Origin of the sequence: Streptomyces sp. HSG2 (assembly GCF_016598575.1) — a bacterium.
Classification (GTDB): Bacteria; Actinomycetota; Actinomycetes; order Streptomycetales; family Streptomycetaceae; genus Streptomyces.
In genome coordinates, this window is sequence record NZ_CP066801.1 from 3,291,393 (window position 1) to 3,403,937 (window position 112,545).

102 protein-coding genes and 4 pseudogenes (2 of these 106 running past the window's edge) are annotated in these 112,545 nt (G+C 72.6%); 60 read left to right on the forward strand and 46 right to left on the reverse strand.

Annotated features, from left to right (window positions below):
• From JEK78_RS14165 to JEK78_RS14205, 9 genes are all read left to right on the forward strand, one after another.
• Positions 1-165 carry the end of a bifunctional methylenetetrahydrofolate dehydrogenase/methenyltetrahydrofolate cyclohydrolase gene (locus JEK78_RS14165; RefSeq protein WP_200259040.1) on the forward strand. It extends 690 nt beyond the left edge of the window, so the window shows 165 of its 855 coding nt (coding positions 691-855); the start codon falls outside the window, past its left edge; the stop codon is at positions 163-165.
• Positions 155-670, forward strand: coding sequence for a DUF3017 domain-containing protein (locus tag JEK78_RS14170; RefSeq protein WP_242483072.1), 516 nt, complete (start codon positions 155-157; stop codon positions 668-670). The genes JEK78_RS14165 and JEK78_RS14170 overlap by 11 nt, the downstream gene beginning before the upstream one ends.
• A 388-nt stretch (positions 671-1,058) precedes the next feature.
• Entirely contained in the window at positions 1,059-2,234 is a 1,176-nt protein-coding gene (locus JEK78_RS14175; RefSeq protein ID WP_200259043.1) for an XRE family transcriptional regulator, read from the forward strand.
• Between the two features lie 503 nt (positions 2,235-2,737).
• The gene (locus JEK78_RS14180) at positions 2,738-3,727 is read left to right on the forward strand and encodes a malate dehydrogenase (RefSeq protein ID WP_200259045.1); all 990 of its coding nucleotides are present in this window, start codon (positions 2,738-2,740) and stop codon (positions 3,725-3,727) included.
• 361 nt (positions 3,728-4,088) lie between these two features.
• Entirely contained in the window at positions 4,089-5,615 is a 1,527-nt protein-coding gene (locus JEK78_RS14185) for an aldehyde dehydrogenase family protein (RefSeq protein WP_200259047.1), read from the forward strand.
• Positions 5,616-5,709: 94 nt separating this feature from the next.
• Positions 5,710-7,242, forward strand: a complete 1,533-nt coding sequence (locus tag JEK78_RS14190) for a GMC oxidoreductase (RefSeq protein WP_200259049.1) — start codon at positions 5,710-5,712, stop codon at positions 7,240-7,242.
• Positions 7,239-8,324, forward strand: coding sequence for a glycine betaine/L-proline ABC transporter ATP-binding protein (locus tag JEK78_RS14195; protein WP_200259051.1), 1,086 nt, complete (start codon positions 7,239-7,241; stop codon positions 8,322-8,324). Before JEK78_RS14190 ends, JEK78_RS14195 begins: the two co-directional genes overlap by 4 nt.
• Positions 8,325-8,382: 58 nt before the next feature.
• Entirely contained in the window at positions 8,383-10,401 is a 2,019-nt protein-coding gene (locus tag JEK78_RS14200; protein ID WP_200259053.1) for an ABC transporter permease subunit, read from the forward strand.
• A 68-nt stretch (positions 10,402-10,469) separates the two neighbouring features.
• Entirely contained in the window at positions 10,470-11,456 is a 987-nt protein-coding gene (locus tag JEK78_RS14205; RefSeq protein WP_200259055.1) for an ABC transporter substrate-binding protein, read from the forward strand.
• A 163-nt stretch (positions 11,457-11,619) separates the two neighbouring features.
• On the opposite strand, the gene JEK78_RS14210 is transcribed toward JEK78_RS14205, so the two are convergent.
• Positions 11,620-12,123, reverse strand: coding sequence for a carboxymuconolactone decarboxylase family protein (locus JEK78_RS14210; RefSeq protein ID WP_242483073.1), 504 nt, complete (start codon positions 12,121-12,123; stop codon positions 11,620-11,622).
• 89 nt (positions 12,124-12,212) lie between these two features.
• On the opposite strand from JEK78_RS14210, the gene JEK78_RS14215 reads away from it, so the two are divergent.
• The 5 genes from JEK78_RS14215 (at position 12,213) to JEK78_RS14235 (ending at position 17,444) form a co-directional block, all read left to right on the forward strand.
• A complete protein-coding gene (locus tag JEK78_RS14215; protein ID WP_200259058.1) occupies positions 12,213-13,598 on the forward strand; it encodes a PLP-dependent aminotransferase family protein in 1,386 nt (461 codons plus the stop codon).
• A gap of 297 nt (positions 13,599-13,895) precedes the next feature.
• Complete coding sequence (locus JEK78_RS14220; protein WP_200259060.1) at positions 13,896-15,350, forward strand: glycine hydroxymethyltransferase; 1,455 nt, start codon at positions 13,896-13,898, stop codon at positions 15,348-15,350.
• Between the two features lie 55 nt (positions 15,351-15,405).
• A complete protein-coding gene (trpS, locus tag JEK78_RS14225; RefSeq protein ID WP_200259062.1) occupies positions 15,406-16,419 on the forward strand; it encodes a tryptophan--tRNA ligase in 1,014 nt (337 codons plus the stop codon).
• Between the two features lie 141 nt (positions 16,420-16,560).
• Positions 16,561-17,139, forward strand: coding sequence for a 2'-5' RNA ligase family protein (locus JEK78_RS14230; RefSeq protein WP_200259064.1), 579 nt, complete (start codon positions 16,561-16,563; stop codon positions 17,137-17,139).
• A gap of 116 nt (positions 17,140-17,255) precedes the next feature.
• Positions 17,256-17,444, forward strand: coding sequence for a hypothetical protein (locus JEK78_RS14235; protein ID WP_200259066.1), 189 nt, complete (start codon positions 17,256-17,258; stop codon positions 17,442-17,444).
• A gap of 110 nt (positions 17,445-17,554) precedes the next feature.
• On the opposite strand, the gene JEK78_RS14240 is transcribed toward JEK78_RS14235, so the two are convergent.
• Positions 17,555-18,310: a decaprenylphospho-beta-D-erythro-pentofuranosid-2-ulose 2-reductase gene (locus JEK78_RS14240; RefSeq protein ID WP_200259068.1), complete on the reverse strand. Its 756-nt coding sequence runs from the start codon at positions 18,308-18,310 to the stop codon at positions 17,555-17,557.
• Between the two features lie 8 nt (positions 18,311-18,318).
• Entirely contained in the window at positions 18,319-19,671 is a 1,353-nt protein-coding gene (locus JEK78_RS14245) for an FAD-binding oxidoreductase (RefSeq protein ID WP_200259071.1), read from the reverse strand.
• 285 nt (positions 19,672-19,956) lie between these two features.
• On the opposite strand from JEK78_RS14245, the gene JEK78_RS14250 reads away from it, so the two are divergent.
• Positions 19,957-20,862 carry a YihY/virulence factor BrkB family protein gene (locus JEK78_RS14250; RefSeq protein WP_200259073.1) on the forward strand — a complete coding sequence of 302 codons (906 nt, stop codon included), beginning with the start codon at positions 19,957-19,959 and terminating at the stop codon, positions 20,860-20,862.
• On the opposite strand, the gene JEK78_RS14255 is transcribed toward JEK78_RS14250, so the two are convergent.
• Positions 20,810-22,111, reverse strand: a complete 1,302-nt coding sequence (locus tag JEK78_RS14255; RefSeq protein ID WP_347341187.1) for a D-alanyl-D-alanine carboxypeptidase — start codon at positions 22,109-22,111, stop codon at positions 20,810-20,812. The two genes, JEK78_RS14250 and JEK78_RS14255, sit on opposite strands and share 53 nt — an antisense overlap.
• 172 nt (positions 22,112-22,283) lie before the next feature.
• Here JEK78_RS14255 and JEK78_RS23395 point away from each other — a divergent pair, with 172 nt between their 5' ends.
• Both JEK78_RS23395 and JEK78_RS14260 read left to right on the forward strand, forming a co-directional pair.
• Entirely contained in the window at positions 22,284-22,523 is a 240-nt protein-coding gene (locus JEK78_RS23395; protein ID WP_242483405.1) for a hypothetical protein, read from the forward strand.
• Between the two features lie 45 nt (positions 22,524-22,568).
• Positions 22,569-24,008, forward strand: a complete 1,440-nt coding sequence (locus JEK78_RS14260; protein WP_200259077.1) for a metallophosphoesterase — start codon at positions 22,569-22,571, stop codon at positions 24,006-24,008.
• An 81-nt stretch (positions 24,009-24,089) separates the two neighbouring features.
• On the opposite strand, the gene JEK78_RS14265 is transcribed toward JEK78_RS14260, so the two are convergent.
• The 5 genes from JEK78_RS14265 to JEK78_RS14285 form a co-directional block, all read right to left on the reverse strand.
• Entirely contained in the window at positions 24,090-24,857 is a 768-nt protein-coding gene (locus tag JEK78_RS14265) for a succinate dehydrogenase iron-sulfur subunit (RefSeq protein ID WP_200259079.1), read from the reverse strand.
• Complete coding sequence (gene sdhA / locus JEK78_RS14270; RefSeq protein ID WP_200259081.1) at positions 24,857-26,611, reverse strand: succinate dehydrogenase flavoprotein subunit; 1,755 nt, start codon at positions 26,609-26,611, stop codon at positions 24,857-24,859. Before sdhA ends, JEK78_RS14265 begins: the two co-directional genes overlap by 1 nt.
• A gap of 19 nt (positions 26,612-26,630) precedes the next feature.
• A complete protein-coding gene (locus JEK78_RS14275; RefSeq protein ID WP_200259083.1) occupies positions 26,631-27,119 on the reverse strand; it encodes a succinate dehydrogenase hydrophobic membrane anchor subunit in 489 nt (162 codons plus the stop codon).
• Positions 27,120-27,124: 5 nt separating this feature from the next.
• Positions 27,125-27,469 (reverse strand): succinate dehydrogenase, cytochrome b556 subunit, encoded by a 345-nt coding sequence (gene sdhC / locus JEK78_RS14280; protein WP_242483406.1) that lies wholly within the window; start codon positions 27,467-27,469, stop codon positions 27,125-27,127.
• A 300-nt stretch (positions 27,470-27,769) separates the two neighbouring features.
• Positions 27,770-28,228, reverse strand: coding sequence for a 2-oxo-4-hydroxy-4-carboxy-5-ureidoimidazoline decarboxylase (locus JEK78_RS14285; protein ID WP_242483407.1), 459 nt, complete (start codon positions 28,226-28,228; stop codon positions 27,770-27,772).
• Between the two features lie 316 nt (positions 28,229-28,544).
• Here JEK78_RS14285 and JEK78_RS14290 point away from each other — a divergent pair, with 316 nt between their 5' ends.
• The 3 genes from JEK78_RS14290 to JEK78_RS14300 all read left to right on the forward strand — a co-directional run bounded on the left by JEK78_RS14290 (position 28,545) and on the right by JEK78_RS14300 (position 31,393).
• Positions 28,545-30,107: a glycoside hydrolase family 20 protein gene (locus JEK78_RS14290; protein ID WP_200264166.1), complete on the forward strand. Its 1,563-nt coding sequence runs from the start codon at positions 28,545-28,547 to the stop codon at positions 30,105-30,107.
• Between the two features lie 99 nt (positions 30,108-30,206).
• Complete coding sequence (locus JEK78_RS14295; RefSeq protein WP_200259087.1) at positions 30,207-30,734, forward strand: hypothetical protein; 528 nt, start codon at positions 30,207-30,209, stop codon at positions 30,732-30,734.
• 104 nt (positions 30,735-30,838) lie between these two features.
• Positions 30,839-31,393: a hypothetical protein gene (locus JEK78_RS14300; protein WP_200259089.1), complete on the forward strand. Its 555-nt coding sequence runs from the start codon at positions 30,839-30,841 to the stop codon at positions 31,391-31,393.
• Positions 31,394-31,640: 247 nt separating this feature from the next.
• Here JEK78_RS14300 and JEK78_RS14305 read toward each other — a convergent pair whose 3' ends face one another.
• On the reverse strand, positions 31,641-32,330 hold the full coding sequence (locus JEK78_RS14305; protein ID WP_200259091.1) for a type 1 glutamine amidotransferase domain-containing protein: 690 nt from the start codon (positions 32,328-32,330) through the stop codon (positions 31,641-31,643).
• An 88-nt stretch (positions 32,331-32,418) separates the two neighbouring features.
• A complete protein-coding gene (locus JEK78_RS14310) occupies positions 32,419-33,012 on the reverse strand; it encodes a TetR/AcrR family transcriptional regulator (protein WP_200259094.1) in 594 nt (197 codons plus the stop codon).
• Positions 33,013-33,366: 354 nt separating this feature from the next.
• On the opposite strand from JEK78_RS14310, the gene JEK78_RS14315 reads away from it, so the two are divergent.
• From JEK78_RS14315 to JEK78_RS14375, 13 genes are all read left to right on the forward strand, one after another.
• Positions 33,367-34,029, forward strand: coding sequence for an RNA polymerase sigma factor (locus tag JEK78_RS14315; RefSeq protein WP_200264167.1), 663 nt, complete (start codon positions 33,367-33,369; stop codon positions 34,027-34,029).
• The gene (locus JEK78_RS14320) at positions 34,029-35,045 is read left to right on the forward strand and encodes a hypothetical protein (RefSeq protein ID WP_200259097.1); all 1,017 of its coding nucleotides are present in this window, start codon (positions 34,029-34,031) and stop codon (positions 35,043-35,045) included. The genes JEK78_RS14315 and JEK78_RS14320 overlap by 1 nt, the downstream gene beginning before the upstream one ends.
• 407 nt (positions 35,046-35,452) lie before the next feature.
• Positions 35,453-36,832, forward strand: a complete 1,380-nt coding sequence (locus JEK78_RS14325) for a DUF6716 putative glycosyltransferase (protein ID WP_200259101.1) — start codon at positions 35,453-35,455, stop codon at positions 36,830-36,832.
• A gap of 32 nt (positions 36,833-36,864) precedes the next feature.
• Entirely contained in the window at positions 36,865-38,157 is a 1,293-nt protein-coding gene (locus JEK78_RS14330; RefSeq protein WP_200259104.1) for an acylneuraminate cytidylyltransferase, read from the forward strand.
• 9 nt (positions 38,158-38,166) lie between these two features.
• The gene (locus tag JEK78_RS14335) at positions 38,167-39,105 is read left to right on the forward strand and encodes an N-acetylneuraminate synthase family protein (protein WP_200259107.1); all 939 of its coding nucleotides are present in this window, start codon (positions 38,167-38,169) and stop codon (positions 39,103-39,105) included.
• Between the two features lie 51 nt (positions 39,106-39,156).
• Positions 39,157-40,227 carry a hypothetical protein gene (locus tag JEK78_RS14340; protein WP_200259110.1) on the forward strand — a complete coding sequence of 357 codons (1,071 nt, stop codon included), beginning with the start codon at positions 39,157-39,159 and terminating at the stop codon, positions 40,225-40,227.
• 286 nt (positions 40,228-40,513) lie between these two features.
• On the forward strand, positions 40,514-41,755 hold the full coding sequence (locus JEK78_RS14345; RefSeq protein WP_200259113.1) for a M20 family metallopeptidase: 1,242 nt from the start codon (positions 40,514-40,516) through the stop codon (positions 41,753-41,755).
• Between the two features lie 344 nt (positions 41,756-42,099).
• On the forward strand, positions 42,100-43,146 hold the full coding sequence (locus tag JEK78_RS14350) for a BMP family ABC transporter substrate-binding protein (protein WP_200259115.1): 1,047 nt from the start codon (positions 42,100-42,102) through the stop codon (positions 43,144-43,146).
• A 161-nt stretch (positions 43,147-43,307) separates the two neighbouring features.
• Complete coding sequence (locus JEK78_RS14355; RefSeq protein WP_200264168.1) at positions 43,308-44,912, forward strand: ABC transporter ATP-binding protein; 1,605 nt, start codon at positions 43,308-43,310, stop codon at positions 44,910-44,912.
• Positions 44,912-46,027: an ABC transporter permease gene (locus JEK78_RS14360; protein WP_200259117.1), complete on the forward strand. Its 1,116-nt coding sequence runs from the start codon at positions 44,912-44,914 to the stop codon at positions 46,025-46,027. The genes JEK78_RS14355 and JEK78_RS14360 overlap by 1 nt, the downstream gene beginning before the upstream one ends.
• On the forward strand, positions 46,027-47,292 hold the full coding sequence (locus JEK78_RS14365; protein ID WP_200259119.1) for an ABC transporter permease: 1,266 nt from the start codon (positions 46,027-46,029) through the stop codon (positions 47,290-47,292). The genes JEK78_RS14360 and JEK78_RS14365 overlap by 1 nt, the downstream gene beginning before the upstream one ends.
• Positions 47,289-47,681, forward strand: a complete 393-nt coding sequence (locus JEK78_RS14370) for a cytidine deaminase (protein ID WP_200259121.1) — start codon at positions 47,289-47,291, stop codon at positions 47,679-47,681. Before JEK78_RS14365 ends, JEK78_RS14370 begins: the two co-directional genes overlap by 4 nt.
• A 22-nt stretch (positions 47,682-47,703) precedes the next feature.
• Positions 47,704-48,987 (forward strand): thymidine phosphorylase, encoded by a 1,284-nt coding sequence (locus JEK78_RS14375; RefSeq protein WP_200259123.1) that lies wholly within the window; start codon positions 47,704-47,706, stop codon positions 48,985-48,987.
• A gap of 125 nt (positions 48,988-49,112) precedes the next feature.
• Here the strand turns inward: JEK78_RS14375 and JEK78_RS14380 are convergent, their stop codons facing one another.
• A complete protein-coding gene (locus tag JEK78_RS14380) occupies positions 49,113-49,739 on the reverse strand; it encodes a TetR/AcrR family transcriptional regulator (RefSeq protein ID WP_242483075.1) in 627 nt (208 codons plus the stop codon).
• Between the two features lie 61 nt (positions 49,740-49,800).
• On the opposite strand from JEK78_RS14380, the gene JEK78_RS14385 reads away from it, so the two are divergent.
• Complete coding sequence (locus tag JEK78_RS14385) at positions 49,801-50,859, forward strand: saccharopine dehydrogenase NADP-binding domain-containing protein (RefSeq protein ID WP_242483076.1); 1,059 nt, start codon at positions 49,801-49,803, stop codon at positions 50,857-50,859.
• Between the two features lie 51 nt (positions 50,860-50,910).
• On the opposite strand, the pseudogene JEK78_RS14390 reads toward JEK78_RS14385, so the two are convergent.
• The 3 genes and pseudogenes from JEK78_RS14390 to JEK78_RS14400 all read right to left on the reverse strand — a co-directional run.
• Positions 50,911-51,702 (reverse strand): annotated as a pseudogene (locus tag JEK78_RS14390) (RNA polymerase subunit sigma-70); the annotation flags it as partial.
• A gap of 359 nt (positions 51,703-52,061) precedes the next feature.
• Positions 52,062-53,609, reverse strand: coding sequence for a hypothetical protein (locus JEK78_RS14395; protein WP_200259127.1), 1,548 nt, complete (start codon positions 53,607-53,609; stop codon positions 52,062-52,064).
• Between the two features lie 449 nt (positions 53,610-54,058).
• Entirely contained in the window at positions 54,059-54,820 is a 762-nt protein-coding gene (locus JEK78_RS14400) for an alpha/beta fold hydrolase (protein WP_200259129.1), read from the reverse strand.
• Positions 54,821-55,426: 606 nt separating this feature from the next.
• Here JEK78_RS14400 and JEK78_RS14405 point away from each other — a divergent pair.
• The gene (locus tag JEK78_RS14405; protein WP_200259131.1) at positions 55,427-55,807 is read left to right on the forward strand and encodes an ATP-binding protein; all 381 of its coding nucleotides are present in this window, start codon (positions 55,427-55,429) and stop codon (positions 55,805-55,807) included.
• An 81-nt stretch (positions 55,808-55,888) separates the two neighbouring features.
• Here JEK78_RS14405 and JEK78_RS14410 read toward each other — a convergent pair whose 3' ends face one another.
• The 5 genes from JEK78_RS14410 to afsQ1 form a co-directional block, all read right to left on the reverse strand.
• Positions 55,889-56,098, reverse strand: a complete 210-nt coding sequence (locus JEK78_RS14410; RefSeq protein WP_200259134.1) for a PspC domain-containing protein — start codon at positions 56,096-56,098, stop codon at positions 55,889-55,891.
• Positions 56,099-56,215: 117 nt separating this feature from the next.
• Entirely contained in the window at positions 56,216-56,782 is a 567-nt protein-coding gene (locus JEK78_RS14415; RefSeq protein ID WP_200259138.1) for a VanZ family protein, read from the reverse strand.
• Positions 56,783-56,879: 97 nt separating this feature from the next.
• A complete protein-coding gene (locus tag JEK78_RS14420; protein ID WP_200259141.1) occupies positions 56,880-57,485 on the reverse strand; it encodes a hypothetical protein in 606 nt (201 codons plus the stop codon).
• Complete coding sequence (locus tag JEK78_RS14425) at positions 57,482-59,122, reverse strand: HAMP domain-containing sensor histidine kinase (protein WP_200259143.1); 1,641 nt, start codon at positions 59,120-59,122, stop codon at positions 57,482-57,484. The genes JEK78_RS14420 and JEK78_RS14425 overlap by 4 nt, the downstream gene beginning before the upstream one ends.
• Positions 59,119-59,796: a two-component system response regulator AfsQ1 gene (gene afsQ1 / locus JEK78_RS14430; RefSeq protein ID WP_200259145.1), complete on the reverse strand. Its 678-nt coding sequence runs from the start codon at positions 59,794-59,796 to the stop codon at positions 59,119-59,121. The genes JEK78_RS14425 and afsQ1 overlap by 4 nt, the downstream gene beginning before the upstream one ends.
• Before the next feature lie 211 nt (positions 59,797-60,007).
• On the opposite strand from afsQ1, the gene JEK78_RS14435 reads away from it, so the two are divergent.
• Complete coding sequence (locus JEK78_RS14435) at positions 60,008-60,793, forward strand: SigE family RNA polymerase sigma factor (RefSeq protein ID WP_200259147.1); 786 nt, start codon at positions 60,008-60,010, stop codon at positions 60,791-60,793.
• Positions 60,794-60,966: 173 nt separating this feature from the next.
• On the opposite strand, the gene JEK78_RS14440 is transcribed toward JEK78_RS14435, so the two are convergent.
• Positions 60,967-61,602, reverse strand: a complete 636-nt coding sequence (locus tag JEK78_RS14440; protein ID WP_200259150.1) for a uridine kinase — start codon at positions 61,600-61,602, stop codon at positions 60,967-60,969.
• A 171-nt stretch (positions 61,603-61,773) separates the two neighbouring features.
• On the opposite strand from JEK78_RS14440, the gene JEK78_RS14445 reads away from it, so the two are divergent.
• Entirely contained in the window at positions 61,774-62,181 is a 408-nt protein-coding gene (locus JEK78_RS14445; protein WP_200259152.1) for a hypothetical protein, read from the forward strand.
• Positions 62,182-62,303: 122 nt separating this feature from the next.
• Here the strand turns inward: JEK78_RS14445 and JEK78_RS14450 are convergent, their stop codons facing one another.
• Positions 62,304-62,504: a helix-turn-helix domain-containing protein gene (locus JEK78_RS14450; RefSeq protein WP_200259154.1), complete on the reverse strand. Its 201-nt coding sequence runs from the start codon at positions 62,502-62,504 to the stop codon at positions 62,304-62,306.
• A gap of 79 nt (positions 62,505-62,583) precedes the next feature.
• Between JEK78_RS14450 and JEK78_RS23795 the strand changes: the two genes are divergently transcribed.
• From JEK78_RS23795 to car(A), 3 genes are all read left to right on the forward strand, one after another.
• Positions 62,584-63,117 (forward strand): helix-turn-helix domain-containing protein, encoded by a 534-nt coding sequence (locus JEK78_RS23795; protein ID WP_200259157.1) that lies wholly within the window; start codon positions 62,584-62,586, stop codon positions 63,115-63,117.
• A 521-nt stretch (positions 63,118-63,638) separates the two neighbouring features.
• Positions 63,639-65,087 (forward strand): GTPase HflX, encoded by a 1,449-nt coding sequence (gene hflX / locus JEK78_RS14460; protein ID WP_200259159.1) that lies wholly within the window; start codon positions 63,639-63,641, stop codon positions 65,085-65,087.
• 308 nt (positions 65,088-65,395) lie between these two features.
• Positions 65,396-67,051 carry an ABC-F type ribosomal protection protein Car(A) gene (car(A), locus tag JEK78_RS14465; protein ID WP_200259161.1) on the forward strand — a complete coding sequence of 552 codons (1,656 nt, stop codon included), beginning with the start codon at positions 65,396-65,398 and terminating at the stop codon, positions 67,049-67,051.
• Positions 67,052-67,171: 120 nt separating this feature from the next.
• Here the strand turns inward: car(A) and JEK78_RS23405 are convergent, their stop codons facing one another.
• The 3 genes from JEK78_RS23405 to JEK78_RS14485 all read right to left on the reverse strand — a co-directional run bounded on the left by JEK78_RS23405 (position 67,172) and on the right by JEK78_RS14485 (position 70,669).
• A complete protein-coding gene (locus JEK78_RS23405; RefSeq protein WP_242483077.1) occupies positions 67,172-68,239 on the reverse strand; it encodes a site-specific integrase in 1,068 nt (355 codons plus the stop codon).
• A 120-nt stretch (positions 68,240-68,359) separates the two neighbouring features.
• Positions 68,360-69,334 carry a transcriptional regulator gene (locus JEK78_RS14480; protein ID WP_200259163.1) on the reverse strand — a complete coding sequence of 325 codons (975 nt, stop codon included), beginning with the start codon at positions 69,332-69,334 and terminating at the stop codon, positions 68,360-68,362.
• Positions 69,335-69,467: 133 nt separating this feature from the next.
• A protein-coding gene (locus JEK78_RS14485; RefSeq protein ID WP_200264172.1) for an IS3 family transposase occupies positions 69,468-70,669 on the reverse strand; the annotation gives its coding sequence in 2 pieces (ribosomal slippage) (positions 69,468-70,378 and positions 70,378-70,669; 1,203 coding nt in all).
• A gap of 116 nt (positions 70,670-70,785) precedes the next feature.
• Here JEK78_RS14485 and JEK78_RS14490 point away from each other — a divergent pair.
• Positions 70,786-71,451, forward strand: a complete 666-nt coding sequence (locus tag JEK78_RS14490) for an alpha/beta hydrolase (RefSeq protein WP_242483408.1) — start codon at positions 70,786-70,788, stop codon at positions 71,449-71,451.
• Between the two features lie 96 nt (positions 71,452-71,547).
• Here the strand turns inward: JEK78_RS14490 and JEK78_RS14495 are convergent.
• The 4 genes and pseudogenes from JEK78_RS14495 to deoC form a co-directional block, all read right to left on the reverse strand.
• Positions 71,548-72,787, reverse strand: a pseudogene (locus tag JEK78_RS14495) (IS3 family transposase).
• Positions 72,788-72,883: 96 nt separating this feature from the next.
• Complete coding sequence (locus JEK78_RS14500; RefSeq protein WP_200259165.1) at positions 72,884-73,774, reverse strand: aldehyde dehydrogenase family protein; 891 nt, start codon at positions 73,772-73,774, stop codon at positions 72,884-72,886.
• Complete coding sequence (locus JEK78_RS14505; RefSeq protein ID WP_200259167.1) at positions 73,767-75,218, reverse strand: aldehyde dehydrogenase family protein; 1,452 nt, start codon at positions 75,216-75,218, stop codon at positions 73,767-73,769. The genes JEK78_RS14500 and JEK78_RS14505 overlap by 8 nt, the downstream gene beginning before the upstream one ends.
• A gap of 6 nt (positions 75,219-75,224) precedes the next feature.
• The gene (gene deoC / locus JEK78_RS14510; RefSeq protein ID WP_200264174.1) at positions 75,225-76,208 is read right to left on the reverse strand and encodes a deoxyribose-phosphate aldolase; all 984 of its coding nucleotides are present in this window, start codon (positions 76,206-76,208) and stop codon (positions 75,225-75,227) included.
• Between the two features lie 110 nt (positions 76,209-76,318).
• Here deoC and JEK78_RS14515 point away from each other — a divergent pair, with 110 nt between their 5' ends.
• On the forward strand, positions 76,319-77,023 hold the full coding sequence (locus JEK78_RS14515) for a PH domain-containing protein (protein ID WP_200259169.1): 705 nt from the start codon (positions 76,319-76,321) through the stop codon (positions 77,021-77,023).
• Between the two features lie 151 nt (positions 77,024-77,174).
• Here the strand turns inward: JEK78_RS14515 and JEK78_RS14520 are convergent, their stop codons facing one another.
• From JEK78_RS14520 to JEK78_RS14530, 3 genes are all read right to left on the reverse strand, one after another.
• Positions 77,175-78,812, reverse strand: a complete 1,638-nt coding sequence (locus JEK78_RS14520; protein ID WP_200259171.1) for a phospho-sugar mutase — start codon at positions 78,810-78,812, stop codon at positions 77,175-77,177.
• Between the two features lie 93 nt (positions 78,813-78,905).
• A complete protein-coding gene (locus tag JEK78_RS14525) occupies positions 78,906-79,730 on the reverse strand; it encodes a purine-nucleoside phosphorylase (protein ID WP_200259173.1) in 825 nt (274 codons plus the stop codon).
• 92 nt (positions 79,731-79,822) lie between these two features.
• Positions 79,823-80,260 (reverse strand): gamma-glutamylcyclotransferase, encoded by a 438-nt coding sequence (locus JEK78_RS14530; RefSeq protein WP_200259175.1) that lies wholly within the window; start codon positions 80,258-80,260, stop codon positions 79,823-79,825.
• 98 nt (positions 80,261-80,358) lie between these two features.
• Between JEK78_RS14530 and JEK78_RS14535 the strand changes: the two genes are divergently transcribed.
• Together JEK78_RS14535 and JEK78_RS14540 are read left to right on the forward strand one after the other, a co-directional pair.
• Positions 80,359-81,807, forward strand: coding sequence for an NAD(P)H-quinone dehydrogenase (locus JEK78_RS14535; protein ID WP_200259177.1), 1,449 nt, complete (start codon positions 80,359-80,361; stop codon positions 81,805-81,807).
• A 209-nt stretch (positions 81,808-82,016) separates the two neighbouring features.
• Positions 82,017-82,943 carry a DeoR/GlpR family DNA-binding transcription regulator gene (locus JEK78_RS14540; protein WP_242483409.1) on the forward strand — a complete coding sequence of 309 codons (927 nt, stop codon included), beginning with the start codon at positions 82,017-82,019 and terminating at the stop codon, positions 82,941-82,943.
• Positions 82,944-83,138: 195 nt separating this feature from the next.
• Here the strand turns inward: JEK78_RS14540 and JEK78_RS14545 are convergent, their stop codons facing one another.
• From JEK78_RS14545 to JEK78_RS14560, 4 genes are all read right to left on the reverse strand, one after another.
• Positions 83,139-84,911 (reverse strand): biotin carboxylase N-terminal domain-containing protein, encoded by a 1,773-nt coding sequence (locus JEK78_RS14545; RefSeq protein WP_200259181.1) that lies wholly within the window; start codon positions 84,909-84,911, stop codon positions 83,139-83,141.
• Between the two features lie 403 nt (positions 84,912-85,314).
• Positions 85,315-85,935, reverse strand: a complete 621-nt coding sequence (locus JEK78_RS14550) for a nucleoside triphosphate pyrophosphatase (protein WP_200259184.1) — start codon at positions 85,933-85,935, stop codon at positions 85,315-85,317.
• A gap of 137 nt (positions 85,936-86,072) precedes the next feature.
• Positions 86,073-86,276: an acyl-CoA carboxylase epsilon subunit gene (locus JEK78_RS14555; protein ID WP_200259187.1), complete on the reverse strand. Its 204-nt coding sequence runs from the start codon at positions 86,274-86,276 to the stop codon at positions 86,073-86,075.
• 48 nt (positions 86,277-86,324) lie between these two features.
• Complete coding sequence (locus tag JEK78_RS14560; RefSeq protein WP_200259190.1) at positions 86,325-87,926, reverse strand: acyl-CoA carboxylase subunit beta; 1,602 nt, start codon at positions 87,924-87,926, stop codon at positions 86,325-86,327.
• A 219-nt stretch (positions 87,927-88,145) separates the two neighbouring features.
• Here JEK78_RS14560 and JEK78_RS14565 point away from each other — a divergent pair, with 219 nt between their 5' ends.
• The 5 genes from JEK78_RS14565 (at position 88,146) to hutH (ending at position 95,170) form a co-directional block, all read left to right on the forward strand.
• Positions 88,146-89,006: a biotin--[acetyl-CoA-carboxylase] ligase gene (locus JEK78_RS14565; RefSeq protein WP_200264175.1), complete on the forward strand. Its 861-nt coding sequence runs from the start codon at positions 88,146-88,148 to the stop codon at positions 89,004-89,006.
• Between the two features lie 122 nt (positions 89,007-89,128).
• A complete protein-coding gene (locus tag JEK78_RS14570; RefSeq protein WP_200259193.1) occupies positions 89,129-90,253 on the forward strand; it encodes an adenylate/guanylate cyclase domain-containing protein in 1,125 nt (374 codons plus the stop codon).
• Positions 90,254-91,508: 1,255 nt separating this feature from the next.
• The gene (locus tag JEK78_RS14575) at positions 91,509-92,309 is read left to right on the forward strand and encodes an enoyl-CoA hydratase-related protein (RefSeq protein ID WP_200259196.1); all 801 of its coding nucleotides are present in this window, start codon (positions 91,509-91,511) and stop codon (positions 92,307-92,309) included.
• A gap of 106 nt (positions 92,310-92,415) precedes the next feature.
• Entirely contained in the window at positions 92,416-93,567 is a 1,152-nt protein-coding gene (locus tag JEK78_RS14580) for a GGDEF domain-containing protein (protein WP_200259199.1), read from the forward strand.
• A 64-nt stretch (positions 93,568-93,631) separates the two neighbouring features.
• A complete protein-coding gene (gene hutH / locus JEK78_RS14585) occupies positions 93,632-95,170 on the forward strand; it encodes a histidine ammonia-lyase (RefSeq protein ID WP_200264176.1) in 1,539 nt (512 codons plus the stop codon).
• Between the two features lie 126 nt (positions 95,171-95,296).
• Here the strand turns inward: hutH and JEK78_RS14590 are convergent, their stop codons facing one another.
• Positions 95,297-95,611 carry a hypothetical protein gene (locus JEK78_RS14590; RefSeq protein WP_200259202.1) on the reverse strand — a complete coding sequence of 105 codons (315 nt, stop codon included), beginning with the start codon at positions 95,609-95,611 and terminating at the stop codon, positions 95,297-95,299.
• Positions 95,612-95,720: 109 nt separating this feature from the next.
• Between JEK78_RS14590 and JEK78_RS14595 the strand changes: the two genes are divergently transcribed.
• The 3 genes from JEK78_RS14595 to JEK78_RS14605 all read left to right on the forward strand — a co-directional run bounded on the left by JEK78_RS14595 (position 95,721) and on the right by JEK78_RS14605 (position 98,984).
• A complete protein-coding gene (locus JEK78_RS14595; RefSeq protein ID WP_200259203.1) occupies positions 95,721-96,131 on the forward strand; it encodes a hypothetical protein in 411 nt (136 codons plus the stop codon).
• A gap of 216 nt (positions 96,132-96,347) precedes the next feature.
• Positions 96,348-97,607, forward strand: coding sequence for an Ig-like domain-containing protein (locus tag JEK78_RS14600; RefSeq protein WP_242483078.1), 1,260 nt, complete (start codon positions 96,348-96,350; stop codon positions 97,605-97,607).
• A 336-nt stretch (positions 97,608-97,943) separates the two neighbouring features.
• On the forward strand, positions 97,944-98,984 hold the full coding sequence (locus tag JEK78_RS14605) for an NAD(P)-dependent alcohol dehydrogenase (protein ID WP_200259204.1): 1,041 nt from the start codon (positions 97,944-97,946) through the stop codon (positions 98,982-98,984).
• Between the two features lie 56 nt (positions 98,985-99,040).
• Here the strand turns inward: JEK78_RS14605 and JEK78_RS14610 are convergent, their stop codons facing one another.
• The 3 genes from JEK78_RS14610 to JEK78_RS14620 form a co-directional block, all read right to left on the reverse strand.
• The gene (locus JEK78_RS14610; RefSeq protein WP_200259205.1) at positions 99,041-99,610 is read right to left on the reverse strand and encodes a putative immunity protein; all 570 of its coding nucleotides are present in this window, start codon (positions 99,608-99,610) and stop codon (positions 99,041-99,043) included.
• Entirely contained in the window at positions 99,607-100,314 is a 708-nt protein-coding gene (gene msrA, locus JEK78_RS14615; RefSeq protein ID WP_200259206.1) for a peptide-methionine (S)-S-oxide reductase MsrA, read from the reverse strand. Before msrA ends, JEK78_RS14610 begins: the two co-directional genes overlap by 4 nt.
• A gap of 90 nt (positions 100,315-100,404) precedes the next feature.
• The gene (locus JEK78_RS14620) at positions 100,405-101,523 is read right to left on the reverse strand and encodes a hypothetical protein (protein WP_200259207.1); all 1,119 of its coding nucleotides are present in this window, start codon (positions 101,521-101,523) and stop codon (positions 100,405-100,407) included.
• 154 nt (positions 101,524-101,677) lie between these two features.
• Between JEK78_RS14620 and JEK78_RS14625 the strand changes: the two genes are divergently transcribed.
• Complete coding sequence (locus tag JEK78_RS14625) at positions 101,678-102,832, forward strand: cystathionine gamma-synthase (protein ID WP_200259209.1); 1,155 nt, start codon at positions 101,678-101,680, stop codon at positions 102,830-102,832.
• Positions 102,833-103,038: 206 nt separating this feature from the next.
• Here JEK78_RS14625 and JEK78_RS14630 read toward each other — a convergent pair whose 3' ends face one another.
• From JEK78_RS14630 to JEK78_RS14640, 3 genes and pseudogenes are all read right to left on the reverse strand, one after another.
• Positions 103,039-103,242 (reverse strand): hypothetical protein, encoded by a 204-nt coding sequence (locus tag JEK78_RS14630; protein ID WP_200259211.1) that lies wholly within the window; start codon positions 103,240-103,242, stop codon positions 103,039-103,041.
• Entirely contained in the window at positions 103,239-103,772 is a 534-nt protein-coding gene (locus JEK78_RS14635) for an RNA polymerase subunit sigma-70 (RefSeq protein WP_200259213.1), read from the reverse strand. Before JEK78_RS14635 ends, JEK78_RS14630 begins: the two co-directional genes overlap by 4 nt.
• Positions 103,773-104,012: 240 nt before the next feature.
• Positions 104,013-104,453, reverse strand: a pseudogene (locus JEK78_RS14640) (RNA-guided endonuclease TnpB family protein); the annotation flags it as partial.
• Positions 104,454-104,482: 29 nt separating this feature from the next.
• On the opposite strand from JEK78_RS14640, the gene tnpA reads away from it, so the two are divergent.
• Complete coding sequence (tnpA, locus tag JEK78_RS14645) at positions 104,483-104,899, forward strand: IS200/IS605 family transposase (protein WP_200259215.1); 417 nt, start codon at positions 104,483-104,485, stop codon at positions 104,897-104,899.
• Positions 104,900-104,966: 67 nt separating this feature from the next.
• On the opposite strand, the gene JEK78_RS14650 is transcribed toward tnpA, so the two are convergent.
• Entirely contained in the window at positions 104,967-105,473 is a 507-nt protein-coding gene (locus tag JEK78_RS14650) for a MarR family transcriptional regulator (RefSeq protein WP_242483079.1), read from the reverse strand.
• 556 nt (positions 105,474-106,029) lie between these two features.
• Between JEK78_RS14650 and ilvA the strand changes: the two genes are divergently transcribed.
• The 3 genes from ilvA (at position 106,030) to JEK78_RS14665 (ending at position 109,489) form a co-directional block, all read left to right on the forward strand.
• Positions 106,030-107,259, forward strand: coding sequence for a threonine ammonia-lyase (gene ilvA / locus JEK78_RS14655; RefSeq protein ID WP_200259219.1), 1,230 nt, complete (start codon positions 106,030-106,032; stop codon positions 107,257-107,259).
• Positions 107,260-107,466: 207 nt separating this feature from the next.
• On the forward strand, positions 107,467-108,528 hold the full coding sequence (locus JEK78_RS14660) for an ATP-binding cassette domain-containing protein (RefSeq protein WP_200259221.1): 1,062 nt from the start codon (positions 107,467-107,469) through the stop codon (positions 108,526-108,528).
• A gap of 205 nt (positions 108,529-108,733) precedes the next feature.
• On the forward strand, positions 108,734-109,489 hold the full coding sequence (locus JEK78_RS14665) for an ABC transporter permease (protein ID WP_242483410.1): 756 nt from the start codon (positions 108,734-108,736) through the stop codon (positions 109,487-109,489).
• Positions 109,490-109,601: 112 nt separating this feature from the next.
• Here JEK78_RS14665 and greA read toward each other — a convergent pair whose 3' ends face one another.
• Together greA and JEK78_RS14675 are read right to left on the reverse strand one after the other, a co-directional pair.
• Positions 109,602-110,099: a transcription elongation factor GreA gene (gene greA / locus JEK78_RS14670; RefSeq protein ID WP_200259226.1), complete on the reverse strand. Its 498-nt coding sequence runs from the start codon at positions 110,097-110,099 to the stop codon at positions 109,602-109,604.
• A 166-nt stretch (positions 110,100-110,265) separates the two neighbouring features.
• Positions 110,266-110,664 carry a DUF4307 domain-containing protein gene (locus JEK78_RS14675; RefSeq protein WP_200259229.1) on the reverse strand — a complete coding sequence of 133 codons (399 nt, stop codon included), beginning with the start codon at positions 110,662-110,664 and terminating at the stop codon, positions 110,266-110,268.
• A gap of 212 nt (positions 110,665-110,876) precedes the next feature.
• Between JEK78_RS14675 and mca the strand changes: the two genes are divergently transcribed.
• From mca to JEK78_RS14695, 3 genes and pseudogenes are all read left to right on the forward strand, one after another.
• Entirely contained in the window at positions 110,877-111,758 is an 882-nt protein-coding gene (gene mca / locus JEK78_RS14680; protein ID WP_200259232.1) for a mycothiol conjugate amidase Mca, read from the forward strand.
• Entirely contained in the window at positions 111,751-111,999 is a 249-nt protein-coding gene (locus tag JEK78_RS14685) for a hypothetical protein (protein WP_200259235.1), read from the forward strand. The genes mca and JEK78_RS14685 overlap by 8 nt, the downstream gene beginning before the upstream one ends.
• A 534-nt stretch (positions 112,000-112,533) precedes the next feature.
• Positions 112,534-112,545: pseudogene (locus JEK78_RS14695) on the forward strand (thioredoxin domain-containing protein); it runs 2,095 nt beyond the window's last position.

Consider the following 112,545-nt stretch of genomic DNA (forward strand, 5'->3'; position numbering starts at 1 on the left):
GTCGGGGTGTCCCGGGACGCCGGCGGGGCGATCGTCGGCGACGTGCACCCGGGAGTCGCCGAGGTGGCCGGGTGGATCTCTCCGAACCCCGGGGGGGTGGGGCCGATGACGCGGGCGCTGCTGCTGGTCAACGTGGTCGAGGCGGCGGAGCGCCGTGTCGCCTGAGACGGGTGAATCGGGCGGCCCCGGCGGCTCGTCGGACGCGCGGGACCTGACGCGGGAGGCGGTCCCGCCGGACGAGGCCCCCGGCACCGGGCCGGCACGGGCGCCCGCCCGCCGGCCGGGCACGCGTCGCTTCCCGCTCTTCACCCGTGACACGGCCCGTCCCGAGGGCGGCGGCCGTGCGGCGTCGGGAGACGCGCCGGCGCCCGTGCGCCAGTGGCCGATCCTCGGTGTTCTCGTACTGGTCGCTCTGGGACTGTCGCTGACCGCGCTCGACCACTTCCGGGTCGGGGCCCTCGCCGTCGGCGCCGCGCTGTCGGCGGGCGCGCTCCTGCGCGGGCTCCTGCCGGAGTCCGGCATGCTCGCGGTGCGTTCGCGGTTCACGGACGTCGTCACCTACGGCGTCCTGGGCCTGGTGATCGTCCTGCTGGCGCTGATGGCCCAACCCGACCCGCTGCTGCACGTCCCGTTCCTGAAGGACACCCTGCACTTCACCGTCGGCGGCTGACCCGGGGCACGTCACGCGCCCCTTGGCCCGTCCCCTCCCCCGTAGTCGGGGACGGGCCATCCGCGGACCACCCTGGCCCGATCGGGGCGACCCGCTCCACCCTTGTCGACCGGTTGTGGCACGGCTGTGACCGCCTTGTCGAGGAGTCCGCGGAACGTGACGGTCGGAGCAGACCGTGAACAGCGACCGCCCTGTGATGGGACACTGGAGCCCGACCCGCGCGCTTGCGACGCTCGCGGACCTCCGCGCTCCCGTGCGCCCCCGCTCCGGGAAGCGAGGTCCCGGCGGGCGCATCCGGGTGGGCGGCCAAGCACCCGGAGGGCGACTCGGCAGAGGGCACCGAAGCGGGTAGGAAGAGCACGTCACCCGGGGGAAGAGGGGGGTAGGAATGCCTCGTTGGAAGGCCCTGCCGGAGGAACTCGATCCGCAGATCAAGGAGTTCGCCGGCCAACTACGTCGTCTGGTGGACCGCAACGACCTCAGTATCGCCGCGCTCGCGGACGCGACCGGCTACAGCAGGACGTCCTGGGAGCGGTACCTCAACGGCCGACTCCTCGCGCCCAAGGGCGCCATCGTCGCCCTGGCCGAGGTGACCGGGACCAGCCCGATCCACCTCACCACGCTGTGGGAGCTGGCGGAGCGGGCCTGGAGTCGTTCCGAGATGCGGCACGACATGACCATGGAGGCCATCCGGATATCGCAGGCGCGAGCCGCGTTGGGCGAGACCGGCGGAACCCCGAAGGTCGTCCCGCCGGGGTCGGGGGGCGGGCGGCAGTCCGGATCGGCCGGGCGTGGCCGCCGGGGCGGTGGTACGGCGGTCTCCTCGGGTCGTGTGGGCGTTCCCGTGCAGCCGACCGCCGCGGATCGGGACATGCCGACGGTGACGGCGCCGTCCGTCTCGGCGCGGCCGGGCGCAGCGGGCAACTCGTGGGGGGTCCGGGCGCCGGCTCCCGCGCCCGGCCGGCCGGCGGAGGCGCCGGGGCAGGTCCCGCCTTCCGCCCCCGGGGGGGCCGCGGGGGACGGCTCCGGCCCGCCGCCGAGGGCCGGCGGCAGGGGGAGGGGCAAGCGGTCTGGCGGACGAGGACGGGTCGCCCTGGTCGCCGTGGTCGCCGGGGCGCTGGCCGTGGGGGCGGGTGTCTTCTTCTTCCTCGGCGGGTCGGACGACGAAGCGCCCGTCGAAGCGGCTCCGTCCGCCCGACCGAGTGCCGAGGTCACCCCCGAACTGCCCGCCGGGGTGCGGTGCAGCGGCGACGGGTGCACCGGTGAGGACGCCGAGGTGATGGGCTGCGGCGGCGACCGTGTCGTCACAGCCGAATCGGTCACCGTCGGCACGGCGGTCGTCGAGGTCCGCTACAGCGAGGTCTGCGGAGCGGCGTGGGCCCGGGTGTCGCAGGCCGGTCCGGGCGACGAGGTGCGGGTGGCGGCCGGCGGCAGCGAGCAGAGCGGTACGGTCCCGGCGGCGGGCGGCACCGTGGCCTACACCCCGATGGTGGCCGTCGACGGTGCCGAGGAGGCAACCGGTTGCGCCGTCCTCGCCGGGGGCACCGAGGGGTGCACGACGTGACTCCCCAGAGGCGACGGGCCGGTGCGCCCGGGCTGTCCGAGCGCGGGTTCGGCGACCTCTCGGGTGTGTGAAGCGGCCACCCGCGGTCCCCGTCCGGGCGGTCCTCGCAGCGGGGAGAGCGACGACGCCGGGGCCGCCCGACCGGGACGGTCGCGGCGTGGACCCCTCCCTCTCGCGGCCTTCGCCGGGGTGTCCGGGGGGACGCTTCGCGCCACGTGTGGCGAGGGAGGCATACCCGCCGGTCGGTCCGGGCACGTGAGGGGTACCCCCCCCACGGGATCCGGCGACGGCGTCCCGGAAGGCGGTCGCCCCGCCGTCGGCGCGGGCGACCGCCGGCCCCGACGCCCGGGGAGCGAGCGGGAATCGAGGCCCCGAGGCCCCGGGGACCTCGGGGGCGGCGGACGCGCGGTAGCCTGACGGCCGATCGGTCTCTTGACGCCGAGAGATCGATCGAACGTCGCGGGGCGGGGACGCCCCACCGCCAGCTGTCAACGGAGAACGCCATGACCCGCACTCCCGTGAACGTCACCGTCACCGGCGCGGCCGGCCAGATCGGCTACGCCCTGCTCTTCCGTATCGCCTCCGGGCAGCTGCTCGGCGCGGACGTGCCGGTCAGGCTCCGCCTGCTGGAGATCACCCCGGCGCTCAAGGCGGCGGAGGGCACGGCCATGGAGCTGGACGACTGTGCGTTCCCCCTCCTCCAGGGCATCGACATCACCGACGACCCGAACGTCGCCTTCGACGGCGCCAACGTCGGTCTGCTCGTCGGAGCCCGCCCCCGGACCAAGGGTATGGAGCGTGGAGACCTCCTGGAGGCCAACGGCGGCATCTTCAAGCCCCAGGGCAAGGCCATCAACGACCACGCCGCCGACGACGTCAAGGTCCTGGTCGTCGGCAACCCGGCGAACACCAACGCCCTGATCGCCCAGGCCGCCGCCCCCGACGTGCCGGCCGAGCGTTTCACCGCGATGACCCGCCTGGACCACAACCGCGCCCTGACGCAGCTGTCCAAGAAGACGGGAACCCCGGTCTCGGAGATCCGCAGGCTCACCATCTGGGGCAATCACTCGGCCACCCAGTACCCGGACATCTTCCACGCGACGGTGGCGGGCAAGAACGCCGCCGAGGTCGTCGCCGACGAGAAGTGGCTGGCTGAGGACTTCATCCCGACGGTCGCCAAGCGAGGCGCCGCCATCATCGAGGCACGCGGGGCCTCTTCGGCCGCCTCCGCGGCGAACGCCGCCGTCGACCACGTCCACACCTGGGTCAACGGCACCTCGGAGGGCGACTGGGCGTCCATGGGCATTCCGTCGGACGGTTCCTACGGCGTACCCGAGGGTCTGATCTCGTCCTTCCCGGTCACCGTCGAGGCGGGCGCCTACCGGATCGTCCAGGGTCTGGAGATCAACGAGTTCTCCCGCGCCCGCATCGACGCCTCGGTCAAGGAGTTGGAGGAGGAGCGCGAGGCGGTCCGCGCCCTCGGCCTGATCTGATCCCATCGCGTCGCACCGACCCCAGGACCCCGCTCCGGCACCTCGCCGGAGCGGGGTCTCTCGTCGTGCCCCGGTCTCCCTCGGCCTCGGCTCTCCCGCCCCCAGGCGCGTGGCCGGTCGGCCGCCTCCGTTCGGGTCACCGGTCCGATCGGAACACGTCACTCATGGTCGTGGGGTGCGGACAGGACGACCGCCTTTGGGTGGTATTTTCTCTCAATTGTCCTTAATGCTCGTGACGCGGCGCACTTTCGGCCAAGAATCTCGCATGCATTCGCGACCACGGGGCAGGGGCACACGGTCCCGAGAGTGGCACGCGAGTGACGCAGGGGCGCGAAACAGGAACGGAAGGCAAGACCGGATCATGGCGGACAACACGGAACCTCAGACGAGGACCCAGCGGACCATCCACGCGGGTGGCGAGTGGGCGCCGGCCTCTTCGGGCGCCACGCGCGAGATCGTCGACCCCGCGGACGGCCGGCCGTTCGCCGTGGTCGCCGAGGGCGACGAGCGGGACGCCGATCTGGCGGTGGCGGCGGCCCGGCGCGCCTTCGACCACGGACCGTGGCCTCGTACCCCGGTCGTCGAACGCGCCGCCCTGCTGCGCCGCGTCGCCGACCTGCTCACCCGGGACCGGGATCGGATCGGCCTGCTGGAAAGTCAGGACGCGGGCAAGACCGCGGAGGAGGGCCGGGTCGACGTCGACTGCGTCGCCGACGCCTTCCGCTACTTCGCCGACCTGGTGGCCGCCGAGGCGCCCGGCCGGGTCGTCGACGCCGGTTCGCCGGACATCCACAGCGTCGTCGTCCACGAGCCGGTCGGCGTCTGCGCGATGATCACCCCCTGGAACTACCCGCTGCTCCAGGCGAGCTGGAAGGTGGCACCGGCGCTGGCGGCGGGCAACACCTTCGTGATCAAGCCGAGCGAGATCACCCCGCTGACCACCGTCGCCCTGATCGACCTCCTGGTCGAGGCCGGGCTGCCCGCCGGTGTCGCCAACATCGTCACCGGCCCCGGTCACACCGTGGGGGCCCGGCTGGCCGACCACCCCGACGTGGACCTGGTCTCCTTCACCGGGGGGCTGGTGAGCGGCACCAAGGTGGCCCAGGCCGCGGCCCCGACCGTGAAGAAGGTCGCCCTCGAACTCGGGGGCAAGAACCCGAACGTCGTCTTCGCCGACGCCTGCGCCACCGACGAGGGCTTCGACACCGCCGTCGACCAGGCGCTCAACGCGGCCTTCATCCACAGCGGGCAGGTCTGCTCGGCGGGCGCCCGACTGATCGTGGAGGAGTCCCTCCGGGAGCGCTTCGTCGCCGAACTGGCCCGTCGCGCGGAGCGGATCCGGCTCGGTCGCGGCACCGCCGAAGGCGTCGAGTGCGGGCCGATGGTCTCCGAGCAGCAGCGCTCCAAGACCGAGGACTACGTGGCCTCCGCTCTCGCGGAAGGGGCTGTGCTGCGCTGCGGCGGCAAGCGCCCGGAGCCGTCGGAGGCGCGCCCCGAGAGCGGCTACTTCTACGAACCGACCGTCCTCGACCGGTGTCACCGCGGCATGCGGGTGGTGCGCGAGGAGGTGTTCGGGCCGGTCCTGACCGTCGAGACCTTCCGCACCGAGGACGAGGCGGTGGCCCTCGCCAACGACACCGAGTACGGGCTGGCGGGCGCCGTGTGGACCGCCGACGCGGGCCGGGCCCGCCGGGTCGCCGGACTGCTGCGCCACGGCACCGTCTGGATCAACGACTTCCACCCCTACCTGCCCCAGGCGGAGTGGGGGGGATTCGGCAAGAGCGGCACCGGGCGCGAACTCGGCCCGGCCGGACTCGCCGAGTACCGCGAGACGAAGCACGTCTACCAGAACCTGGCGCCGAAGCCGGTTCGTTGGTTCGCCGGCTGAGCGGGCCGGCCACCGCCGCGGGGCAGCCCGCCGCGGGCGGCCCCCGCACCCCCGACGCCCCCTCCCGCAGCACTTCACAGGAATGAGTACGACCATGTCCGAGACCATCCGCGAGTACGACTACGTCGTGGTCGGCGGCGGCACCGCAGGCTCCGTCATCGCCTCCCGGCTCACCGAGAACCCGGACGTCACCGTCGCCGTCATCGAGGGCGGCCCCAGTGACGTCGGCCGGGACGACGTGTTGACGCTGCGCCGTTGGATGGGTCTGCTCGGCGGCGACCTGGACTACGACTACCCCACCACCGAACAGCCCCGGGGCAACTCCCACATCCGGCACAGTCGCGCCCGCGTCCTCGGTGGCTGCTCCTCGCACAACACCCTCATCGCCTTCAAGCCGCTGCCGTCCGACTGGGACGAGTGGGAGGCCTCGGGCGCCACCGGCTGGGGCGCGGTGCAGATGGAGGCGTACTACGCCCGGCTGCTGAACAACATCGTGCCCGTCGACGAGAAGGACCGGAACGCCATCGCCCGGGACTTCGTGGAGTCGGCCGGGGCCGCGCTCGACGTGCCGCGCGTCGAGGGCTTCAACAAGCGCCCCTTCCACGAGGGCGTCGGCTTCTTCGACCTCGCCTACCACCCGGAGGACAACAAGCGGTCCTCGGCGTCCGTCGCCTACCTGCATCCCGTGATGGACGAGCGCCCCAACCTCACCATCATGCTGGAGACCTGGGCCTACAGGCTGGAGCTCGACGGCACCCGCGCCGAGGGCGTGCACGTGCGCGACAAGGACGGCGTCGAGTCCCTGGTCCGGGCCCGCCGGGAAGTGCTGCTGTGCGCGGGCGCCGTCGACACGCCGCGCCTGCTGATGCACTCCGGCATCGGCCCCCGCGCCGACCTGGAGGCGCTCGGCATCCCCGTCCTCCACGACCTGCCCGGCGTCGGCGAGAACCTGCTGGACCACCCGGAGTCGGTGATCGTCTGGGAGACCGACGGCCCGATCCCGGAGAACTCGGCCATGGACTCCGACGCCGGCCTGTTCGTCCGGCGCGACCCGAACCACGCCGGCCCCGACCTGATGTTCCACTTCTACCAGGTCCCGTTCACGGACAACCCGGAGCGGCTGGGCTACGAGAGGCCGGAGTTCGGCGTCTCCATGACCCCGAACATCCCCAAGCCGAAGAGCCGCGGCCGGCTCTACCTGACCAGCGCCGACCCCGAGGTCAAGCCCGCGCTGGACTTCCGCTACTTCACCGACGAGGACGACTACGACGCCCGGACCCTCGTGGACGGCATCAGGATCGCCCGCGAGATCGCCCGGACCGAGCCACTGGCCGGTTGGCTCAAGCGCGAGGTCTGCCCCGGCCCCGACATCACCGGTGACGAGGAACTGAGCGAGTACGCCCGCAAGGTGGCGCACACCGTCTACCACCCCGCCGGCACCTGCAAGATGGGCGCCGCCGACGACGACACCGCCGTCGTCGACCCCGAACTGCGCATCCGCGGCCTGGAGGGCGTCCGCGTCGCCGACGCCTCCGTCTTCCCGACCATGACCGCGGTCAACCCCATGGTCGGCGTGCTCATGGTCGGGGAGCGCGCCGTCGATCTGATCGGAGGTGACGGCCGATGAGCGCCGACACCGGCGGCGACGCCGCGATATCCGAGGGCACGCCCGTCTTCGCCGTCGAAGGCCTCTGGAAGGTCTTCGGCCCGAAGGCGGAGCGGGTGCCCGGCGACCCCGAGCTGGCCGCGCTGCCGGCCGGCGAACTGCGCTCCCGCACGGGGTGCACCGCCGCCGTCCGGGACGTCTCCTTCGACGTGCGCAAGGGCGAGGTCTTCGTCGTCATGGGCCTGTCCGGCTCGGGCAAGTCCACCCTGGTGCGCTGCCTGACCCGGCTGATCGAGCCGACCGCCGGCTCCCTGGCGATCGACGGCGAGGACGTCCGCGCCATGGACCGCAACCGGCTGCGCGAGCTGCGCCGCCACCGTGCCGCCATGGTCTTCCAACACTTCGGCCTGCTCCCGCACCGCACCGTCCTCGACAACGTGGCCTATGGCCTGGAGATCCAGGGCGTCGCCAAGGCCGAGCGCCGGGAACGGGCCGCCCGGGTCGTGGAGAAGGTCGGCCTCGCCGGCATGGAGGGCCGTCGCCCCTCCCAGCTGTCCGGCGGCCAGCAGCAGCGGGTCGGCCTGGCCCGCGCCCTCGCGGTCGATCCCGAGGTGCTCCTGTTCGACGAGCCGTTCAGCGCCCTCGACCCGCTCATCAGGCGGGACATGCAGGAGGAGGTCGTCCGCCTGCACCGGGAGGAGGGCCGCACGATGGTCTTCATCACCCACGACCTCAGCGAGGCGCTCAAGCTGGGCGACCGCATCGCCCTGATGCGCGACGGCGAGATAGTCCAACTCGGCACGCCCGAGCAGATCGTCGGCTCGCCGGCCGACGACTACGTCCGCGAGTTCGTCCGCGACGTGCCGCGCGAGCAGGTCATGACCGTCCGCACGGCGATGCGCGCGGGCGACTGCGGGGGGCCCGAGCACCCGGGTGCCGTCGGCCCCGGGACGCTCGTCTCCGACGCCATCGACCTCGTCGCCCGCTCCGGCCGGGCCGCCTGCGTCGTGGACGACGGCCGTTGCGTCGGCCGGGTCGACCAAGGAGACCTCCTCCGGGTGGTCGCCGGGATCGACGCCGGCGAGACCAGGGAGGCCGCCTGATGCGTGGTGCCGACACAACCCCGGGCCCGATAGCCGTCGTCCGCCGGCGGTGGAGCGTATGAGCGCCGTCGTCACCTCGGCACCGCCGCCGAAACCGGCCGAAAAGGACGAGACGTCGGCGCCCGCGCCGCACCGCTCGCGTCTGGCCCATCCGCTCGTCCGCCGCCTCCTGCCGCTGGTCCTGGTGGCCGCCGTCGCGGTGCCCGTCGCCGCGATGGTATGGGGCAGCGGGACCTGGCCGTCCGCGCTGACGGTCGATGTCAAGACACCGCTCGACGACGCCTACACCTGGGTCGTGCGGAACCGGGAGACCAACCCCGTCTTCCTCTACTTCCTGCTGCACCTGAGCAACTGGGCCGACGGGTCCGTCGGGTGGATGACGGACCTGCTGGTGAACCTGGGCTGGTTCCCGGTCGGCCTGGGCGCCGTCCTGATCTCCTGGCGCATCGGCGGTCTGCGCGACCGGCGCGGATACCGGCTCGCCGTCGTCACCCTGGGCGCCTTCGCCGTGTCGGGCGCGCTCGGCATGTGGGAAGCCACCATGGAGACCCTGGCCCTGATGGCCGTGGCCGTCGCGGTCTCGGCGGTCGTCGGTGGCCTGCTCGGTCTCGCGGCCGGTCTGTCCGAGCGCTTCGAGAAGATCCTGCGGCCGGTGCTGGACACCATGCAGATCATGCCGGCGTTCGCCTACCTGCTGCCGCTGGTGCTGCTCTTCGGCATCGGGGTGCCCTCCGCCCTGATCGCCACGATCATCTACGCGGCCCCGCCGATGGCCCGACTGACCGCGCTCGGACTGCGGGGCGCGGACCCCGGCGTGATGGAAGCCTCCCGGTCGCTGGGCGCGAGCCCCTGGCAGCGACTGCTCACGGCGCGGCTGCCCCTGGCCCGCAAGGAGGTCCTGCTGGGCCTCAATCAGACGATCATGATGGCGCTGTCGATGGTCACCATCGCCTCCGTCATCGGCGCGGGCGGCCTCGGCGAGGAGGTCTTCCAGGCACTGTCCACCGTCGACGTGGGCAAGGCCCTCGCGGCGGGCGTCCCGATCGTGCTCCTGGCGGTCTGGCTGGACCGCGTCACCGCCACCGCCGGCGACCGGCTCGGCGAGGGATCCGACCCGTCCGCGAGCCGTCTGCTGCGCGGCCCCCGGGGCTGGGCACTGACGGCCGTCGTCCTGGCCGTCACCGGCGCCGTGGGGTCGCGACTCCTCATCGAGGAGTGGCCCGAGCCGTGGACGGTGGACATCTCCCGCCCCGTCAACGAGGCCGTGGACTGGTTCACCGGCCACCTCGCCGAGGGCGTGCCGGTGCTCGGCGGCACCCGGGTGTGGGCCGACGGCTTCACCATGTGGGTGCTCGACCCCCTCCGCGACGGGCTGACCGGCACCCCCTGGTGGCTGCTGGTGCTGCTCGCGGCCTTCTTCGGGCTGCTAGCCGGCGGCTGGGGCGCGATGGCGACGGCGGCGACGGCCATGGCGGCGGTGGGCGTCATCGGCGTCTGGGACCGCTCCCTGGACACCCTGTCCCAGGCCGTCGCGGGTGTCGTCGTCACGCTCGCCCTCGGCTGCCTGATCGGCGTGGTCGCGGCCCGGGTGCCGCTGCTGGAACGCCTGTTGCGGCCCCTGCTGGACACCATGCAGACCCTGCCGCAGTTCATCTACCTCATCCCGGTGGTGGCCCTGTTCAACGTGGGCCGTTCCGCCGCCGTCGCCGCCGCCGTGCTCTACGCGCTGCCCGCCGTCGTCCGGATCACGGTGCAGGGCCTGCGGCAGGTCGATCCCGCCGTCCTGGAGGCCTCCAGGTCGTTGGGGGCCGGAACCTTCCAGCAGATCCGCCAGGTCCAGGTCCCGCTGGCCCGCCCGGCGCTGATGCTCGCCCTCAACCAAGGCGTCGTCCTGGTCCTGGCCATGGTCATCGTCGGCGGCTTCGTCGGCTCCGGCGCCCTCGGCTACGACGTCGTCAAGGGCCTCCAGAAGAGCGAGTTGGGCACCGGCCTGACCGCCGGCGTCGCGATCGTCCTGCTCGGCCTCGTCCTGGACCGCACCACCCAACGCCGTCGCGGGGAGACCGCGACCCACTGACCATCGGCGTCACCCGTCCCACCCGGCCCGGCCGGGAAACCCGCCCACACGAAACGAGAGACGCGCACATGAACCCCAAGAACCTCCGGACCTCCAGAGGCAGGAAGCACCTCGTCCGCGCCACGACCGCCGCCGCCGTCGTCCTCGGCGTCACCGGCCTCAGCGCCTGCGGCGCGGCCGACACCGGTTCCTCGTCGGCGAGTGACTCCTCCGACTCGGTCACCATCGTGGTGCCCTCCTGGGTGGGCGCGGAGGCCAACGCCGCCGTGGCGAAGTACATCCTGGAGAACGAGCTGGACACCGAGACCAAGCTCACCCAGCTCGACGAGTCGGTCGGCTTCGACGCGCTCAACAGCGGCAAGGCCGACGCCATCCTGGAGGACTGGGGCGGCGCGCCGAAGAAGGTCGAGCTGTACGTCGAGGACAAGAAGTCCGTCGTCGCCGGCGGCGACCTCGGAGTGGTCGGTCACATCGGCTGGTTCGTGCCGAAGTACCTCGCGGACGAGCACCCGGACATCACGGACTGGGAGAACCTCGACAAGTACAAGGACCTCTTCAAGACCGCCGAGAGCGGGGACAAGGGCCAGCTGCTGGAGGGCTCGCCGTCGTACACCACCAACGACGACGCGATCATCGAGAACCTGGGCCTGGACTTCAAGACGGTCTACGCCGGCTCCGAGGCGGCCCAGATCACCCAGATGAAGGAGGACTACAAGGCCGAGAAGCCCTTCATCACCTACTGGTGGACCCCGCAGTGGCTGAACGCCCAGATCGACCTGGTCGAGGTGAAGCTGCCCGAGTGGGAGGAGGGTTGTGACTCCGACCCGGACAAGGTGGACTGCGGCTACGCCCAGACCCCGCTGCAGAAGTACTTCAACGCCGACTTCGCCGAGAGCGACAGCGACGCGGCCACGTTCCTGAAGAACTTCTCCTGGACCGCCGACCAGCAGAACGAGGTCGCCGCGATGATCGCGGACGAGAAGATGAGCTCCGACGCCGCCGCCCAGAAGTGGGTCGAGGCCAACGAGGACGTCTGGAAGAAGTGGCTGCCCTGAGCACCCGCCCAAGGCCCTGACACCGCCCGGTGACGGTTCCGCCGACGGAACCGTCACCGGGCGGTCGCCTCGGCCGCCGGACGGGGCCGAGGCCGGCCCCGGCGACGAACGGCCCACCCCCGTGGGACCGATCGAGGCCGGGACGCCCCCGGTCTCCGAAACGTCAGGGACGTTTCCCCGGCCGGTAGTGACCGGGTGTCATCCGGCACGTCACGCCGAACCTGTTCCATGCGTTGATCACCGCGATCAGGGAGATCAGCCGGGCCAGTTCGGCCTCCTCGAAGTGCCGGGCCGCCGTCTCGTACACCTCGTCGGGCACGAACCCCTCGGTGAGCAGCGTCACGGCCTCCGTCAGCCCGAGCGCCGCCGACTCCTTCGGCGTGTAGAAGTGCGGGGACTCCGCCCAGGCGCTCAGCTGCGTGATCCGCTCGATGCTCTCGCCCGCGGCGAGGGCGTCCTTGGTGTGCATGTCGACGCAGAAGGCGCAACGGTTCAGCTGTGAGGCACGGATCTTCACCAGCTCGTACAGCGTCGGGTCCAGGCCCTTGCGGGCGGCGCCGTCGAGCCGGACCATCGCCTGGTACACGTCCGGGGCGTGCCGCGCCCAGTCCAGCCGGACCGGGGGCTCGGGGGCGTGGGCCGCGTTCTCGTCGGTGTGGGTCGTCAAGGTGTCGCCTCTCCTGTGCGTTCCCTCTCCCGCGAGAGGGCGGACACTCATCGTGGACCCGGGCGGCCCCGGGGATAGGGTGCACTTCCATGCCGAGAAACCGGGCCACTTCGGGGATCGATCTGCACCTGGAGCCGATCGGGCCCGGCCTGCGTCGCGGCCTCGCCCGTGCCCTGCGCGAGGCGGCCCGTACGGGGCGGCTGGCCCCGGGCACCCGTCTGCCGTCCTCCCGGGCCCTCGCCGCCGACCTCGGCGTGGCCCGCAACACCGTCGCCGAGGCCTACGCCGATCTGGTGGCCGAGGGCTGGCTCACCGCACGGCAGGGCTCGGGCACCCGGGTGGCCGCCCGCCCGGTGGCCCCGGACGACACCGCTCCCCGCCCGGTGCGTCGCCCCGCCCGGCCCGCACACGACCTTCGACCCGGGACGCCCGACGTCTCGGCCTTCCCCCGCTCCGCGTGGCTGAGCGCGGCCCGCCGGGCCCTCGCCGTCGCCCCCAACGACGCCTTCGGGCACGGTGATCCGGCCGGACGGCCCGAGCTGCGCGCGGCGCTCGCCGACTACCTCGCGCGGGTCCGAGGGGTGCGCGCCGACCCGGGGCGGGTGGTGGTCTGCGGCGGCTTCGGGCAGGCGCTGCGGTTGCTGGGCACGGTGCTCCGGGCCCGGGGGGTGCGCGCGGTCGGCGTGGAGTCCTACGGCTTCTCCGACCACCGGGAGCTGCTGGAGCGGGCGGGACTGCGCACCGTGCCCCTCCCCTTCGACGCGCGGGGGACCGACCCGGGCGCTCCGCCCGAGGGCGTGGGGGCTGTGCTGCTCACCCCCGCCCACCAGTTCCCGATGGGCCCGCCGCTGAGCCCGGAGCGGCGGACCGCCGTCGTCGAGTGGGCACGACGCACCGGCGGGCTGGTCCTGGAGGACGACTACGACGGGGAGTTCCGCTACGACCGTCGGCCGATCGGCGCACTGCAGGGCCTCGCTCCGGAGCGCACCGTCTACCTCGGCACCTCCAGCAAGTCCCTGGCCCCCGGATTGCGGCTGTCCTGGACGGTCTCGCCGCCCGACCTCGCCGCGGAGATCGCGGCGGCCAAGGGGCGCTTCGACGACCGGGGGGTGCTGGACCAGCTGACCTTCGCCGAGTTCCTCGCCTCCGGCGACCACGACCGGCACGTCCGGGCGTCGCGGGCCCGCTACCGGCGACGCCGGGACGCCCTGGTGGCCGTCGCCGCCGATGCGCCGGGGGTTCGGGTGACGGGGGTGGCCGCGGGGCTGCACGCCGTGCTACGGCTCCCGCCGGGAGGGGAGGAGTCGGTGATGCGGGCGGCGGCCTGGCAGCGGCTGGCCCTCTTCGGCCTCGCCGCCTTCCGCCATCCGGAAGCGGACACCGAGGAGGTGGACGCGGTGGTCGTCGGCTACGGCGCGCCGCCCGACCACGCCTGGGCGGGGGCGCTGGACGCCCTCCGCCGCTGTCTGCCTTAGAGGCTCCGGCGGCGGGGCATGCCGCACCACCGGCGGCGTCGACGCGGGCCGGGCGGCCTCCGCCGCCCCGTCCGTCGGCGGGGTGGTGTTCCCCGGCCGCCGTGGCGTCGCCCGGATGGTGGACGGCGGGTCGGCGCGCGGGGGCGGCCCGGTACCCTGGCGGAGGGCCGTGACTGGCGTGCTGGGATGGGACCGACCATCGGGGAGCGGCCCCCGCCCCGTGACCCACCGGGGGCGGACACCGTGCCGTGCGCCTGGGCCGAACCGAGTACGCCGCCGCCACGTCCGGAGGTCCCCATGCCCAACCCGTCCGCGTCCCTCTCCCGGGAGTCGACCGCCTACCGCGCCGCCCTCGACGTGATCCGATCCGTCGAGCCGCGGGTCGCCGACGCCATCGGCGCCGAGGTGGCCGACCAGCGGGAGACCCTCAAGCTGATCGCCTCGGAGAACTACGCCTCCCCCGCCACCCTCCTCGCCATGGGGAACTGGTTCAGCGACAAGTACGCCGAGGGGACCGTCGGCCGCCGCTTCTACGCCGGCTGCCGCAACGTCGACACCGTCGAGTCCCTCGCGGCGGAGCACGCCCGGGAGCTGTTCGGCGCCCGGCACGCCTATGCGCAGCCGCACTCGGGCATCGACGCCAATCTCGTCGCCTTCTGGGCCGTCCTCGCCGACCGGGTGGAGAGCCCGTTCCTGCGGCGGACGGGGGTCCGCCAGGTCAACGACCTGTCCGAGGCGGACTGGTCCGAGCTGCGCCGGTCCCTCGGCGACCAGCGGATGCTCGGCATGTCCCTGGACGCCGGCGGCCACCTGACGCACGGCTTCCGCCCGAACATCTCGGGCAAGATGTTCGACCAGCGCTCGTACGGCACCGACCCCGTGACCGGACTCCTCGACTACGACGCCCTGCGGGCCCAGGCCCGCGAGTTCCGCCCCCTGGTCATCGTCGCGGGCTACTCCGCCTATCCGCGTCTGGTGGACTTCCGCCGGGTGCGGGAGATCGCCGACGAGGTCGGCGCGACCCTGATGGTCGACATGGCGCACTTCGCCGGGCTCGTCGCGGGCAAGGTCCTGACCGGCGACTTCGACCCGGTGCCGCACGCGCAGATCGTGACGACGACCACGCACAAGTCGCTCCGGGGTCCGCGCGGCGGCATGGTCCTCTGCGACGACTCCCTGCGGGACCAGGTCGACCGGGGCTGCCCGATGGTCCTCGGCGGTCCGCTCCCGCACGTCATGGCGGCCAAGGCGGTCGCCCTGGCCGAGGCCCGGCAGCCGTCCTTCCGGGACTACGCCCGGCGGGTCGTCGACAACTCCCGCGCCCTCGCCGAGGGCCTGATCCGTCGCGGGGCCAGCCTGGTCACCGGCGGCAGCGACAACCACCTGAACCTGGTCGACGTCGCCGCGTCCTACGGGCTCACCGGCCGGCAGGCGGAGGCGGCGCTCCTGGACTCGGGCATCGTGACCAACCGCAATGCCATCCCCGCGGACCCGAACGGCGCCTGGTACACCTCGGGCATCCGGCTCGGCACCCCGGCGCTCACCACCCGGGGCCTGGGCACGGCGGAGATGGACGAGGTCGCCGGCCTGATCGATCGCGTGCTGACCGGTACCGAGCCCGGCACCACCAAGTCCGGCGCCCCCTCCAAGGCCGCGCACCGGCTGGACGTCAAGATCTCCGACGAGATCTCCTCCCGCGCGGCCGACCTGGTAGCGGGCTTCCCGCTCTACCCGGAGATCGACCTGGGCTGAGCGGGCGGCCCTCCGGTGGAACGAGCCGCGCGAGGTACCTGAGACAATGGTCGGCATGGCCACTGACCGACCCCGCGTGCTCTCCGGAATCCAGCCCACCGCCGGCTCGTTCCACCTCGGCAACTACCTGGGAGCCGTCCGCCAGTGGGTGGCCCTGCAGGACACCCACGACGCGTTCTACATGATCGTCGACATGCACGCGATCACCGTGCCCCAGAAACCGGGGGAGTTGAGCGCCAACACCCGTCTGGCCGCCGCCCAACTCCTGGCGGCCGGGGTCGACCCCGAGCGCTGCACGCTCTTCGTCCAGAGCCACGTGGCCGAACACGCCCAGCTGGCCTGGGTGATGAACTGCCTCACCGGTTTCGGGGAGGCCGCCCGGATGACCCAGTTCAAGGACAAGTCCGCGCGGCAGGGGGCGGACCGCGCCTCGGTCGGTCTTCTCACCTACCCGATCCTCCAGGTCGCGGACATCCTGCTGTACCAGGCCGACGCAGTCCCGGTCGGCGAGGACCAGCGGCAGCACATCGAGCTGACCCGCGACCTCGCCGAGCGCTTCAACGGCCGCTTCGGCGAGACCTTCACCGTGCCGGCGGCCCACATCCTGCGGGAGACGGCGAAGATCTACGACCTGCAGGAGCCGTCGACCAAGATGAGCAAGTCGGCGTCCACGCCGAAGGGTCTGATCAACCTCCTCGACGATCCCAAGGCGACCGCGAAGAAGATCAAGAGCGCCGTCACCGACACCGACACGGTGATCCGTTACGACCCGGAGAACAAGCCGGGCGTCAGCAACCTGCTGGCCATCCACGCCACGCTCACCGGCGCCGGCGTCGCCGAGCTGGAGGAGCGGTACGCCGGACGCGGCTACGGGGCGCTCAAGTCGGACCTCGCCGAGATCGTCGTCGACTTCGCCACGCCGTTCCGCGAGCGGACCCGAAGCCATCTCGACGACCCCGAGACGCTGGACTCGATCCTGGCCAAGGGGGCCGAGAAGGCCCGGGCCGTGGCCGCGGAGACGCTCGCGCAGGCGTACGAGCGGGTGGGATTCCTGCCCGCCAAGCACTGAACGGCACCCTGAAGCGCCGTACATCACTCCGTTCGCGCCTGCCCGCCGCCCGGCCGTGGTCGTACAGTCGGTACCCGGGCGGCCGATCGGCCACTCGTGCCCGCCGCAGGGGCGGGCGCCACCCCGACGACGGGAGACGACGTGGGGACCGTAACCATCGGTGTCTCGATCGCGGTCCCGGAACCACACGGCGGCCGACTCCAACGGCTCCGCGCTGGTTTCGGGGACACCGCGGCACTCGGCATCCCCACGCACGTCACCCTGCTGCCGCCGACCGAGATCGACGTCCGCGCCCTGCCCCTGGTCCACGCCCACCTGGCCGAGGTGGCCGGTGCCGGGCGCCCCTTCCCGATGCGGCTCTCCGGCACCGGGACCTTCCGGCCGCTCTCGCCGGTGGTGTTCGTCCGCGTGGTGGAGGGCGCCGAGGCGTGCGCCCGCACCCAGCAGCTCGTCCGGGACGCCTCCGGGCCGCTCGCCCAAGAGCTGCGCTTCCCCTACCACCCGCACGTGACGGTGGCGCACGGCATCGACGAGGCGGCGATGGACCGGGCCTTCGCCGAGCTGGCCGGGTACGAGGCCCACTGGACGTGCGGCGGCTTCGCCCTCTACGAGCAGGGTCCCGACGGGGTCTGGCGGCGGCTTCGGGACTTCCCGTTCGGCACCGGAGTGGTCCCGCCGCAGGCCGGCGCGGTGCGTCGAGGCCCGCTGCCGGCCCACTGAGCCGGCCGCGTCCTCCGAACGGGGGACGCCCTTCGGGCCGTTCGGAGGGCAGACCCGTCACGTCGCGAATGGGACGATCGGGCCACATCACCGACCCCGTTCCAGAGGAGACCGACATGGCCACTCGCGGCGACATCGACCGGAAGGCATCCGACTTCGCCGGCACCCGGCTGAGCGAAGGCGACCACGGCAGGTCCGACCTGACTCCGGGCCCGGTCGCCACCTGCCCGTGGGCGGTGGGCGCGGGTGCGCTCGGCGTCGTCGGCGTCGTCACCATGGTCCTGGACGCCCACGCGGGGAGTTGACGGAGGTCGGCTCGCGAGGCCGACGGGCGCCGCCGGCGAGACCGGCGGCGCGACCCCGTCCCGGACGCGCCCGGGAGCCGGTCGAGGGCCGCCGAGGCGCTGCCCGTGCGTCAGCCCGGCAGACGCCGGTGGACGGCCCGAGGCAGGTGGCGCAGCGCCGCCATCACCCACCGCAGCGACCCCGGCACCCACACCGTCTCCGAACGCCGCCGCAGGCCCAGCTCCACCGCCGTCGCCACCGACTCCGGCGTCGTCGCGAAGGGGGTCGGCGCCCGACCGGCGGTCATCCTGGTCCGTACGAACGCGGGCCGCACCACCATCACGTGGACGCCGGTGCCCTGGAGCGCGTCGCCCAACCCCTGGGCGAAGACGTCCAGGCCCGCCTTGCTGGAGCCGTAGATGAAGTCGGACCGGCGCGCCCGCTCTCCCGCGACCGACGACAGCACCACCAGGGAACCGTGCCCTTGGGCCTGAAGCGCCCCGGCGCACACCAGGCCCGAGGACACCGCTCCCGTGTAGTTGGTCCGCGCCACCCGTACCGCCGCGACGGGATCCCGTTCGTCGTGGGCCTGGTCGCCGAGGACACCGAACGCCATCACCACCATGTCGACGTCGCCCTCCGCGAAGACCTTCCCGAGGGCCTCCTCGTGCGAGTCGGGGTCGAGGGCGTCGAACTCGACGGTGTGGACGGCGGCGCCGAGTCCGCGCAACTCCTCCGCCGCCCTCTCCAGACCCGGCGACGCGCGTCCCGCCAGCCAGACGGTGCGGGCCCGCCTGGCCACCAGACGGCGCGCCGTCGCCAGGGCGATCTCGGAGGTGCCGCCCAGGACGAGCAGCGACTGGGGCAGGCCGAAGGCGTCCTTCACGGGGTCTCCTACAGGGCGAGTCGGCGGGACAGGTCGGAGACGAACACCCCGCGTGGGTCCAGTTCCGCGCGCAGGGCGCGGAAGTCGTCCAGTCGCGGGTACATGCGGGCGAGCGACTCGGGCCGCAGTCGGGAGTCCTCGGCGAGGTCGACCCGGCCGCCCGCCTCGGCGACCTCGTCGTCCAGCGCGTCGAGGAGCCCGGCGAGGCCGGGCAGGCTCGCCGGCGCGTCCAGCGACAGCGTCCACCCGGGTGCCGGGAAGGACAGCCACCCGGAATCGGCCTCCCCGAATCGCCTCAGGGTGGCGAGGAAGGAAGGACACCGGTACTCGGAGACCCGGCGCACGATCCGCCGGAGGGCGTCCTCCCGGCCGTGGCCGACGACGCACCGGTACCGCACGAGCCCCCCGCGCCCGCCGCCCCCCGGGACCTTCCGGTCCGGGGGGGTGAAGAAGACGGGGAGCCGCCGGAGCCGGTGTCGGCCCGCCCGGCGGGCGCAGTGGTACCGGAGCGCGGGGGACAGCGCGACGCCGGCGCGGCCGAGCGGACCCTCCGGGACGCCGGGCACGGAGGCCGCGAGTCGCGCCCCCCGGGCCACGGACCGGAGGGGACGGCGCCGCTCCCTCCCGGGCAGCGCGTCCTGCGGGGCGTGGTCGCCACGGGTGATCACCGCCCGTCCGGTCGCCGCGCCGCGGGCCAGCGGGTCGATCCGGGCGACGGAGTAGTCGCGGGTCCGCTCGGGGGCGGTGAGCCGGGCCAACAGGTCGTCCAGGTCGGCGGCGCGCTCGGTGTCCACCGTCATCCAGGCCGTCTCCACCGGTCGGAGGCGGAGCGTCGCGGTCAGGATCACCCCGGTCAGCCCCATCCCGCCGGCGGTGGCGTCGAACAGCGGGGTGCCGGGGCGCACCGAGCGGACCCGGCCGTCGGCGGTGAGTAGTTCGAACGCGGGCACGTGCCGGGAGAAGGAGCCGGAGACGTGGTGGTCCCCGCCGTGCGCGTCGACGCCGAGGGCCCCGCCGACGGTCACGTGGCCGGCGCCCGGGTCGACCGGGGGGAACCAGCCCAACGGCAGCAGCACCTCCGTCAGCCGGCGCAGGGAGATCCCCGCGTCGCAGAGCACCGTGCCGCCCTCCACGTCGATCGCGTGGATGCGGTCCAGCCCGGTCATGTCCAGGACCGCCCCGCCGGCGTTCCCCGCCGCGTCCCCGCGGGCGCGGCCCAGGCCTCGGGCGATGCCGCCGCGGGCTCCGCGGTCCCGTACCGCCGTCGCGACCTCCTCGTACGTCCGGGGACGGATCAGTCGGGTGGCGCTCGCCGCTGTGCGGCCCCGCCCGGTGACGGTGACGGAGGTGTCGGGAGACATGGCGGTGACCGTATCGTCGATGCCGGAGTGCCTTGCCCCGGAACATCCGGGAATCCCCTCTCCGTCCCCGAAACGGGTGATCGCGGATGCTTCGGGGCGCGACGGCGGAGTTGCGTCGCGGATCCGACGGTCCGGACCGGAACAGTCGTCCCTCACGGGCGTGGACCGCGAGACCGCCGCGTCGCCCCGCGCGTCGACGAGCGGCGGCCGGGCGGGTCGGCCGGAGCACTATGATCGGCTCCGCGCGCGGGCCATGATCGGGTCCGGAGCGGGCAGGGGCGGAGCATGGACTGGCTGAGGAAACTGCCCGTCGTGGGGCCCTGGGTGGGTCGTCTGGCGACGACGCACGCATGGCGCGCCTACGCGCGCCTGGACCGGGTGAAGTGGTCCCGGTTGGCCGCCGCCATGACCTTCACCAGCTTCGTGGCGCTCTTCCCGCTGTTGACCCTGGCCGCCTCGATCACCGCGGCCACGCTCAGCGAGGAGCGGCAGCGTGAGATCCAGGACCAACTCGTCGAGCAGGTGCCCGGCATCTCCGACCAGTTGAACGTCCAGGACCTGGTGCAGAACGCCGGCACGGTCGGCCTGATCTCCGGAATCCTGCTGCTGGTCACGGGCATGGGGTGGATCGAGGCCACCCGGGGCTGCCTGCGCGCGGTCTGGGAGCTGCCCGACCCCGAGGGGAACCCCTTGGTGAACCGGGCCAAGGACGCCGGCGTCCTGGTCGGCCTCGGCGGCGCCGTCCTGATCACCATCGGCATCTCCACCGTGGCCTCTGCGCTGGTCGGCTGGATCGTCCGCCATCTCGGGCTGGACGGCACGTTCGGGGGCGCCCTGCTGCACGTCGGCGCGTTCGCCGTGGCCGTGGCCGCGGACTTCCTGGTGTTGCTCTACGTGCTCGGCGTGCTGCCCGGGGCCGAGCCGACCCGTCGCCGCCTGCTGGTCGCGGGGCTGATCGGGGCGGTCGGCTTCGAACTGCTCAAGCTGCTGCTCAGCGGCTACATGCAGGGGGTGGCGGGGCGAAGCATGTACGGGGCCTTCGGAGTGCCCATCGCGCTGCTGTTGTGGATCAATTTCACCAGCAAGCTGGTCCTGTACTGCGCCGCGTGGACCGCCACCGACGGCGACGACCCGCCGCTCAGCGGGGCATCCGGCGACGCGCCGACGCCGGCCGGGGCCACCGGCGGTTGACGAGGAAGGCGCCCCCGGCGAGCAGCACCAGGGCCCCGCCGGCGACGGCCAGCGCCGTGCCCAGGCCGCCCTCGCCGCCCGCCGTCGCGACGACCGGCGGAGCGGTCCCCGAGGCGCTCCCGGGCCCGTCCGTACCCTCCGCGCCGCCGAGGTCGCCCGGAGCCGCCGGGGCCTCCGCCTCCGGCGCCTCGGCGCCCCGGGGCGCGACCAGTTCGCCGACCGGCTCGACGCTTCCGGCCGCCTCGAAGCCCCAGTCCAGGAGCCGGGCGGCCTCCTTGTAGACCCCGTTGTTCTCGCCGCTCTCCGGGTGCATCACCGTGACCAGGAGCACTCGGTCCGCCCGCTCGGCCACGGCGGTGAAGGTGGCGCCCGCCTCGGAGGTGTTGCCGTTCTTCACTCCGGCGATGCCCTGGTAGACGTCGACGTCCGAGTCGCCGGAGAGCAGGCGGTTGGTGTTCTGTATCTCGAAGGAGCCCCGCGTCTCCTCGCCGCTGTCGTCCCGTTCCGTGGCGCCGGGGAACCGCGCACGGACCGTGGAGCAGTACTCCCGGAAGTCCTTCTTCTGCAGGCCCGAACGGGCGAAGAGGGTGAGGTCGTAGGCGGAGGACACCTGCTCCGGCGCGTCGTAGCCGTCGGGGCTCACCACGTGGGTGTCCAGGGCCCGGAGTTCCTCGGCGTGCGCGTTCATGTCCTCGACGGTGCCCGCCGCCCCTCCCTCGTTCATCGACGACAGGACCCGGACCGCGTCGTTGCCCGACCGCAGGAAGACCCCGAGCCAGAGGTCGCGCACCGTGTAGGTCTCGTCCTCCTTGACGCCGACCAGACTGGATCCGGGTCCCAGGCCCTCCAGGTCGGAGGAGGTCACCCGGTGTTCCAGTGTCGCGGGGAACTTCGGCAGGAGCGTGTCGGCGAACAGCATCTTGAGCGTGGAGGCGGGCGCGAGGGGCCAGTGCGCGTTGTGGGCGGCGAGGACGTCGCCCGACTCGGCGTCGGCGACGATCCAGGAACGGGCCGTCACGTCCTCGGGAGGGGCGGGCGTCCCCGGCGCCGGCTCCACCTGGGTGCCCGGTCGTCCCAGACGGTCCCCGCCCACCGTCGACATCGTGGGGGGCGGCGCGAGGGACGGCGAGGTCGTGGGGGTGGGCGCGGCGTGGGCGCCGGGAGCCGTCAGCAGCAGTGACGCGACGGCGGTCAGGGCGGCGGCGATCGCCGGCGGAGTACGCCGGGCGGGTTTGTCGGCAGCGGGCACGACGCAGAACGTACCGCTCGCCCGCGAGGGCGTTCGCACCACCTCCCCACCCCGCGACCCGGCCCGGCGGACGGGCGGCGATACTGGGACCCTGCCGCGCCGGTCGGGGGACCGATCCCCGGCTCCCCGGCCCACCGTCGGTCCGCGGCGGTGCGAGGAAAGGTCAGTGTTGGTGAAGCTCAGCCGCCCCGTCTCCTGGTTCCTGCTCGCCTTCGGGGTGTGGAGTTGGGTCATCTGGGTCTCTTTCGTGAGGAATCTGGCCGCGGACGGCAGTGGGCTGGCGTTCGACGACGGCGAGCCGACCCCGTACTTCTGGGTGCACCTGACCCTGGCCGTGGTCTCCCTGCTGCTGGGGACGATCATCGGAGTCCTCGGGTTGCGCGGGCTGCGTGCCGCGCGTCGCACGCCGTAGCCGACTCCGGGGCGGCGGACACCACGACTGAGGGGAATCGACGGCATGGTGGTCGTCTTCGTGCTGGTGGTCCTGGCGTTCGTCGGGATCGTGGCCGCCGGTGGTTGGTACCTGTGGCGGCGGTTGTTCCGGGACACGACGCGAGGGCCGGGGTGGGTGCGGCGGGCCGGGGTCGTCCTGATCGTCGGCGGATGGGTCCTGGCCGTCGGCGCGCTCGTCGCCGAACGCGCCGGGGCGCCCTTCGTCCTCCAGCGGGCGCTCGCCTGGCCCGGCTTCCTCTGGCTGCCCCTGGCGCTGTACCTGCTGATCGGCGTGGCGGTGGGCGAAGCGGTCCGTCCCCTGCTGCGCCGTCTGTTGGAGCGGCGTGACGCGGCGCGGACGTCGCGGCGCCGGGCGGCGGTTCCCACTCCCGCTCCGGGCGTCGTGTCCCGCGCCAACGCCGAGCCCGAGCCGATACCCGCCGAGCCGATACCCGTCGGGACGGTCCCGGCGGGACGTCCGGATGTCGAGGGCGGCGACGCCCCGGCTTCGGAGACCCCGGACGCGGCGCCGTCCGTGCCCGCCGAGGAGGCGGCGTCCGCCGACACCCCCGCCACCTCGGGGCGGGAGGCCGTCCCCGGGGTCTTCGACCCCGGCGCGGCGGACCCCCCGACCCCCGGCCCCTCGCGGCGGCTCTTCGTCTCCCGAGTGGTCGCCGGCGCCGCCGCCGCGGCGGCCGTCGGGACGGTCGCCCACGGGACGTACGGTGTGCTTCGCGGCCCCGGGGTCAAGCGGGTCACGGTCCCCCTGGCCAAACTCCCGCGAGCGGCCCACGGCTACCGTGTCGCCGTGGTCAGCGACGTCCACCTGGGTCCGGTGCTCGGGCGGGCCTTCGCCCGGAAGGTCGTCGACACGGTCAACGCCACTCAGCCGGACCTGATCGCGATCGTCGGCGACCTCGTCGACGGCTCCGTGGCCGATCTCGGGCCGGCCGCCGCGCCGCTCGCCGGACTCCGGGCCCGACAGGGCGCGTTCTTCGTCACCGGGAATCACGAGTACTTCTCCGGCGCGGGCCAGTGGGTGTCGCAGGTGCGCGGGCTCGGCCTGCGTCCGTTGGAGAACGACCGTGTGGAGCTGCCCCACTTCGACCTCGCGGGCGTCAACGACGTGGCCGGCGAGAGCGAGGGCCAGGGTCCCGACTTCGCGCGCGCCTTGGGCGACCGGGACCGCGACCGGACCTGTGTCCTTCTGGCGCACCAGCCGGTCCAGGTCCTGGAGGCCGCCGAGCACGGCGTCGACCTCCAGCTCTCCGGGCACACCCACGGCGGCCAGCTCTGGCCCTTCGACCTGGCGGCGCGGGCCGCCAACCCCACGCTCGCCGGCCTGGACCGCCACGGCGACACCCAGCTCTACGTCACCCGGGGTGCCGGCGCCTGGGGGCCCCCGACCCGGGTGGGCGCCCCGTCGGACATCACTGTGATCGAGCTGGCGTCCCTCCAGGCCTGAGGCGTGGCCGTGCGCCGCGCCCGGCCGGAGACACGAGGGCCCCGCCTCGAAGGAGGCGGGGCCCTCGGACGCGACGCGTGGTCAGTAGCGTCGGGTGATCAGGGCACGCTTGACCTCGGCGATGGCCTTGGTGACCTCGATGCCGCGCGGGCAGGCGTCCGTGCAGTTGAAGGTCGTGCGGCAACGCCAGACGCCGTCCCGGTCGTTGAGGATCTCCAACCGTTGTTCGCCCGCCTCGTCCCGGGAGTCGAAGATGAAGCGGTGCGCGTTGACGATGGCGGCCGGGCCGAAGTACTGGCCGTCGTTCCAGAACACCGGGCAGGAGGAGGTGCACGCGGCGCACAGGATGCACTTGGTGGTGTCGTCGAACCGCTCCCGGTCCTCCGCGGACTGGAACCGCTCGCGCGTCGGCTCGTTGGTGTCCTTGGTGACGAGGAACGGCATCACGTCGCGGTAGGCCTGGAAGAACGGCTCCATGTCCACGACCAGGTCCTTGAGGACCGTCAGGCCCTTTATGGCCTCGATCGTGATGGGCTTCTCCGGGTTGATGTCCTTGATCAGCGTCTTGCAGGCCAGCCGGTTCTTGCCGTTGATCCGCATCGCGTCGGACCCGCAGATGCCGTGCGCGCAGGAACGGCGGAAGGTCAGCGTGCCGTCCAGCTCCCACTTGATCTTGTGGAGGCCGTCGAGGACGCGTTCCTTGGGGTCGAGTTCGATCCGGAAGTCCTCCCAGCTCGCCTCGGCCGACACCTCCGGATTGAACCGGCGGACGCGGAACGTGACGGTGATGTGGGGGGACGCCGCGGGCTGGGCGTCTTCCGCCGCCTTGTCCATAACGGGGGTAGCCATCAGTACTTACGCTCCATCGGCTGGTAGCGGGTCTGGACGACCGGCTTGTAGTCGAGACGGACGGTCTCGGACCCGTCGGCGCCGACCTCGCGGTACGCCATGGTGTGGCGCATGAAGTTGACGTCGTCGCGGTCGGGGTGGTCCTCGCGGTAGTGACCGCCTCGCGACTCCTTGCGGGCGAGCGCGGAGACCGCCATGACCTCGGCCAGGTCGAGCAGGTTGCCCAGCTCGACCGCTTCCAGCAGGTCGGTGTTGAACCGCTTGCCCTTGTCCTGGACGGCGACGTCGCGGTAGCGCTCCCGCAGCTCGGCGATCTTCTCCACCGCGCTCTTGATCGTCTGCTCGGTCCGGAACACCATGACGTTGGCGTCCATGGTCTCCTGCAACTCGCGGCGCAACTCGGCGACCCGCTCGCTGCCGGTGGAGGACCGCAGCCGCTCGATCTGCTCGACCACCTGGGCCTCGGGGTTCTCCGGAAGCTCGACGAAGTCCGCCTCACGGGCGTACTCCGCCGCGGCGATGCCGGCCCGCTTGCCGAAGACGTTGATGTCCAGCAGCGAGTTGGTGCCCAGGCGGTTGGCGCCGTGCACGGACACGCAGGCGACCTCGCCCGCGGCGTAGAGGCCGGGCACGACGGTGGTGTTGTCGGCCAGCACCTCGCCCTGGACGTTGGTCGGGATGCCGCCCATGGCGTAGTGCGCCGTCGGCTGGATCGGGATCGGGTCCGTGTACGGCTCGATGCCCAGGTAGGTCCGCGCGAACTCGGTGATGTCCGGGAGCTTGGCGTCCAGCTGCTCCGGCGGCAGGTGGGTGAGGTCCAGGTAGACGTGGTCGCCCTCGGGGCCGCAGCCGCGGCCCTCGCGGATCTCGGTGTAGATCGATCTCGACACCACGTCGCGGGAGGCGAGGTCCTTCATGACGGGGGCGTACTTCTCCATGAAGCGCTCGCCGTCCTTGTTGCGCAGGATGCCGCCCTCGCCGCGGGCGCCCTCGGTGAGCAGGATGCCCATGCGCCAGATGCCGGTCGGGTGGAACTGGAAGAACTCCATGTCCTCCAAGGGCAGCCCGCGCCGGTAGACCGCCGCCTGTCCGTCGCCGGTCAGCGTGTGGGCGTTGGAGGACACCTTGAAGAACTTGCCGCAGCCGCCGGAGGCGTAGATCACGGACTTCGCCCGGAACACGTGGATCTCACCGGTGGCCAGGTCGTAGGCGACGACGCCCGCCGACTTCCGGACCCCGTCGACCTCGGTGATCAGCTGGTCCAGGACGTAGAACTCGTTGAAGAACTCCACGCCCTCCTTGACGCAGTTCTGGTACAGCGTCTGGAGGATCATGTGGCCGGTGCGGTCCGCGGCGTAGCAGGAGCGCCGGACCGGTGCCTCGCCGTGGTTGCGCGAGTGTCCGCCGAATCGGCGCTGGTCGATGGTGCCGTCCGGCGTCCGGTTGAAGGGAAGGCCCATCTTCTCCAGGTCGAGGACGGAGTCGATGGCCTCCTTCGCCAGGATCTCCGCGGCGTCCTGGTCGACCAGGTAGTCGCCGCCCTTGATCGTGTCGAAGGTGTGCCACTCCCAGTTGTCCTCCTCCACGTTGGCCAGCGCGGCGGCCATGCCGCCCTGCGCGGCGCCCGTGTGGGAGCGGGTGGGGTAGAGCTTTGTCAGGACCGCCGTGCGGCTGCGCTTGGTCGCCTCGATGGCGGCCCGCATACCGGCGCCACCGGCGCCGACGATGACGGTGTCGTACTTGTGTACCTTCATGATTCTCGCAGCCCCGTGCCTAGCGGATGTTCGGGTCGAAGGTGAAGATCACCAGCGTGCCCAGCAGGATGGTGAACACCGTGGCGGTGTAGAGCAGGCCCTTGAGCCACAGGCGGGTGTTCGGGCGTTCCGCGTAGTCGTTGACGACGGTGCGCAGCCCGTTGGCGCCGTGCAACATGGCCAGCCAGAGCATCGCCAGGTCCCAGACCTGCCAGAACGGCGAGGCCCAGCGACCGGCCACGAAGGCGAAGCCGATCCGGGAGACGCCGCCGTCCAGCACCAGCTGGATGACCAGGTGGCCGACGACGAGGACGACCAGCACCACGCCGGAGAGGCGCATGAAGAGCCAGGCGGCCATCTCGAAGTTGCCCCGGGTGGTCTTCGGGGTCTTCTTGGTCCGCGCGCGAGGGGGCTCGATCACGGGCGCCGGGTTGTCCACCGAGTAGGCGGCGGGGCCCGCGCCCTCGACGGGGCCGATGCCGGAGGCGGTGGTTTCGGTTGTGGACATGATCGTCAGCTCCCGAACAGTTCACGAGCGGCGTGGCCGAGGACGGGGTAGATCGCCCCGAGCATCAGCACGACCCAGAGGCCGACGACGGACCAGAGCAGCTGCTTCTGGTAGCGCGCGCCCTTGGTCCAGAAGTCGACGGCGATGACGCGCAGACCGTTGAGCGCGTGGAAGAGGACGGCGGCGACGAGGCCGTACTCCAACAGGGCGACGATCGGGGTCTTGTACGTGGCCACGACCTGGTCGTAGGCCTCGGGGGAGACACGGACGAGTGCGGTGTCGAGCACGTGGACGAACAGGAAGAAGAAGATGAGGACGCCGGTGACTCGGTGAGCCACCCAGGACCACATTCCTTCCCGGCCGCGGTACAGCGTTCCAGCCGGCACGGAATTCCTCCGGAAGCGGGGGTCGGGGCCGCGCCGGCGTCACTGTCGGTCGGGCCCGGCCGGAGTACGGTCCACCGGCCCCCGGTATCCTAGCGACGGTTGTTCGCGGCCCCGACGGGGGGCCTGCCGGTGTGATCAAACTGGTACGCGGATGGGTGAGGTCGGACGAATCTCACCGGACCTCCCGGGCCCGCCACGAGGCCGCCCCGCCCTCGGAGGGCGCCGCGCCCGCCGCCGCCCGGACGCCGGCCCCGGCGGTCGCCGCTAGGGGCCGCTCTCCAGGAAGGCGAGGGCCAATCGGGAGCGGGTGATGCGGCGTAGTTCCTCGGTGGCCACCAGTCGTTCGTCGTCGGGGTCGTTGGCCAGCCGCGATCGGATCCCCTCCAGCAGGTGGTCGGCGGTCTCGGTCGGGAGCAACCCGTGGAGACAGATGACGAACGCGTGTCCGAATCTGGATTCGTACGCGGTGTGGGCCGCGCCCAGAGCCGTCCGGGCGGCGGCGTAGGCGTTCTTCGGGAGCGTCGGCCGCGGCTCGGCCGCCAGGGCCGCCGTGAGATCCGACGGCGCCAGGTCGTACACCGCCTCGTCCGCCGCCGCGAGCAGGGCGGCCAGGTCGGGGTAGGGGCGATGGGTGGCGATGCGCCCGGCCCAGTGCGGGCTGGGCAGGCAGGCCAGCAGGAGGCGGACGGCGTCCTCGCGGGGAGCGCCGTTGAAGCGGTCCAGGGCGGTCGACGGGACGGGGCGGGCACGAGGCCGTACGGGCGCCGGCGGGGTGTGTGGGCCGGCGTGCTCGGGAAGGCGGTGCGCGGGCAGCGTGGGTCCTCGTGGGCGTCACGTGGGTGTCGGCAGGGATCTTGTAAGAGCGGTGACGTCACGGTATCGAGTGAGGACATCACATGGCCGAGTGGTGCCTGAATTTCACTCGAACGGGAGAGTTTCGCAGCGAATCGTGGACGCCTCCGGCGATCGGCGGCCGTAGGTTGGCCCTGTGAGTCGGCACAGGCGCCGTACCCCGGGGCGCGGGGCGAGGCGGCGGGCGATCGTCGCCGGCGCCGCGCTGGTCGCGGTCGGTGTCGGGGCGGGGATCTGGCTGGTCGGCGGGGACGGCGCGGAGCCCGAGGGGTCGCGGTCGACCCGCTCGCCCGAGGTCACCCCGAGCCCCGAGCGCTCCTACCCGCTCTCCGAGGAACCGCGGACCATACCGGCCGTGCGGCGGCACGAACCCGCCCGCGGTCCGGGCTGGCGTCCCCGGACGGGGGCCAGGGTCGTGGTGAACGACGACGCGCTGGCCGACGAGGGTCGTCTCCTCGCCGACGAGTTGGAGCTGGACTACGCCGGGCGGCGCGACGACCGGCGCGACGGCGACGTGCGGCTGGAGGTCGGCGGGGGCGGCGAGGACGACGGACCCGAGTCGTACACCCTCACCGTGCGCGACGGTCGCGTGACCATATCCGCCGCCGCCGACGCGGGCGTCTTCTACGGCACGCGCACCCTGAAACAGGCGGTGAGCGGCGGGGCCACCGCCCCCGAGGGCGTGGTCACCGACGCGCCTGCCAAGCCTCGACGCGGACTCATGCTGGACATCGCCCGCAAGCCCTATCCCGCGGACTGGATCGAGGACCGCGTACGCGAGCTGGGCGACCTGAAGTTCAACGAACTGGGCCTGCACTTCTCCGACGACCAGGGATTCCGGATCGCCTCCGAGACCCACCCGGAGGTCGTCTCCCGCGACCACCTGACCAAGGAGCAGGTCGAGAGGATCGTCGACCTCGCCGCCGAGCGACACATCGAGATCGTCCCGGAGCTGGACTCGCCCGGCCACCTGGGGGCGGTCCTGGACGCCCACCCCGACCTGCGGCTCCTCGACGCCCAGGGCGCCCCGGTCCGGGGCGCCATCGACATCTCCCTGCCGGAGTCCGCCGCGCTCGTCGACGAACTCCTCGACGAATACGCCTCCCTGTTCCCCGGACCCCACTGGCACCTCGGCGGCGACGAGTACCAGGCGCTGACGGTGTCGGATCCGGAGACCGCCTACCCCCGGCTGGCCGCCGCGGCCCGGGAGCGCTACGGGGCCGGGGCGGGCGTCGCCGACCTGGCCACCGGCTGGCTCGACGACCGGGCGGCGACCGTCCGCGCGCGCGACCGCGTACCGCGCGCCTGGAACGACGGCTTCTACCGGGACACCGAGGTGCCCGCCGCCTCCGACATCCGGGTCGCCTACTGGACCGGCAAGGAGATCGGCGCCCGACAACCCGAGGAGTACCTGGACGACGGTCGGGACGTCGTCAACTACAACGACGAGTTCCTCTACTACGTCCTCGGAGAGCCGCAGACCTTCGTCTACCCGACGGGTCGCAGGATCTACGAGGGCTGGACCCCCCGGGTGCTGCGCGGCACGGAGGAGGTGCCGGCCCGCCACGACGACCGCGTCCTGGGCGCCGTCTTCGCCGTCTGGGGCGACATCCCCGACGCGCAGACCGCGGACGAGGTCGCCGAGGGGATCCGGCTCCCGCTCGCCGCGACCGTCCAGAAACTGTGGGACCCCGACACTCCCCGTCTCTCCTGGGACGACTTCCGGGCGCTCGCCGAACGGCTGGGCTGACCCCCTCCCCGGCCGATTGCCCGATACGACTGCGAACCCGCTCTCCCCTGTGGTGGTGTGGTGGGCGAGTGGTGAGGCGACGCTTGGGGGAGCCGGAACGTGGGCTACTGGGGGTATTTCGTGGTGGGACGGGCGGAGCGACCCGTCCCGGACGCGCGGGCGTTGGCTCGGGCCGGCCGGATGACCCCGCGGACCTCCGCGCCCGGGGGATGGCAGGTCTGGGAGTACCCGGGCGGGGACGGCGACGTCGGCCGCATGCACGACCTGGCGGCCGAGACCGGCGCGCCCGCCCTGTTCGGGTACGTGATGGACGGAGACTGCGTGGTCCTCGAGGCGGCGGGCCCCCGCAGCGGGGTGTGGACCACCTGTCTCGCGCGGACCCGGATGGCCTGTTACCTCGGCGCCGAGCAGCACGGACTCACCTTGGAGGACTACTTCCTGGAGCCCCGCGACGCGGCCGACCGGGCCGTCGCCTGGGCCGCCGAGGCCGGTCGCGCCGCCGACGCCGGTGAACTGCTGAGGCTTCTGGAGGCCGACCCCGAGCCGACCGAGTCGGGCGCCGAGGACCTCTTCTTCCGCTTCCTCGACCGACTGGGCGTCGTCCCGCTGGGACACCGGGCCCCCTGAGGGCGGCGCGTGAAGCGGTGACATTCCCGTGCCGCCGCACGCTGTAGGGAGGAAGCGCCCCCCGTCGGGGTGGGCGGGCCGAGCTGCACGAGCGGGAGGCACGGATGAGCCTGGAGGCACTGATCGCGCGGGCCGACGAACGAAGCGTGGCCGCGAGCGGGCTGGCCTGTCTCGACCGCTGCCTTCCCCTGTTGGGCGGGGAGGACGAGACGTTGCGTCCGTTGTGGGGGAGTCTCGCGCCCGGCGGCGACCCCGCGCTGTGGGGCCCCCTGTTGACCGAGGCGCGAAACCGCCTTCAGGGCGTCGGCGAGGCACACGATCGGGCGGCCGGCCTGGCCCGGGAGATGCTGGCGACGGCGCCCCTCGACTGGACCGCCCCCGCCACCCGACGGTGGGCCGACGACTGCTCGCTGGCCTCCTTGGGCGTCCATCGGACGCTCGACCCCGCCGAGGACCCGACGCCGGTGCGGGAGCGCAGGTCGGGGCGGACCGGGAACATGCCTCCCCTCGTCGCCGCGGAGCTGCGCCGTCAGGTCACCGTGCTGGAGGTCCTCGCCGGACACGGAGCGCCCGGACTGCGCCGGGCCTTGGAGGTGACCACGGAGGGGCGCCGGGTGCTGCGAGCCGTCGTCTCGCGCCGGTCGCGCGGCGTGGGCTGAGTCCCGACGCCGAGGCGTCCGCACCGGTCGTCCCGCCGGTACGCCCGCCCGCGGCCCGAGACGCCACCCGGCGCGGGCGGTGCGCGGGGGCGGTCGTGCCGACGGCAGCGCGGTGGCGGAGTCGCCCCCTGGGGGACGACTCCGCCGCGGGTCGATCCGGTCCCGGTGCGCGAGCGGGACCGCCGCCCGGGGAACGGTGTCCCGGGCCGACGACGTCAGCAGCCGGCGTGGCCTCCGAGGAGGGTGGTCACGCCCCGGTCTTGCCCAGCAGCTCCAGCAGGGCGTCGGCCGCGGGGGCCGACGAGGCCGGGTTCTGCCCGGTGATCAGCAGGCCGTCCCGCACGACGTACGGCCCCCAGTCGTCGCCCTTGTGGTAAGAGGCGCCGAGCCGGACCAACTCGTCCTCGACCAGGAAGGGCACGATGTCGGTCAGCTGGACCGCCTCCTCCTCGGAGTTGGCGAAGCCGGTGACGTCCTTGCCGCGGACCAGCGGGGTGCCGTCCTCGGCGACGGTGTGGCGCAGGACGCCGGGGGCGTGGCAGACCAGCGCCACCGGCTTGCCGGCACGCAGCGTCGTCTCGATGAGGCGGGCGGAGCCGGCGTCCTCGGCCAGGTCCCACAGCGGCCCGTGTCCGCCGGGGTAGAAGACCGCGTCGAAGTCCTCGGCCGAGACCGAGTCCAGTCGGACGGTGTTGGCGAGTGCCTCGGTCGCCTCGGCGTCGGCCTCGAATCGCCGGGTGTCGTCGGTGCGGAAGTCGGGCTCGTTGCTCTTGGGGTCCAGCGGGGGTCGGCCTCCCTTGGGCGAGGCGAGCACCAGTTCCGCCCCCGCCTCCTTGAGGCGGTAGTAGGGCGCGGCCAGCTCCTCCAGCCAGAATCCGGTCTTCTCGCCGGTGTCGCCCAGCTCGTCGTGCGAGGTGAGAACGATCAGGACCTTCATGACGTGCTCCAATCTAATAGACCGGTCTACTACTACAGTATGCGACAACGCGTCGCGTGCGGCGCGGAGGGCGCCGGTGGAGGCCCGTTCAGATGCCCAGCGTGCGGCGGGTCGCCGACATGGCGGCGTCGAGTGGTGCCGTGTCGCGAAGGATCTTGCTCCGCACCCCGGCTCCGAGCCACATGTCGTAGAGCGCCTGCGCGACCTCGCGCGGGTCGCCCTCGATCGACAGCGATCCGTCCTCCGTCCCCGCGGCGACGGCGCGACCGAGCCGGTCGACTATCGCGTCGGTGCCCTCCACGAGGGCCAGTCGCATCGGCTCGGACAGGTCGGCGACCTCGGCGCCGAGCTTGACCGCCAGGCATTTGCCCTGGCAGTCCTCGAAGCTCTGATTCTCCCGCCACTGCCGCCAGTAGGCCGTCAGTCGCTCGGCCACCGTCCGGTCGGACGGGGCGAGGGTGACGTCCATGTCCGCGAGGTAGTCGGCGAAGTAGCTCCGCAGGGTCGCCTCCCCGAAGGCGTCCTTGGAACCGAAGTAGTGGTAGAAGGACCCCTTGGGGACGCCGGCCTCGGCGAGCACCTCGTTGATCCCCACGGCGGAGTAGCCCTTACGGGCCATGATCCGCCGCGCGGTGTCGAGGATGGCCCGACGGGTGTCCGTGGTGCGCGCGGTGACCGGCATGACGCGACCGTAGCAGCAAAGTAGACCGGTCGTCTAGTGTCCCGCTCCGGAGAGGCCGGGGCGTCGCGGCGGGACGGCCGGGGCCGCCACCCCCCACAGGAGAGACCCCGGCCGTCGCACGGGTCGCGAGGCGGCCCGCTACCCGGTACAGCGCCGCCCGGGCGTTCCGCGTCACACCCGTCGCGTCACGGGTGAGTTGCATCCTGGTTCCACGGGTCGTCGAGGCGTGGACGGGGACGGTTTCAAGACGTAGCGTGCCTTTCGCGCCGGAGCGCGGAGGGCATGCGCTTGTGCCCGCCCGCGGTGGACCACCGCGGCCAGTCGGAGCTCCGGGCGCAGGGAGAGGCGCGCGGGGTGCTCGGGGAGGACGCGGAGCTGACCGCGGCGGTACGTGCGGCGCGGGACGGGGACGAGACGGCGTTTCGGACCGTGTACCGCGCGGTGCACCCGCGGCTGCTCGGCTATGTGAGGACGCTCGTCGGCGAGGGGGAGGCCGAGGACGTCGCCTCGGAGGCGTGGCTGCAGATAGCCCGGGACCTGGAGCGCTTCCGGGGCGACGCGGACCGCTTCCGCGGTTGGGCGGCGCGGATCGCCCGCAACCGCGCGCTCGACCACCTCCGCATGCGAGGCCGCCGGCCCGCGATCGGCGGCGACGAGACCGAACTGACCGGCAGACCGGCGGAGGCGGACACGGCCGGGCAGGCCATGGAGTCGCTCGCCACCGGCAGCGCCCTCGCCCTCATCTCCCGACTGCCCCAGGACCAGGCCGAGGCGGTCGTCCTTCGGGTGGTGGTCGGTCTAGACGCCAGGGCCGCCGCGGCGACGCTGGGCAAGCGTCCCGGCGCCGTCCGCACCGCCGCTCACCGCGGCCTCCGCAGGCTGGCCGAGTTGATCGGCGCCGAGGACGCCGCCGGGGGCGCCCTCGACGCTCTCCCGGCCCCGCGAGAACCGGAGGACTCCGCGGCGGCGTCCGCGCCGGTGAGGCGAGGAGCGCGGCGGACGCGGAGGAAGGTGTGATGGCCGACGAGCGCAACCCGTGGCCGGAGGACGGGACGGACGGGTCGCCCCCGGAGGAGGGGGACGCCGGCGCGCTCGCGTCGCCCCCGGAGGAGGGGGACGCCGGCGCGCTCGGCGCCGTGTCGCCGGAGCGGGCGGCTCGGCTCGCCGAGATCCTCGCCGGGCTCACCCCGAGGCTCCCCGAGGTGGAGGGGGAGTACCCGGGGGAGGCGGCAGCCGTCGCCGCCTTCCGCGATGCTCGGCGCGCCCCCCGCCCTGGGAACGCCCGCCCGGCCGATCCCGGAGCCGACTCGGCCTCCGAGGCATCCGCGTCGCCCGGCGCCGACATCGTTCTCCGGCACCCGGACCGGCGCCAGGACCTGGGCCGGGACGGCGGCGACGTCCGGGTTCGGCGGCCCCGTGCGAGGCTGCGGCGGGTCGCTGCCGCCGCCCTGGCGGTGGGTCTGGTCGGCGGGGGCGGTGCCGTGGCGGGGACGGGGGTCCTGCGCGCGCCCCTCACCGGCGATCACCCCATCCCGGAGATCTCGGCCACGGGTGCCGCGACCCCCGAGCCCCCGGTGTCGCCGAGAGCGGAGTCGACCGGGCTGGGCTCCGTCCCGGTCGCGACCGCCGAGGAGACGGGGCCGGGCCACCGCGGTGCGGGCGGCACGGCGGACGACCCGCCCGCGCTCACGGAGAGCGGATCGCCCACTCCGGCATCGCCCACTCCGGCCGGCCGCGAGAGCGCGACCGACCGGCGAGGCGAGGAGGGCCGAGGCGACCGGTCGCGGTCCGCCCAGGACGACGGCAACGATTCCCGGACCCCGCGAGACGCCTCCGCCGCCGAGTGCCTGGGCGTGACGACGCCCCCGGGGACCGAAGGTGCCCGAGGGCGGACGTCGGACGGGCCGGACGCGGACGCGGGCCGGTCGGAGGATGTCTGCCGTCGGGACTCCGAGCCGGGTTCCGACATCGATGCCATGGGGCTCCGACGGGCCGCCGGCGGGTCGGGGTGGGCCTCCACGCCGCCGCCGTGAGGTCCGCCGAGCCGGTCTCCGTGAAAGAAATCGCGCAGGGTGTGACACTTTCGACGGCCCCGGCGCAGTAGTGGGTGAGCCGACTGGTCATCGGCTGCCGCCGAGCCGGGGTTCCCCCCGTACCCGAGGCTCGTGCGTTCGGCGCGGGCGGGACACGTTCCCCCGGTCCCGTCCGCGCCCCGGCCCTTCCGCCGGCACGAGCCGCGCCGCACCGCGAGGCCCGGCCCCCCCGTCGGTTCCCGCCCGACCGGTTTCCCGACGGCGAGTGAACTCGCTCTCGACGCACGGTGAATCACCCGCGCGCCGGCGTGGACCGTGGGCGGGTTCGTCGCTTGGCGATCTTCTGTTCACTCGTCGTTGAAGTCCGGTTGGGCTGCTCCTAGAAACACGCTCCTACCGTCCTCGGTGTGCCAGAAAGTGCGACCAAACCCCTGCGGACCGCCGTTCTCGCCGACTCCGACACCCGGTGGAAATGGGGCGCCCTGACCGCCCGCCGCCTGACCGGGAGCCGTTCCGGCGCGGCGGGTGGCGCCGGGGACACCGGACCGACCGACGCGAGCGACCCGGCCTCCCGCCTGGACGGCTACCTGCTGCGCGGCAGGTCGACCCCGACGGCCCGCCAATTGGCCGAGGTCGGGGTGGCCGCTGACAGCCTGCGCGAGGTCACCGCCGTGGAGTTCCTGCGGGAGATGAGGGACGCGTCGTACGACGTCGTCGTTCTGGCCCTGGTCGGCGGCGGTGTCCAGGCGATGCTGCACGGTCTCGGTCGCTCCTGGGAGGCGCGCTCCGCCCGCCCGGTCGTCGTCACCGGCTACGTCGGCGTCGTCTACGAGAAGCTCACCGACGGTCTGCTGCTGCGGCACGGCGCGGACCTGGTGCTCGCCAACTCCCTTCAGGACGCCGAGCGTTTCCGCGCCGTCTACGAGGGGGTGGGCGCGGACGCCTCCTCCGTGACCGAGGTGGCCCTGCCGTTCCTCGGTGGCGCCCCCTACACCGACGCGCACGACCCGTACACGGTCGTCTTCGCCGCCCAGCCCTCGGTGCCGTCCTCCCGCGCGGACCGTGTCTACCTGCTCGACCGGTTGATCCGGCACGCCCGGCGACACCCCGAGCGAGAGGTGCTGCTCAAGCTGCGCTCCCGGCCCGGCGAACACACCACCCACATCGAGGACCTTCCCTACCAGACGCTGGTGGGCGACGCCGACCCGCCGCCCAACCTCCACCTGGTGTACGGGCACATGGGCGAGGTGCTGGACCGCGCCGACCTGCTGGTCACGGTCAGCTCCACAGCGGCCATGGAGTCGCTGCACCGGCGTGTCCCCACCGCGATACTCACCGACCTGGGTGTGCGGGAATCCCTGGGCAACCACCACTTCGTCGGCTCCGGCTGCCTGACCTCCTGGGATCGGCTCGACGCGGGCCACAGGCCCGAGCCCGCCCCCGAGTGGGTGGCCCGTCAGGGCGTGGCCGCCGGGGGCGACCCGACCGGGGCGTCGTACGCCGGCGCCTTCGACACCGCCCGGGAGCGCGTCGCCGAGCTGCTGGCCCGGCCGGGCGGCCTGCCGCCCCTCGCCCCGTACTACACCGTCGAGACCGCGCCCGGATACCTGCCCGGCATCCTGGCCCGCCACCACCTGGGCCCGGACGGCACCCCGCGTCCCGGCGACGCCGTCGGCGGGCCCCGGCCGGGCCTGGCGCGACGGATCGTCCGCCGTGCCGCGCGCGGTGCCTACCGCCACGGGGTCCAGCGGGTAGCCCCGCTGATCCGGCGGATGGGGGAGCTGTGAAGCGCGCCGACGCAGACCGAGGAGAGCCGCCCATGTCCCGAACCGACGCAGACCGCACCGCCCCCGCACGCCGGGTCCTCGCGGTCGTCCCCGCGCGGGGCGGCTCCAAGGGCGTCCCGAGGAAGAACGTCACCCCCGTCGGCGGGGTGCCGTTGGTGGCCCGCGCCGTGCGGGCGTGCCGGGAGGCGCCGCTGGTGACCGACGTCGTCGTCTCCACCGACGACCCGGCCGTCGCCGCCGCGGCCCGCGAGGCCGGCGCGGAGGTCGTCACCCGCCCGCCGGCCATCGCCGGCGACACGGCCACCTCCGAGGCCGCGGTGTCGCACGCCCTCGACACCTACGAGGCGGCCCGCGGGACCCCCGTCGACGTGGTGTTGCTCGTTCAGTGCACCAGCCCCTTCCTCACGGCCGAGGACGTCGACGCCGTGGCTCGCGCCGTCGCGGAGGGCGACGCCGAGACCGCCGTGACGGTGGCTCCCTTCCACGGGTTCCTGTGGCGGGCGGCGACCGAGGGAGGCGGGCAGGGTGTCAACCACGACAAGTCCTCCCGACCCCGACGCCAGGATCGCCCCCAGGACCTGCTGGAGACCGGGGCCGCCTACGCCATGGACGCCGCCGGCTTCCGCGAGCACGGCCACCGCTTCTTCGGCCGGACCGATCTGGTGCGGACCGACCCCGCTCGGGTACTGGAGATCGACGACCCGCACGACCTCGCGCGTGCCCGCGCCCTGGCTCCGCTGCTCGACGGGGACCGCCCCGACGGGCGCGGCGCGACCGCCTCGGCGGCCCTTCCGACCGCGGGGGACGTCGACGCGGTGGTCCTCGACTTCGACGGAACGCAGACCGACGACCGCGTCCTCGTCGACTCCGACGGCCGGGAACTCGTCGCCGTGCATCGCGGCGACGGTCTCGGTGTCGCGGCCCTGCGTCGCCGCGGGATGCCCCTGCTCATCCTCTCCACGGAGGAGAACCCGGTCGTCGCCGCCCGGGGTCGCAAACTGCGGATCCCGGTGCTGCACGGCGTGGACCGCAAGGACCTCGCGCTGAAGCGGTGGTGCGAGGAGCGGGGCGTCGTGCCCGAGCGCGTGTTGTACGTCGGCAACGACGTCAACGACCTTCCCTGCTTCGACCTGGTCGGCTGGCCCGTCGCGGTCGCCTCGGCGCACGACGCGGTCCGGGCCGCGGCCCGCGTGGTGACCACCGTGCCCGGCGGCGCCGGGGCGATCCGAGAGATCGCCGGATGGCTCCTCGGCCCCGACCTCGGCACCGCGCCGGCCGCCGCCCCGTCCGGCTCCGACGCCTCACCCACCCCGCACACCCCGTAAGGAAGCCCCATGAGCACCGACGCCCGGATCCGCTCCTTCGGTTCGCGCGAGGCCGGCCCCGGCCGCCCCGTGTACGTCACCGGCGAGATCGGCATCAACCACAACGGCGAGCTGGAGAACGCCTTCAGGCTCGTCGACGCCGCCGCCGAAGCCGGCTGCGACGCCGTCAAGTTCCAAAAGCGCACCCCGGAGATCTGCACGCCGCGCGACCAGTGGGACATCGAGCGCGACACCCCCTGGGGTCGGATGACCTATATCGACTACCGCCACCGGGTGGAGTTCGGCGAGGACGAGTACCGCGAGATCGACGCGTACTGCCGGTCCAAGGAGATCGACTGGTTCGCCTCTCCCTGGGACACCGAGGCCGTGGCATTCCTGGAGCGGTTCGACGTGCCCGCGCACAAGGTCGCCTCCGCCTCGCTGACCGACGACGAACTCCTGCGCGCCCTGCGGGCCACGGGCCGCACGGTCGTCCTCTCCACCGGCATGTCGACCCCGCGCCAGATCCGGCACGCGGTGGAGGTCCTGGGCAGTGACAACGTCCTGCTCTGTCACGCCACCTCGACCTACCCGGCCAAGGCCGAGGAACTCAACCTGCGGGTGATCGACACCCTGCGGCAGGAGTACCCCAACGTCCCGATCGGCTACTCGGGTCACGAGACGGGTCTGCAGACCACGCTGGCCGCCGTCGCCCTGGGCGCCGTCTTCGTCGAGCGCCACATCACCCTGGACCGGGCCATGTGGGGCTCCGACCAGGCGGCGTCGGTCGAGCCGCAGGGCCTGACCCGCCTCGTCCGCGACATCCGAACCATCGAGGCGTCCCTCGGCGACGGGGTCAAGAGGGTCTATGAGTCGGAGCTGGGGCCGATGAGGAAACTGCGCCGTGTCCAGGGGGTCGTCGCCGAGGCGGAGATCGCCCTGGCGGCCGGCGAGCCCCTGGGCGTCTGACACCCCGGACCCCACCCCCTCCACGCCCTACGACGGGACGGTCGTACGCCGATGAGCCCCCGCGCCGGGAAGGCCGGCCACCGCACCCTCGCCTTCGTCGAGAGCCCGGTACAGCTCCTCAACACGCTGGAGTGGGCACACACCCGTGCCCCCGGCGCGGGGCTCACCCTCGTCGTCCTCTCGCCTGTCGACCCCATGAGCCGGGGCCAGCTCCGCCGCATGGCCGACCTGGCCCGGGACGAGGGCCACGACGTCCGCTGGGAGGAGGCGCGCGGAGGGGTCACGGCTCCGTTCCACACCGTCGGAGGGCTGCGTCCCGCGCTGCGGGGCGCCGACCGGATCGTCATCGGCGACCCCTTCTCCCGCTATGTGCAGCTGCTCTTGTGGATGGGGCGCGCCGACGAGCTGGTCGTGGTCGACGACGGCACGGCCACCATGGAGTTCGTCGGCCAACTGGTCCGGGGCGAGCGCCTGGTGCGCTGGCACCGCAAAGGCGGCCGGCCCGCTCCCCGGGATCTGCTCTTCGCCCCGGTCTCGGCGGCGGCGCGGCGCCGGCTCACCCCGGCGGGGAACCGCGCCGTCGAGATCTTCTCCGCCATGCCGATCGGGGACGCCCCCGCCGGTGTCACCGTCACCGCCCACGCGTTCGCCTGGACCCGGGAGCGCTTCGGTCCGCCGCACGTCACCCGCAGCGCCGACCTGGTCGGCACCTCCCTGGTGGAGACCGGTGTCGTCGACGCCGAGCGGTACCTGGCGGCCGTCCGCGCCCTGGCCGAGGCCCACGGTGCCGGTCGGTACTTCGCCCACCGCCGGGAGAGCGCGTCCAAGCTGCACCGACTCGGGGTGGAGACGGGCCTGGAAGTGGTCCGCCCCGAGCTTCCCCTGGAGATCGTCGCGCGGCGGGGACCGGTCGGGCGCACGATCCTGAGCTTCCCCTCCACCGTCGTCCACACGCTTCCGCTCGCCCTGGTCGGCACCGACGTCGAGGTGGCCGTCTGCGACATCGAGCCCGGCTGGCTCACCCGGAACGCCTCCCCGAGGGCTCGGGGCTTCCTCTCCGGTGTGACGGGTTCGGCGCGGGGGGCACACCGGCTCCCGGCGGTGGCGGGGACGGTCGGGTGAACCTCGCACCCGCCCCACGCCGCGGCCGGTCGCGGCGATTCCCCGGGGAACGGGGCCCGCGCTCCCGGGCGTGGTCGGTCGCCGTCCAGGAGTGGCGGGGCGGTGGGGCGGGTACCCGGCAGCATCGCGCGCGGCGAGCGGAGGTGAGACTTGTCGGGAAAGGGAGCGAGTGTACCCAACCGCGTCGGTACATATGCGCGGGGCGGCCGTGTTTTCTTCCCCTGACGGGCTGAACTTTTGTTGATCGTGGGTCAACGGGCCGCCTCGTCGTCCTACCCTGCAAAGGGTGAAGCAATTGACCCCCCCAGAGCCCGAGGCAGATCTCCTGAGCGGAGCCGTGCTCCCCGGCACGCTCCCCGAGGAGCTGCGCGCCGAACTCGTCGCCTTCCGGCGCGACGTGCACATGCATCCCGAGCTGGGCAACCAGGAGTTCCGGACCACCGCCGCGATCAAGGAGCGCCTGACCCGCGCCGGCCTGCGGCCCAGGGTCCTGCCGATCGGCACCGGGCTCGTGTGCGACATCGGGGCGAGTGGAGGGGGGTCGGGCGGACGACCGGAGACGATCGCCCTGCGGGCCGACATCGACGCCCTGCCGATCCCGGACACCAAGACGGACTGCGCCTATCGCTCGACCGTCCCGGACCGGGCCCACGCCTGCGGGCACGACGTCCACACCACCGTCGTCCTCGGCGCCGGCCTGGTCCTCGCCGAGCTGCACCGCCGAGGGCTGCTGCCGCGTCCGGTGCGGCTGGTCTTCCAGCCCGCGGAGGAGGTCATGCCGGGCGGCGCGGCGGACGCCATCGAGGGCGGCGTGCTGGAGGGGGTGCGGCGCATTCTCGCGTTGCACTGTGATCCGCGCGTGGACGCCGGGCGGATCGGGTTGCGGGAGGGCGCCATCACCTCCGCCTGCGACCGGTTGGAGGTGTCCCTGGACGGCCCGGGCGGCCACACCGCGCGACCGCACCTGACCACCGACCTGGTCACCGCCGTGGCCCGTGTCGTCACGGACGTGCCGGCGCTGATCTCGCGGCGGGTCGACACCCGCAGTGGCCTCGCCCTGACCTGGGGTCGTGTCGAGTCGGGGCACGCTTCCAACGTGATCCCCCAGCACGCCGAGCTGTCCGGGACCGTGCGCTGCCTCGACCTCGAAGCCTGGCGGCAGGCGCCGGACGTCGTGGTGGCCGCCATCGACGAGGTGGCGAACCTGCATCGGGCCAAGTCGCAGATCACCTACGTCCGGGGCGTGCCCCCGGTCGTCAACGAGCCCTCCAGCACCGAACTCCTGCGCCGCGCCATGGTGGCCCGGCGCGGTACCGAGTCCGTGCGGGGGACCGAGCAGAGTCTGGGCGGCGAGGACTTCTCCTGGTATCTGGAGCGGGTGCCCGGGGCCATGGCCCGGCTGGGCGTCCGGTCCCCGGGCGAGCGGACCGTGCGCGATCTCCACCAGGGCGACTTCGACGTGGACGAGCACGCCATCACGGTGGGTGTGGAGTTGCTGACGGCCGCCGCGCTGCTCGACGGTGTCTAGGTGAGTCGGCCGGCGGACGCCGTCGGTTCGGAACGGGGGGCGCGCGCCTCGGTGGTCTGAGGGCCCCGCGCGGGGTCGGCCCGTCACCGGGGCCCGTGCCGTGCCGGTTCTCACCCGTCGCGTCGCCCCGCCGGCGCGGCGGGTGAGAACCGGGGGAGGGCGTCACCCAGAGCCACCCCCCGTTCGCGCCCGGCGAGGGCTTCCGCCCACCGGCTGTGGGCTTGGGCACGGGCGGATAACAAGAAGGACAGAAGGGGTTTTCAGGCAGGTCTACGCGCGTTAATGTGCGGCGAAGCCAGCGCCGTAGCTGAACTCCGGCGCTTCGTATGACAGGAGCAGCACACATGCGCCGGATTTCCCGTATCTCGGTCGCAGGCGCGGCGACCGCCTCCCTGGCCCTCGCCCTGTCCGCCTGTGGCGGCACCTCCACCGAAGGCTCGTCGGGCTCGAATGGTGACAAGGGCCTCGCCATCGCCTACGACGTGGGCGGCAAGGGTGACCAGTCCTTCAACGACGCCGCCTACCAGGGCCTGGAGCAGGCGAAGGAGGAGTTCGGCTACGAGACCGCCGACATCGAGCCCACCGAGGGCGAGACGGACGCGGACAAGCAGCAGCGCCTGGAGTCGCTCGCCAAGCAGGGCTACAACCCGGTCATCGGCGTGGGCTACGCCTACGCCTCCGCTGTCAAGGGCGCCGCCGCGAAGTACCCGGACACCACCTTCGGCATCGTCGACGACGCGACAGTCGAGGCGGACAACGTGGCCGACCTCGTCTTCAGCGAGGAGCAGGCCTCCTACCTCGCCGGTGTCGCCGCCGCCGAGAGCACCAAGACCGACGTGGTCGGCTTCGTGGGCGGTGTGGACATCCCCCTGATCCACAAGTTCCAGGCCGGCTTCGAGCAGGGTGTCAAGGACACCGACCCGCAGGTCAAGGTCGTCTCGCAGTACCTGACCCAGACCGCCGAGGACGGCGGGTTCTCCAGCCCCCACATGGGCAAGACCGCCGCCGAGGGTCAGATCGAGAAGGACGCCGACGTCGTCTACGCGGCGGCCGGTCTGTCGGGTCAGGGCGTGATCGAGGCCGCCGCGGCCAACGACGTCTGGGCGATCGGTGTCGACTCCGACCAGTACCAGCAGGAGGCCCTGGCGAAGTACAAGGACTCCATCCTGACCTCCGCGATGAAGGACGTCGCCAAGGCGGTCTTCAACCTGGCGAAGTCGGTCGAAGACGGTCAGCCGGAGACCGGTATCGTTCGCGGTGATCTGGAGTCCGGTGAGGTGAGCCTCTCGAACTCGAACCCCGCGTTCGCGGACGACGCCGACCTGCAGGCCGCCGTCGAGGCGGCCAAGGAGAAGATCATCAACGGCGAGATCGAGGTCTCGACCGGCTGAGTCCGGTCGCGTCTCGACCGACGTGCAGCTTTCGGGTCGCACCCAGGCGACGGGGTACGGGGAGAACGCCTCCGCGTACCCCGTCGTTCGGGTGCCACCCGTTTCGATGCCGTAGGGGCGCTACGCGCGTAGACCCCATCCCGTCCCCAGGAGAGTGCGCCATCAACGCGTCCAGCAGCCCTCCCGCCGATGCGGCGGCGGGCGGTCGGCAGACCGCCGTCGAACTCGCCGGAATCACCAAGCGATTCCCGGGTGTCGTGGCCAACCACGACATCCACCTCACCGTCCGCAAGGGCACCGTCCACGCCCTCGTCGGCGAGAACGGCGCCGGCAAGTCGACGCTGATGAAGATCCTCTACGGCATGCAGAAGCCGGACGAGGGCACCATCACGCTCGACGGGGAGCGGGTGGCCCTGCACAGTCCGGCCGACGCCATCGCCCGCGGCATCGGCATGGTGCACCAGCACTTCATGCTCGCCGACAACCTCACGGTCCTGGAGAACGTGGTCCTCGGCAGCGAGAAGCTGCACGGCATCGGCGCCAAGGCCCGACGCGCGATCAAGGAGCTCTCCGACCGGTACGGCCTGGACGTCCGTCCCGACGCGATGGTCGAGGACCTCGGCGTCGCCGCCCGGCAGCGTGTGGAGATCCTCAAGGTCCTCTACCGCGGCGCCCGGACGCTGATCCTGGACGAGCCGACGGCGGTGCTGGTTCCGCAGGAGGTGGACGCCCTCTTCGACAACCTCCGCGAGCTGAAGTCCGAGGGCCTTTCCGTCATCTTCATCTCCCACAAGCTGGGCGAGGTGCTGTCCGTCGCCGACGACATCACCGTGATCCGTCGCGGCACCACCGTGGGCACGGCCGTCCCGGCCGAGACCACCCCGCGCCAGCTCGCGGAGCTGATGGTGGGCAGCGAGTTGCCCACCCCCGAGACCTGCGAGTCGACGGTGACCGACCGCCCCGTCCTCACCGTCGACAAGCTGCGCCTGACGACGCCCGGCGGCAAGGCGCTCCTGGACGACATCACCTTCACCATCCACGCGGGCGAGGTCCTCGGCATAGCCGGCGTGGAGGGCAACGGTCAGACCGAATTGGTCGACGCCCTCATCGGACTGCGCCACGCCGACTCGGGGTCGATCCGACTGGCCGAGGACGAGATCACCGGCTGGCCCACCCGCCGACGCCGTGAAGAGGGCGTCGGCTACATCCCCGAGGATCGCCACCGCCACGGCCTGCTCCTGGACGCGCCGCTCTGGGAGAACCGCATCCTCGGGCACGTCACCGAGAAGCCCGTGGCCAAGGGCGTCTGGCTGGACCCCAAGGCGGCCCAGGAGGACACCCGTCGGATCGTCGAGACCTACGACGTCCGCACCCCTGGCATCGACGTCACCGCCGCCTCGCTCTCCGGCGGCAACCAGCAGAAGCTGATCGTCGGCCGAGAGATGAGCCACGCCCCGCGCTTCCTGATCGCGGCCCACCCCACCCGCGGCGTCGACGTCGGCGCCCAGGCGGCCATCTGGGACCACATCCGGGAGGCCCGCCGCGAGGGCCTGGCCGTACTGCTGATCTCCGCCGACCTGGACGAGTTGATCGGCCTGTCCGACACCCTTCGGGTGATCTACGACGGCAGGCTGGTGGCGGACGCCGATCCGGCCACCGTCACCCCGGAGGAGCTGGGATCGGCCATGACCGGCGCCGCCTCCGGTCACCTCGACCACCAAGAGCCGACGACCGGCGATCAGGACCCGGAAGACGAGGCCCGCTGATGAAGAAGTTCGACCGGGAGCGTGTGCTCCTCGCGGTGGCCGGACCGGTCATCGCGCTCGCCGTGGCCTTCGCCCTGAGCGCGATCGTGCTGATCGCCTCGGGCAAGAACCCCGTCGAGCCGTTCGCCCTGATGTTCCAGCAGGCGGGCTACTCCGACGTCCAGGTCCGGATCCTCAACCAGGCGACGCTGTACTACATCACCGCCTTGGCGGTGGCCATCGGCTTCCGGATGAACCTGTTCAACATCGGTGTCGACGGCCAGTACCAGCTCGCCGCCATGGCGACGGCGATCGTCGGCGCCCACGTGGCCCTGCCGGCCGCCCTCCAGGTGCCGCTCCTGCTCCTGACCGCCGTCTTCACCGGCGCGTTCTGGTCGGGCATCGCCGGCGTCCTCAAGGTCACCCGAGGCGTCAGCGAGGTGGTCGCGACGATCATGCTCAACGCCATCGCCACCGCCGTCATCGGCTACCTGTGGCTGCCGGACGTCTTCGGCGTCAAGGTCGGCAACAACAACACCACCGGCGTGATGCACGAGTCCGGCTGGATCCCCGGCTTCGACCTGGGCGCCTCCGGCGAGGTCTACGGGCTCATCGTCCTCGCCGTCCTGCTCGGGGTCGGCTACTGGATCACCCTCAACCGCACGCGCTTCGGCTTCGACCTGCGCGCCTCCGGCGCCTCCGAGACCGCCGCGGCGGCCAGTGGCGTCGACCCCAAGCGCATGGTGCTGACCGCCATGCTGCTCTCGGGCGGCGTCGCCGGACTGGCGGGACTGCCGATCCTGCTCGGCTCCAGCCACACCTTCAACCTCAACTTCCCCACCGGCATCGGCTTCCTCGGCATCGGCATCGCCCTGCTCGGCCGCAACAGTCCGGTCGGCATCGCCTTCGCCGCCCTGCTGTGGGCATGGCTCGACAAGGCGTCGCCCGAGCTGGACTTCCACGGCTACGACAAGGAGATCGCCGTCATCATGCAGGGCCTGATCGTGCTGTCCGTGGTGGTCTCCTACGAGGCCGTCCGCGAATGGGGCCTCCGCCGCCAGCAGCGCCGGGTCGGCGCCGAACTGGCCGCCGGTCACGCCCTCGGCCACAACACCACGAAGGAGGTGGCCGGCTGATGGCCACCGCAACCGACGTCGTCCGGCCCACGCCGGAGCCCGGGGCGCCCGCGTCCCGCCGCCTCTCCCTGCCGGTCCTGATGCTGATCATCGCCGGCGGTCTCGCGCTGACCTCGTTCGTCCGCATCGTCACCGGCGCCGACGGCATCACCAACGTCAGTCAGATGTCCACCGCCCTCCAACTCGCCGTGCCCATCGGGCTCGCCGGCCTCGGCGGCCTCTGGGCGGAGCGCGCCGGCGTGATCAACATCGGCCTGGAAGGCATGATGATCCTCGGCACCTGGTTCGGTGCCTGGGCCGGCTTCCAGTGGGGCCCCTGGAGCGGCATCGTGCTGGGTGTGGTCGGCGGAGCCCTGGGCGGTCTGCTCCACGCGATCGTCACGGTCACCTTCCGGGTCAACCACATCGTCTCCGGCGTGGCCGTCAACATCCTCGCCCTGGGCGCCACCCGCTACCTCGCCCCACTGGCTTTCGAGGGCCACCAGGGCGGCACCGCCAAGCAGTCGCCTCCCGTGGAGTCCCTCGGCCACTTCACGGTGCCCGGTCTGTCCGACGCGCTGGTCTCCCTCAACGACCAGGGCTGGTTCCTCGTCTCCGACGTGGCCGGCCTGCTGGGCGGCCTCGTCACCGACGTCTCCTGGCTCACCCTGATCGCCATCGCCCTGATCCCCACCACCTGGTGGGTCCTGTGGCGCACCCCCTTCGGCCTGCGGCTGCGCTCCTGCGGCGAGAACCCGGTCGCGGCGGAATCCCTTGGCGTCAACGTCTACAAGTACAAGTACATCGCCGTGATCGTCTCCGGCGGCCTGGCGGGTCTCGGCGGCGCCTTCCTCTCCATCGTCGCCAACCCCTTCTACCTGGAAGGCCAGGTCAGCGGGCGAGGCTTCATCGGCCTCGCAGCGATGATCTTCGGCAACTGGATGCCCGGCGGCCTCGCGCTCGGCGCCGGCCTCTTCGGCTACACCGACAGCCTGAACCTCCGGGGCGGCTCGGCCAACGTGCACGCCCTGCTCCTGCTCGGAGCGCTGCTGCTGCTCGCCGGCGCGATCTGGCTGCTGGTGCGCAAGGCCTACCTCAAGGCCGGCATCACCCTCGCCATCGGAGCCCTGGCCTTCGTCTGGTACAGCACCACCGACGCGGTGCCCAACCAGGTGGTCGCCGCCACCCCGTACGCCATCACCCTGGTGGTCCTCGCTCTGTCCGCACAGCGGTTGCGGATGCCGAGGGCCAACGGCACGGCCTACCGAAAGGGACAAGGCAAATGACCCAAGCCGACTGGTCGGCGCTCCGCCAGGCGGCCCGCGCCGCCATGACCCGCGCGTACGCCCCCTACTCGGGCTACGCCGTCGGTGCCGCCGCCCTGGTCGACGACGGCCGCACCGTCACCGGCTGCAACGTGGAGAACGCCAGCTACGGTCTCGGACTCTGCGCCGAGTGCGGGCTGGTAGCCCAGCTGCGGTTGACCGGCGGGGGGCGCCTGACCCACTTCGTCTGTGTCGACGGCCGCGGCGAGGTCCTGGTCCCGTGCGGCCGGTGTCGCCAACTTCTCCACGAGTTCGGCGGGCCGGAACTGCTGCTGGAGACGCCCGCGGGCGTGCTCCCACTGGCCGAGATGCTGCCCCAGGCATTCGGCCCCGATCACCTCACCCAGTAACCACCGGAAGGAACGCCCGGCCATGGCCATGGACGCCATCTCCGTCATCCGCACCAAGCGGGACCGCGGCGAGCTCAGCCCCGAGCAGATCGACTGGATCATCGACGCGTACACCCGCGGCGTGGTCGCCGACGAGCAGATGGCGTCCCTCGCCATGGCGATCCTGCTCAACGGCATGAATCGGGCCGAGATCGCCCGCTGGACGGCGGCGATGATCGCTTCCGGCGAGCGGATGGACTTCTCGTCCCTCTCCCGGCCCACCGCCGACAAGCACTCCACCGGTGGCGTCGGCGACAAGATCACCCTGCCGTTGGCGCCGCTCGTCGCGGCCTGCGGGGCGGCCGTGCCGCAGCTCTCCGGCCGGGGTCTGGGGCACACCGGCGGCACGCTCGACAAGCTGGAGTCCATCCCCGGCTGGCGCGCCCTGCTGTCCAACGAGGAGATGCTCTCGGTGCTCGACGGCGTCGGCGCGGTGATCTGCGCGGCCGGCGACGGTCTCGCCCCCGCCGACAAGAAGCTCTACGCCCTGCGCGACGTGACCGGCACGGTCGAGGCGATCCCCCTGATCGCCTCGTCCATCATGTCGAAGAAGATCGCCGAAGGGACCGGCTCCCTGGTGTTGGACGTCAAGGTCGGAAGCGGCGCCTTCATGAAGACCGTCGAGGACGCCCGCGAGCTGGCCTCGACCATGGTGGGTCTGGGCGGTGACCACGGGGTCAGGACCGTGGCTCTGCTGACGGACATGTCCACGCCACTGGGACTGACCGCGGGCAACGCGCTGGAGGTTCGTGAGTCCGTGGAGGTGCTGGCCGGTGGCGGTCCGGCCGACGTCGTCGAGCTGACCGTGGCCCTGGCCCGCGAGATGCTCGTGGCCGCCGGGCTGCCCGACGCCGACCCGGCCAAGGCGCTGGCAGACGGTTCCGCCATGGACGCCTGGCGTCGCATGATCGCGGCCCAGGGCGGCGACCCCGACGCCGAGCTTCCCACGTCCCGGGAGCGGCACACGGTCACGGCCGGCGCCTCCGGCGTCCTCACCCGCCTGGACGCCTACGACATCGGCGTGGCCGCCTGGCGGCTCGGGGCGGGGCGGGCGCGCAAGGAGGACCCGGTGCAGGCCGGCGCCGGCGTCGAACTCCACGCCAAGCCGGGCGACCGCGTGACCGAGGGACAGCCTCTGCTCACCCTGCACACCGACACCCCCGAGCGGTTCGACTACGCCCTCTCCGCCGTCGAGGGGTCGTACGACATCTCCCCGGACGGGACGGACTTCACCCCCACGCCGGTCGTGATCGAGCGCGTCGCCTGATCGAGGACGCGCGAGCGAGGTACCGGGCGCCGGGGCCGGTGGGCGACCACCGACCCCGGCGCCCTCGTGTCCGCCCCCGCGTGACGAGGACGGCCGTGCCCGACCGCGTCACGCGGGTCGGCCGATCAGGGCAACAGTTGGCGCGCCAGCGCGTCCGCCGCCCACCGCTCCCAGCGGTCCGGAGTCCAGCCGCGGCCGGTGACGAGCAGACCAAACGTCTCCGGACCGAGAACGGCGAAGGCGATGTCGGCCGCGGACGCGGCATCGTGGCCGCCTCGCAGCGTTCCCCCGGTCTTGGACATCAGCGCCTCGCTGAACCGGAGTTGTACCGCGTGGCGCTGCTCCTGATTGGCCTGCCACAGGGCGGCCAACTCCGGGTCGGAGCCCGCCGCGCCGCGCACGACCTCCAGGACCGGGGTGGCGCGCTGCAGGACGCGGCGCGCTCCGGCGGCCTGGAGGGCGAGCTGGGCCGCCGGGTCGGGTGAGTCGACGACCTCATGTGCCCAAGGGCGTTCCAGCGTCGCCACCGGGTCGAAGTCCCCGGCGATCACCGTGTCGAGCAACTCCTTCAGCACCGCTCGCTTGGTGCCGAAGGTGAAGTAGACCGTCTGCACGCCGACTCCGGCGCTCCGGGCGATGTCCTCCACGGTCGTGCCCGCCCAGCCGTGTTCGGTGAACAGTTCGGCGGCGGCGTCGAGCATCCGCTTGCGGGTGCGGTGGGCCTTTTCGGCGCGGGTCATGGGGGTGGCCACGGTGCCTCCTCGATCCCCGGAACATTGACTGTAGTGAGACTACAGTGTTAGTGATTGGAGTATGACTACAGCGAAATCGGGTGGCTCGCCCGCCCGGCGGATCCTTGTCGTCGGCGGATACGGAGCCGTCGGCTCGGTCACGACGGCCACGCTCGACGCGTGGTTCCCCGGGCGCGTGGTGCCCGCCGGGCGGGACGAGGCACGGGCGCGCCGACTGGGCGGGGTGAGCGTCGACGTGACCGACCCCGGTGGAGTGGATCGCGCGCTGGACGAACTCGGCGACGTGTCCGCCGTCGTGCTGTGCGTCGAACCCCCCGACGACAGGGTCGCGCGAACCTGCCTGGAACGCGGCGTCCACCTGGCCGACGTCTGTGCCACCCCCCGGCTGGTCGACGCCACGGCCCGCTTGCACGACACCGCCGTGGCCTCCGGTGCCACGGCCGTTTCGAGCGTCGGCGTGGCACCCGGCCTGACGAACCTGCTCGCCCGCCGCGCCCACGAGGCCGTCGGCGGGGCGCGACACCTCGACCTGACCGTGATGCTGGGCTCCGGCGAGCGGCACGGCGGGGACGCGTTGCGCTGGACGGTGGAACAGCTGGCCGAGGTCACCACGGCCCCCACGCGACGAACTCCACTCCCCGGGTACGGCACGCGAACGGCGCACCCCTTCCCCTTCTCCGACCAGTACACGCTGGCGCGCACGCTCGACATCCCGTCGGTCACCACCCGGCTGTGCCTGGATTCCCGGCCGTTGACCGCCGCCCTCTTCGGGCTGCGCCGCACCGGCCTGCTCCGCGCCACCCGCCGACCGGGCGTCCGGCGGATGCTGACCCGTGCCCTCGGCCGGGTCCACCTCGGCGGTGACGGCTTCGCCCTGCGCGCCGATGCCCGACGCGGCGACCGTCATGCCTCCCTCGCCCTCACCGGGCACGGGCAGAGCCGGGTCACCGGCCTGGTCGCCGCGTACACCGTCCGCGAACTGCTCACCGGCACACTCCCCACCGGCGTGCACCACATGGAACAGTTGCCGGCGCTGGCCGCGATCCCGGACATCCTGGCGACCGAGCACGGCGTCGAACTCCACGAACCGGAAACCGGAGCGCCTCGGCCTCGTCGATGAGCGGGAAGCTCAGCGGGCGACCGCCGGAACCCCCCGCCTGTGGGCGGAGGAGGAAGTCAAGAAGCCCGTGGTGGCGCCGGGACCGGCCGGCGAGAGGGCGAAGGGCCGCGTCGACATCACCGCGTCCTCGCGCAACAGCGTGGTCAGGGCGGAGATGTCGTACGCCTCGAAGGCCGACACGTACCTGTCCAACAGGGCGCGCTGGCGGGCGTCCTGAGGAGTGGACACGTCGTCGTTCCGCTCGCCGCGGCGGTCGCTCAGCGTGGCGCGCGCCCGTTGGAGGGCGCTGTTCACGGAGGCGACGGAGGTGTCCAGGAACTCGGCGACCTCGCTCGCACGCCACGCGAGCACCTCCCGCAGGATCAGCACCGCGCGCTGCCGGGGCGGCAACCGTCGCAGGGCGGCCAGGAAGGCGAGTCGTACGGACTCCTTCGCCACGGCGGTCTCGGCCGGATCGTCGGTGGCCGGCAGCACCCGGGAGTCCGGCACCGGTTCCGGCCAGGTGTGGTCGGGGCGGGTGGTGAGCACGGCCCGGGCCAGTGGCGCGGGCCCCGTCAGGTCGATCGGGCGTGCGCGTCTGCCGCCGGCGGCCAGCAGGTCGAGACAGACGCGGGTGGCGATGCGGTAGAGCCAGGAGCGCAGGCCGGCACGGCCCTCGAAGCCGGCGTGGCCGCGCCAGGCACGCACGAGGGTCTCCTGGACGGCGTCCTCGGCTTCGAAGGAGGATCCGAGCATGCGGTGACAGAAGCCGGTCAGCTCGCGACGGTGGCTCTCCAGCGCCGCGTCCAACCCGGCGTCCGACACCGCCGCGACCGCCGTCCTCGTGTCGTCGTCCACGTCCATCCGCCCGCCCACTCCCCGGTCCCCGTCGCACGCCCGAGTGCCCGCGTGCCCTGTAAGCGAGAAGGTACGGCCCGCCACTGACATCGCCCCCTTCGGCGGCGAGACGTCCGCGTAGGCGCGGAAGCGGCCGGTCGTGTCGTCCGGGGGCCGCCGGATGGGCGGCGGGTGGTCGCCTCGGGGACCGCGGCGAGTTCCCGGTGGGGCGCCCGGTCGCTTCCCGAGGCCCCCGCCGCCGGACGGCCCGCCCTCCGGCGGCGGGGGAGGGCGGGCCGTGGGCGACGGTGGGGGCCGGGGCGCTTCGCGAAAGCCCCGCTTGGTCCGCCCCCTTCGGGCGGGTGGCGCGACGTTCGAAGCGTTCCCTAGTCGAAGCAGATCGCGGTGCTGACGCCGGTGCAGTTGGTGGGGGAGTTGTCGGTGATGACGTTGGTGCCGTAGGCGTCGATGGTGGCGCCGAAGCTGTTGTCGAGGCCGCCGGGTGCGACGGCGGCGGAGTTGTCCGTGATGGTGATGTCCGTGAGGCCGACGGTGGGGTCGCCGGTGCGGATGTAGACGCCGCCGGCGCTGCTCGCGAGAGCGCGGTTTCCGGTGACCTCGGTGCGCTGGAGAGCCAGGTTCGGTCGCGCGTGGATGCCGCCGGCTTCCCCGGTCGTGGCGACATTGTTCTTGATCTTGCTGTCCGCGATCACCGCGTTCCTGGGGGCCCAGACGCCTCCCGCGACCAAGGCGGAGTTGCCGGCGACGGTGCTCCTGCGGAGTTGGAGGTCGGTGTCCTGGACGTACACGGCGCCGCCGGTGGAGGTGGCCCTGTGGTTGAGGAAGGCGCTCTTGTCGATGTCCGTCGTGCCACCGAGAGCGGAGGTGACCGCCGGGCCGAGGTCGGCGGTGTTGTTCTTGAACAGGCTCTTGGCGATCGTGGTGGCGCCGTTGAAGGTCGCGATGGTGCCCCAGGTGCGGGAGGTGTTGCCGGTGAACTTGGAGGCGGTGATCTCCAGCTTGCTGGCGCCGTTGTAGACCCCCGCGCCCCTGTTGGCGGAGTTGTCGCGGAAGGTGCTGTTGCGGACGTGGGTGATGCCGTCGCTGTAGATGGCGCCGCCGTAGCTGTTTCCCCTGCCCCTGTTGCCCTCGAAGGTGACGTGGTCGACGTCGAGGAGGCCGCCGGGGGCGACGTAGGCGCCGCCACCGCCGGGGACGCCGCTGAGGTCGCTCGCGGTCTTGCCGCCGGACACGGTGAGGTGGCGGAGCTTGAGATCACCGCCGGTGTCGACGCGGAAGACGCGGAACCGGTCGGCGCCCGCGGCCCGGGTGATCGTCGCGCCGTTGCCGTCGATGACCATCCGCTGGACCACCACCGGCAACCCGGTCGCGCCGTCGTTCGCGGTCAGGGCGTAGGTGCAGTGCGGGGCGAGGCTGAGACGTCCACCGCCCTCGGTGTTCGCCGCCGTCATCGCCTCGATCAGCGCGTTCGGATCGCACTCGACCGACACGACCGGACCCCGATCACGCCCGCCCCCGCCGTCCCGGTCCTCGCCCTCGGCCTCGCCCCGAGGGGCGCCGGCGCCCCGGTGCTCGTCGGGGTTTCCGGCGTGCCGTGCCCAGTAGTCGCCGTCCCCGTCTCCGCCCCGGTCCGGGTCCCGCTCCTGGTCCTGAGTGGTGGAGGGAGAGTCTCCGCCGCCGGGCGCGGCCCCGGGGTGAGCGGGCCCCTTGAGGGCGGCGGGAACGTGCTCCGCGCCGGCGGTGGCGGGGATGAGGGTCGCGGTGGTGAGGGCGGTGGCCAGACCGGCCGCCGCCATGACGGCCAGTCTCCGGCGCCTCCCAGGCGAGGGCGGCCCACCGTCGGGCCGCACCCCCGTGTCCGTGTCGGTCTTCACCGCGGCGTTCGAGGCAGGGCGGTCCTGGGCGTGGGACATGTCGACTCCTTCGACCGGTGGGGCACATGACGGCGCATCAGTGATGCGGACTCCCCTCGGACGGGGTGTCACATCACGCATCAAAACATGACATAAACGGAAAATCTGGCCATCAGGAGGTCGTGTCCCGCGCGCACGGAAAAGCGGGATGCCGCGACCGGAGGCCTGTGCCCTGTCAGGAACGCCGCGTCCCTCGGCGACGACCCGAACACCCCGGGAGTGGCCCGCGAAGGCAGAGCGTCCTGCTCCGGCTCGTCACCGGTGGGGGATTCGCGCATCCCGCCGCGATCACCCGAGCCCGTGCCCCGTCGAAGCCGTCAGGCTCGACCTCGGCGCGTCGGACCGACCGCGGAAGTCGGCGATCGGCCCGTGCCCGGGCCGGAGTGAAGGCCGTCGGGCGCGTGGAAGCGGTCGGCGGCCACGAGCGCCGGTGAGGTCGGACGTCGGGCTCAGCGCCGGCGCGAGCTGCCGAAGCCGGCGGCCAGGGGCATGCGCAGCCCCAGAGGGGGCGGCGCCATGAGCGCGTCCTGGACCGGTCGTGCGAGCGGCCGGCCGAACAGTGTGCCCAGGACGAAGTCCACCGCCAACGCGGCGACCTCGCCGCGATAGTGGTGCAGGGCGTGTCCGTCGGAGTGCGCCTCGAAGCGGCACACCTCGCGGTTGGCCTTCTTCGCTCGGGCGGCGAGCCGGAAGGACAGTTCGGGGTCGACGCGTTCGTCGTCGGTGCCGTGCACGATCAGCACGCTGCGGCCACCCAGTTGCTTCACCGGCTCGGGCGAACCGGCGCCGTCGTCCTCCGGCAGCCAAGGGGCGATCGCGACGACGGAGCCGACGGCCTCGTGGCCGGCGGCCCGAAGCGCCGCCCGACCGCCCATGTCATGGCCCAGGAGGCAGACGGGGACGTCGCCGTAGCGCCGGATCGCCTGGTCGGCCGCTTGGGCGGCGTCCCGTGCCTGCTGTGTGGCGGGGCCGTTCCAGCCCCGGCAACGGTAGTGCACGACATGCGCCGCGAGCCCCTCCTCCCGGCCCGCGCGCACCAGTCGCCGTCCCATGCGGAACATGCCCGCGGTGGCCAGGAGCGGTGAGGGCCTGCGGTGGGAGTGCTCGTCGCCGGCCGGGAGCAGCAGCACCACCCCGCCGACCGGTCCTCGGTACGTGCCCAGCGCCCGGCCCAACCGCGCCCCGGGCGTCGATGTCGCGTCCTCTGCCATGGCGAAACAGTGCCAGAAGCGCGGGTGTACGACACCTGTCCGTGCTGTCCCTGTTGCATCTCGACCGATCGGCCCGCCGCGTCGGGCCCCGTCGCGGCGTCCTCGGGCCTCGACCGATCCACGGCGATCCGTAGCGGTCGGTTCTGATCGCTCCTGGTGGGGTGGGTCGATCGTGGACGCTCGCGCGTGGGCGGCCGGCGGAGTACGCGCCCTCCGCCGGCCGGCTTTCCCGGCGAGGAGAGAGTGATGTCGTCCCGAGGGAACACGGGTGAGGTGTCGATCGCTCGGGCGAATTTCCATCCGGTCCATCCGGAGATCGTGCGTCAATGTGTTGAGATGAGAATTCATTCCTTTCGATGAACGGTCGGACGGGGTCAAGAGTGGGGGCGCATTCTGGCGCGTCGGTGGAATGTGCGAATTCCTGACCGAGAGGACCGCTCCCATCAGCGGTTTCGTGACCCATCAGGTAGGGATGCCCCTCGTCGGTCGCCGCGAGGGTGTGGGCGCTTTCACGATCCATTCGCATTTCGATGTTTGCGGCGGACACCCCTGGATGTCTACGGTCGAGGACCGCTCACCATCCACACATCCCCCTTCGAGGAATTCATGAAGCAGTCTGCTGCCAAGACTCTCGGTGTCGCCGCGCTCGGCGCCGCCTTCGCCGCCACCGGGGCGGGTGCCGCGCAGGCGGCGCCGGCCACCCCCGACGCCGTCGGCACACTGGAAGGCGTCGCGCGAACCCTCCCCGCCGAGAACGTCTCCCAGGCTCTCCCGGGCGCCGGCCACGCGCTGACGGAGGGGCAGAACGTCGCCGGTCGAGGCCTGGAGGCGGCCCAGCCCGTCGCCCAGCAGTTGGTCGCCGAGCAGCTCGCCAACGGTCCCACCGAGCCGCTCACCGGCCTTCTCGGCGGTCTCCCGTTGCAGGGCCTGCCCACCGGCGGCCTCCCGACCGGCGGCCTGCCGGTGAACGGCCTTCCGCTCGGCTGAGCCGACGGTCACCGGGCGGGGCGCACCCGTGTCGAGGGTGCGCCCCGCCGCTTACCCGGCGCGCTTCGTGGAGGGGCGTGTCTATCGGCGCGTCGCCGCCTTCCCCTCCGCCGGCAGCAGCAGCCACAGCGCGAGGTAGAGCAGGAACTGCGGGCCCGGCAGCAGGCAGGACAGCACGAAGATCACGCGCATGGTCACCGGGGAGATGCCGAAACGCAGGGCCAGCGCGGCGCAGACACCGGCGATCACGCGGCCTTGGGTCGGTCGGACGAGGCGGCCGGCGGCGGGCATGGGTTCTCCTCTGTACGGCTTGGTTTCATCCGACGTGCTGGTGCGGGTCCCGCCTCGCGGGGTCCTCACCGCTCGTCCTCTCCCACGCTAGGGCGGCACGAGCGGGCGGGCGTCGCCCTAGGGTGTGATGCGGACCCTGGGAATCGTCGGGGTCCGTCCCTGAGCGGCCTCCCCCGACGGAACCCGCCCTCCCGGCCCTTCCCGTCGGAGCGGCGAGGCCCTCCGGCGCAGCCGGGACCGGGCGAACGGCACCACGGCCAGGTGGGCCAAGGCCACCCCCGCGATGTTCGGCGGCAGCGAGCCCATGTCGACGACCCGCCCCGGCACGCCACTCTGCAGCAACTCGATCGCCAAGGACAGCAACGCCCCCGCACCGACCGTGCGAAGGAGCGATCCCGGCGGGGACGCGTCGAGTCTGCCGTGCGCCAGCGGAAGCAGCACGCCCAGCGGTGCCAGCAGGGCCAGACCCTCGCCCAGCGGTCGCGCGGCCTCTGGCCAGCCGAGAGCCAGGTCGGCGCGGACGCCGTCGAGCGGACGCAGATTGGCCGGGAGGACCCAGGGCACGTCCAGCGGACGCAGCGTCAGCCAGGCGACCAACGCGAGGTGAGCGGTCAACAGGACGCACCCGATGACCCGGAGGCGGGGAGGGACACTGCCGCCGACGACGGAGCCTTGACGCTGCACGCCCACCAAGACGCGACGGGTCGGAAAATCGGTTCCTGCCCGTACGTCCCCTTCGGCTGAGGCGTGCGCCACACCCCGGAGGGGGTCGGCCGTGCCCTCAGCCCCCGGTGACGCGTCCGGACGGCGGCTCGTTTCCGCCCGGCCGTGCCCGCACCTCGTCCGTGCAGGTGTAGCGGAGTGGCTCCTCCGTGCCGGGGCCGCCCAACACCACCGAGCCCTCGTCCTCGGCGGCGGCGGAGTCCGAGAAGGTGCACACGATCTGCGCGAGGGCGTACGAGGTGAGGTCCTCCGGCGAGGTGCCGAGCCGCAGGGTGTCCGCGGGGTCGCCGCGCCGAGGTCCGCCGACCGTCGTCTCCCGTACGTCGCTGGTGTAGCCGGCCTCCTGCTCGGCGGCCGACGGAGGGGTCGCCAGCTCGTCCAGGAGGGCCTGCGCGGCCAACACCCTTCGGGAGTCCTCCGATCCGCCGGGTGTCCGCACCGTGCGGTCCACGGCCACCAGCGAGGACCCGCACAGCAGGAACACCCGCACCGGCACCCCGCCGGCGCTCTCGGAGCGGGAGTCCGACGGCGTCGACGCGCACCTGGCCCGGGACGGGGCGGGACCGTACTCCGTCGGCACCTCCGTGGCCCGGATACCGCAACCCGCGAGCAGCGTCCCGAGCGCGAGGAGGGCGAGGAGCGCGGGCAGTCGGCGTGTCGTCATCGTTCCCCTCCGTTCCCCTCCGGTCCGTCGGGCTCCGGCTCCGCGCGGTCGTCCCGCGACCCGGCGGTGCTCTTGGGGTCGTCCGTTCCCCGGCCGTCGCCACCGTCCGCGCCCGGGAGGGCGGAGGCGTCCCGGGGCAGCCGCAGCGTGAAGACGGCCCCTCCCTCGGCGGAGTTGGACGCCGTGATCTCCCCGCCGTGGATGTGCGCGTTCTCCAAGGCGATGGAGAGGCCGAGGCCGCTGCCCTCGGAGCGCGGGCGGGAGGCGCTGGCCTTGTAGAAGCGGTCGAAGACGTGTGGCAGAACGTCCTCCGGGATGCCGGGTCCGTGGTCCCGCACCCGGATCGTGACGGCGTCCGGCTCCTCCCGCACGGAGACCCGCACCGGGGACCCGCCGTGTTTGAGGGCGTTGCCGATCAGATTGGCGACGATCACGTCGAGCCTGCGCGGGTCGAGGCGGGCGTGGACGCCGCGATCGGCGTCCAATTCGACGGCGTCCAGCCACGCCCTGGCGTCCACGCAGGCGGTGATCTGGTCGGCGACGTCGACGTCGTCGAGGACGAGCCGCGCCGTGCCGGCGTCGAAGCGCGTGACCTCCATGAGGTTCTCGACCAGGTTGTTCAACCTCCGCGTCTCGCCCACCACGAGACGCACCGCGGGTTCGATCATCGGGTCGATGCCGCCGCTCTCCGAGTCCAGTTCCTCCTCCAGGACCTCCGTCACGGCGGTGAGGGCGGTCAGCGGGGTACGGAGCTCGTGGCTCATGTCCGCGACGAAGCGCCGGGACGCCTGTTCCCGGGCGGCCATCTCGCTGACCCTCTTCTCCAGCGCCGCCGCGGCGCTGTTGAACGTCCTGGACAGATCGGCGAGTTCATCGGTGCCGGACACTCGCAGCCGGGTGTCCAGCCTGCCCTCGCCAAGACGTCGGGCCGCGACTCCCAGGCGCTGGACCGGCTTGAGGACCGTGGACGCCGCGGCCTGGGCGAGCAGCGCCGAGCCGATCAGCGCCAACGCGGTGGCCACCCCCAGCGACCACGCCAAGGACTCCAGGTCCTCCGCCTCGGGCTCCAGGGACTTGAACATGTAGCCGGTCGTCCCGCCGCCGATCACCCTGGCACCGGCGACCAGGTAGGGGGTGTCGCCTCGGGAGATCCGCTGCCAGTAGAGGTGGTAGGGGGCGGAGTCGGCGTCCGACGGCTCCTGTTCCTCGTTCACGGCCGCGCGCAGACGCTCCGGTACGTCGGACAACGAGAACCCGCCCAGTCCGCCGGAGCCGCCGAACACCGTCCCGCCGCCGGCGTCCTCGGCCACGAGCAGCACGCCGAAGCGCTGACTGCTGGTGGCCATCTGACCGGCGGTGTGCTGCAACTCGTCCTGGGTGGGGTGCTCCGGAAGTGACCCCGCGCGGTTCTGCATCTCCTGCTCGAAGTCGCCGAGGACGGCGTCCTGGGCGCGGGTGAGGACCGCTTCGCGGTTCAGCCAGTAGGCGATGCCGGACGCCGACACCGCCGCGGTGAGCGCCACCAGACCGAAGACGACGACCAGTCGGAGTCGCAGGCTGGTCAGGCGCAGCCGCGAGAGGAGCCCCCGGCGCGCCGCGGACCACCCGCGTCCGCGTCCCGGCCACCGGCCGGTCACGGGGGCGGATCCAGTCGGTAGCCCACGCCGCGAACGGTCCGGATCAGGGTCGGCGACGACGGCACGTCCTCGACCTTGGCACGCAGCCGCTGCACACAGGCGTCGACCAGGCGGGAGTCGCCGAGGTAGTCGTGCTCCCACACCAGCCGCAGCAGTTGCTGCCGGGACAGCGCCTGCCCGGGACGCCTGCTGAGTTCCAGCAACAGCCGCAGCTCGGTCGGGGTGAGTTGGAGATCCTCGCCGTTCTTGGTGACGCTCATGGCGGCCCGGTCGATGACGAGGCCGCCGAAGGTCGCCGCGTCGTTGGACTCCCGTTCGCCGCGCCGCAGCACGGCCCTGATCCGAGCATCCAGCACACGCCCCTGGACGGGCTTGACGACGTAGTCGTCGGCGCCCGACTCCAGCCCGACGACCACGTCGATGTCGTCGCTCCGGGCGGTGAGCAGGATGATGGGCAACTGGTCGGTGCGGCGGATGCGGCGACACACCTCGAAGCCGTCGATGCCGGGCAGCATCACGTCCAGCACGACCAGGTCCGGGCGCTGTTCGCGCAGCAGCGTCAGACCGGCCTCACCGCTGGCAGCGGTCGCCACCCGGTGCCCCTGGCGCGTCAGGGAGAGCTCCAGGGCCGTGCGGATGGCGTCGTCGTCCTCGATCAGCAACAGGGAAGGCACGGGGCACATTCTTGCCCATGCGCGGGGGGTGTCTCGACCCCCCGGTGTCGTGCCGCCGCCTCGCGGGAGGGCGATCGGGGTCGCGCCCGGCGACAGGCCGGGGCGACAGGCCCTGTGACAGGTCTGTGACAGTCGGCGGACACCCCGATGAACTGCCCCGGGCAGGATTCTCGACACAGACACCACGGGAGTCCACGACGGGGGGCGCGCGATGAGCACACTGCACGGCACCAACACCAGCGCAGTGGTCACGCGCCTGCACGGGGCGCAGCCGCGTCGGGCTCCGGGGAAGACCGGTGCCGAGGGCGGCGCCCCCCGCGCGAACGGGTTCGAACGCGCGGGGGGACGGGGGCGCGCTCGCGGCACCGGGCGTCAACACACCGTCGGCATGGCGGTGGTGGACGCCCACAAGGGGGACCGGGGGGACACCTCCGGGGGAGCGTACGGGGAGGGGACGAGGGAGCCTCGCTCCCTGTCCGAGGCGGAGTTCACCGCCTACGTCCGGGAGCGTCGCGCCTCCCTGTACGCCACCGCCTACCACCTCACCGGCGACCGCCACGAGGCCGAGGACCTGCTGCAGAGCGCGCTGTTCTCGACCTACCGGGCGTGGGACAGGATCAGCGACAAGGCCGCCGTCGGCGGGTACCTCCGTCGGACGATGACCAATCTGCACATCAGCGCGTGGCGCCGCCGCAAGCTGAACGAGTACCCGACCGAGGAACTCCCGGAGACCGTCGGCGACACGGACGCGATGCGGGGGACGGAGCTGCGCGCGGTCCTGTGGCAGGCCCTTGCCCGGCTGCCCGAGCCACAGCGCACGATGCTGGTCCTGCGGTACTACGAGGGACGTACGGATCCGGAGATCGCCGACATACTCGACATCAGCGTCGGCACGGTGAAGTCCAGCATCTGGCGGTCGCTGCGTCGGATGCGGGACGACGAGGTCCTCGCCTCGGGGCGGGACCGGGGCGACGCCTTCGGGGAGCTGGCGGGCTGAGGGGCCGGAAGATCCCTCGCGTCGCGGCCCGGAGGGGCGTCCGTCGGCCGGCGCGCGAGCCGCGCCTCGGGCCGGGGCGCACGGGGGAGGGGGAGCGGGGCCGGAGGGCCGGGGGGTCCGTCCGGTCCCGCCCCACGAGTCGCCGGGACGAGGGTCCCCGGCCGGCGGGGCCGTCAGGCGGCCGAGGGCGTCTGGGACCGTCCGCTCGCCGCGGCGTCGGACAACCGTCCCAGTGCCTCCTCCCGACCGCAGGCGTGGGCGCCCAACGCCGTCTGCCGGGCGATGATCGAACGCTCCCGCCGCATCAGCCGCCAACCGCGCCGCAGCAGGAACGGCACCGACTTGCGTCCCTCCCGCAGATCCCGGGCGAACCGGCGGCGGAACGTCGCGACCGGTCCCCGGCTCAGGCAGAGAGCGTCGGCGAGGACGCCCGCCTCACGGCAACGGGCGACGATCTCGGCGGCGAAGATTCCCTCCGCGACGAACAGGGGCGCGTCCCCGATGTCCACCGCTTCCTCGCCCGTACGCGCGCTGAGCGAGATGTCGTAGACGGGCACCCGGGTGCGGCCGGTGGCGCACAGCTCCGTGATCGCGGAGACGGCCGCGTCGGCGTCCCAGGACCCGGGGTGGTCCCAGTCGACGGCCGAGCTCCCGGGGAGCGGGGGGAGCGTGGGGTCGTCGCGCTCCTTGTAGAAGTCGTCGAGCCGCAGCACCGGCAGGCCGGAGCGGGCCGCGAGCAACGACTTGCCGGAACCGGAGGGGCCGCTGAGCAGCGCGACCCGGGTCTGTATGGGCGGTTGGGAACTCACGGGTCACCAGTGTGGGGCATCGATCGCCCTGGGTACGACCTCGCGGGCCCTTGGTGCAGCGCGCATCACACCACGACCACGCTCCGCGTCGAACGCGTCACGTTCCGCAGCGACTTCGGGGTAGGCTGACGACACTTCGACGGCATCCCACAGCGAGAGGTGACGACAGCGATGGCCCGACACGCGTCCCCCCGGACTCCCACGGCCCGGCGCGCCCTGATCGCGCTGGCGACGGCGGGGGCGGCCCTGGGCGCGGGCGCGCCACTCGCCGCCGCGGACGGTGGGGAGTCCCTCGCCGGTCTGGCGCAGACCCGCCCCACCTCCCTGGGTGAGGTGGATCCCGAGTCCGGTCTGGCCGCGACGACCGGCGTCGTCGGTCATGTCGCCGGCGCGGTGACTGGGCTCAAGCCCAATCCGCTCGCGGGCACCGGCGTCGACCCGCTGGACAACGGCGTGGGGACACGGGTGGCCGACTTTCGGCCGGTGGCGACGCGGACCGTCACCGGACCCGTTGCCCAAGCCGAGTCGATCGGCGGCATGCCGGTGGTCGGGCAGGCGGCCGGGCTGCTCGGGGCCTGACGGCTCCCGAGCGACCGGCCTCGCTCGGGTCGGTGGACCCGGTGACCGGATTCTTGGGCGCAGGCCCCGTCCTTCAGGGCGGGGTTAGCCCATCCTCGGCCCGAGGCGCGCAGCGCCGAGCCTCACTCCGCGTCCCGACGGCGACGCGCCGGATGGGCGGCACGCCAGGCATCGATGCCGTCGACGGGCCACAGCGATGCGCGGCCGACCTTCACCGGCTTTGGGAAGTCGGGCGCCCGGTTGGCGAGGTTGTAGACGCTCTGCCGGTTGATGCCAAGTCGTTCGGCGGCCTGGGTGGTCGTGAGGTAGCCGGGGATGTCCATGGGTTCACGGTATCCGCATGCGGTAGGTCGTCTACTGCTATGTTGGCAGTAGATCAGCTACTCGATAAGGGGGTGTGGGGTGCAGTTGCGCTACAACTACCGGCTGTACCCCACAGCCGGGCAACGGAAGGAACTCGCGAAAGCATTCGGCTGCGCCCGAGTCGTCTTCAACGACGCCCTCCGCGCACGGCGGGAAACGCACGCGGCGGGGCTGCCGTACATCAAGGACACCGACCTTCAGAAGCAGGTCATCACCGCTGCGAAGCGCACCGAGGAACGGGGCCGGCTCGCCGAGGTGTCCTCCGTGGTCCTTGTGCAGGCGCTTGCCGACCCGCACACCGCCTACCGGAACTTCTTCGCCTCCGTCACCGGCAAGCGCAGGGCGCCTCACGGACAGGGTGAAGTGGTCCACCACCCCGTCCAGACCCAGATCCCGCCCCACCGCGCAGCCCCTTCCACCCGCCCCCGTGATCGGCATTCGGGCTGGACGGTAAGAGCACGGCCGCACACCGGGCACGGACATTCACGAAGTGGCCCGGCAAGGCGGGCGGACCTGGTACGGGCGCCCAGGGCCGATGGCACGTACTCCCGGAGCGCGCGGCCGGTCAGCTGAGGGGGATGGCGTACGCGCGCGAAGATGCCTGCCGATGATCGCCTCGCGGAGATGTCCGGAGATGACGTGGTCTTCTTCGACGCCCATCCGTCGGGCCTTCGTCGTTCGGGAATGGTGCATGCGGTCGGCCGGAGAATCGACTACGGTTGACAGCGTGTGAGATTCGGCAATGACCATCTGTGACGCGGTGCGGGGCGCGATGCCCCAAGCGGCCCTCTGCTGAGCCCTCCGGCGCGATGTACCGCCGGGCGCGGCTCGTGGGCTGTGCTGCTCGTGGCCTGCCCGTTGTTGCCGACGGTGTTCACCTCTCCCCCCTTAAGCCCTGGCCTTGCTCTGCCCGTTTCTTCGACGGGTTTGACGGGCCAACCATGCATCCGGCTGTGTTGATCCGTCCCGTACGTCCCGGATGGGTGCCCTGCGCTGAGGCCAGCGAACGATTCCGCGACCGGCGGGGCCCCAGGAAGACGGAGCGCACCCGTGCCGGGCCCTGTCGGCGGTCTCCGCCACAGAAAGGACTTCATATGACTCACCCCGAAGGTTCCGCCGCGCGGCAGCAGCGTGCGGACGCCCTGATGGACGAACGCTTTGTGCCGGTGGACACCGACAGCCTGGACGGTGAGCAGTACGATCGTGAGGAGCGCACCGCACTACGCCGGGTCACCGGGCTCTCCACTGAACTCTCCGACGTCACCGAGGTCGAGTACCGCAGACTGCGCCTGGAGCGGGTCGTACTCGTCGGAGTCTGGATGTCTGGCTCCGTCGACGAGGCCGAGAGCTCACTCGCCGAACTGGCCGCGCTGGCGGAGACGGCAGGCGCCCTGGTGTGCGACGGGGTCATCCAACGGCGGCAGGAACCCGACCCCGCGACCTACATCGGATCGGGCAAGGCCGCGGAGCTGCGCGAGATCGTAGAGGAGGCCGGTGCCGACACGGTCGTATGCGACGGAGAACTGAGCCCCAGCCAGCTGGTCCACCTTGAGGACGTCGTACGCGTCAAGGTCGTGGACCGTACCGCGCTGATCCTGGACATCTTCGCGCAGCACGCCAAGTCCCGCGAGGGCAAGGCTCAGGTGGCACTGGCCCAGATGCAGTACATGCTCCCCAGGCTGCGCGGCTGGGGCCAGTCGATGTCCCGGCAGATGGGCGGCGGAGGCGGGGGCGGCATGGCGACCCGCGGACCCGGCGAGACGAAGATCGAGACCGACCGGCGGCAGATCCACGAGCGGATGGCCAAACTCCGCCGGGAGATCGCCCAGTTGAAGACCGGACGGGACATCAAGCGCGAGGAGCGGCGGCGCAACAAGGTGCTGTCGGTCGCCCTCGCGGGGTACACCAACGCCGGCAAGTCCTCCCTGCTGAACCGGCTCACCGGCGCCGGAGTGCTCGTGGAGAACGCGCTGTTCGCCACTCTGGACACGACGGTGCGCCGCGCGGAGACCCCGAGCGGCCGCACCCACACCATCGCCGACACCGTTGGTTTCGTGCGGCACCTTCCGCACCACCTTGTCGAGGCGTTTCGCTCCACGATCGAAGAGGTGGCGGACGCGGACCTGGTGCTGCACGTGGTGGACGGCTCGCACCCGGAACCGGAAGCGCAACTCGCCTCCGTCCGGGAGGTCCTGGCGGAGGTCGGCGCCGGCGGGATCAGGGAGGTCGTCGTAGTCAACAAGGCAGACGCCGCCGACCCCGACGTGCTCTTCCGCCTGCTGGAGGCGGAGCCGGGCTCGATCGCCGTCTCCGCGCGCACCGGAGACGGTGTCGAGGCCCTGCGGGACCTTGTCGACGCCCTTCTGCCGCACCCCGAGGTGGAGATCGAGGCCATGATCCCCTACACCCAGGGCGGCCTGATCGCGCGGGCCCACCAGGAGGGCGAGGTGCTCTCGGCCGAGCACACCGAGCAAGGGACCCTGCTCAAGGCGAAGGTGGGGCCGGAACTGGCGTCCGTGCTACGGGCCTACCCCCAGCCGTGACCCAGGGTGGGAGGGCCGGGAGGCGGACCCGGCCCTCCCACCCTGGGCTCAGGCCAGACCGGTTGCCGGTGCAGCCTCGTACCGACTACGCTGGCGGCATGGGTTCCCTGTGATCGGTACGTGTGGTCCGCGAAGGCGTGGGACGTCGAGCCTGGCTCCGTCACCACGCCCCGCCGTGCACCTCTGAGGAAACAACCGCACCGCGATCCTTCGCCGTGCGGTATTCCCACCGAACGGATCCCCTCCCGACGGTCTTCTGCGTGCGCGGCGACATCACTCAAACCAGTGACGATCAGGAGGACTCCTGCGTGTCGACAGCGCAACTCGCCCTGCATGACATCACCAAGCGTTACCAGGACCACGTCGTACTCGACCGGATCGGCGTCACGATCAAGCCGGGCGAGAAGGTCGGTGTCATCGGGGACAACGGATCCGGCAAGTCCACGCTGATCAAACTCATCGCCGGGCAGGAACAGCCCGACAACGGCGCGCTCACCGTAGTCGCGCCCGGTGGAGTCGGCTATCTGGCCCAGACACTGGAACTGCCGCTGGACGCCACGGTCCAGGACGCCGTCGATCTGGCCCTGGCCGACCTGCGGGAACTGGAGGAGGGCATGCGCCGGGCCGAGGCCGAGCTGGCCGAAAGGCCGCACCAGGAAGAGCCGGATGCCGAACTCGCCGCCCTCCTGGAGGGCTACGCCGTGCTGGTCGATCGGTACCAGGCTCGGGGCGGCTACGAGGCCGACTCCCGGGTGGAGATCGCGCTGCACGGACTCGGGCTGCCCGGGCTGGACCGCGGCCGGAAGCTGGGCACCCTGTCCGGCGGCGAGCGGTCGCGCCTCGCCCTGGCCGCGACTCTGGCCTCGGAACCCGAACTGCTGCTGCTGGACGAGCCGACCAACGACCTGGACGACCGGGCCGTGGGCTGGCTGGAGGAACACCTGCGGAGGCACAAGGGCACCGTCGTCGCAGTCACCCACGACCGGCTGTTCCTCGACCGGCTCACGACCACGATCCTGGAGGTCGACTCCGGCACGGTGGCCCGCTACGGCAACGGCTACGAGGGCTATCTGGCGGCCAAGGCGGCCGAACGACAGCGTCGGCTTCTGGAGTACGAGCAGTGGCGCGCCGAACTGGACCGCAGCCGCGAGCTGATCACGTCCAACGTGGCACGGCTGGACAACATCCCGCGCAAGCTTCCCGTCGCCGTCTTCGGCGCCGGGCAGTTCCGGAGGCGCGGACGGGGCCACGGCGCGATGGTGCGGATCCGCAATGCCAAGGAACGGGTCGCACGGCTGACCGAGAACCCCATCGCGCCGCCGCCCGAGCCGCTCACCTTCACCGCGGAGATCAGCACCGAGGCCGCACAACCGGAGGAGACGGTGGCCGAACTCACCGGCGTACGGGTGGACGACCGGCTCGGCATCGACGCCCTGCGCCTCGGGCCCGGTGACCGGCTGCTGATCACCGGCCCCAACGGGGCCGGCAAGACGACACTGCTGCGCGTGCTCTCCGGGGAGCTGACGCCCGACAGCGGATCGGTGCGGGTTTCGGGCCGGGTCGGGCATCTCAGGCAGGAACAGGCACCATGGCCGACGGGGACGACAGTGCTTCAGGCCTTCGGCAGTGGACGGGTCGGCGACATCGACGAGCACACCGAGGCACTGCTCTCGCTCGGGCTGTTCAGCCCGGACGACCTGCGGCAGCGGGTGGAGACACTGTCGTACGGGCAGCGACGCCGCATCGAACTGGCCCGGCTCGTGACCGAGCCGGTGGACCTGCTGCTGCTGGACGAGCCCACCAACCACCTCTCGCCCGCGCTCGTCGAGGAACTGGAGGAGGCGCTGACCGGCTATCAGGGCACGGTGGTCGTCGTCACCCACGACCGGCGCATGCGATCCCGCTTCAACGGCGCCCACCTGACGCTGCGTGACGGGCTCGTGGCCGAGTTCACCGCCGCCTGATCGCTGGGTCCGTACGGACGGAGAGACGGCCGACGGGGGTCCGTCCCTCCGTCCGATCAGAGGCGGACGAGCAGGGTTTTCGCGGCGCCGGTAGTTGCCACCAGCCGCTAACAGCAAGGGTCACGTCGGACGGCGTGCGGCGGGGTCGCGTTCGGCGACGTGTCGGGCGACCGAGTCGACTCCGGGGCGGGCGTAGCGCTCAAGGGAGCGGACGGAAGCGTGGCGGGAGCGGGCCAGCAGCATCGGGGTCGAGGTGCCATCCTCAGCGTCGTGTGTCAAGGCGCTGTGACGTAGGCGGTGGAGCGTCCACCCGTCCAGGTTTTCGATGTCCTCGGGCGAGGCGAGGGGGTTGGCCAGCAGCCTTGTGTTCTCCTCGAAGATCTCCTCAGCCCGGCGGTAGGAGAGCCGGGCCCTGCTGGTCTCCGGACAGACGTCGAGCGTCGGCGTCCCGGCGGGGGCCCTGCGGTCGGTGAGGAACAGCGGTCCGCGGGTACGGCGGCCGATGAGGCGGGGCAGGAGCTGGGCGGTGCCCGACTGCCAGTGAATCCACTCGGTCGCCCCGCCCTTGGCGGTGATCTTCCCCCGTTTGTCCTGCGGGTAGAGGTCTTCCACATTCAGGCACAGCACCTCGTCGGCCCGTGCGGCGGACTCGTAGAGCATCTTCCACTGCGTCTTCTCCCGCAGGGCGACGTCCAGCCGCCACAGGGCGGCGATCTGGTTCTCCGCGAGGGCCTTGGTGCGGTCGGGCGGCGCCGGCCGCCGCTCGATGCCGATCGTCGGATCGCATCCGATCCAGCCCTGGCGCTGCCACCAGCCGATCGCCTTGCGCGCGATGGACAACTCCCGGTTGACGGTGTCGGCGTCCATCTCGTCCGCCCGCGCCGCCGCCAGTTCGGCCAGCACTTCCGGCAGCGCCGGGTCGTCGATCGCGGCGATGGGGAAGACGGGCGGCTCCGCGCCGCGGCGGGCGGGTCCGGTCGGCGCGGGTTCACCGGCGAGCATCCATCCCCATGTCGTGAGCGAGATCCGGTAGATCCGCGCCGAGGACTGAGCGATGCCCGCACCGGTGAGGTACCGCTCGACCGCCGCGGCGTACGACGACGGCGGGGCAGACAGGGGCACCACCCGGGCGCGCGGCAGCCGGAACGCGCCCCCGCTCCAGAGGTCGGTCACCGGTTCGATCGTCACGTCCGCCCCACCCTCCCAGCCCTGCCGCAGTAAATGCGTACACCTCGCCCCGGCGGCCGCGATGCCCCGCAACAAGTCGCAGTGATCACCATAGAGGTCCTACCGCAGTAAATCCGGCATTTACTGCGGTAGTTCTTCCGGTTTCCGCTGGGCGGCTGCGGTGAGCTGGGCGGCCAGATCCTTGAGCGCCTGCCGCAGTTCGTCGGGATGGTGGATGGTGAAGGGCCACTCCAGGGAGGCGAGCATGTGGGCCATGCCGTCCAGCCGTTCTGCCCGTGCGTGCATGAGAACACCGGTGGGCTGGGCGGTGAGGGTCACCGCTGAGCGAGGCAGTCGGCAGGCGATCTCATCGAGGGGGCCATGGATCGTCACCTCGACCTGCCAACGGTAGGGCCCCTGGGCGAGGGTCGAGGTCAGGTGGGCGACGGGGTCGAAGCCGTCGGGTGCGGTGAAGCTGTCGGCTCGGGAGGTGACGGAGGCGATGCGGTCGATACGGAAGGTACGCAGGCTGTCGCGGAGGTGGTCGTGGCCAACGACGTACCAACGGCCGGTGTGGAAGACCACGCCGTAGGGGTCGATGTCGCGTTCGGTGTGTTCCTGGCGCCAGGACTGGTGGCTGATACCGATGGTCGCGCGGGCGCGGGAGGCCTGGGCCAGTGCCAGCAGGACGTCGGTTCCGGGTGCCTGCCCAATCACGGTGTTGGCGGTGAACGACAGGGTCTCCCGCATGGCGGCGAGCGGTTCGCGCAGGGCGTGCGGGAGCACCCGCTCGATCTTGGCCAGGGCACCGGCACTGGCCGGCGCGGTGGTGCCCATGCCCAGACGTTCTGCCGCGAGCAGGCCAAAGACGACGGCGAGAGCCTCGTCATTGGTGAGGACCAGGGGTGGCATCCGGTAGCCGCGGGCCAGTCGGTAGCCGCCGTAGCGGCCGCGTTCGGCCTCCACGGGGATGCCCAGCTCCCGCAGGTGCGCGGTGTACCGGCGCACTGTGCGCACGTCGGTGTCCAGCCGGTCGGCCAGCTCCGTCCCGGTGAGCCGGGCGTTGGACTGGAGGAGTTCCAGCAGGGTCAGCACACGGGTCAAGGGATGCGACATGGATCACTCGGCATTTCAGGGCGGATTCTGTCCTGTATCGACTTTACGCTCCGGGCAGCACCTACTTCTGGGAGATCACATGGCCACCTTCGTACTCGTTCCCGGGGCCTTGACCCCGAATCCTGGACACGGGCTATGCGGCTTGAGCCAGCGTAGTTGATGTTGCGGCGAGTGCCGTCTCGTAGGCGATCGGGCTGCGTTGTCCGAGTCGTGAGTGGCGGCGTCGGGTGTTGTAGCGGTTCAGCCATCGGAAGGCGTCGAGCCGGGCTTCGCGCTCGCTGGACCAGCTCTTGCGGCCTTGGAGGGTTTCCCGCTTGAACGTCGCGTTGAAGGACTCGGCCAGCGCGTTGTCCGCCGAGCTGCCGACCGCGCTCATGGACTGGCGGACACCGGCCTTCGAGCAGGCGTGGGCGAAGGCCCGACTGGTGTATTGCGCCCCGTGGTCGCTGTGCATGACGGCCCCCGCGAGGCTGCCGCGGGTCCGTATCGCCGCGTCCAGGGCATCGGTGACGAGCTCGGTCCGCATGTGATCGGCCAGCGCCCATCCGGCCAGGCGGCGCGAGGCGAGGTCGATGACCGTGGCGAGATAGAGGAACTTCCCACCGTCCAGCGGGAGATACGTAATATCGCCGGCATACCTGGTGTTCGGCTCCGTGGCGGTGAAGTCCCGGCCGATCAGGTCGGGCGCCTTCGCGGCGGCCGGGTCCGGGACCGTGGTGCGGTGTCTGCGGCGCAGGCGCGTCCCGGCGATACCGGCAGTGCGCATGAGGCGGGCGACGCGCTTGTGGTTGACGCGCTCACCGTCCTCGCGGAGCTCGGCGGTGATCCTGGGGACACCGTAGGTGCCGTCCGACTCCCGGTGGACGGTTTGGATCCGTGCGGCGAGCTGGGCGTCGGCCGCCCGGCGGGCCGCCCGGTCCGGTGCGGTCCGGCGACAGTAGTAGAAGCTGGAGCGGGCGATGCCCAGGACCTGGCACAACCGCTTCACGCCGTATCGGCGCTGGTGGTCGCAGACGAACTGGAAGCGGTTCACCAGCGCGTCTCCCCGGCGAAATACTTCGCGGCCTTCCGCAGGAGCTCGCGTTCCTCCTCCAGCTCGCGGATCTTCTTCCGCGCGGCGGCGAGCTCTGCCTGAAGCGAAGACTCCGGCACCGCCGGACCCTCCGGGCGGCGGCCACGGGGACGGGCGGCACCGGCCGCCCGGATCCAGTTCCTCAGCGTCTCCGGGTTGACCCCCAGATCAGCGGCGACCGACTTGATCGTCGCCCCGGGCCGCGACTCGTACAGCGCGACCGCGTCCGCCTTGAACTCAGGCGGGTAGTGCTTCATGACCACGGGACATCCGTTCTCCTGGACCTTCAAGATCCAAGTGTCTCGGGTGTCCAGGATCCGGGGTCAAGGCCCCCGGCGCCTGGCTCGGGGCGTGGGCCTGGGAAGACACCGCCCGAGCTCTGCAGGAGCGCGGCCACACGGCGCTGCCGCTGACCCTGACCGGCCTGGCCGAACACGCCGACCAGGCCGGACCCCGGGCAGACCTGGACACGCACATCGCGGACATCACCGGCTTCATTGAGCGGAACGGTCTGCGCGACGTCACGCTGGTCGCCCACAGCTACGCGGCTGCCCCGGTAACCGGGGCAGCCGGACGTCTCGGCGACCGCCTGGAGCGCGTGATCTACGTGGACAGCGCCCCGTTCGCCGCAGGCATGTGCATGCTCGACCTCATGCCGCCGCAGGCAGCGGACCAGCTGCGCCAGCAGGTCGACGCTTCCGGCGACGGGTGGCGGCTACCGATGCCGCCCTTTGAGGTCCTGGGCTTGTCCAGCAGCCTCGATGGGCTCGATGAGGGCCAGCGGAACGCTCTGCGCACGCGTGCCACCCCTCAGCCGTTCGGCACTTTCACCCAGCGTCTCGCCGGCCCGGCCGAGCCCGGTCCCGGTGTGGACCGTGTCCTGATCGCCTGCCGTGACTTCACGGGACTGCTGGAAGCCGGGGTGCCGATGCTGGCCTACCTGAACCAGCCGCCGTGGCGGCCCTTCGACCTGCCCACCGGGCACTGGCCGATGCTGTCCGCGCCCGCCGAACTCGCCCATGTCCTCGACAAGGCCGTCTCCTGACCGCGCTGGCCGAGAGGCACAGCCCGATGCCTGGCCACGAGAGCATCCGCAGGCTGCGGGGGCTTCCCCCCGAGAAGTGGACACCAGTTCGTGGTGTTATGCGGCGAGTGTCATCGTATCCGACTGTCGTTCGTACTCCTGCTCCCGGGCGACGGGGCTGAGTTGGCCGTTTGCCGAGTGCCGTCGCCGGGTGTTGTAGCGGAAGACCTGCCGGCGGCATGTGGCGGCCCCCGGGAAGCGGCGGGCGCCCTTGAGGATCTCCCGCTTCAGCGAGGCGTGGAAGCTCTCGCAGGCGGCGTTGTCCGCGGAGGTCCCGACCGCGCCCATGGACTGGGTGACGCCCAACTGCGCGCACAGATCGGCGAATTGGCGGCTGGTGTACTGTGCGCCGTGATCGGTGTGGAAGATCGCTCCGGCGAGGCTGCCGCGGGTGGCGGCGGCCATCGTGAGCGCGTCGGCGACGAGATCGGTGCGCATGTGGTCGGCGATCGACCAGCCGGCCACCCGGCGGCTGAAGCAGTCCAGCACGGTCGCCAGATAGAGGAACTCCCCGTCGCCGACGGGCAGATATGTGATGTCGCCCATGTACTTGGTGTTCGGGGCGGCGGCGGAGAAGTCGCGGCGGAACAGGTCCGGCACGGGGGTGGCGGACGGCTCGGGTACCGTGGTGCGGACCTTCTTGCGCAGGTGCGTGCCGACGATACCGAAGGCGCGCATCACCCGGGCCACTCTCTTCTCGTTGACCGGCGCCTGGCCGGCCTCCCGGAGCTCGGCGGTGATGCGCGGGGCCCCGTAAGCTCCGTCGAACTCGGTGTGTATGGCCTTGATCCTGGCGGCGAGGGCGACGTCGGCCTGCTCGCGGGCTGTGCGGGCCGGGGCGGCGGCGCGCCACTTGTAGTAGCTGGAGCGCTGCACGTCCATGACCTGGCACAGCCGCTTGACGGGGAAGTCCTCCCGGTGGGCGGAGATGAACGCGAAGCGGCTCACCAGTTCATCTCCGAGGCGAAAAACTTCGTCGCCTTGCGCAGGATGTCGCGTTCCTGGGCGAGTTTCTGGTTGTCCTTGCGGACCGTCTTCAGCTCGGCCTCCAGGGCTGCGATGCGTTCGCGCAGCTCGTCGGGGCCGGCTGGGCCGTCCGGGGTGGGGTGCTGGTCACGTTCTTCCTGGTGGTGCCGGTGGTTTCGGTGCGGGCGCGGTGGGCGCTCACCCAGTTCCGCAGGGTCTCGCGACTGACGCCGAGATCGTCACCGATCTGGGCGTAGGTGTGGCTCGGGTCCGAGAGGTACAGGGTGACGGCGTCGGCCTTGAACTCGGGCGAGTAGACCCTCATCACCATAAATGACTCCTTCTGGCCGGTCCCCTGCGGGGCCGGATCGAAGGTGTCCACCTACAGGGGGGGAAGCGCCGTCCTTCAGGACCGGGAGGAGGTCAATCAGTAGGAGGAACCGGAGGCGCCCAGCGAGCCGGTGGGGTGCCAGACCGTCTTGGTCTCCAGGAAGGCCGTCATCCGCTCCGTGCCGGGCGTCCGCGACCAGTCCTCGGTCGATCGGGGGCGCAGCACCCGCTTGAGGTTGTCGGCCGCGGAGACCTCCAGGTCCCTGGCGAGTTCCGCGTCGGCTCCCGTGAGGTCGATGGCGTTGACGTCCTGATGGGCGGCGAGCGGCGCGGCGAGTTCCGCCGCGCGCCCGGAGAGGACGTTGACCACGCCACCGGGGAGGTCCGAGGTCGCCAGGACCTCGCCGAGGGAGAGGGCCGGGAGCGGAGCGCGCTCGCTCGCCACCACGACGGCGGTGTTGCCGGTGGCGATCACCGGGGCGACGACCGAGACGAGTCCCAGGAGGGACGACTCCCGGGGGGCCACCACCGCGACCACGCCGGTCGGTTCGGGGGAGGAGAGGTTGAGGAAGGGGCCGGCGACCGGGTTGGAGCCGCCCCTCACCTGGGCGATCTTGTCGGTCCACCCCGCGTACCAGATCCAGCGGTCGATGGCCGCGTCGACCTCGGCGGAGGCCTCGGAGTCGGCGAGTCCCTCGGCCTTGGCGACCTCGCGGACGTACTGCTCGCGGCGGCCCTCCAGCATCTCCGCGACGCGGTACAGCACCTGGCCGCGGTTGTAGGCGCTCGCGCCGGACCAGCCGCCGAACGCCCTCCGCGCGGCGACGACCGCGTCGCGGGCGTCCTTGCGCGAGGCGAGTGGCGCGTTGGCCAGCCAGTGGTCCTCGGAGTCCGTCACCTCGTACACTCGGCCGCTCTCCGAACGCGGGAACTTCCCGCCGACGTACAGCTTGTAGGTCTTCAGGACACTCAGTCGCGGGTCAGACATCGAGGTATGCCTCCAGGCCGTGCCGGCCGCCCTCGCGGCCGAAGCCCGACTCCTTGTAGCCGCCGAACGGCGAGGTCGGATCGAACTTGTTGAACGTGTTGGACCAGACGACGCCCGCGCGAAGCTTGTTCGCGACCGCGAGGACGCGCGACCCCTTCTCGGTCCAGATGCCCGCCGAAAGCCCGTACGGGGTGTTGTTGGCCTTGGCGACCGCCTCGTCCGGGGTACGGAAGGTGAGGACCGACAGCACCGGGCCGAAGATCTCCTCGCGGGCGACGGTGTGCGCCTGCGTCACGCCGGTGAAGAGCGTGGGCGGGAACCAGAAGCCGCGCGCGGGCAGCTCGCACTCCGGCGACCAGCGCTCGGCGCCCTCGGCCTCGCCCCGCTCGGCGAGCGCGGTGATCCGGGCCAGCTGCTCGGCGGAGTTGATCGCGCCGATGTCGGTGTTCTTGTCCATCGGATCGCCCAGGCGCAGCGCCGACAGCCGGCGCTTGAGGCGGTCCAGCAACTCGTCTCGGATCGACTCCTGTACCAGCAGACGGCTGCCGGCGCAGCAGACCTGGCCCTGGTTGAAGAAGATGCCGTCCACGATCCCCTCGACGGCCTGGTCGATCGGCGCGTCGTCGAAGACGATGTTGGCGCCCTTGCCGCCGAGTTCCAGGGTGAGCTTCTTCCCGGTGCCCGCCACCGTGCGGGCGATCTCCTTGCCCACGGCCGTGGAACCGGTGAACGCGACCTTGTCGACGCCCGGGTGGGCCACCAGCGCGGCGCCGGTGGCGCCGTGGCCGGTCACGATGTTGACGACGCCTCGGGGAAGGCCGGCCCGGCGGCAGACGTCCGCGAAGAACAGGGCGGACAGCGGGGTGGTCTCGGCCGGTTTGAGGACCACCGTGTTGCCGGTGGCCAACGCGGGGGCGACCTTCCAGGCGAGCATCAGGAGCGGGAAGTTCCAGGGGATGACCTGACCCGCGACGCCCAGCGGCCTCGGGTGCGGGCCGAACCCGGCGTGCTCCAGCTTGTCCGCCCACCCGGCGTGGTAGAAGAAGTGCGCGGCGACCAGGGGCAGGTCCGCGTCCCGCGTCTCGCGGATGGGCTTGCCGTTGTCCAACGTCTCCAGGACGGCGAACTCGCGGGCGCGCTCCTGGATGATCCGCGCGATCCGGAACAGGTACTTGGCGCGCTCGGCGCCTGGCAGCGCCGACCAGGTCCCGAAGGCCGCCCTGGCGGCCCGGACGGCCTGGTCCACGTCCTCCTCGGTCCCGTCGGCGACCTCGGAGAGCACCTCCCCGGTGGACGGGTCCACCGTCGCGAACGTCCGTCCGCCGGTCGACTCGCGGAACTCGCCGTCGACGAAGAGGCCGTAGGAGGGGGCGATGTCGACGACGGAGCGGGACTCCGGTGCCGGCGCGTAGGCGAAGGCGTTCGTCTGCTTGTCCGTGGTCATGGGGTCTCAGTCCACCGTCACGTAGTCGGGGCCGGAGTACCGGCCGGTGGCCAGCTTCTGGCGCTGCATCAGCAGGTCGTTCAGGAGCGAGGAGGCGCCGAAGCGGAACCAGTGGTTGTCCAGCCAGTCCGCGCCCGCGGTCTCGTTGACCAGGACCAGGAACTTGATCGCGTCCTTGGCGGTGCGGATGCCGCCGGCGGGCTTGACCCCGACCTGGATCCCGGTCGCCTTCCGGAAGTCCCGGACGGCCTCCAGCATCAGCAGGGTGTTGGCCGGGGTGGCGTTCACCGCGACCTTGCCCGTGGACGTCTTGACGAAGTCCGCGCCCGCGATCATGGCGAGCCAGCCGGCACGACGGATGTTGTCGTAGGTCGACAGCTCGCCGGTCTCGAAGATGACCTTCAGGCGGGCGTCCGGTCCGCAGACCTCCCGGACCGCGACGATCTCCTCGTACACCTTCAGATAGTGCCCCGAGAGGAAGGCTCCGCGGTCGATGACCATGTCGATCTCGTCGGCGCCGGCGGCCACGGCCTCCCGGACGTCGGCGAGCTTGATCGTCAGGGGGGCGCGGCCCGCGGGGAAGGCGGTGGCGACGGAGGCGACCTTGACGGTGGACCCCGCCACCGCCTCCCGGGCCGCCGCCACCATGTCGGGGTACACGCAGACCGCCGCCGCGCCGGGCGCGGAACGATCGGTCGGGTCCGGGTGGACCGCCTTGGCGCCGAGCGCCCGGACCTTGTCCGGCGTGTCCGCTCCCTCCAGCGTGGTCAGGTCGACCATGGAGATGGCCAGGTCGAGGGCGAAGGCCTTGGCGTTCGCCTTGATGGAACGGGTACCGAGGGAGGCGGCGCGAGCCTCCAGGCCGACCGCGTCGACACCGGGCAGCCCGTGCAGGAAGCGGCGCAGCGTGCTGTCCGACGCTGCGACGCCCGGAAATCCTCGCGCGGGCGCGTCGGCGGTACCGGGTGCGTCTGGTGCAGGGGTGGGCATGGTCACCCATCGAGCATATCTACGCGCGTAGCATCTGTACACCCCGCCACGTGGACGGCTGGGGGCACCCCTGGCGGACCCACCCGGGCGCGTCGGGCAGAATCGGCGCCATGACCACCCCGGAGCACCAGCCGCCCTCGCCGTCACCCTCTCGCCCGGGGGTCAGGGACCGGATCTACCGCTCGCCCGCCGCCATCCTCGGCGGGGTCCTGATGCTGATCCTTGCTCTGTGGCTGGGCGTGGACGCGATGGTCGACGGGGCGGGGCGCACCCCGTGGCTGGCGGTCGCGGTGCTGCTGTTGGTGGTTCCCCCGGTGACCGCCTACACCCTGCGTCCGGCGGTCTTCGCCGGGGAGGACCGGCTCCGGGTGCGCAATCCGCTGCGGGTGATCGAGCTGCCGTGGGGGCGGGTCGAGATGTTGCGCGCCGGATACTCCAACGAGGTGACGACCACCTCCGGGACCACCTACCAGCTGTGGGCCATCCCGGTGTCCTTGCGCGCCCGCAAGCGCGCCGCCCGTCAGGAGGCGCGCCGCGCCGCGGACGGCCCGGGGGCGTCCGGGCGTCGACGCCGCGGGTCCGACGGGCCGGAGGGGATCGCGGCCGGCGCCGTGGCCGGACTCGGGGCCCCGGAGCCCGCGCCGTTCCGGGCGCCGAGCGACAAGATCATGGACGAGCTCCGGGAGATCCACCGGGCGCGCGGACGGGCGGCCGGCGCGCAGGGCACGGTGGCGGTCCGCTGGGCCTACGAGATCATCGTGCCGATGGCCGCGGGCGCGGTGTTGCTGCCGGTGGTCCTGCTGGCGCTGGACTGAGCGGGCCGCGGCGCCCCTCGCCGGGAGGACCGCCGTCGTGCGGTGGCCGCCGGACACGCCGCGCGGTCGACCGCCGCGCCGTCGGCGTCGGCGGACCGCGTGGCGTCGAGTCGGGCGGGGCGCGTGCCCCCGCCGAAGGGGCCGGGGCGGCTCAGATCCCCGCGGCGCTCGCGAGGTCGCGCTTGAGCGCCTCCAGGACGTCGGCCGCCCGCGCCCGCGCGTCGGCGAGTTCGCCGCGGGTCGCGACCGGGACGACGACTTCCAGGTAGCACTTCAGCTTGGGTTCGGTGCCGCTGGGGCGGACGATCACCCGGGCGCCGTCCAGGGTGTAGCGCAGGCCGTCGGTGGGTGGCAGCCCGCCCGTGCCTCGGGCGAGATCCTCCGCCTCGGTGATCGGCAGGCCCGCGAGGCGGGTGGGGGGTTCCTCGCGCAGTCGGCGCATGGCGTCGGCGATCACCGAGAGGTCCCGCACGCGTACCGAGAGCTGGTCGGTGGCGTGCACGCCGTGCGTGACGGCCAGGTCGTCCAGGAGATCGAGCAGGGTGCGGCCGTCGCGCTTGAGCACCGAGGCCAGTTCCGTGACGAGAAGCGCCGCGGTGATCCCGTCCTTGTCGCGGACTCCGTCCGGGTCGACGCAGTAGCCGAGCGCTTCCTCGTAGCCGTAGCGCAGGCCGTCGGCGCGGGCGATCCACTTGAACCCGGTGAGGGTCTCCACGTGCGGGAGCCCCGCCTCGCGGGCGATGGAGCCCAGGAGGGAGGAGGAGACGATCGACTCGGCGAAGGTGCCCCGGGCGCCTCGGGCCACCAGGTGGGCGGCGAGGAGGGAGCCGACCTCGTCGCCGCGGAGCGTCCGCCACTCGCCGCCGTCCTGGACCGCGACGGCGCAGCGGTCGGCGTCCGGGTCGTTGGCGATGATCAGGTCCGGCGCGGGCGTGAGGGCGCGGGCGGTGGCGAAGGCCAGGTCCATGGCGCCCGGTTCCTCCGGGTTGGGGAAGGCGACCGTGGGGAAGTCCGGGTCCGGTTCGGCCTGCTCGGCGACGACCCTCGGGGGCGGGAAGCCCGCGCGCGCGAAGGCCGAGAGCAGCGTGTCCTTGCCGACCCCGTGCATCGGCGTGTAGACGGTCCGGGCGGTGCGGGGGGAGTTCGGCGCCAGGACGGCGTCGGTCCGCGCCAGGTACGCGTGGAGGACGTCGTCGTCCAGGACGTCCCAGCCGGTGTCGGGCCGGGGAACGAAGTCGAGCGCCGGGACGGCGTCGATCTCGGCGGCGATGTCGCTGTCGGCGGGCGGCACGATCTGCGAGCCGTCCCCGAGGTACACCTTGTAGCCGTTGTCCCGGGGCGGGTTGTGGCTCGCGGTGACCTCCACCCCGGCCACGGCCCCGAGGTGGCGGACGGCGAAGGCGAGGACGGGGGTGGGCAGCGGTCGGGGGAGGAGCGCCGCGCGCAGGCCGGCGCCGGTCACGACGGCGGCGGTGTCACGCGCGAAGTCGGCGGACTTGTGCCGGGCGTCGTAGCCGATGACCACGAGGCCGTCGCCGTGTCCCCGCTTCCGGAGGTACGCGGCGAGGCCGGCGGCGGCGCGGATCACGACGGACCGGTTCATGCGGGTCGGGCCCGCGCCCAGCTCGCCCCGCAGTCCTGCGGTGCCGAACCGCAGGGTGCCGGCGAAGCGGTCGGCGAGTTCGGTGTGGTCCTCGTCGGCGATCAGCCGGGCGAGTTCCTCGCGGGTCTCCGGGTCGGGGTCCTCCGCCAGCCATGCGCGGGCCCGGGCGATGAGGTCGGCGTGCACGTCGTTCAGCCTCTCGTTGGTCGGTCGACGGGGTCGGTGGGGGCCCGCCCTCCGGTGGGCCCGGCCGGACGTGGGGCGGCGGGGCGCCGGCCGCTACAGCCGACCCAGTACCCGGGTCAGCAGCTCGCCCATGCGGGTCGCGGAGTCCCGTCCGGCCTGGAGGACCTCCTCGTGGTCGAGGGGTTCCCCGGTCATGCCGGCGGCGAGGTTGGTCACCAGGGAGATCCCCAGCACCTCCGCTCCGGCCTCACGGGCCGCGATGGCTTCCAGGACCGTCGACATGCCCACCAGGTCGGCGCCGATCACACGAGCCATCCGGATCTCGGCGGGCGTCTCGTAGTGAGGTCCGGGGAACTGGGCGTAGACGCCTTCCTCCAGGGACGGCTCGACCTCCTTGCACAGGGCGCGGAGCCGGGGGGAGTACAGGTCGGTGAGGTCGACGAAGTTCGCGCCCACGATGGGGGAGGCGGCGGTGAGGTTGAGGTGGTCGCTGATCAGGATCGGCTGGCCGGGGCGCATGCCCTCACGCAGGCCGCCGCAGCCGTTGGTCAAGATGACGGTCTTGGCGCCGGCGGCGACGGCGGTGCGCACGCCGTGGGCGACCGGCGCCACCCCGTGGCCCTCGTAGTAGTGGGTGCGGCCCAGGAAGACCAGCGCGCGCTTGCCCCCGACGGAGTACGACCGGATGGTGCCGCCGTGGCCCCGCACCGCGGGCTTGGGGAAGCCCGGCAGTTCGGTGACCCGGAACTCCGCCTCGGGGGCGCCCAGCGCCTCCACGGCCGGGGCCCAGCCGGAGCCCATCACCAGGGCGACGTCGTGAGCGGCGGCGCCGGTGAGTTCGCGCAGGCGGGCCGCGGCGGCGTCGGCGGCGGCGTAGGGGTCGCCCTGGATGTCGTCGGGAAGAAGAGATGCGTTCACGTCGACGAGGGTAGCGGCTTACTGCCTACGCGCGTAGATGACAGAGGTCACGGGATCCGGATCGTTGTCTCGTCGTTTCCCACGAAGGCGCCTCAGCAGGGGCGTTTGCGCAGTTCCATCACGTAGTCGTGGGGTGCCCCGGCGGATTCCGCCGCGTCGGCCAGTTCACCCAGGTACCGCGCCGAGGGCAGACCGCCCTCGTAGGCGTTCAGGACGTACGCCCAAGCCCCGATGTCGCCGTCCAGGGTGTGGGCGCGCACCCTGGTGCGCCGATAGACGCCGAGCCCGACGCCTTCCCAGCGGTCCAGGGAGTCCTCGTCCATCGGGGCGACGTCGTAGAGCGCCACGAACGTCTGGGAGAGCGGGTCCTCCACCAGGGTGGCGAGCGCCCCCTCCCACCCCATCTGCTCGCCGCCGAAGGTCAGCCGCCAGCCGTCCAGCCAGCCGGTGGCGCGGAGTGGCGAATGAGGGGCGCGGCGGGACATCAGCCGCGCGTCGAGGTTGCCGGCGTAGGCGGCATGGAGCGACATGGAGCGAGGGTACGGCAGCGGCTTCTCGCGGCTGATGTCCGCCCGCGGCGCGACGCGAGGCCGCCCCGGGGCGGCCCCGAGGGGGAGCGTGCGGGAGAATGGGGCACGTGACTCGGATCGTGATCATCGGTGGCGGACCCGGCGGATACGAAGCGGCGCTGGTCGGCGCCCAACTCGGCGCGGAGGTGACCGTCGTCGACCGCGACGGCCTCGGCGGGGCGTCGGTGCTGACGGACTGCGTGCCGTCCAAGACCCTCATCGCCACGGCCGAGGTGATGACCACCTTCGAGTCCTCGCACGAGGAACTGGGCATCATCGTCGCCGACGACACCCCACCGCTGGAGAAGGCCGCCCGGGTGGTGGGCGTGGACCTGGGGAAGGTGAACCGCCGTGTGAAGCGGCTGGCCCTCGCGCAGTCGCACGACATCACGGCCGCGGTCACCAGGGCAGGGGCCCGGGTCGTGCGCGGTCGCGGTCGGCTGGAGGGGATGCAGGAGGTCGACGGCTCCCGGAAGGTCGTGGTGCGTGCCGCCGACGGGAGCGAGGAGACGCTGGTCGCGGACGCGGTCCTGATCGCCACCGGCGGTCATCCCAGGGAGCTGCCCGACGCCCGCCCGGACGGCGAGCGCATCCTGAACTGGACCCAGGTCTACGACCTCGACGAACTGCCCGAGGAACTGATCGTCGTCGGTTCCGGCGTCACCGGCGCCGAGTTCGCCGGCGCCTACCAGGCTCTGGGGTCGCGGGTCACGTTGGTCTCCTCGCGTGACCGGGTGCTCCCGGGCGAGGACCCGGACGCCGCGGCGGTACTGGAGGACGTGTTCCGGCGTCGGGGCATGAACGTGATGGCGCGTTCGCGCGCACAGTCGGCCAAGCGCGTCGGCGACAGGGTGGAGGTCACCCTCGCCGACGGCCGGACCATCACGGGCACGCACTGCCTGATGGCGGTCGGCGCCGTGCCGAACTCCGAGGGCATGGGCCTGGAGGAGGCCGGGGTCAGGCTGCGCGACTCCGGGCACGTCTGGACCGACCGGGTCTCGCGGACCACGGCCCCCGGCGTCTACGCGGCCGGCGACGTCACCGGTGTCTTCGCGCTGGCCTCGGTGGCCGCCATGCAGGGGCGGATCGCCATGTACCACTTCCTCGGCGACGCGGTGACCCCGCTGGACCTCAAGGCGGTCTCCTCGAACGTCTTCACGGACCCGGAGATAGCGACGGTGGGGTACACCCAGGCGGACGTGGACGCGGGGAAGATCGACGCCCGGGTACTGAAGCTGCCGCTGCTCCGCAACCCGCGCGCGAAGATGCAGGGGATCCGCGACGGCTTCGTCAAGATCTTCTGTCGGCCGGGCACCGGGATCGTGGCGGGCGGTGTGGTGGTGGCGCCTCGTGCCTCGGAGTTGATCCATCCCCTCTCCATCGCGGTCGACAACAACCTGACGGTCGAGCAGATCGCGAACAGCTTCACCGTCTATCCGTCGCTTTCCGGCTCCCTGGCCGAGGTGGCGCGCCAGCTCCACACCCGCAAGTCCGACAACGGGGTGTAGTCCGGGGGCGGGGTCGGGTCCGCGATCGCTTCCCTGTTCCGGCCGGGGTGAGGCGCGACGCGCAGTGGTTCGGGCGCCGGGCCATACCACGTCGTGATCTGCTGTGCGCACATTTTCCACTTTTCGGCGCAAAGTGCTGAAAGGAGTCGGTCGGCGGGGTTACTGTCAGTTTCGTGTTCGCTGCAGAACGTCGCCAATTGATCCTCGAAATGGTGCGAGCCAACGGAGCGGTCTCGCTCCGGGAACTCGCCCGCGTCGTCCAGACCTCCGAAGTGACCGTACGGCGGGACGTGCGCGCTCTGGAGGCAGAAGGGCTCCTCGATCGTCGCCACGGGGGCGCGGTCCTGCCGGGCGGCTTCACGCGGGAGTCCGGCTTCCCGCAGAAGTCCCATGTCGCCACAGCCGAGAAGACGGCCATCGCCGACCTCGCCGCGGGCTTCGTCCGAGAGGGCGAGGCCGTCGTGGTGGGCGCGGGCACCACCACCCAGGAGCTGGCCCGCCGCCTCGCCCGGGTGCCCGGACTGACCGTGGTGACCAATTCGTTGCTGGTCGCCCAGGCCTTGGCGCACGCCAACCGGGTGGAGGTCGTCATGACCGGCGGGACGCTCCGCGGCTCGAACTACGCGCTGGTCGGCAGCGGTGCCGAACAGTCCCTCCATGGGCTGCGGGTCTCGCGGGCCTTCCTCTCCGGGAGCGGACTGACCGCCGAGCGCGGGCTGTCCACCTCCAACATGCTGTCGGCCTCGGTCGACCGCGCGTTGGTCCATGCCGCCGCCGAGGTCGTCGTCCTGGCCGATCACACCAAGCTCGGGACGGACACGATGTTCCAGACCGTCGAGACCGAGGTGATCACTCGGCTGGTCACGGACGAGCCGCCCGCCCACGCCGAGCGCGCCGCCGCGGAGTTGCAGGCCCTCGCCGACCAGGGCGTTCAGGTCTCCGTCGCCGGGAACCCGGGCGGTGCGGAGGGCGCGTCGGCAGGTGCGGCGGCCGCGCGCCGGTCCGCGCGTCGGGAGGTCGCCCTGCCGGGGCCGCGCCGGCAGGGCGCCGGTGCGCGAGCGCAGGCCGGGGTGCCGGGGGAACCGGGCGTCGGTGTGGATCAGCGCCCGCGCGTGGCGGACCTGCGTCGGCGCTGACCGGGGCCCGCGTTCGCGACACGGCCCCGTCGGTCCGGAGGACGGGCCCCGACCGAGGCGGCGAGCTCTGTCGCGGGAGGGGCTGACGGGTGCCGGGCGTCGTGGCCGCCGGTCATGCCGGCACGCGTCCCCGCCGCACGGGTGGGCGCGCCGGCACTCGGGCACCCACTCCGCCGGCGGGCCGTCGCCGCTGTCTCAGTCCTTGATCTCGCAGATGACGGCGCCGGAGGTGAGGGAGGCCCCGACCTCGGCGTTCAGGCCCTTGACGGTGCCGGCCCGATGCGCGTTGAGGGGCTGCTCCATCTTCATGGCCTCCAGGACGACCACGAGGTCGCCCTCCTTGACCTCCTGACCCTCCTCGACCGCGATCTTGACGATCGTTCCCTGCATCGGGGAGGCCAGGGTGTCCCCGGAAGAGGCGGGGCCCGACTTCTTCGCGGCGCGGCGCTTGGGCTTGGCCCCGGCGGCCAGGCCGGTGCGGGCCAGGGACATCCCCAGGGAGGAGGGGAGGGAGACCTCCAGCCGCTTGCCGCCGACCTCCACCACGACCGTCTCGCGGCCGGACTCCTCCTCGCCTTCCCCACCGGCGGAGGCGGCGAAGGGCGGGATGTCGTTGACGAACTCGGTCTCGATCCACCGGGTGTGGACGGTGAAGGGCTCCTCGGACCCGGACAGCTCGGGAGCGAAGGCCGGATCGCGCACCACCACCCGGTGGAAGGGGATGGCGGTCGCCATGCCCTCGACGGTGAACTCGTCCAGGGCGCGGGCGGCGCGCTGGAGGGCCTCCGCCCTGGTGCGGCCGGTCACGATCAGCTTGGCCAGCAGGGAGTCCCAGGCCGGTCCGATGACGCTGCCCGACTCCACACCGGCGTCCAGGCGGACGCCCGGCCCCGACGGCGCGGCGAAGTTCGTCACGGTGCCGGGCGCGGGGAGGAAGCCGCGCCCGGGGTCCTCGCCGTTGATGCGGAACTCGAAGGAGTGGCCGCGCAGGGGCGGGTCGTCGTAGCCGAGGGCCTCTCCGTCGGCGATCCGGAACATCTCGCGGACCAGGTCGATGCCGGAGACCTCCTCGGTGACCGGGTGCTCGACCTGAAGGCGGGTGTTCACCTCCAGGAAGGAGATGGTCCCGTCCGCCCCCACGAGGAACTCCACGGTCCCCGCGCCCACGTAGCCGGCCTCCTTGAGGATGGCCTTGGACGCCCGGTAGAGCTCCGCGACCTGCCCCTCGCTCAGGAAGGGCGCGGGCGCCTCCTCCACGAGCTTCTGATGGCGGCGCTGAAGGGAACAGTCCCGTGTGGAGACCACCACGACGTTGCCGTGCGTGTCGGCGAGACACTGGGTCTCCACGTGCCGGGGCTTGTCCAGATAGCGCTCGACGAAGCACTCGCCGCGACCGAACGCCGCGACCGCCTCGCGCACCGCCGAGTCGTACAGCTCCGGGACCTCCTCCAGGGTGCGGGCGACCTTGAGTCCTCGCCCGCCACCGCCGAAGGCGGCCTTGATGGCGATGGGCAGCCCGTGCTCCCGCGCGAAGGCGACGACTTCCTCGGAGCCGGCGACCGGGTCGGAGGTGCCTGCCACGAGCGGCGCCCCGGCGCGCTGCGCGATGTGCCGGGCGGCGACCTTGTCGCCCAGGTCGCGGATGGCCTGCGGGGGCGGGCCGATCCAGATCAGCCCGGCGTCCAGGACGGCCCGCGCGAACTCGGCGTTCTCCGAGAGGAAGCCGTATCCGGGGTGGACGGCGTCCGCGCCGGACTCCCGAGCCGCGTTCAGGACCTTGTCCATGTCGAGGTAGCTGGTGGCGGGGGTGTCACCGCCCAGGGCGAACGCCTCGTCGGCGGCGCGGACATGCAGGGCGTCCCGGTCCGGGTCCGCGTAGACGGCCACGCTGGCGATTCCGGCGTCCCGGCAGGCCCGGGCCACGCGGACAGCGATTTCGCCACGGTTGGCGATGAGCACCTTGCGCACGATTGAGGCTCCCTCCTTGAAACAAGCCGAGTTTAGGGACTGCCGACACGGCACTTCGACCCATCCCCAGGGGTGAGCTTGCCCACACGGAGCGTGATGCCGGGCTCACTCGGACCACGAAAGCCCTTGTCGCCCGGTGATGTGCGGGCCTCCTCGGGGAAACCCTAGCCCCCCGGTGTGGCCAAGGTCTCTGTGAGGGCGTGCCGCGCCCCACTCCGTTTCTTTGTGGAGTCCCTACGAATGGCCCAACGTTCCCCGACCGGAGGGACGACTCTTGTCCGGGGGTTTGCCCGCGCGTGGAACGCGCGGTGCGAAGGCCGAGGCGTGGGGCCGCACGGGCGGGGTTCGGGCGCGCCGCTCCGTTCGCTCGGGTGCGCGCTCGTGGCGGGTGCCGTCGGCCCGGTCAGCTCCGCTCCGGCTCCCACAGCGCGGTGATGCCCACCCCCAGTTCCGCGAGGAGGCGGCGGAGCAGGGGGAGGCTCAGGCCGATGACGTTGCCGTGGTCGCCGTCGATGCCGTCGACGAACGGAGCGGAGCGCCCGTCCAGGGTGAAGGCCCCGGCGACACCGAGCGGCTCACCGGTGGCGACGTAGGCGGCGATCTCCGCGTCGCTCGGGTCGCCGAAGCGGACCACGGTGGAGGCGACGGCGGCGGCATGGCGGCCCGTGACGGTGTCGTGGACGTGGTGGCCGGTCCGCAGGGTGCCGGCCCGGCCGCGCATGGCCTTCCAACGGGCGACGGCCTCTTCCGCGTCGGCGGGCTTGCCGAGGGGGCGGCCGTCCAGGTCCAGGACGGAGTCGCACCCGACGACCAGCGCTCCACGCGCCTCGGGGCGGGCGGCCACCACCGATGCCTTGGCCCGCGCCAACGCCAGCGCCAGCTCGGCGGGGGTGGGCGCGCTCACGGCGTCCTCGTCGACACCGCTCACGATCACCTCGGGGCGGATTCCGGCCTGCCGCAGCAGGCCCAGCCGTGCGGGGGACCGGGAGGCGAGCACGAGTCGGCGGCGCGGCTGATCTGTCATCCGTTCAGCGTACCGGCGGGAGCGCGCGAGCCGTGCCGGGCGTCGGTGGCGTCGGGCGGCGCCGTCGGGCGGTCGAGGCGGTCGGGGAACCGCGGGCGATCTCGCCACGCGAGGCGGAACTCCCCCGGGTGCGTCGGTCAGCCGGGCCAGTAGGTGCGGGCCCAGGTCGACGGCCCCGGGTGGGGGCGGCGGCGGGTGGCGATGCGGGCGGGGTCCGCCCACGCGCCCGGCGCCGGCGCCGGATCCGGCGGTTCGGCCGACGCGACGGCGCGGGCGCGGACCACCGCCAGCGCGGCGGCCAGCTCCTCCGGGGTCGGGTTGCCCCTGACGATCTTGATCACGACGACTCCTCGGACACTCGTGTCGCTTCCGAACTCCGCGGGGGCCCGTCAGAGCGGGATGTTGCCGTGCTTCTTCGGCGGCAGCGACTCCCGCTTGGTGCGCAGTTGTCGCAGGCCTCGGACCAGGTGGCGCCGGGTGTCGGATGGCATGATCACCGCGTCGACATAGCCCCGCTCGGCGGCCGTGTACGGGTTGAGCAGCGCGTCCTCGTACTCCCGCATCAGACGCGCCCGCACCTCTTCGACGTCCTCGCCGTTCGCCGCCGCCTCGGCCAGGGTGCGCCGGTGCAGGATGTTGACCGCGCCCTGCGCGCCCATGACGGCGATCTGCGCCGTCGGCCAGGCGAGGTTCAGATCGGCGCCCAGGTGCTTGGAGCCCATGACGTCGTAGGCGCCGCCGAACGCCTTGCGGGTGATGACGGTGATCAGGGGGACGGTGGCCTCGGCGTAGGCGTAGATCAGCTTCGCGCCCCGGCGGATGATCCCGTCGTGTTCCTGGTCCACTCCGGGCAGGAAACCGGGGACGTCGACGAAGGTCACCACGGGGACGTTGAAGGCGTCGCAGGTGCGGACGAAGCGCGCGGCCTTCTCCGAGGCGGTGATGTCCAGACAACCGGCGAACTGCATCGGCTGGTTGGCGACGATGCCGACGGGATGCCCCTCGACCCGGCCGAACCCGGTGAGGATGTTCGGCGCGAACATCGGCTGGGTCTCGCAGAACTCGCCGTCGTCGAGGACGTGCTCGATGACGGTGCGCATGTCGTACGGCTGGTTGGCGCTGTCCGGGACGAGCGTGTCCAGTTCGCGGTCGCTCTCGCCGACGTCGAGGTCCGCCTCCTCGGGGAAGGCCGGCGGCTCGGAGAGGTTGTTCGACGGCAGGTACGACAGCAGTTGCTTGACGTACTCGATGGCGTCCTTCTCGTCGCCGGCCATGTGGTGGGCGACGCCGGAGGCGGTGTTGTGGGTGCGGGCGCCGCCGAGCTCCTCGAACCCGACGTCCTCGCCGGTGACGGTCTTGATCACGTCCGGACCGGTGATGAACATGTGCGAGGTCCGGTCCACCATGACGGTGAAGTCGGTGATCGCCGGGGAGTAGACGGCACCGCCCGCGCACGGGCCGACGACGAGGGAGATCTGCGGGATCACCCCGGAGGCGTGGGTGTTGCGTCGGAAGATCTCCCCGTAGGCGCCGAGCGAGGCCACTCCCTCCTGGATGCGCGCGCCCCCGGAGTCGTTGATCCCGATCACGGGGCAACCGGTCTTCAGCGCGAAGTCCATCACCTTGACGATCTTCTGGCCGTAGACCTCGCCGAGCGCGCCGCCGAAGACGGTGAAGTCCTGCGAGAAGAGGGCCACCGGGCGCCCGTCGACGGTGCCGTAGCCGGTGACGACGCCGTCGCCGTAGGGCCGGTTGGCGTCCAGCCCGAAGTTGGTGGACCGGTGTCGGGCGAACTCGTCCAACTCGACGAAGGAGTCATCGTCGAGGAGCAGGTCGATCCGCTCACGCGCGGTCAGTTTGCCCTTGGCGTGCTGTTTCTCCACGGCGCGTTCCGAACCGGCGTGCGTCGCTTCCTCGATGCGACGCTGGAGATCCGCGAGCTTACCCGCGGTCGTGGGGACGTCGGGTCGCTGCTCTACCGGTTCGGACATCGGGATGCGGCTCCCTGCCTGCTCAGGAAAGGGGGGACGGTTACTCGCTCGTAGACTAGTAGGGGCTCTTCGGGTCGGCAGTGCGGTCTTTCCCACACCGGGCCCCCAGGGTGACGTGCTTGACTTCCGCGTCCGGCCGGAGGCGGGTTCCCGAGAGCCGCCTCCCCGGGTACCCGCCCGGCGTCCACGCGACAGCCCGAAGGAGAACCAACCACGATGATGTCACCCGACCCTTCCGACGACCGGGACCGGTGGTCCGATCTGGACCGTCCCCCGCTGAACGATTCCGCGCTGCGTCGGGGGCTGGTGCGCGAGGGCGGACTGTGGACCGAGGTGCGGGTGGTGCGCCGCACCGGCTCCACCAACTCGGATCTGGTGGCGGAGGCCTTGGCGGGCACGGCCGACGAGGGCACGGTGCTGGTCGCCGAGGAGCAGACCGAGGGGCGTGGCCGGCTCGACCGGAGGTGGGTGGCGCCCTCGCGCTCCGGGCTCTTCTTCTCCGTGTTGCTGCGGCCGGTCGAGGTGCCCGTGGCCCGCTGGGGCTGGCTGCCGCTGTTGACCGGGGTCGCCGTGGCGAGCGGCCTGTCCCGTGCGGCGGGTGTGGACACCGCGTTGAAGTGGCCCAACGATCTCCTCGTCACCGTGGACGGGCGGGAGCGGAAGGCCGGGGGGATCCTGGCGGAGCGGGCGGGCGGGGACGGCGTCGTCGTCGGCGTCGGCGTCAACGTCACCCTCCGGGAGGACGAACTACCGGTGCCGGAGGCCGGATCACTCGTCCTCGCGGGCGCGGCGGGGACCGACCGGGATCCGCTGCTGCGGGGGGTCCTGCGTTCGCTGGAGGAATGGTACGGCCGGTGGCGAGGGGCGGGGGGCGACGCGTCGGCGAGCGGCCTCCAGGAGGCGTACGCGGCCGGCTGCGCGACGCTCGGGCGGGTGGTCCGCGCCGAGCTGCCCGGTGATCGGTCGCTGGTGGGCGAGGCGGTCGCCCTCGACGGCGACGGGCGCCTGGTGCTCGCCACACCCAGCGGGCTGAGGGAACCGGTGGGCGCGGGGGACATCGTCCACCTGCGGCAGGCCTGAGCCGTCGCCCGGCGGTGCGTCCGAACGCGGGTCGCGCCACGCCTTTCGGGAGTGAGCCGGCCCACAGCTGACGTAAGGTTGGGGCCGGCCGACCTGGCCGCGGCAGATCGGAAGGGCAAGGCGTGACCGTCGACGACACGGGCCCCGGGGCGGAGGGAGACGACGGGCTGGAGCCGCGGCGCGCCGATTCCGCCGAGGACCCGCTGGCGCTGCGTCTGGAACACCTCATCCTCGGTGCCGAGCGTCGTTACACCCCCTTCCAGGCCGCCCGCAGCGCCGGCGTTTCGGTGGAGCTGGCCACCCGGTTCTGGCGGGCCATGGGCTTCGCCGACATCGGCCAGGCCAAGGCCCTCACCGAGGCGGACGTCCTCGCCCTTCGCCGGCTCTCCGGGTTGGTCGAGGCGGGGCTGCTCAGCGAGGCGATGGCGGTCCAGGTGGCGCGGTCCACCGGCCAGACCACCGCCCGGCTGGCGGACTGGCAGATCGACTCGTTCCTGGAGGGGCTGACCGAGCCCCCGGAGCCGGGAATGACCCGGACCGAGGTCACGTACCCCCTGATAGAGCTGCTGCTTCCGGAGTTGCAGGAGTTCCTGGTCTATGTGTGGCGGCGCCAGCTCGCCGCCGCGACGGGCCGGGTCGTCCAGGTCGCCGACGACGAGGAGATGGTCGACCGTCGGCTCGCCGTGGCCTTCGCCGACCTGGTCGGGTTCACCCGGTTGACGCGCCGGATGGAGGAGGAGGAACTCGGCGAACTGGTCGAGGCGTTCGAGACCACCGCCGCGGACCTGGTCGCCGCCCGGGGCGGTCGGCTCATCAAGACCCTCGGCGACGAGGTGCTGTACGCGGCGGACGACGCCGGCACGGCGGCCGAGATCGCCGTCGAACTGATCGAGACGATGGCCGCCGACCAGACCATGCCCGAGCTGCGGGTCGGCATGGCCTTCGGCACCGTCACCACGCGGATGGGCGACGTCTTCGGCACGACCGTGAACCTGGCGTCCCGACTCACCTCGATAGCGCCCCGGGACGCCGTCCTCGTCGACGCCGCCTTCGCCGAGGAACTGGTCAGGGGCGAGGCCGCGCCCGCCTCGGAGGCGACGCACGACGAGCAGGTCGCCGAGGCGCGGAAGCGGGGCGCTGAGCCGCCCTGGTACCCCTTCGCGCTCCGACCCGTGTGGCAGCGGCCGGTGCGCGGTCTCGGGGTCGTGGAACCCTGGTTGCTCACCCGGCGGGGCGCGGAGTCGTAGACCGACTCGCCCGCGCCCGCCGCGCTGAACCCTCGCGGGCCGGAACGGCCGTCTCAGCGCGGGAGAACCGCGCAGATTCGGACCACCGGGAGGCACACGGCCGGCGCCCCGGGACGCGGCGCGGGCCCGGTCGCCTCCGCGGCAGGTGCCGGGGCCGGAGGCGGGGGCGGAACGGGCGCGCCCGCTTCCGCCCCCGCGGCCGATCCGCCGCTCCCCGTCGGTCGCGCGGGCGGCGGGTCGGGCTCACGGGGTGCCGGGCGGGGTGTCGCCGGCGGCGGCGCCTTGGACCCCGAACGGCCCGCGCCGGGCCGGGCGGCCTTCCTCGTGGGCGCCGGCGGCTCCTCTCTCGCCGCCGACCCGCCGCCGGAGTCCGCGAGGGCCGGCGGGCTCGGCGCCGCCGGGGTGTCGGGCCGGCCGAGCGGCGGCACGCCCGTGGAGAAGCCCCCGAGCGCGCTCTCGGCGGTCCGGGCCCGTCCGGTGCCCAGGGAGGTCCCCGTCGGCTCGTCCTCCGGGACCGGGGCGGATCGAGGGCCGGCGGAACCCGGTGTGCTCCCGCCCGCCCCGGCCGGGACGTCGGCGGTGTTCTCGGCCACGACCCGAGGGGCGCCGCCGGGGGTGGGCCCGGGGTTCTCGGCCGTGGGACGCGCGCGCTCCGAGGGCTGGGGCGAGGCGAGGGGGCGTGCCTGCGTGGTGGCGTCGTGCCCACCGCCGCCGGGTTCGCTCGCGAGACGGGCCAGCCCCAGGACGCCGACGGCCAGGGTGAACCCCCCGACAGCCAGTAGCGACCGACGAGGACGGGGGCGACGGTGTCGCCCCCGAGCCCCCGGAAACGGCGCTCTCGGCCGGCTCGGCGCGCGAGGCCGGCCCCCCGTGGCTCCGGTCGCCGCCGCCCCCCGGACGCCCTGGGCGGACGCGCCCCCCGCCGCGGGCGGACCGGTCGGTTGCCGTGGGGCGACCGCGGCCGGCGCGATCGCCCCACCCGGTGCGGGTGTGGACGTGGGTGTGATGACGGTGCGCATGCTCCCCTCCCGGTGCGCGTCCCCCCGGAGCGCCCCTGGTGAGCGCACGCTACGCCCGGGTCCGGGTACGGGACACGGCAGAACCACCGACATCACTCGAACGGGTTGACGGGGGGTGACGTCGCGACCGGGGGTGACGTCGCTTCCTCGTGGTGCGGGAGGGGTGTCGCCATGCCCGGGCACCTGGGATGATCGGAGCGTTCGACGTTGTTAACCCGCGTTAACCGGAGGGTGTCATGGGCGAGGAGCGATTCGGGGACGTCGTCGCGGTCCGGCGGTCGGAGGACGGTCGGGTCGCCGAGCTGGTCCTCGACCGGCCGAAGGCGATGAACGCCGTGTCCACGGCGATGGCCGGGGCGATCCGCGACGCCTGCGCCGCCCTCGCCGACGACAGGGAGGTCCGGGCGGTGGTCCTGACTTCGACGCACGCGCGGGCGTTCTGTGTCGGCGCCGACCTCAAGGAGCGCGATTCCTTCACCGACGCGGACCTGCTGCGCCAGCGCCCGGTGACGCGCGCCGCGTACACGGCCGTCCTGGAGCTGCCGATGCCCACCGTCGCCGCGGTGGGCGGTTTCGCCCTCGGCGGGGGGTTCGAGCTGGCGCTCTCCTGCGACGTGATCGTGGCCGACGCCACGGCGGTCGTGGGGTTGCCCGAGGTGTCCGTGGGCGTCATCCCCGGCGGCGGCGGTACGCAGCTGCTGCCCCGGAGGGTCGGCGCGGCGCGCGCCGCCGAGCTGGTCTTCACCGCTCGACGGGTGGCCGCCGACGAGGCGCGGCGGCTGGGCATCGTGGACGAGTTGGTGGCGGAGGGGGAGGCGCGGGGGGAGGCGCTTGCGCTGGCCGCCCGGATGGCCGCCAACTCCCCGGTCGGGCTCCGCGCCGCCAAGCGGGCGCTGCGGCTCGGCCAGGGGCTCGACCTGAGGGCCGGGCTGGAGGTCGAGGACGCGGCGTGGCGGGCCGTGGCGTTCTCCGGGGATCGGGCGGAGGGCGTGGCCGCCTTCAACGAGAAGCGGGAGCCCCGCTGGCCCGGGGAGTGAGGGGGCGGCACCACCGGTGGATCGGGGCGCGGTGCAGGGGGCGGGGCGGCGAACATGTGCCCGGGTGAGATATCACGTTTGCCCGGAATGTCTCTACTCTGGGGTGATGGGTGAGGACAGGCGGCTCGCGGCCGTCGTCGCGCTGGCACAGGGCATGGCCGCCGCGCGGAGTTCCCGCGACGTCTGGCGCGCCGCCGCCCTGGGCGGCTGCCGCGCGCTGGGCGGTGGCTTCGCGGCGCTGTCGGTGTGGGAACGGGGGCTGGGCAGGCTCCGCGTCCTGGTGAACGTGGGGGAGCGGGCCCCGGACGAGGAGGAGTTCCCCGAGGACGAGTCCTACCCGGTGCACCAGTTCGCGGAGATTACCGAGTTCCTCCACGAACGCTGGGCGGGCGGCGGCGAGCCCGGTGCCTGGGTGGAGACCGCCGAGGGTCCGGCCGCCGGGCGCCCGGGATACGTGCACCAACGGGTGGCCGCGCTGCGCCACCGAGGACGGGGCTGCTGTGTCGTCGCCCCGATCGTCCTGCACGGCCGGGCCTGGGGGGAGCTGTACGTGGCGCGGCCCGTCGGCGCGCCGCCCTTCGGTCGAGCCGACGCCGACTTCGCCACCGTCCTGGCCGCGGTGGTCGCCGCCGGGATCGCGCAGACCGAGCGCTTGGAGGAGGTGCGCCGATTGGCCTTCACCGACGCGCTCACCGGCCTGGCCAACCGCCGGGCGGTGGACGCCGGACTGGAGGAGGCGGTCGAGCGCCACCTGCGGGACGGTGTGGTCGTCAGCCTCGTCGTCTGCGATCTGAACGGGCTCAAGCGCGTCAACGACACCCACGGGCACGCCGTGGGAGACCGACTCCTGGAGCGGTTCGGCTGTGTGCTCTCGCGGTGCGGGGCGATGGTTCCCGGTGCGCTCGTGGCACGGCTCGGCGGCGACGAGTTCTGCCTGCTCTCGGTCGGTCCGGCGGCCGACGTGGTGGTCGGGGTCGCCGACGAGCTGTGCCGTCGGGCGGGTGAGTTGGAGCTCGGCGACGGCGTGGCGTGCGGGGTGGCGTCCACCGAGGACCCGATCGGACCGGTCGGCTCGGCCCGGCGTCTCTTCCGGCTGGCCGACGCGGCCCAGTACCAGGCGAAGGCGGAGGGCGCGGAACGCCCGGTCGTCGCCGGGCGGGGCGGTCCGGCGGACCCGGTCGTGGCGCTGGCCGACGAGCCCTCCTCGCGGGGCGAGGGCGGAGAGCGTCGCCGCTTCCGAGGGCGGCGAGCGCCATAGGGAGGGGGTGCGCGACAGCCTGGTGACATCCCTGAATTCAGTGCGTACTCTCCTGAATATGGATATGCGCCAGGTGGTGGTCGGGACCTCCGGGGTCACCGCGTCCGATGTCCTCGCCGTCGCGCGGGGCGACGCCCGCGTCGAGCTCTCCGAGGGCGCGCTGGCCGCTCTCGCCGCCTCGCGCGAGATCGTCGACGCCCTGGCGGCAAAGCCCGAGCCGGTATACGGCGTCAGCACCGGTTTCGGCGCGCTCGCCACCCGACACATCGGCCCCGAGCTTCGGGCCCGGCTCCAACGCAACATCGTGCGCTCGCACGCGGCGGGCATGGGACCCCGGGTCGAGCGGGAGGTGGTGCGGGCCTTGATGTTCCTCCGGCTGAAGACGCTCTGCTCCGGCCGCACCGGGGTCCGCCCCGAGCTGGCCCGGACGATGGCGGACCTGCTGAACGCCGGCATCACCCCGGTCGTGCACGAGTACGGCTCGCTCGGCTGCTCGGGGGACCTGGCACCGTTGTCCCACTGCGCCCTCGCGCTCATGGGCGAGGGAGACGCCGAGGGCCCCGACGGCATCCCCCGCCCGGCCGGCGAACTGCTCGACGCGCATGGGATCCGCCCCGTGGAACTGCGAGAGAAGGAAGGACTGGCCCTGCTCAACGGCACGGACGGCATGCTCGGCATGCTGATCCTGGCCTTGTCGGACCTGGCCCGCCTCTACACCTGCGCCGACATCACCGCGGCGCTCACCCTGGAGGCGTTGCTGGGCACCGACCGGGTCCTCGCCCCGGAGCTGCACGCGATCCGCCCGCACCCCGGGCAGGCCGCCAGCGCCGCCAACATGCTCGCCGTGCTGGAGGGCTCCGGGATGACCGGCCACCACCAGGACGAAGCGCCCCGGGTCCAGGACGCCTACTCCGTGCGCTGCGCCCCGCAGGTGGCCGGGGCCGGTCGGGACACCCTGGCCCACGCGCGGCTCGTCGCCGAGCGGGAGTTGGCGTCCTCGGTGGACAACCCGGTGGTCCTGCCCGACGGCCGGGTCGAGTCCAACGGCAACTTCCACGGCGCGCCCGTCGGCTACGTCCTCGACTTCCTGGCCATCGCCGTCGCCGACCTGGGCTCGATCGCCGAGAGGCGCACCGACCGGCTGCTGGATCGCCACCGCAGCCACGGGTTGCCGCCCTTCCTCGCCGACGACCCCGGTGTGGACTCCGGTCTGATGATCGCCCAGTACACGCAGGCGGCGTTGGTCGCGGAGCTGAAGCGGTTGGCCGTGCCGGCCTCGGCGGACTCCATCCCGTCCTCGGCGATGCAGGAGGACCACGTGTCGATGGGATGGTCGGCGGCGCGCAAGTTGCGCACGGCCGTCGACCACCTCACGCGGATCCTCGCGATCGAGTCGTACACCGCCTGTCGGGCGATCCGGCTGAGAAACGGTCTCGTCCCGGCGCCAGCCACCAGCGCCGTGGTCGCCGCCGTGCGGGAGGCCGGGGTCGAGGGTCCCGGGCCCGATCGCTTCCTCGCCCCGGATCTGCGGGCGATGGAGAGCCTGGTCCGGGACGGCGGGCTGGTCGCGGCGGCGGAGTCGGTCACCGGGCCGCTGCGCTAGGTGCCCCGTGGGGGACCGTCCGGCCGCTCGCCCAAGGCCCGGGCGGCGGGCCCGGCCGGAGGGGCGAGGGGCGGGCGACCGGGGTCCGTCCATCTCGGACCGCGCGAGGAGCCGAGGGGGCGGGTGTCAGAACCCGAGTCGCTCTCGCCGCACCGAGTACGCCACGAACCCGGCGCCGACCGTCAGGAACGCGGTGCCCCCGACGAGGAACGGCGTGCTGTCGAACGTGCCCGTGTCGGCCAGCAGGGCCTGCCGGTCCGTCGCCTCCGGGTCCGTCGCGGCCCGTGCGACCTCCCCGGTGGTCGGCTGCGACGACCGTGTCCCGAGGGCGTCCGAGGTCGCTCTGCCCGAGGAGGCGTTGGCGGAGGGGACGAACCACAGGGCGCACAGGACCGAGCCCGCCGCGACGGCGGTCAGCAGTGGACGGCGGGCGGACGACACGAAATATCGATCTCCTTGCGGCGCTGGCGATTTGGCCATGTGGGGCGATGTTAGTGAAAGGCGCGGGTCACGGGAAAGTCACAGGACCACTTCGCCGTACTCTCCGGGCATGAGCACACCTGAGACATCACGCTTTGTACGCCTCCGTGTCGACCTGGTCCTGGAGGTCGAGGACGAGGAGGCCCTGACCGGCGCGGCCCTCCAACGCGTCGCCGCCGACGAGGCGCTGCCCGCGGCCGAGCGCGCGCACGCCGAGACCGCAGTGACGGAGGACGTCGCGGAGGCCCTCGCCCATCTCGTCGACCCGTTCGACCTGGTGGCAGAGGTGCCCGGGGTGGAGCTTCGGCAGGCGTCCTGGAGCGGCGAGCGGATCGACGAGGACCCGGGCCCGTCCGGCTGGGACGCCGACTGGGACGACGACGTCTACCCCGAGTACGACGAGGACGGGGAAGGGCCCGGCGAGGACGACCGGGACGCCGCCCTCGCCGCGGGCGGCCTCCGGGAGCGGGTCGCCGACTGAGTCGAGGCGCGGCTTGGGAGAATTTTGACCCCGGGCGGAAACCGCGGCCCGGGGTCCGTTCGTCCTCTTCATGAGCGCCGATCGGCGACGCCGGCCAGGCGATCCGGGAGCGACGTGGCGCGTCCCACAGCGGGGGGCCGCAGGGAACCGGGCGAGGCGGTCGTAGCGTGGGGTGGTCCGACGGGATCTTGGGGGTTGGCAACCGTGACGATGGAGATGCGTGTGAAGACGGACGGGAAGCGGCGCAGGGGCATGGCGGTCGTGTCCGCGCTGCTCGGTGGCGTTCTGGTGCTCTCGGCCTGCACGGGGGGCGGGACCGACGACTCCGCGGGCGGGGACGACCAGACGTCGCAGACCAAGGTCGACAAGGCGGCGGCCGAGAAGGCGTCCGAGGCGCGGATCGAGATCACTCCCCAGGACGGCTCCACCAACGCGTCCATCAACAACTCCGCGACGGTCACGGTGAGCGAGGGGACCCTCACCGAGGTCACCATGGTCTCCAAGGACGGCACCGACGTCGACGGGGAGATATCCGAGGACGGCACGAGTTGGAAGCCCTCCGGCCAACTGGAGCGCTCCACCACCTACCGGGTGAAGGCGACCGCCCAGGACTCCGAGGGCCGGGCCGCCCACGAGAACGCCTCGTTCACGACCGTCTCGCCGGACAACAGTTTCATCGGCACCTTCACCCCCGACGACGGCACCACGGTGGGCGTCGGCATGCCCGTGTCGATCAACTTCGACAAGGAGATCACCGACCGGGTCGCCGTCCAGGAGGGCGTCGACGTCACCAGCAGCAGTGGCCAGGAGGTCGTCTGCCACTGGTTCTCCTCCACCCGCATGGACTGCCGACCCGACGACTACTGGGAGGCCGGGTCCACCGTCACCCTGGACCTGGCCCTGGACGGCGTCGAGGGGGCCGAAGGGGTCTTCGGCGTCCAGCAGAAGACGGTCGGTTTCACCGTCGGCCGGAACCAGGTCTCCTACGTGGACGCCGAGACCAAGCAGATGAGGGTCACGCGCGACGGCGAGACCGTCAAGACCATCCCGATCTCCGCCGGTTCCCCCGAGAACAAGACCTACGAAGGCCGGATGGTGATCTCCGAGAAGTTCGTGGAGACCCGGATGAACGGCGCGACGGTCGGCTTCACCGACGACGACGGCGAGGGCGAGTACGACATCAAGGACGTCCCGCACGCCATGCGCCTGAGTACCTCCGGCACCTTCATCCACGGCAACTACTGGGGTGCCAAGTCCATCTTCGGGACCGCCAACACCAGCCACGGCTGCATCGGCCTCGCGGACACCAAGGGCGCCGACGACCCGGACACGCCGGGCGCCTGGTTCTACGAGAACTCCATGATCGGGGACGTGGTCGTGGTCCAGAACACCGGTGACAGCACCATCGCCCCCGACAACGGGCTCAACGGCTGGAACATGGACTGGGCGGACTGGAAGGCGGGCTCCGCCCTCTGAGGCACCCGAGGCCCGCGCCCTCCTTCCCGCTTCCACGCGACCGCCGCCGTCCGCCCACCGGGCCGGGCGGCGGCGGTCGTTCGCCGCCCGCCCTGCCCGGGGCGCGGTACCGTGCGCTGACGTGTCGTCAAGATCCGGGCTGCGTAGGGGACAAGTATCCGGCCTGATCCGATGGGTGCGCCCGAAGTCGTTTCACTCGGACCGGTCGGCCGACGTAGGCTCGTCGAACCGCCACCGCTCTCGCCGCGCGGACCGGTGTCGTGGCCCGTTCCCGTATCGGCCGACCGGCCGCGTCGGTGCGGTGTCCCAGGCCCTACCAGACTCAGGAGTCCGGACTTGACCACTGTCGCCGCGTACGCCGCCCAAGCCGCCAAGGCCCCGCTGGAGCGCACGCTCATCGAGCGGAGGTCCGTCGGCGAACACGACGTCCTCATCGACATCGCGTTCGCCGGCATCTGTCACTCCGACATCCACCAGGTTCGTGCCGGCTGGGGCGGCGCGACCTTCCCGATGGTGCCCGGCCACGAGATCGCCGGCGTCGTCTCCGAGGTCGGCTCCGGGGTCACCCGGTACGCGGTCGGCGATCGGGTCGGCGTCGGCTGCATGGTGGACTCGTGCCGGACCTGCGTCAACTGCCTGGACGGGGAGGAGCAGCACTGTCTCGAAGGCGCGCTGCCCACCTACAACGGGGTCGGCCCGGACGGTGCGAACACGCTGGGGGGCTACTCCCGGAAGATCGTCGTCGACGAGAACTACGTGGTGCGCGTGCCCGACGCCCTCTCGCTGGACGTGGCGGCGCCTCTGCTCTGCGCGGGCATCACCACCTACTCGCCGCTTCGTCACTGGAACGCCGGGCCCGGCAAGAAGGTCGCCGTCGTCGGCCTGGGAGGGCTCGGACACATGGCCGTCAAGATCGCTCACGCGCTGGGGGCGGAGGTCACCGTCCTCTCGCAGTCCCTGCGCAAGAAGGACGACGGGCTGCGGCTGGGGGCCGACCACTACCACGCCACGAGCGACCCCGACACCTTCGAGCGGCTGGCGGACACCTTCGACCTGATCCTCTCCACCGTCTCGGCGCCCCTGAACCTGGACGCCTATCTGAGCCTGCTGCGCACGGGCGGCGCGCTGGTGAACGTGGGAGCCCCGGAGGAGCCGGTCTCCCTCAACCTGTTCTCGGTGATCATGGGTCGCCGCACCCTCGCCGGATCGAGCATCGGCGGCATCCGGGAGACCCAGGAGATGCTGGACTTCTGCGCGGAGCACGGTCTCGGCGCCGAGATCGAGCTGATCCGCGCCGACGAGATCAACGAGGCCTACGAGCGGGTCCTCGGCAGCGACGTCCGGTACCGCTTCGTGATCGACACGGCGACCATCTGACGCCGGGCGCCCGCGGGCCGGCGCCGCCTCCGACCGCGCGACCCCCTGGCCGGGGGTCACGGACCGGGGGCGAGCGCCCGCAGCGCGGTGTCCAGCGAGCGGATCAACTCCCCGACACGCCCGCCACCGCCCGGTGCCTCGGGGTAGCGCCTCAGCACGTCGACGACACCGGGCGTGGCCAGCCGCAGCACGCCTTCCAGGTGGCTGGCGCCGACACGCGGGTCTCCCCCCTCGGCGAGCTCCACCGCCCGAGCCGCGTGGGCGCCGGCGCCCAGGATGTGCTTGACCTGCGTCGCCTTGGGGAGCGGATGCAGATAGGCGGCACCCGCCGCCGAAACCGCGGCCCACGCGGCGTCCCGCCCACCAGGGCCCTCCGCCTCCTTGGCCGCCCGCATCGCGCCCGACGCCGTGTCCCTGAGCGCCTTCCCCCGCTCGCCGCCGCCCGCGAACTCCCACGCGGCGTCCAAGGCCTCGCGAGGCCGCCGGTCCCCAGGACGGCCGGCCTCGAAGACGGCGAGCACCTCCGCCGCCGACGCCGCGGCGAAGCCGGTGATCCGGCGAAGATCCGCTCGGCTCAGCACGATCGCCGCGGGCCGCCCCGCGAGGCCGCCGGTGCCCTCGGTCACCGGTCCGAGGGAAGGGGGGCGATACCGGTCGGGCAGGCGCCCCCGGCACCCTCGAAGTCGTCCCCCAGCGCCACCCCGGTGCCGCCGATCCCGCAGTATCCGCCGGGCTCCTTGTCGAGATACTGCTGGTGGTGTGCCTCGGCCGGGTAGAAGGGGCGGCCCCGCGCGGGCAGGATCTCGGTCGTGACGGCGCCGTGGCCCGAGGCCCGCAGCACCTTCTGGTAGGCGTCGCGGGACGCCTCCGCGAGGGCGGCCTGCTCGGGGGAGTGGGTGTAGATCGCGGAGCGGTACTGGGTGCCCACGTCGTTGCCCTGGCGGAACCCCTGCGTGGGGTCGTGCGACTCCCAGAAGGTCCTCAACAGAGTCTCGTACGAGACGACCTCGGGGTCGTACACCACCCGGACCGCCTCGGTGTGCCCCGTCAACCCCGAGCACACCTCCTCGTACGTGGGGTGCTCCGTGAAACCGCCCTGGTAGCCGACGAGGGTCGTCCACACGCCTGCCGGGAGCTGCCAGAACCTGCGCTCGGCGCCCCAGAAACATCCCATGCCGAAGTCGGCGAGGCGGGTGCCCTCGGGGTAGGGGCCGAGCAGGGAGTTGCCCAACACGGTGTGGCGGTCGGGGACCGGGAAGACGGGTCGCGAGCGGCCGGGGAGAGCCTGCTCGGCGGTCGGGAGCTGGGGCGTGCGACGGTGCGGGAACATACGTCTCCAATCGAGGCTCACCCGCGACAACGCCCGGACGGCCGGGTGAATTCCGCCAGGGCCCCGGACGGACCGGGCGGGTCGCGGGACTCAGCGCGGCAGCGACGCGGGGCTGCCGCCGTTGGCCTCGTAGCCCGCCACGGCCAGGGCCCGGTACACCGCGAACTCGGCCGCCGGGTCGGCGGCGAGCGTCCACGGAACAGCGCCGACGTGCCCGTCGACCACCGTCAGCTGGTTCATGGCCTCCGCCCAGCGCTCCGCCCGCACCAGGAAGAACAGGAGCAGATGCCGCACGTGTGCCTGCGTCGGGTCGTCCGACCGCGCCGAATGGACGGCGTGCAGGGCACCGTGGATCGCGCGGCTGACGACCTCGCTCTCCCAGAATCCCCGCACCAGGGTGATGTCGGGGAGGTGCTCGAAGACGGCGAACAGCGGCAGCGCGGCCAGCAGCGACCCCCGCGGCGCGCGCGCCGCCGCCGCCTCGGCGAACCGGTACGCCAGTTCACGCGAGCCGTGCCACTTCTCGCACCAGTACCGCAGCGCGACCAGATGGGCCCCCATGTGGGCCGGAGCGCGATCGAGGATCCGCAGCCACACCTGCTCGAACTCGGCCTGGTCGTAGCCCAGCCCCCGCGCCACCGACAGCTCGACGATGTACGGGACCGGGTCGCCGGGGGCCAGCAGCGCGGCCTGGCCGCACGCCTCCCTCGCCTCCTCCATGATGATCCGGAACTCGTCCGAGCCGGGTGTCGCGGTCCGCCAGGCCTGCTGCACCAGGAACTCGGCGTGCACCGCCGCGCCGCCCGCGTCCTTCGGCGACTCGGCGCGCCACACCCGCAGCCACTGCCCGCCGGGTGCCTCGCCCGCCTCCGACGGGCGTCGGCTCAGCTCCAGGGAGGCCGCGCCCGCGAAGGCCTGGACACGCTGCCAGCGTCGCTCGCCCTCGAACTCCGTCCCGGCCAGCAACTGAAGAGCCGCCCTGTGGTCCTGGGTGCGCTGCACCAGGTCCAGGACGTCCAGCAGGTCCTGGTCCGGGCCGGGCATCCGCACGTCCAGGTCTTCCTCGGCGACGAAGCCGTAGCGCGCCGGGTCGGCGGCGTCCGGGTGCCCGGCCGGCACTTGGCGGACCGCCCCGCGCCGTCGCCTGACCACCGAGAGCAGCACGAAGCCCAACATGGCCGAGGCCATCAGGACCCAGAGAATCTCCATGCCCCAAGCGAACCAGACCGCGCCGACTCTTGGCCAACCCGCACCCTGACCTGTGGAAAACCTCGAGACCCCCCGCGCCGCGCGGGATCGGTCGACTTCCTCGCGCGGAATCGGCGGACGCGGGGCGCTCTCCGGCGCATTACCCTCGGTCTCCATGAGCGACAGGCACACGAGTCAGCACTTCGAGACGCTCGCGATCCACGCGGGCAACACCGCGGACCCCCTGACGGGCGCGGTCGTCCCGCCGATCTACCAGGTGTCCACGTACAAGCAGGACGGTGTGGGGGGCCTGCGCGGCGGGTACGAGTACAGCCGCAGCGCCAACCCCACCCGCACGGCGCTGGAGGAGAACCTCGCCGCCCTGGAGGGCGGCCGGCAGGGGCTGGCCTTCGCCTCCGGGCTGGCGGCGGAGGACTGCCTGCTTCGCACGGTCCTGAAGCCGGGTGATCACGTGGTGATCCCCGCCGACGCCTACGGCGGCACCTTCCGCCTCTTCGCCCGGGTCGCGACGCGCTGGGGTGTGGAGTGGTCGGTCGCCGACACCGGCGACCCGGCGGCGGTGCGCGAGGCCCTCACCCCGAGGACCCGACTGGTGTGGGTGGAGACGCCGTCCAACCCGCTCCTCGGGATCACCGACATCGCGGCCGTGGCCCAGATCGCCCGTGACGCCGGGGCCCGACTGGTCGTCGACAACACCTTCGCCACCCCCTACCTTCAGCAGCCGCTGTCGCTCGGCGCGGACGTCGTCGTGCACTCGCTCACCAAGTACATGGGCGGGCACTCGGACGTGGTCGGTGGCGCCCTCGTGGTGAGCGACCCGGAGCTCGGGCAGGAACTGGCCTTCCACCAGAACTCGATGGGCGCCGTAGCCGGCCCGTTCGACTCTTGGTTGGTGCTGCGCGGCACCAAGACGTTGGCCGTGCGGATGGACCGGCACAGCGAGAACGCCACGCGGGTCGTCGAGATGCTGGCCCGGCATCCCCGCGTGACCCAGGTGCTCTACCCCGGGCTGCCCGACCACCCCGGACACGAGGTCGCGGCCAAGCAGATGAAGGCGTTCGGCGGCATGGTGTCGTTCCGGGTCGAGGGCGGCGAGGCGGCGGCCGTCGACGTCTGCGACCGTGCGAAGGTCTTCACGCTGGGCGAGTCCCTCGGTGGTGTCGAGTCGCTGATCGAGCACCCCGGCCGCATGACGCACGCCTCCGCGGCGGGATCCGCCCTGGAGGTGCCCGGCGACCTCGTCCGGCTTTCGGTCGGCATCGAGAACGTCGACGACCTGCTGGAAGACCTGCGGCAGGCCTTGGCCTGAGCCGCGGGACCCACCCCCTGCCCGGGTTCCCCGCGGCATCCGCGCGCGCCGCGCCGTCGGCCCGGAGCACCGCCGCGTGACACGCCGGAGCGTGTCGGCCCGCGGGACGGCGCGCCCGGACGGCGGGGGAGCGGAGTGCCGGTGAGTCCGCCCGGTCGCCGACGGCGGGTCGTCCCCTTCCCGGGGGTGGCCCGCCGCCGCGTTTCTCAGAGCGCCCCGCCCCGAAGCCAGACGGCCAGCGCCACGGTCGCGACGCCGAGCGCCGGCAACAGCAGTCGCCGGACGATCGCGCGGCGCCGTCGGAGACGCTCGCCACGCCGGACCGCCTCCGCGTACAGGTCGGCCGGCACCGCCGGCATCGCCCGCCCGAGCAGCTCGCGCACCGCGGCCTCACGGTCGTGGCGGTTCACCGCCGCCCCCGGTGGGCCGAGCCCGGCGTGGCCCGCCGCGTCCCCTCGGGGGCGGGCCGGGGCGACTCCCGCGGCCTCGGGGGGTGGAGCAGCAGCGCGACGCTCCGGTCGCGGATCGCCCGGACCCGGTCCACCGGCATGGCCAACAGCGCCGCTGTCTGCTCCTCGGCGACCCCCTCGACCAGCAGGAACACCACGATCAGGCGCTGCGTGCCGGTGAGCCGCGCCAGTGGCCCGGACGACGCGGGTGAGGCCGCTCCGCCCGGCCGAAGGCTCCCGCGGCGACGCCAGGCGGACTCCCGAGCGAACCGGCCGGCGAGCCGGGACCGGGCGTGGACGTAGGGGTCGTCGCCGCGCAGTCGGTCCCAGCGCGCGTAGGTCTCCGCCAGGGAGCGGGCGAGCAGGCGTCGCGCCCGAGGGTTGTCGGCGGGGGGCTCGGCGGTGAGCAGGGTGGCGGTGTGTGACAGTCGCCCGGCGGCTCCGGCGACGAAGTCCTCGAACTCCGGAAGTTCGTGGGCCCCCCGCGACACGTCGTCGCGTGTCGCGCCTGTCGTTCCGCCCGTGGTTCCCACAGGACCCCACTACAGGCCGGCGCCCGGCTCGGGTCAAGGTCGCGGACGCCGCGCGGCACTCGTGTCCCGGATCACCGGCGGGTGGTCGAGGGACCGGCCGATGATCCGGGAGCGGCCGGGTGCCGGGCTCGCGAACGGGACCGACGCGGCCGGACGCTCCGGGAGGTGTCGGAACCGAGAGTTGACGTGCTCCCTGCCCTAGAGGACGGGGATTCCAGCCTGGGCCGTCTGGCCCTTCTGGTGGCTTCCTGCTTCAACGCGCTGCGCCGGGACGGACCCGGTCTTACCTGCGCTCCACGAGGCGTTTGGCCTGTCGGCGCGTCCCGCCGCCAGGATGTTGTGTGCTGCGTTGATGTCGCGGTCGTGGACGGTCCCGCACTCCTGGCAGGTCCACTCGCGGACCGACAGGGGCTTGGGGCCGTCCTTGATGCCGCAGGCCGAGCAGACCTGAGAGGTCGGTTCGAACCGGCCGATCCTGCCGAAGTGCCGGCCGTGTCCGGCGGCCCTGTACTCCAGCATGCCGACGAACTGAGACCAGCCCGCGTCGTGGACGGACTTGGCGAGCCGGGTCCGCGCGAGCCCCTTGACCGCGAGGTCTTCGACGTACACCGCTTGGGTCTCGCGGATGATCGTCGTGGCTGCACAGCCGTGACCCTACCATTTGGTCTATGACTACCGATGGCGGGTTGAGGCGTGGCAGGCACGTGGTTTCGGCAATGCACGTTCATTTGGTCTTCGTGACCAAGTGCCGGCGTGGTGTGTTCAACGACGACATGCTGACCGTGTGCGAGGCGACCATGCGGAAGGTGTGTGAGGACTTCGAGGCCGAGCTGGTCGAGTTCAACGGCGAGGACGACCATGTGCACCTGCTGGTGCACTACCCGCCGAAGGTCGCCGTGTCCGGCCTCGTGAACAGCCTCAAGGGCGTGTCCGCCCGCATTCTGCGCCGGGACTTCACCGGACGAGTGAACCAGGCGATCACGCACGGGCACTTCTGGTCGCCGTCCTACCTCGCTGCCTCGTGCGACGGCGCCCCGCTCACGGTGGTGCGGCAGTACATCGAGCAACAACGCCGGCCGCTCTAGCTTCGCTCCGCGGACCGTTCCGGCTTACCCCGCCCCGAAGGACAGGGCTTGCGCCGGCATCATCCGGTCAGGCCGGGTCCGGAGAGTCCCCGGCGGTCGTTTCGGACGTCGCCATCCGGGCGGAGAGCGCCCCGTTGAAGCGGGTGAGGAGTGCGCAGAACGCCCCGCGCTCCTCCTCCGTCCAGTCCTCGGTCAGCTCGGCCATCAGCGCGCGTCGCGAGGTGCGCACCTCCGCCAGCCGCGCCTCCCCTCGTGGCGACAGCCGGAGGACCACCGCGCGGCCGTCCTCGGGATGGGAGGTCCGCCTGACCAGCCCGCCCTCGACCAGCGGCGCGACCTGACGGGTCACCGTGGAGGAGTCGATGCCCATGCCGGCGGCGAGTGCCTTGACGCCCATCGGCCCCTCGTCGGCCAGGCGGTTGAGCAGCAGGTAGGCGGCGCGGTCCATCGAGTGCCGGACCCGCGCGACGCCACCGAGTCGGGTCTGCTCGGCGCGACGGGCGAAGAGGGCCACCTCGTGCTGGAGCGTGTCGAGCAGGCCGGTCTCGCCACCGGTGGTCATGTCCGTGGACATATCGGGTGTTGTGGGCATCGCCGGGGGCTCGCTTCGTGGAGACTGCGGGTCGTGGGACAGCGTACGCGGCCGGGTGACATGTCGTACCGGTGCTGTGCGAATCGGGCGGCACGCGGAGGAGGCGTGCCGCCGGTCCGAGCCGGCGGACTGCGATGCTTGAGGTACTGGCCTCCTTCCCCGCCGAAGGAGGCGGACCGCGGCTCGCGCCGTAGGGGTCCGCTTCGTCGCCGCCCGCCCGGAGTGCTCCGTTGAGGTCTCGCACCGGCTCCACAGACAGACGCCGTCGACCCGACGGCCGGCACGTGCCTCGCCGCGTCCACGTCCCGGTCGTGAGTCCTCCCGCCGCCGCGCGCCCGGACCCGGACGCTGAACGCGGTCTCGTCCCGCACGGTGCCGCGAGCGGAGCGCGGCCCGAACGGCGACGCCCCCTCCGGGCGCGCGTATCGAGGGCGGACGCCGGTCCACCCTGGCGGCGACCCGTCCTTCCCCACCCCGTTCCGCGGGAGCCCTGTTCCCTCTCCCGGCCGAATCCGGGGCGTCCACGAAGGAAGACCCGATGAGCCACCGCACGGACGGGCCCGTCGGGCCCGTGACCCTCGACGACGTCCGCGGCGCGCGCAAGTCGCTGGCGGGGGTGGCCCGGGTGACGGCGATGGAGGGCAGCCGCCACCTGTCCCGTCTCGTCGGCTCTCCCGTGCTCCTGAAGTGCGAGAACCTTCAGCGGGGCGGTTCGTTCAAGTTGCGTGGCGCCTATGTGCGGATCGCCGGGCTGTCGCCCGAGGAGCGGTCCGCCGGGGTGGTCGCGGCGAGCGCGGGAAACCACGCGCAGGGGGTGGCGCTGGCGTCCTCGCTCCTCGGAGTCGCCGCGACGGTGTTCATGCCGGAGGGCGCCCCACTGCCCAAGGTCAGCGCCACCCGCGACTACGGGGCGGAGGTCCGACTGCGCGGTCGGGCCCTCGACGAGACGCTGGAGGCGGCACGCGAGCACGCGGAGCGCACGGGAGCGGTGTTCATCCACCCCTTCGACCATCCGGACATCGTCGCGGGACAGGGCACCGTCGGCCTGGAGATCCTGGAGCAGTGCCCCGAGGTGCGCACCGTCGTGGTCGGTGTGGGCGGCGGTGGACTGGTCGCGGGGATCGCGGTCGTGGTCAAGACGCTCCGGCCGGACGTGCGCCTGGTCGGCGTGCAGGCGGAGGGCGCGGCGGCGTTCCCGCCGTCCCTGGCGGCCGGACGCCCGGTGTCGATCGAGCGTCCGACGACCATGGCCGACGGCATCCGGGTGGGACGGCCCGGAGACGTGCCGTTCGCGATCGTCGACCGGTCGTTGGACGACCTCCGCGTGGTCGGCGAGGACGATCTGTCCGCGGCGCTGTTGCTCTGCCTGGAGCGGGCCAAGCTTGTCGTCGAGCCGGCCGGGGCGAGCCCCGTGGCCGCCCTGCTCGCCGACCCGAAGGGTTTCGACGGCCCCGTGGTGGCGGTGCTCTCCGGCGGCAACGTCGACCCGGTGCTCATGCAGCGGGTGCTGCGGCACGGCATGGCCGCCCAAGGCCGATACCTGGCCGTGCGCCTGCGGCTGACCGACCGGCCCGGTGCCCTGGCCACGCTGCTCGCGGTGCTCTCCTCGACCGACGCCAACGTCCTCGACGTGGGTCACGTCCGCACCGACCCCCGTCTGGGCCTGGCGGAGGTGGAGGTGGAGTTGCACCTGGAGACCCGGGGTCCGAAGCACTGCGCGGAGGTCGAACGGGCCCTGCGTGGCGCCGGTTACACCGTCCTCGCGTAGGCGCTCGGCCCGGTCGCGGCGGCGGTCCGGAACCGGCCCTGTCCAGGCGGCGGCACGGCCGGGAAAGTGGCGCCGACGACGCCGAGTCGGGGCCGGCCGGGTGCGCTCCCGGCCCGGCGCCTCCCGCCCGTCCGGCGGCGACGACGGGCGGGAGGCGCCGTCCGACCCTAGGCTTTGCCCATACTTCCCCGTGACGTGGAGACAGCTATGCCGGGCGCCATTCACGCCGAGGGTCTGGTCAAGACCTTCGGCGAGGTACGGGCTCTGGACGGAGTCGACCTCGACGTGCCCGAAGGCACCGTCCTCGGGTTGCTCGGCCCGAACGGCGCCGGGAAGACGACCGCGGTTCGCTGTCTGACCACACTGCTGCGGCCCGACAGCGGGACGGCGACCGTCGCGGGACTCGACGTCCTGCGACAACCCGACGCCGTCCGGAGGTCCATCGGCCTGTCCGGCCAGTTCGCCGCCGTCGACGAGTACCTCACCGGCCGCGAGAACCTCCACATGGTGGGCCGCCTCTACCAGATGCGATCCCGGGCGGCGAAGGTGCGCGCCGGGGAACTCCTGGAACAGTTCCACCTCGCCGAGGCGGCCGACCGCCCCGCCAAGACCTACTCCGGCGGGATGCGTCGCCGGCTCGACCTCGCCGCCGCCCTGGTGGTGTCGCCGCCGGTGATGTTCATGGACGAGCCGACCACCGGCCTCGACCCGCGCAACCGCCAGGAACTGTGGGTGGTGATCAAGCGACTCGTCTCCGGGGGCACGACGCTCCTGCTCACCACGCAGTACCTGGAGGAGGCCGACCATCTCGCGCACGACATCGCCGTCGTCGACCACGGTCGGGTGATCGCCCAGGGCACCTCCGACCAACTCAAGGCGCGTACCGGAGGCGAACGGGTGGAGGTCGTGGTGCACCGCCGCGAGCGCCTCGGGGACGCGGCCGAGGTGCTCCGCGGATTCGGCAAGGGCGGCGCGACGGTCGAGGAGCACACCCGCATGATCACGGTGCCGGTCACCGGGGGCGTCAAGCTGCTCGCCGAGGTCATCCGCGAGCTGGACTCCCGGGGAGTGGAGATCGACGACATCGGTCTGCGTCGCCCCACCCTCGACGACGTGTTCCTCTCGCTGACGGGACACCCGGCCGAGGAAGGCGCCGGGAACACCGACGACCCCGACGAACAGGCCCCCGAGGGAGCGGGGCCCGCCGGCGGCCACCGAGCCGCGCCCCGGGACGGCCGGAGCGACTCCGGCGAGGGGACCGCGTCGTGACCGCCACCCCGGTGGCCGGCCCGACCACCCCTCGCACGGCCGGAGCACTAGCGGTCGTCGCCCCCGTCGCCGCCCGCACCGAGGGCGGCGCGTCCGCCGCCGGGGTCCGGTCCCTCCCCCCGACCGAGGCCGGGGGCTTCCTCGGAGGTACGTCGTGAACGTGGTCGCCGACTCCCTGGTCATCGCCCGCAGGAACCTCATTCGCATGACGAGGCTGCCCGAGACGGTCGTCTTCGGGGTCATCCAGCCCGTCATGTTCGTCATCCTCTTCACCTTCGTCTTCGGAGGATCGATCAGGGTGGGGAGCACCACGGACTCGGACGTGTACAAGGACTTCCTGATGGCCGGCATCTTCGCGCAGACGGTCACGTTCGCGACCGCGGGTGCCAGCGCGGGTATCGCCGACGACATGCAGAAGGGTCTCGTCGACCGTTTCCGCTCGCTGCCGATGGCACGCGGGGCGGTACTGACCGGGCGCACCATCGCCGACCTCGCGCAGACCTCGGTCACTCTGCTGGTGCTGGCGATCGTCGCGCTTCTGGTCGGCTGGCGCACCGGCTCCGCCGAGCCGACCAACGCCGGCAGGGTTCTGGGGGGCTTCGTCCTGCTGCTGCTGCTCGGCTACGCGTTCACCTGGATCGGCGCGCTGATCGGGCTGTCGGTGCGGACCCCGGAGGCGGCCACCTCGGGTGGGCTGATCTGGTTGTTCCCGGTGACCTTCGTGTCCAACGCGTTCGTGGACCCGAGCAACATGAGCCCCTGGGTGCAGACCGTCGCGGACTGGAACCCCTTCAGCGCCACCGTCCAGGCATGCCGGGAACTGTTCGGCAACCCCGGCGTCTCCACCTCCGACGCCTGGCCGATGCAGCACCCGATCTGGGCGTCCGTGCTCTACTCTTTCGTGATCATCCTGGTCTTCCGGACCCTGGCGGTGCGCAAGTACCGCTCCGCGACGACCTGACCCGGGCGCGATCGCGCGGAGCCCCGGCACCCGCTGTTCGGGTACCGGGGCTCCGGGCCGCGAGGGGCCCGTCTCGGGTCCGGGAGGCCTTCTCCTTCAGGAGGGCCGGGGGTCAGCCTTCGTAGGGCTCGGCCTTCAGGATCCGGACCGATGCCGTCCGGCCGTTCGGCAGTTCGTACGCCGCGTCGTCTCCCACCTTGCGGCCGATGACCCCGGTGCCCAGTGGCGACTGCGGGGAGTAGGTCTCGACGTCCGCGCTGGCGTACTCGCGCGAGGCGAGCAGGAAGGTCAGCGTGTCGTCCTCGTCGCCGTCGAAGGCGATGGTGACGACCATGCCCGGGGCCACCGCGCCGTCGGCCGCCGGGGCCTCGCCCACCTTCGCGCTCTCCAGGAGCTGCGTGAGCTGGCGCACGCGAAGCTCCTGCTTGCCCTGTTCCTCCTTCGCCGCGTGGTACCCGCCGTTCTCGCGCAGGTCGCCCTCCTCGCGCGCCGCGGCGATCTTGGCAGAGATCTCGCTGCGCGCAGGACCAGTAAGGTAGGCAAGCTCCTCCTTGAGCTTGTTGTACGCCTCCTGGGTCAGCCAGGTGACGTTCTCGCTGGTCTGGGTCACAGGGTGCTCCTCGTCGGTACTGGGAATACGAAGGATCGCCCTGCCCGGAAGGATGTTCCCTGAGGGAAGGGCGAAACCACGAGCCTAACAATTGCCTGCCGAAAGGGGGAGGACATCGGGGGGCGTACTGGTGTCCGCCCAGGTCGGGGGGCGGGGCGCCCGCCGTCTAGCGGGCGTGGCAGCCGACCAGTTCGGCCGTGGTCGCGCGCGCCTTGGTGCGCACGGTGACGGTCCGGTCGAAGCGGGTCTCCTCGCCCTCGAAGAGGAAGTCGGCCTGACCGACCAGTTCCCCGTCCTCGGCCTGGGAGCGGATCGTGCAGTAGCCGTCGGCGTCGGCGTCCTTGCGGACCTCCAGCCGCACCCGCACGGCGTCCTCGGCGGTCTCGAAGCCGATCACCTTGGCGCTGACGCGGTTCTGGCCGACGTAGTGGTGGCCGAAGTAGCCGATGAGGGCGAGGAACGCCACGGCCAGGACCCCGCCGACGATCTTCAGGGTGCGGTCCGTGCGCGCGTCCGAGGAGCGGCCGTAGCGGCCAGCGGGCGGGCTGGTGCGCGCCGTGCTCATGTCGTCCTCCCGGGCCGGGCGGCGGGCGGTCCCGAAGGGGGCCGGAGACCGGATCCGGATTCCGGAATTTCTGACCCGCCGTGTCGGTCACTATAGAAGCCGGCCGCAGGCCGTTCGCTCGCCGCCCCCCGTCCGCGGTGTCGCCGCGGGGCGAGACCGACCAGACAGCGCCGCCCCACCGGGTGGGCGCCGACCCGACCGAGGAATGAGTCTTGACTGACCAGCTGCGACTGATGGCCGTTCACGCGCACCCCGACGACGAGTCGAGCAAGGGCGCGGCCACCATGGCCAAGTACGTCTTCGAGGGGGTGGACGTGCTGGTGGTGACCTGCACGGGCGGGGAGCGCGGCTCCATCCTCAACCCCAAGCTCCAGGGCGACGCCTACGTCGAGGCCAACATCCACGAGGTGCGCCGCCGGGAGATGGAAGAGGCCCGGCAGATCCTGGGGGTCCGGCAGGAGTGGCTCGGGTTCGTCGACTCCGGGCTGCCCGAGGGGGACCCGCTGCCGCCGCTGCCGGAGGGCTGCTTCGCCCTGGAGGACGTGGAGCGGGCGGCCGGGGAGCTGGTGCGGAGCATCCGTGCCTTCCGCCCGCAGGTGATCACCACCTACGACGAGAACGGCGGCTATCCGCACCCGGACCACATCATGACCCACAAGATCACGATGGTGGCCTTCGAGGGCGCGGCGGACACCGACCGCTACCCCGAGGCGGATTTCGGAGCCCCCTACCGGCCGCTCAAGCTCTACTACAACCAGGGCTTCAACCGGCAGCGCACCGAGGCGCTGCACAAGGCGTTGCTGGCGCGGGGCATGGAGTCCCCCTACGGGGAGTGGCTGGAGCGGTGGGACAAGTCCGACTTCCGTCCCCGGACGCTCACGACGCACGTGCCGTGCGGGGACTTCTTCGAGATCCGGGACAAGGCCCTGCTCGCCCACGCCACGCAGATCGACCCGGACGGCGGCTGGTTCCGGGTGCCGATGGAGGTGCAGCGGGAGGTCTGGCCCACCGAGGAGTACGAGCTGGCCAAGTCGCTCGTGGAGACCTCCCTCCCCGAGGACGACCTCTTCGCGGGCATCCGGGAGAATGCCTGATATGAGCGCAAGCGCAAGCCTGGCAATGACCCACCTCCTCCCGCTCGCCCAAGAGCTGGACGAGGACAAGGTCACCCCCGGCCTCCTCGGTTTCGTGGTGTTCGCGGTGATGGCCCTCGCCGTGTGGGGGCTGATGAAGTCGATGAACCGGCACATGGGCAAGGTCGACTTCGAGGAGGACGCCGAGCCGGCCCCCTCCGCCGCCGACCCGTCGGACGGCACCGCCCGGCGGTCCGGCTGACGCCCCGCGCCACCTCGGCGGCTCCGGTCCCGCCGCGCGCCGCCCCTCCCGTTCGGCCACCATGGCGCCCGCGCGCTCGTCCGGCCGGGCGAGGCGCGTCGGCCGGCGGTGCGCCGGTGGCGGTGGGCGCCGTGCGAGAGCGGCCGGAGCGACGTGCCGGCGACGGAATCGCGGCGCACACCCACGAGTACGGCTCGGGCAGGTCGCCCATCGAGCCGGCCGACGGGCGACTTGCGTCCTGGGCCTCGACGAGCTGCCCCGGCCCGAGGCCGACGCGAGCCGACCGCACCGGCCGGCTCGTCTTCCCGCGGCACCTCGCCGGTTCCGAGCGAGCGGGGCGATGGCCGCCATCGGAGGCCGCCTCCCGCTGAACCTCTGTTGTCCTTGGGATTCCCCCGTGGCCTTCCGCCCCGAAGTCGACCGGGGCGCGGGAGCGTCCCGCGAGGGCCGCGCCTGGCAGGTCCCGTGCGTGCGCTGTCGGCGTGTTGACGGGTCCGTCCCCGCGGAGTGCTCGCGGGCTGTGATACTGCCGTCATGGTGAATCGA

What these genes read in the sequence shown, in the direction of transcription:
- JEK78_RS14175 (WP_200259043.1), top strand. Translation starts at nt 1,059, where the DNA reads ATGCCTCGTTGGAAGGCCCTGCCGGAGGAACTCGATCCGCAGATCAAG.
- JEK78_RS14180 (WP_200259045.1), top strand. Translation starts at nt 2,738, where the DNA reads ATGACCCGCACTCCCGTGAACGTCACCGTCACCGGCGCGGCCGGCCAG.
- JEK78_RS14185 (WP_200259047.1), top strand. Translation starts at nt 4,089, where the DNA reads ATGGCGGACAACACGGAACCTCAGACGAGGACCCAGCGGACCATCCAC.
- JEK78_RS14190 (WP_200259049.1), top strand. Translation starts at nt 5,710, where the DNA reads ATGTCCGAGACCATCCGCGAGTACGACTACGTCGTGGTCGGCGGCGGC.
- JEK78_RS14195 (WP_200259051.1), top strand. Translation starts at nt 7,239, where the DNA reads ATGAGCGCCGACACCGGCGGCGACGCCGCGATATCCGAGGGCACGCCC.
- JEK78_RS14200 (WP_200259053.1), top strand. Translation starts at nt 8,383, where the DNA reads ATGAGCGCCGTCGTCACCTCGGCACCGCCGCCGAAACCGGCCGAAAAG.
- JEK78_RS14205 (WP_200259055.1), top strand. Translation starts at nt 10,470, where the DNA reads ATGAACCCCAAGAACCTCCGGACCTCCAGAGGCAGGAAGCACCTCGTC.
- JEK78_RS14215 (WP_200259058.1), top strand. Translation starts at nt 12,213, where the DNA reads ATGCCGAGAAACCGGGCCACTTCGGGGATCGATCTGCACCTGGAGCCG.
- JEK78_RS14220 (WP_200259060.1), top strand. Translation starts at nt 13,896, where the DNA reads ATGCCCAACCCGTCCGCGTCCCTCTCCCGGGAGTCGACCGCCTACCGC.
- trpS (WP_200259062.1), top strand. Translation starts at nt 15,406, where the DNA reads ATGGCCACTGACCGACCCCGCGTGCTCTCCGGAATCCAGCCCACCGCC.
- JEK78_RS14235 (WP_200259066.1), top strand. Translation starts at nt 17,256, where the DNA reads ATGGCCACTCGCGGCGACATCGACCGGAAGGCATCCGACTTCGCCGGC.
- JEK78_RS14245 (WP_200259071.1), bottom strand. Translation starts at nt 19,671, where the DNA reads ATGTCTCCCGACACCTCCGTCACCGTCACCGGGCGGGGCCGCACAGCG.
- JEK78_RS14250 (WP_200259073.1), top strand. Translation starts at nt 19,957, where the DNA reads ATGGACTGGCTGAGGAAACTGCCCGTCGTGGGGCCCTGGGTGGGTCGT.
- JEK78_RS14260 (WP_200259077.1), top strand. Translation starts at nt 22,569, where the DNA reads ATGGTGGTCGTCTTCGTGCTGGTGGTCCTGGCGTTCGTCGGGATCGTG.
- JEK78_RS14265 (WP_200259079.1), bottom strand. Translation starts at nt 24,857, where the DNA reads ATGGCTACCCCCGTTATGGACAAGGCGGCGGAAGACGCCCAGCCCGCG.
- sdhA (WP_200259081.1), bottom strand. Translation starts at nt 26,611, where the DNA reads ATGAAGGTACACAAGTACGACACCGTCATCGTCGGCGCCGGTGGCGCC.
- JEK78_RS14275 (WP_200259083.1), bottom strand. Translation starts at nt 27,119, where the DNA reads ATGTCCACAACCGAAACCACCGCCTCCGGCATCGGCCCCGTCGAGGGC.
- sdhC (WP_242483406.1), bottom strand. Translation starts at nt 27,469, where the DNA reads ATGTGGTCCTGGGTGGCTCACCGAGTCACCGGCGTCCTCATCTTCTTC.
- JEK78_RS14300 (WP_200259089.1), top strand. Translation starts at nt 30,839, where the DNA reads ATGAGCCTGGAGGCACTGATCGCGCGGGCCGACGAACGAAGCGTGGCC.
- JEK78_RS14305 (WP_200259091.1), bottom strand. Translation starts at nt 32,330, where the DNA reads ATGAAGGTCCTGATCGTTCTCACCTCGCACGACGAGCTGGGCGACACC.
- JEK78_RS14310 (WP_200259094.1), bottom strand. Translation starts at nt 33,012, where the DNA reads ATGCCGGTCACCGCGCGCACCACGGACACCCGTCGGGCCATCCTCGAC.
- JEK78_RS14320 (WP_200259097.1), top strand. Translation starts at nt 34,029, where the DNA reads ATGGCCGACGAGCGCAACCCGTGGCCGGAGGACGGGACGGACGGGTCG.
- JEK78_RS14330 (WP_200259104.1), top strand. Translation starts at nt 36,865, where the DNA reads ATGTCCCGAACCGACGCAGACCGCACCGCCCCCGCACGCCGGGTCCTC.
- JEK78_RS14335 (WP_200259107.1), top strand. Translation starts at nt 38,167, where the DNA reads ATGAGCACCGACGCCCGGATCCGCTCCTTCGGTTCGCGCGAGGCCGGC.
- JEK78_RS14340 (WP_200259110.1), top strand. Translation starts at nt 39,157, where the DNA reads ATGAGCCCCCGCGCCGGGAAGGCCGGCCACCGCACCCTCGCCTTCGTC.
- JEK78_RS14350 (WP_200259115.1), top strand. Translation starts at nt 42,100, where the DNA reads ATGCGCCGGATTTCCCGTATCTCGGTCGCAGGCGCGGCGACCGCCTCC.
- JEK78_RS14360 (WP_200259117.1), top strand. Translation starts at nt 44,912, where the DNA reads ATGAAGAAGTTCGACCGGGAGCGTGTGCTCCTCGCGGTGGCCGGACCG.
- JEK78_RS14365 (WP_200259119.1), top strand. Translation starts at nt 46,027, where the DNA reads ATGGCCACCGCAACCGACGTCGTCCGGCCCACGCCGGAGCCCGGGGCG.
- JEK78_RS14370 (WP_200259121.1), top strand. Translation starts at nt 47,289, where the DNA reads ATGACCCAAGCCGACTGGTCGGCGCTCCGCCAGGCGGCCCGCGCCGCC.
- JEK78_RS14375 (WP_200259123.1), top strand. Translation starts at nt 47,704, where the DNA reads ATGGCCATGGACGCCATCTCCGTCATCCGCACCAAGCGGGACCGCGGC.
- JEK78_RS14385 (WP_242483076.1), top strand. Translation starts at nt 49,801, where the DNA reads ATGACTACAGCGAAATCGGGTGGCTCGCCCGCCCGGCGGATCCTTGTC.
- JEK78_RS14395 (WP_200259127.1), bottom strand. Translation starts at nt 53,609, where the DNA reads ATGTCCCACGCCCAGGACCGCCCTGCCTCGAACGCCGCGGTGAAGACC.
- JEK78_RS14400 (WP_200259129.1), bottom strand. Translation starts at nt 54,820, where the DNA reads ATGGCAGAGGACGCGACATCGACGCCCGGGGCGCGGTTGGGCCGGGCG.
- JEK78_RS14405 (WP_200259131.1), top strand. Translation starts at nt 55,427, where the DNA reads ATGAAGCAGTCTGCTGCCAAGACTCTCGGTGTCGCCGCGCTCGGCGCC.
- JEK78_RS14410 (WP_200259134.1), bottom strand. Translation starts at nt 56,098, where the DNA reads ATGCCCGCCGCCGGCCGCCTCGTCCGACCGACCCAAGGCCGCGTGATC.
- JEK78_RS14420 (WP_200259141.1), bottom strand. Translation starts at nt 57,485, where the DNA reads ATGACGACACGCCGACTGCCCGCGCTCCTCGCCCTCCTCGCGCTCGGG.
- JEK78_RS14435 (WP_200259147.1), top strand. Translation starts at nt 60,008, where the DNA reads ATGAGCACACTGCACGGCACCAACACCAGCGCAGTGGTCACGCGCCTG.
- JEK78_RS14445 (WP_200259152.1), top strand. Translation starts at nt 61,774, where the DNA reads ATGGCCCGACACGCGTCCCCCCGGACTCCCACGGCCCGGCGCGCCCTG.
- JEK78_RS14450 (WP_200259154.1), bottom strand. Translation starts at nt 62,504, where the DNA reads ATGGACATCCCCGGCTACCTCACGACCACCCAGGCCGCCGAACGACTT.
- hflX (WP_200259159.1), top strand. Translation starts at nt 63,639, where the DNA reads ATGACTCACCCCGAAGGTTCCGCCGCGCGGCAGCAGCGTGCGGACGCC.
- JEK78_RS14480 (WP_200259163.1), bottom strand. Translation starts at nt 69,334, where the DNA reads ATGTCGCATCCCTTGACCCGTGTGCTGACCCTGCTGGAACTCCTCCAG.
- JEK78_RS14500 (WP_200259165.1), bottom strand. Translation starts at nt 73,774, where the DNA reads ATGTCTGACCCGCGACTGAGTGTCCTGAAGACCTACAAGCTGTACGTC.
- JEK78_RS14505 (WP_200259167.1), bottom strand. Translation starts at nt 75,218, where the DNA reads ATGACCACGGACAAGCAGACGAACGCCTTCGCCTACGCGCCGGCACCG.
- deoC (WP_200264174.1), bottom strand. Translation starts at nt 76,208, where the DNA reads ATGCCCACCCCTGCACCAGACGCACCCGGTACCGCCGACGCGCCCGCG.
- JEK78_RS14515 (WP_200259169.1), top strand. Translation starts at nt 76,319, where the DNA reads ATGACCACCCCGGAGCACCAGCCGCCCTCGCCGTCACCCTCTCGCCCG.
- JEK78_RS14530 (WP_200259175.1), bottom strand. Translation starts at nt 80,260, where the DNA reads ATGTCGCTCCATGCCGCCTACGCCGGCAACCTCGACGCGCGGCTGATG.
- JEK78_RS14535 (WP_200259177.1), top strand. Translation starts at nt 80,359, where the DNA reads ATGGGGCACGTGACTCGGATCGTGATCATCGGTGGCGGACCCGGCGGA.
- JEK78_RS14540 (WP_242483409.1), top strand. Translation starts at nt 82,017, where the DNA reads ATGGTGCGAGCCAACGGAGCGGTCTCGCTCCGGGAACTCGCCCGCGTC.
- JEK78_RS14550 (WP_200259184.1), bottom strand. Translation starts at nt 85,935, where the DNA reads ATGACAGATCAGCCGCGCCGCCGACTCGTGCTCGCCTCCCGGTCCCCC.
- JEK78_RS14560 (WP_200259190.1), bottom strand. Translation starts at nt 87,926, where the DNA reads ATGTCCGAACCGGTAGAGCAGCGACCCGACGTCCCCACGACCGCGGGT.
- JEK78_RS14565 (WP_200264175.1), top strand. Translation starts at nt 88,146, where the DNA reads ATGTCACCCGACCCTTCCGACGACCGGGACCGGTGGTCCGATCTGGAC.
- JEK78_RS14575 (WP_200259196.1), top strand. Translation starts at nt 91,509, where the DNA reads ATGGGCGAGGAGCGATTCGGGGACGTCGTCGCGGTCCGGCGGTCGGAG.
- JEK78_RS14580 (WP_200259199.1), top strand. Translation starts at nt 92,416, where the DNA reads ATGGGTGAGGACAGGCGGCTCGCGGCCGTCGTCGCGCTGGCACAGGGC.
- hutH (WP_200264176.1), top strand. Translation starts at nt 93,632, where the DNA reads ATGCGCCAGGTGGTGGTCGGGACCTCCGGGGTCACCGCGTCCGATGTC.
- JEK78_RS14595 (WP_200259203.1), top strand. Translation starts at nt 95,721, where the DNA reads ATGAGCACACCTGAGACATCACGCTTTGTACGCCTCCGTGTCGACCTG.
- JEK78_RS14600 (WP_242483078.1), top strand. Translation starts at nt 96,348, where the DNA reads ATGCGTGTGAAGACGGACGGGAAGCGGCGCAGGGGCATGGCGGTCGTG.
- msrA (WP_200259206.1), bottom strand. Translation starts at nt 100,314, where the DNA reads ATGTTCCCGCACCGTCGCACGCCCCAGCTCCCGACCGCCGAGCAGGCT.
- JEK78_RS14620 (WP_200259207.1), bottom strand. Translation starts at nt 101,523, where the DNA reads ATGGAGATTCTCTGGGTCCTGATGGCCTCGGCCATGTTGGGCTTCGTG.
- JEK78_RS14625 (WP_200259209.1), top strand. Translation starts at nt 101,678, where the DNA reads ATGAGCGACAGGCACACGAGTCAGCACTTCGAGACGCTCGCGATCCAC.
- tnpA (WP_200259215.1), top strand. Translation starts at nt 104,483, where the DNA reads ATGACTACCGATGGCGGGTTGAGGCGTGGCAGGCACGTGGTTTCGGCA.
- JEK78_RS14650 (WP_242483079.1), bottom strand. Translation starts at nt 105,473, where the DNA reads ATGTCCACGGACATGACCACCGGTGGCGAGACCGGCCTGCTCGACACG.
- ilvA (WP_200259219.1), top strand. Translation starts at nt 106,030, where the DNA reads ATGAGCCACCGCACGGACGGGCCCGTCGGGCCCGTGACCCTCGACGAC.
- JEK78_RS14660 (WP_200259221.1), top strand. Translation starts at nt 107,467, where the DNA reads ATGCCGGGCGCCATTCACGCCGAGGGTCTGGTCAAGACCTTCGGCGAG.
- JEK78_RS14665 (WP_242483410.1), top strand. Translation starts at nt 108,734, where the DNA reads ATGACGAGGCTGCCCGAGACGGTCGTCTTCGGGGTCATCCAGCCCGTC.
- JEK78_RS14675 (WP_200259229.1), bottom strand. Translation starts at nt 110,664, where the DNA reads ATGAGCACGGCGCGCACCAGCCCGCCCGCTGGCCGCTACGGCCGCTCC.
- JEK78_RS14685 (WP_200259235.1), top strand. Translation starts at nt 111,751, where the DNA reads ATGCCTGATATGAGCGCAAGCGCAAGCCTGGCAATGACCCACCTCCTC.